The organism is Candidatus Rokuibacteriota bacterium (assembly GCA_016188005.1).
Lineage (GTDB): Bacteria > Methylomirabilota > Methylomirabilia > Rokubacteriales > CSP1-6 > UBA12499.
In genome coordinates this window covers 173,015-287,956 of the sequence record JACPIQ010000008.1, presented here as the reverse complement: position 1 = coordinate 287,956, position 114,942 = coordinate 173,015, and the positions used below count along the sequence as shown (strand labels likewise).

105 protein-coding genes, 3 tRNA genes and 1 pseudogene (2 of these 109 only partly in view) are annotated in these 114,942 nt (G+C 71.5%); 59 read left to right on the top strand and 50 right to left on the bottom strand.

What is annotated here, in order from left to right:
• From bamA to HYV93_02740, 54 genes are all read left to right on the top strand, one after another.
• Positions 1–1,238, top strand: partial view of an outer membrane protein assembly factor BamA gene (bamA, locus tag HYV93_03005; GenBank protein ID MBI2524929.1) — the 3' portion only. It extends 1,042 nt beyond the left edge of the window; the window shows 1,238 of its 2,280 coding nt (coding positions 1,043–2,280); its start codon lies off the left edge, out of view; it ends in the stop codon at positions 1,236–1,238.
• Between the two features lie 18 nt (positions 1,239–1,256).
• Positions 1,257–1,823, top strand: coding sequence for an OmpH family outer membrane protein (locus HYV93_03000; protein ID MBI2524928.1), 567 nt, complete (start codon positions 1,257–1,259; stop codon positions 1,821–1,823).
• Complete coding sequence (lpxD, locus tag HYV93_02995; protein ID MBI2524927.1) at positions 1,824–2,864, top strand: UDP-3-O-(3-hydroxymyristoyl)glucosamine N-acyltransferase; 1,041 nt, start codon at positions 1,824–1,826, stop codon at positions 2,862–2,864. It begins immediately after the preceding gene.
• Positions 2,861–3,685, top strand: a complete 825-nt coding sequence (gene lpxA / locus HYV93_02990; protein ID MBI2524926.1) for an acyl-ACP--UDP-N-acetylglucosamine O-acyltransferase — start codon at positions 2,861–2,863, stop codon at positions 3,683–3,685. Before lpxD ends, lpxA begins: the two co-directional genes overlap by 4 nt.
• Positions 3,682–4,713 (top strand): Gfo/Idh/MocA family oxidoreductase, encoded by a 1,032-nt coding sequence (locus HYV93_02985; GenBank protein ID MBI2524925.1) that lies wholly within the window; start codon positions 3,682–3,684, stop codon positions 4,711–4,713. Before lpxA ends, HYV93_02985 begins: the two co-directional genes overlap by 4 nt.
• Complete coding sequence (gene lpxI / locus HYV93_02980; GenBank protein ID MBI2524924.1) at positions 4,692–5,510, top strand: UDP-2,3-diacylglucosamine diphosphatase LpxI; 819 nt, start codon at positions 4,692–4,694, stop codon at positions 5,508–5,510. The genes HYV93_02985 and lpxI overlap by 22 nt, the downstream gene beginning before the upstream one ends.
• Positions 5,497–6,657, top strand: coding sequence for a lipid-A-disaccharide synthase (lpxB, locus tag HYV93_02975; protein MBI2524923.1), 1,161 nt, complete (start codon positions 5,497–5,499; stop codon positions 6,655–6,657). Before lpxI ends, lpxB begins: the two co-directional genes overlap by 14 nt.
• Positions 6,654–7,307, top strand: a complete 654-nt coding sequence (locus tag HYV93_02970) for a lysophospholipid acyltransferase family protein (protein ID MBI2524922.1) — start codon at positions 6,654–6,656, stop codon at positions 7,305–7,307. The genes lpxB and HYV93_02970 overlap by 4 nt, the downstream gene beginning before the upstream one ends.
• A complete protein-coding gene (locus HYV93_02965; protein MBI2524921.1) occupies positions 7,304–8,611 on the top strand; it encodes a 3-deoxy-D-manno-octulosonic acid transferase in 1,308 nt (435 codons plus the stop codon). The genes HYV93_02970 and HYV93_02965 overlap by 4 nt, the downstream gene beginning before the upstream one ends.
• Positions 8,604–9,728: a tetraacyldisaccharide 4'-kinase gene (gene lpxK, locus HYV93_02960; GenBank protein MBI2524920.1), complete on the top strand. Its 1,125-nt coding sequence runs from the start codon at positions 8,604–8,606 to the stop codon at positions 9,726–9,728. The genes HYV93_02965 and lpxK overlap by 8 nt, the downstream gene beginning before the upstream one ends.
• An 8-nt stretch (positions 9,729–9,736) precedes the next feature.
• Positions 9,737–10,735, top strand: a complete 999-nt coding sequence (waaF, locus tag HYV93_02955; protein MBI2524919.1) for a lipopolysaccharide heptosyltransferase II — start codon at positions 9,737–9,739, stop codon at positions 10,733–10,735.
• Positions 10,732–11,811, top strand: a complete 1,080-nt coding sequence (locus tag HYV93_02950) for a glycosyltransferase (GenBank protein ID MBI2524918.1) — start codon at positions 10,732–10,734, stop codon at positions 11,809–11,811. Before waaF ends, HYV93_02950 begins: the two co-directional genes overlap by 4 nt.
• Positions 11,808–12,938 carry a glycosyltransferase family 4 protein gene (locus tag HYV93_02945; protein MBI2524917.1) on the top strand — a complete coding sequence of 377 codons (1,131 nt, stop codon included), beginning with the start codon at positions 11,808–11,810 and terminating at the stop codon, positions 12,936–12,938. Before HYV93_02950 ends, HYV93_02945 begins: the two co-directional genes overlap by 4 nt.
• The gene (locus tag HYV93_02940; GenBank protein ID MBI2524916.1) at positions 12,935–14,071 is read left to right on the top strand and encodes a glycosyltransferase family 4 protein; all 1,137 of its coding nucleotides are present in this window, start codon (positions 12,935–12,937) and stop codon (positions 14,069–14,071) included. The genes HYV93_02945 and HYV93_02940 overlap by 4 nt, the downstream gene beginning before the upstream one ends.
• Positions 14,068–15,198, top strand: coding sequence for a glycosyltransferase (locus tag HYV93_02935; GenBank protein MBI2524915.1), 1,131 nt, complete (start codon positions 14,068–14,070; stop codon positions 15,196–15,198). Before HYV93_02940 ends, HYV93_02935 begins: the two co-directional genes overlap by 4 nt.
• A complete protein-coding gene (locus HYV93_02930; GenBank protein ID MBI2524914.1) occupies positions 15,195–16,310 on the top strand; it encodes a glycosyltransferase family 4 protein in 1,116 nt (371 codons plus the stop codon). Before HYV93_02935 ends, HYV93_02930 begins: the two co-directional genes overlap by 4 nt.
• Before the next feature lie 33 nt (positions 16,311–16,343).
• The gene (locus tag HYV93_02925; GenBank protein MBI2524913.1) at positions 16,344–16,925 is read left to right on the top strand and encodes an HAD family hydrolase; all 582 of its coding nucleotides are present in this window, start codon (positions 16,344–16,346) and stop codon (positions 16,923–16,925) included.
• The gene (locus tag HYV93_02920; protein MBI2524912.1) at positions 16,925–17,935 is read left to right on the top strand and encodes a sugar kinase; all 1,011 of its coding nucleotides are present in this window, start codon (positions 16,925–16,927) and stop codon (positions 17,933–17,935) included. The genes HYV93_02925 and HYV93_02920 overlap by 1 nt, the downstream gene beginning before the upstream one ends.
• Positions 17,919–18,398: an adenylyltransferase/cytidyltransferase family protein gene (locus HYV93_02915; protein MBI2524911.1), complete on the top strand. Its 480-nt coding sequence runs from the start codon at positions 17,919–17,921 to the stop codon at positions 18,396–18,398. The genes HYV93_02920 and HYV93_02915 overlap by 17 nt, the downstream gene beginning before the upstream one ends.
• A gap of 98 nt (positions 18,399–18,496) precedes the next feature.
• Positions 18,497–19,513, top strand: a complete 1,017-nt coding sequence (waaC, locus tag HYV93_02910; GenBank protein ID MBI2524910.1) for a lipopolysaccharide heptosyltransferase I — start codon at positions 18,497–18,499, stop codon at positions 19,511–19,513.
• Entirely contained in the window at positions 19,510–20,277 is a 768-nt protein-coding gene (locus HYV93_02905) for a glycosyltransferase family 2 protein (GenBank protein MBI2524909.1), read from the top strand. The genes waaC and HYV93_02905 overlap by 4 nt, the downstream gene beginning before the upstream one ends.
• A 10-nt stretch (positions 20,278–20,287) precedes the next feature.
• Entirely contained in the window at positions 20,288–21,280 is a 993-nt protein-coding gene (gene trpS / locus HYV93_02900) for a tryptophan--tRNA ligase (GenBank protein ID MBI2524908.1), read from the top strand.
• A complete protein-coding gene (locus HYV93_02895; protein ID MBI2524907.1) occupies positions 21,277–22,083 on the top strand; it encodes a segregation/condensation protein A in 807 nt (268 codons plus the stop codon). The genes trpS and HYV93_02895 overlap by 4 nt, the downstream gene beginning before the upstream one ends.
• Positions 22,076–22,810, top strand: coding sequence for an SMC-Scp complex subunit ScpB (scpB, locus tag HYV93_02890; GenBank protein ID MBI2524906.1), 735 nt, complete (start codon positions 22,076–22,078; stop codon positions 22,808–22,810). The genes HYV93_02895 and scpB overlap by 8 nt, the downstream gene beginning before the upstream one ends.
• On the top strand, positions 22,746–23,525 hold the full coding sequence (locus HYV93_02885; protein MBI2524905.1) for an rRNA pseudouridine synthase: 780 nt from the start codon (positions 22,746–22,748) through the stop codon (positions 23,523–23,525). The genes scpB and HYV93_02885 overlap by 65 nt, the downstream gene beginning before the upstream one ends.
• Entirely contained in the window at positions 23,522–24,583 is a 1,062-nt protein-coding gene (pheA, locus tag HYV93_02880) for a prephenate dehydratase (protein MBI2524904.1), read from the top strand. The genes HYV93_02885 and pheA overlap by 4 nt, the downstream gene beginning before the upstream one ends.
• 10 nt (positions 24,584–24,593) lie before the next feature.
• Complete coding sequence (locus HYV93_02875) at positions 24,594–25,709, top strand: histidinol-phosphate transaminase (protein ID MBI2524903.1); 1,116 nt, start codon at positions 24,594–24,596, stop codon at positions 25,707–25,709.
• Positions 25,706–26,554, top strand: coding sequence for a prephenate dehydrogenase/arogenate dehydrogenase family protein (locus HYV93_02870; GenBank protein ID MBI2524902.1), 849 nt, complete (start codon positions 25,706–25,708; stop codon positions 26,552–26,554). The genes HYV93_02875 and HYV93_02870 overlap by 4 nt, the downstream gene beginning before the upstream one ends.
• Positions 26,551–27,876 carry a 3-phosphoshikimate 1-carboxyvinyltransferase gene (gene aroA / locus HYV93_02865; GenBank protein MBI2524901.1) on the top strand — a complete coding sequence of 442 codons (1,326 nt, stop codon included), beginning with the start codon at positions 26,551–26,553 and terminating at the stop codon, positions 27,874–27,876. Before HYV93_02870 ends, aroA begins: the two co-directional genes overlap by 4 nt.
• Positions 27,873–28,559, top strand: a complete 687-nt coding sequence (locus HYV93_02860; GenBank protein MBI2524900.1) for a (d)CMP kinase — start codon at positions 27,873–27,875, stop codon at positions 28,557–28,559. Before aroA ends, HYV93_02860 begins: the two co-directional genes overlap by 4 nt.
• Positions 28,541–29,152, top strand: a complete 612-nt coding sequence (locus HYV93_02855) for a 1-acyl-sn-glycerol-3-phosphate acyltransferase (protein MBI2524899.1) — start codon at positions 28,541–28,543, stop codon at positions 29,150–29,152. Before HYV93_02860 ends, HYV93_02855 begins: the two co-directional genes overlap by 19 nt.
• 75 nt (positions 29,153–29,227) lie before the next feature.
• Complete coding sequence (locus HYV93_02850; protein MBI2524898.1) at positions 29,228–30,937, top strand: 30S ribosomal protein S1; 1,710 nt, start codon at positions 29,228–29,230, stop codon at positions 30,935–30,937.
• A 3-nt stretch (positions 30,938–30,940) separates the two neighbouring features.
• Complete coding sequence (gene sppA / locus HYV93_02845) at positions 30,941–31,831, top strand: signal peptide peptidase SppA (protein ID MBI2524897.1); 891 nt, start codon at positions 30,941–30,943, stop codon at positions 31,829–31,831.
• 155 nt (positions 31,832–31,986) lie between these two features.
• Positions 31,987–32,262, top strand: a complete 276-nt coding sequence (locus HYV93_02840; protein MBI2524896.1) for an integration host factor subunit beta — start codon at positions 31,987–31,989, stop codon at positions 32,260–32,262.
• Positions 32,263–32,268: 6 nt separating this feature from the next.
• Positions 32,269–32,754, top strand: a complete 486-nt coding sequence (locus tag HYV93_02835) for an HIT domain-containing protein (protein ID MBI2524895.1) — start codon at positions 32,269–32,271, stop codon at positions 32,752–32,754.
• A gap of 26 nt (positions 32,755–32,780) precedes the next feature.
• The gene (gene mutS, locus HYV93_02830) at positions 32,781–35,342 is read left to right on the top strand and encodes a DNA mismatch repair protein MutS (protein ID MBI2524894.1); all 2,562 of its coding nucleotides are present in this window, start codon (positions 32,781–32,783) and stop codon (positions 35,340–35,342) included.
• Between the two features lie 38 nt (positions 35,343–35,380).
• The gene (mutL, locus tag HYV93_02825; GenBank protein ID MBI2524893.1) at positions 35,381–37,078 is read left to right on the top strand and encodes a DNA mismatch repair endonuclease MutL; all 1,698 of its coding nucleotides are present in this window, start codon (positions 35,381–35,383) and stop codon (positions 37,076–37,078) included.
• Positions 37,079–37,164: 86 nt separating this feature from the next.
• Entirely contained in the window at positions 37,165–38,154 is a 990-nt protein-coding gene (gene miaA, locus HYV93_02820; protein ID MBI2524892.1) for a tRNA (adenosine(37)-N6)-dimethylallyltransferase MiaA, read from the top strand.
• The gene (gene hflX, locus HYV93_02815) at positions 38,151–39,404 is read left to right on the top strand and encodes a GTPase HflX (protein MBI2524891.1); all 1,254 of its coding nucleotides are present in this window, start codon (positions 38,151–38,153) and stop codon (positions 39,402–39,404) included. Before miaA ends, hflX begins: the two co-directional genes overlap by 4 nt.
• Positions 39,405–39,489: 85 nt before the next feature.
• On the top strand, positions 39,490–40,038 hold the full coding sequence (gene pgsA / locus HYV93_02810; protein MBI2524890.1) for a CDP-diacylglycerol--glycerol-3-phosphate 3-phosphatidyltransferase: 549 nt from the start codon (positions 39,490–39,492) through the stop codon (positions 40,036–40,038).
• A gap of 3 nt (positions 40,039–40,041) precedes the next feature.
• The gene (locus HYV93_02805; GenBank protein ID MBI2524889.1) at positions 40,042–41,379 is read left to right on the top strand and encodes a DUF512 domain-containing protein; all 1,338 of its coding nucleotides are present in this window, start codon (positions 40,042–40,044) and stop codon (positions 41,377–41,379) included.
• The gene (gene der, locus HYV93_02800) at positions 41,376–42,722 is read left to right on the top strand and encodes a ribosome biogenesis GTPase Der (GenBank protein ID MBI2524888.1); all 1,347 of its coding nucleotides are present in this window, start codon (positions 41,376–41,378) and stop codon (positions 42,720–42,722) included. The genes HYV93_02805 and der overlap by 4 nt, the downstream gene beginning before the upstream one ends.
• A gap of 137 nt (positions 42,723–42,859) precedes the next feature.
• Positions 42,860–43,774, top strand: a complete 915-nt coding sequence (locus HYV93_02795) for an SPOR domain-containing protein (GenBank protein MBI2524887.1) — start codon at positions 42,860–42,862, stop codon at positions 43,772–43,774.
• A gap of 26 nt (positions 43,775–43,800) precedes the next feature.
• Positions 43,801–44,118 (top strand): divalent-cation tolerance protein CutA, encoded by a 318-nt coding sequence (locus HYV93_02790; protein MBI2524886.1) that lies wholly within the window; start codon positions 43,801–43,803, stop codon positions 44,116–44,118.
• Positions 44,119–44,123: 5 nt separating this feature from the next.
• On the top strand, positions 44,124–44,396 hold the full coding sequence (locus HYV93_02785) for an integration host factor subunit alpha (GenBank protein MBI2524885.1): 273 nt from the start codon (positions 44,124–44,126) through the stop codon (positions 44,394–44,396).
• A gap of 12 nt (positions 44,397–44,408) precedes the next feature.
• Positions 44,409–44,771, top strand: a complete 363-nt coding sequence (locus tag HYV93_02780) for a MerR family transcriptional regulator (GenBank protein ID MBI2524884.1) — start codon at positions 44,409–44,411, stop codon at positions 44,769–44,771.
• A 47-nt stretch (positions 44,772–44,818) separates the two neighbouring features.
• Positions 44,819–44,895, top strand: a tRNA-Pro gene (locus tag HYV93_02775).
• Between the two features lie 68 nt (positions 44,896–44,963).
• The gene (surE, locus tag HYV93_02770; GenBank protein ID MBI2524883.1) at positions 44,964–45,737 is read left to right on the top strand and encodes a 5'/3'-nucleotidase SurE; all 774 of its coding nucleotides are present in this window, start codon (positions 44,964–44,966) and stop codon (positions 45,735–45,737) included.
• A gap of 56 nt (positions 45,738–45,793) precedes the next feature.
• Positions 45,794–46,408: a protein-L-isoaspartate(D-aspartate) O-methyltransferase gene (locus HYV93_02765; protein ID MBI2524882.1), complete on the top strand. Its 615-nt coding sequence runs from the start codon at positions 45,794–45,796 to the stop codon at positions 46,406–46,408.
• Between the two features lie 31 nt (positions 46,409–46,439).
• Positions 46,440–46,516 (top strand) — tRNA-Pro (locus tag HYV93_02760).
• 72 nt (positions 46,517–46,588) lie between these two features.
• A complete protein-coding gene (locus tag HYV93_02755; GenBank protein ID MBI2524881.1) occupies positions 46,589–46,894 on the top strand; it encodes an acylphosphatase in 306 nt (101 codons plus the stop codon).
• Positions 46,891–47,784 (top strand): peptidoglycan DD-metalloendopeptidase family protein, encoded by an 894-nt coding sequence (locus HYV93_02750; GenBank protein MBI2524880.1) that lies wholly within the window; start codon positions 46,891–46,893, stop codon positions 47,782–47,784. Before HYV93_02755 ends, HYV93_02750 begins: the two co-directional genes overlap by 4 nt.
• A complete protein-coding gene (locus HYV93_02745) occupies positions 47,777–48,442 on the top strand; it encodes a sigma-70 family RNA polymerase sigma factor (GenBank protein ID MBI2524879.1) in 666 nt (221 codons plus the stop codon). The genes HYV93_02750 and HYV93_02745 overlap by 8 nt, the downstream gene beginning before the upstream one ends.
• Before the next feature lie 57 nt (positions 48,443–48,499).
• Positions 48,500–48,576, top strand: a tRNA-Arg gene (locus HYV93_02740).
• A gap of 9 nt (positions 48,577–48,585) precedes the next feature.
• On the opposite strand, the gene HYV93_02735 is transcribed toward HYV93_02740, so the two are convergent.
• The 4 genes from HYV93_02735 to HYV93_02720 all read right to left on the bottom strand — a co-directional run bounded on the left by HYV93_02735 (position 48,586) and on the right by HYV93_02720 (position 53,544).
• Positions 48,586–49,368 carry a cyclase family protein gene (locus HYV93_02735; GenBank protein MBI2524878.1) on the bottom strand — a complete coding sequence of 261 codons (783 nt, stop codon included), beginning with the start codon at positions 49,366–49,368 and terminating at the stop codon, positions 48,586–48,588.
• A gap of 25 nt (positions 49,369–49,393) precedes the next feature.
• Entirely contained in the window at positions 49,394–49,981 is a 588-nt protein-coding gene (locus tag HYV93_02730) for an AMP-binding protein (protein MBI2524877.1), read from the bottom strand.
• Between the two features lie 55 nt (positions 49,982–50,036).
• Entirely contained in the window at positions 50,037–52,820 is a 2,784-nt protein-coding gene (locus HYV93_02725; protein ID MBI2524876.1) for a bifunctional acetate--CoA ligase family protein/GNAT family N-acetyltransferase, read from the bottom strand.
• Positions 52,821–52,983: 163 nt separating this feature from the next.
• Positions 52,984–53,544, bottom strand: a complete 561-nt coding sequence (locus tag HYV93_02720) for a histidine phosphatase family protein (protein ID MBI2524875.1) — start codon at positions 53,542–53,544, stop codon at positions 52,984–52,986.
• Positions 53,545–53,920: 376 nt separating this feature from the next.
• Between HYV93_02720 and HYV93_02715 the strand changes: the two genes are divergently transcribed.
• Both HYV93_02715 and HYV93_02710 read left to right on the top strand, forming a co-directional pair.
• Positions 53,921–54,502 (top strand): hypothetical protein, encoded by a 582-nt coding sequence (locus HYV93_02715; GenBank protein ID MBI2524874.1) that lies wholly within the window; start codon positions 53,921–53,923, stop codon positions 54,500–54,502.
• Between the two features lie 26 nt (positions 54,503–54,528).
• A complete protein-coding gene (locus HYV93_02710) occupies positions 54,529–55,527 on the top strand; it encodes a radical SAM protein (protein MBI2524873.1) in 999 nt (332 codons plus the stop codon).
• Here HYV93_02710 and HYV93_02705 read toward each other — a convergent pair.
• Both HYV93_02705 and HYV93_02700 read right to left on the bottom strand, forming a co-directional pair.
• Positions 55,514–56,986 (bottom strand): cobalamin B12-binding domain-containing protein, encoded by a 1,473-nt coding sequence (locus HYV93_02705; GenBank protein ID MBI2524872.1) that lies wholly within the window; start codon positions 56,984–56,986, stop codon positions 55,514–55,516. The genes HYV93_02710 and HYV93_02705 overlap by 14 nt on opposite strands.
• Positions 56,987–57,009: 23 nt before the next feature.
• The gene (locus tag HYV93_02700; protein ID MBI2524871.1) at positions 57,010–57,501 is read right to left on the bottom strand and encodes an NUDIX domain-containing protein; all 492 of its coding nucleotides are present in this window, start codon (positions 57,499–57,501) and stop codon (positions 57,010–57,012) included.
• Positions 57,502–57,614: 113 nt separating this feature from the next.
• Between HYV93_02700 and HYV93_02695 the strand changes: the two genes are divergently transcribed.
• Together HYV93_02695 and HYV93_02690 are read left to right on the top strand one after the other, a co-directional pair.
• Complete coding sequence (locus tag HYV93_02695) at positions 57,615–58,073, top strand: polymer-forming cytoskeletal protein (GenBank protein MBI2524870.1); 459 nt, start codon at positions 57,615–57,617, stop codon at positions 58,071–58,073.
• Positions 58,073–58,735, top strand: a complete 663-nt coding sequence (locus HYV93_02690) for a tetratricopeptide repeat protein (protein ID MBI2524869.1) — start codon at positions 58,073–58,075, stop codon at positions 58,733–58,735. The genes HYV93_02695 and HYV93_02690 overlap by 1 nt, the downstream gene beginning before the upstream one ends.
• A gap of 139 nt (positions 58,736–58,874) precedes the next feature.
• Here HYV93_02690 and HYV93_02685 read toward each other — a convergent pair whose 3' ends face one another.
• The 41 genes and pseudogenes from HYV93_02685 to HYV93_02485 form a co-directional block, all read right to left on the bottom strand.
• Entirely contained in the window at positions 58,875–60,152 is a 1,278-nt protein-coding gene (locus HYV93_02685) for a phenylacetate--CoA ligase (protein ID MBI2524868.1), read from the bottom strand.
• A gap of 17 nt (positions 60,153–60,169) precedes the next feature.
• Positions 60,170–61,330: an acyl-CoA dehydrogenase family protein gene (locus tag HYV93_02680; protein ID MBI2524867.1), complete on the bottom strand. Its 1,161-nt coding sequence runs from the start codon at positions 61,328–61,330 to the stop codon at positions 60,170–60,172.
• A gap of 4 nt (positions 61,331–61,334) precedes the next feature.
• A complete protein-coding gene (locus HYV93_02675; protein ID MBI2524866.1) occupies positions 61,335–62,078 on the bottom strand; it encodes an ABC transporter ATP-binding protein in 744 nt (247 codons plus the stop codon).
• The gene (locus HYV93_02670) at positions 62,062–62,841 is read right to left on the bottom strand and encodes an ABC transporter ATP-binding protein (protein MBI2524865.1); all 780 of its coding nucleotides are present in this window, start codon (positions 62,839–62,841) and stop codon (positions 62,062–62,064) included. Before HYV93_02670 ends, HYV93_02675 begins: the two co-directional genes overlap by 17 nt.
• On the bottom strand, positions 62,838–63,998 hold the full coding sequence (locus tag HYV93_02665; GenBank protein ID MBI2524864.1) for an ABC transporter substrate-binding protein: 1,161 nt from the start codon (positions 63,996–63,998) through the stop codon (positions 62,838–62,840). The genes HYV93_02670 and HYV93_02665 overlap by 4 nt, the downstream gene beginning before the upstream one ends.
• A gap of 26 nt (positions 63,999–64,024) precedes the next feature.
• Positions 64,025–64,942: a branched-chain amino acid ABC transporter permease gene (locus HYV93_02660; protein MBI2524863.1), complete on the bottom strand. Its 918-nt coding sequence runs from the start codon at positions 64,940–64,942 to the stop codon at positions 64,025–64,027.
• A complete protein-coding gene (locus tag HYV93_02655; GenBank protein ID MBI2524862.1) occupies positions 64,942–65,820 on the bottom strand; it encodes a branched-chain amino acid ABC transporter permease in 879 nt (292 codons plus the stop codon). Before HYV93_02655 ends, HYV93_02660 begins: the two co-directional genes overlap by 1 nt.
• Positions 65,817–67,613 carry a hydantoinase B/oxoprolinase family protein gene (locus tag HYV93_02650; protein MBI2524861.1) on the bottom strand — a complete coding sequence of 599 codons (1,797 nt, stop codon included), beginning with the start codon at positions 67,611–67,613 and terminating at the stop codon, positions 65,817–65,819. Before HYV93_02650 ends, HYV93_02655 begins: the two co-directional genes overlap by 4 nt.
• Positions 67,559–69,616 carry a hydantoinase/oxoprolinase family protein gene (locus HYV93_02645; protein MBI2524860.1) on the bottom strand — a complete coding sequence of 686 codons (2,058 nt, stop codon included), beginning with the start codon at positions 69,614–69,616 and terminating at the stop codon, positions 67,559–67,561. Before HYV93_02645 ends, HYV93_02650 begins: the two co-directional genes overlap by 55 nt.
• Position 69,617: 1 nt before the next feature.
• On the bottom strand, positions 69,618–69,977 hold the full coding sequence (locus HYV93_02640) for an LLM class flavin-dependent oxidoreductase (GenBank protein ID MBI2524859.1): 360 nt from the start codon (positions 69,975–69,977) through the stop codon (positions 69,618–69,620).
• On the bottom strand, positions 69,974–70,468 hold the full coding sequence (locus HYV93_02635; GenBank protein ID MBI2524858.1) for a hypothetical protein: 495 nt from the start codon (positions 70,466–70,468) through the stop codon (positions 69,974–69,976). Before HYV93_02635 ends, HYV93_02640 begins: the two co-directional genes overlap by 4 nt.
• 95 nt (positions 70,469–70,563) lie before the next feature.
• On the bottom strand, positions 70,564–72,888 hold the full coding sequence (locus tag HYV93_02630; protein MBI2524857.1) for a molybdopterin-dependent oxidoreductase: 2,325 nt from the start codon (positions 72,886–72,888) through the stop codon (positions 70,564–70,566).
• Positions 72,858–74,051 carry a CoA transferase gene (locus HYV93_02625; GenBank protein ID MBI2524856.1) on the bottom strand — a complete coding sequence of 398 codons (1,194 nt, stop codon included), beginning with the start codon at positions 74,049–74,051 and terminating at the stop codon, positions 72,858–72,860. The genes HYV93_02630 and HYV93_02625 overlap by 31 nt, the downstream gene beginning before the upstream one ends.
• 2 nt (positions 74,052–74,053) lie before the next feature.
• Positions 74,054–75,667: a methylmalonyl-CoA mutase gene (locus HYV93_02620; protein ID MBI2524855.1), complete on the bottom strand. Its 1,614-nt coding sequence runs from the start codon at positions 75,665–75,667 to the stop codon at positions 74,054–74,056.
• A 13-nt stretch (positions 75,668–75,680) separates the two neighbouring features.
• Positions 75,681–76,094 (bottom strand): cobalamin B12-binding domain-containing protein, encoded by a 414-nt coding sequence (locus tag HYV93_02615; protein ID MBI2524854.1) that lies wholly within the window; start codon positions 76,092–76,094, stop codon positions 75,681–75,683.
• A complete protein-coding gene (locus HYV93_02610) occupies positions 76,091–76,531 on the bottom strand; it encodes an OB-fold domain-containing protein (protein MBI2524853.1) in 441 nt (146 codons plus the stop codon). Before HYV93_02610 ends, HYV93_02615 begins: the two co-directional genes overlap by 4 nt.
• The gene (locus tag HYV93_02605; GenBank protein MBI2524852.1) at positions 76,531–77,700 is read right to left on the bottom strand and encodes a thiolase domain-containing protein; all 1,170 of its coding nucleotides are present in this window, start codon (positions 77,698–77,700) and stop codon (positions 76,531–76,533) included. Before HYV93_02605 ends, HYV93_02610 begins: the two co-directional genes overlap by 1 nt.
• 232 nt (positions 77,701–77,932) lie before the next feature.
• Complete coding sequence (gene fabG, locus HYV93_02600; GenBank protein ID MBI2524851.1) at positions 77,933–78,667, bottom strand: 3-oxoacyl-ACP reductase FabG; 735 nt, start codon at positions 78,665–78,667, stop codon at positions 77,933–77,935.
• Complete coding sequence (locus HYV93_02595; protein MBI2524850.1) at positions 78,664–79,125, bottom strand: MaoC family dehydratase N-terminal domain-containing protein; 462 nt, start codon at positions 79,123–79,125, stop codon at positions 78,664–78,666. Before HYV93_02595 ends, fabG begins: the two co-directional genes overlap by 4 nt.
• Before the next feature lie 12 nt (positions 79,126–79,137).
• The gene (locus tag HYV93_02590) at positions 79,138–80,769 is read right to left on the bottom strand and encodes an ABC transporter substrate-binding protein (GenBank protein MBI2524849.1); all 1,632 of its coding nucleotides are present in this window, start codon (positions 80,767–80,769) and stop codon (positions 79,138–79,140) included.
• Positions 80,762–82,480: a hydantoinase B/oxoprolinase family protein gene (locus HYV93_02585; protein ID MBI2524848.1), complete on the bottom strand. Its 1,719-nt coding sequence runs from the start codon at positions 82,478–82,480 to the stop codon at positions 80,762–80,764. The genes HYV93_02590 and HYV93_02585 overlap by 8 nt, the downstream gene beginning before the upstream one ends.
• Positions 82,477–84,549, bottom strand: coding sequence for a hydantoinase/oxoprolinase family protein (locus tag HYV93_02580; protein MBI2524847.1), 2,073 nt, complete (start codon positions 84,547–84,549; stop codon positions 82,477–82,479). Before HYV93_02580 ends, HYV93_02585 begins: the two co-directional genes overlap by 4 nt.
• Before the next feature lie 92 nt (positions 84,550–84,641).
• Positions 84,642–85,379, bottom strand: a complete 738-nt coding sequence (locus HYV93_02575) for a GntR family transcriptional regulator (GenBank protein ID MBI2524846.1) — start codon at positions 85,377–85,379, stop codon at positions 84,642–84,644.
• 100 nt (positions 85,380–85,479) lie between these two features.
• Positions 85,480–85,902, bottom strand: coding sequence for a hotdog fold thioesterase (locus HYV93_02570; GenBank protein MBI2524845.1), 423 nt, complete (start codon positions 85,900–85,902; stop codon positions 85,480–85,482).
• 4 nt (positions 85,903–85,906) lie between these two features.
• On the bottom strand, positions 85,907–86,647 hold the full coding sequence (locus tag HYV93_02565) for an ABC transporter ATP-binding protein (protein MBI2524844.1): 741 nt from the start codon (positions 86,645–86,647) through the stop codon (positions 85,907–85,909).
• Positions 86,640–87,545 (bottom strand): ABC transporter ATP-binding protein, encoded by a 906-nt coding sequence (locus tag HYV93_02560; protein MBI2524843.1) that lies wholly within the window; start codon positions 87,543–87,545, stop codon positions 86,640–86,642. The genes HYV93_02565 and HYV93_02560 overlap by 8 nt, the downstream gene beginning before the upstream one ends.
• An 837-nt stretch (positions 87,546–88,382) precedes the next feature.
• The gene (locus HYV93_02555; protein MBI2524842.1) at positions 88,383–89,198 is read right to left on the bottom strand and encodes a branched-chain amino acid ABC transporter permease; all 816 of its coding nucleotides are present in this window, start codon (positions 89,196–89,198) and stop codon (positions 88,383–88,385) included.
• A 205-nt stretch (positions 89,199–89,403) separates the two neighbouring features.
• Positions 89,404–90,705, bottom strand: coding sequence for an ABC transporter substrate-binding protein (locus HYV93_02550; GenBank protein ID MBI2524841.1), 1,302 nt, complete (start codon positions 90,703–90,705; stop codon positions 89,404–89,406).
• Between the two features lie 279 nt (positions 90,706–90,984).
• A complete protein-coding gene (locus HYV93_02545; GenBank protein MBI2524840.1) occupies positions 90,985–91,809 on the bottom strand; it encodes a phenylacetate-CoA oxygenase subunit PaaI in 825 nt (274 codons plus the stop codon).
• 28 nt (positions 91,810–91,837) lie between these two features.
• On the bottom strand, positions 91,838–92,098 hold the full coding sequence (locus HYV93_02540) for a hypothetical protein (protein ID MBI2524839.1): 261 nt from the start codon (positions 92,096–92,098) through the stop codon (positions 91,838–91,840).
• Between the two features lie 119 nt (positions 92,099–92,217).
• The gene (locus HYV93_02535; GenBank protein ID MBI2524838.1) at positions 92,218–93,351 is read right to left on the bottom strand and encodes a glycosyltransferase; all 1,134 of its coding nucleotides are present in this window, start codon (positions 93,349–93,351) and stop codon (positions 92,218–92,220) included.
• 3 nt (positions 93,352–93,354) lie between these two features.
• Positions 93,355–93,882: a bifunctional nuclease family protein gene (locus HYV93_02530; protein MBI2524837.1), complete on the bottom strand. Its 528-nt coding sequence runs from the start codon at positions 93,880–93,882 to the stop codon at positions 93,355–93,357.
• Between the two features lie 14 nt (positions 93,883–93,896).
• A complete protein-coding gene (gene miaB, locus HYV93_02525; protein MBI2524836.1) occupies positions 93,897–95,249 on the bottom strand; it encodes a tRNA (N6-isopentenyl adenosine(37)-C2)-methylthiotransferase MiaB in 1,353 nt (450 codons plus the stop codon).
• 55 nt (positions 95,250–95,304) lie between these two features.
• Positions 95,305–96,258: an acetyl-CoA carboxylase carboxyltransferase subunit alpha gene (locus tag HYV93_02520; protein ID MBI2524835.1), complete on the bottom strand. Its 954-nt coding sequence runs from the start codon at positions 96,256–96,258 to the stop codon at positions 95,305–95,307.
• The gene (gene dnaE / locus HYV93_02515; protein ID MBI2524834.1) at positions 96,242–99,781 is read right to left on the bottom strand and encodes a DNA polymerase III subunit alpha; all 3,540 of its coding nucleotides are present in this window, start codon (positions 99,779–99,781) and stop codon (positions 96,242–96,244) included. The genes HYV93_02520 and dnaE overlap by 17 nt, the downstream gene beginning before the upstream one ends.
• A 100-nt stretch (positions 99,782–99,881) precedes the next feature.
• Positions 99,882–101,423 carry a glutamine-hydrolyzing GMP synthase gene (guaA, locus tag HYV93_02510; protein MBI2524833.1) on the bottom strand — a complete coding sequence of 514 codons (1,542 nt, stop codon included), beginning with the start codon at positions 101,421–101,423 and terminating at the stop codon, positions 99,882–99,884.
• 260 nt (positions 101,424–101,683) lie between these two features.
• The gene (locus HYV93_02505; GenBank protein ID MBI2524832.1) at positions 101,684–102,844 is read right to left on the bottom strand and encodes a GuaB3 family IMP dehydrogenase-related protein; all 1,161 of its coding nucleotides are present in this window, start codon (positions 102,842–102,844) and stop codon (positions 101,684–101,686) included.
• A gap of 131 nt (positions 102,845–102,975) precedes the next feature.
• Positions 102,976–103,743: a type III pantothenate kinase gene (locus HYV93_02500; protein ID MBI2524831.1), complete on the bottom strand. Its 768-nt coding sequence runs from the start codon at positions 103,741–103,743 to the stop codon at positions 102,976–102,978.
• Positions 103,727–104,497, bottom strand: coding sequence for a biotin--[acetyl-CoA-carboxylase] ligase (locus HYV93_02495; protein MBI2524830.1), 771 nt, complete (start codon positions 104,495–104,497; stop codon positions 103,727–103,729). The genes HYV93_02500 and HYV93_02495 overlap by 17 nt, the downstream gene beginning before the upstream one ends.
• Positions 104,494–107,112: pseudogene (locus HYV93_02490) on the bottom strand (valine--tRNA ligase). The gene HYV93_02495 and the pseudogene HYV93_02490 overlap by 4 nt, the downstream one beginning before the upstream one ends.
• Positions 107,113–107,121: 9 nt before the next feature.
• Positions 107,122–108,180 (bottom strand): hypothetical protein, encoded by a 1,059-nt coding sequence (locus tag HYV93_02485; GenBank protein ID MBI2524829.1) that lies wholly within the window; start codon positions 108,178–108,180, stop codon positions 107,122–107,124.
• 24 nt (positions 108,181–108,204) lie between these two features.
• Here HYV93_02485 and lptG point away from each other — a divergent pair, with 24 nt between their 5' ends.
• Entirely contained in the window at positions 108,205–110,514 is a 2,310-nt protein-coding gene (lptG, locus tag HYV93_02480) for an LPS export ABC transporter permease LptG (protein ID MBI2524828.1), read from the top strand.
• Positions 110,515–110,523: 9 nt separating this feature from the next.
• Here the strand turns inward: lptG and HYV93_02475 are convergent, their stop codons facing one another.
• From HYV93_02475 to HYV93_02465, 3 genes are all read right to left on the bottom strand, one after another.
• Complete coding sequence (locus HYV93_02475; protein ID MBI2524827.1) at positions 110,524–113,226, bottom strand: UPF0182 family protein; 2,703 nt, start codon at positions 113,224–113,226, stop codon at positions 110,524–110,526.
• Between the two features lie 62 nt (positions 113,227–113,288).
• Positions 113,289–114,548, bottom strand: a complete 1,260-nt coding sequence (locus HYV93_02470; protein MBI2524826.1) for an adenosylhomocysteinase — start codon at positions 114,546–114,548, stop codon at positions 113,289–113,291.
• 76 nt (positions 114,549–114,624) lie between these two features.
• Positions 114,625–114,942, bottom strand: the 3' portion of a protein-coding gene (locus HYV93_02465; protein MBI2524825.1) for a methionine adenosyltransferase. The gene runs 834 nt beyond the window's last position; the window shows 318 of its 1,152 coding nt (coding positions 835–1,152); its start codon lies beyond the right edge, outside the window; its stop codon occupies positions 114,625–114,627.

Sequence of the window (114,942 nt, the reverse complement as noted above, 5' to 3'; positions counted from 1 at the left end):
CCTTCGAGATCGCCGAGGGGCCCGAGGTGTTCGTGGAGCGGATCAACATCTCGGGCAACGTCCGCAGCGAGGAGAAGATCCTTCGGCGCGAGATCCCGATGCAGGAGGGGGATCTCTTCACGACGAAGGCCCTGGAGCGGGCCCGGCAAAAGCTGAACAACCTCGGGTACTTCGACCAGGTCAAGACGACCACGGCGCCGGGCGCGACAAAGGACAAGATCGTCGTCAACATCGAGGTCACGGAGAAGCCCACGGGGCTCTTCTCCATCGGTGGCGGCTACAGCTCCCAGGACAGCTTCATCGGCACCGTGGATCTGTCGCAGCGCAACTTCCTCGGACGTGGCTGGGAGGTGTTCCTGCGATTGCGCGCCGGCGCCAGCACCCAGCAGGGCACGATCGGCTTCACCGAGCCGTGGCTCTTCGACAGGCCGCTGGCCGCCGGCTTCGACCTGTTCAACAACCGCCGCGTCTACCCCGAGTACACGATCAACTCGCTCGGGGGCGACATCCGGCTCGGCCATCCGCTGGGCGACTACTCGCGGTGGGGCTTCGTCTACCGCGTCACCGAGGATGAGATCTCCGACATCGCGGGCAATGCCAGCACGAACCTGCTCAGCGAGGAAGGCAAGCGCCTCACCTCGCTCGTCGGCGGGAGCCTTTCCCGGGACACGCGCGACAGCGTGTTCGAGCCCACGCGAGGCGGCGCCTCGAGCATCGGGCTGGACTTCGCAGGAGTCGGCTTCGGCGACAGCAAGTTCGTGCGGGCCGCCGCCAGCACCGCCTACTTCCGTTCGCTGTGGCTCGATCACGTCCTGAGCGGGCGGCTCCAGGGGGGCTACGCCTTCGGGTGGTCAGACGAGCCGGTGCCCCTCTTCGAGCGGTTCTACCTGGGCGGCCCCAATTCCATCCGAAGCCGGAAGAGCCGCGCGATCTCCCCGGAGGACAGCAGTGGGACCAGGATCGGCGGCAACAGCCAGCTCCTCGGGAACGTGGAGTACCTCGTCCCGCTCCCCTTCAACGTCCGGGCCGCCCTCTTCTACGACGTCGGCAACGTCTGGGGTCCCGACATCGCCGCGGGGGACAAGTTCGACGCGCTGGACCTGCGCCATGCGGCGGGCCTCGGCCTCCGGTGGGCATCGCCCTTCGGACCCCTCAGGGTGGACTATGGCGTCAATCTCGATCGGCGAACCGGGGAGAAGTTCGGCCAGTTCCACTTCTCGGTGGGCTCACCGTTCTGAGCAGGGAGGAGTGAGCAGATGCGCACGGTCTTGAAGGGTTTCCTGCCGCTCTGGGTGCTGACGGGGGGCTGGCTTGCTGGCGCGTGGTGGGGCGCGACTCCCGGGCTCGCGCAGTCCGCGCCGGCCGCGCGCGTGGCCTTCGTGGACGTGCAGCGCGTGCTCGCCCGGTCGTCAGCCGGCGTGGCCGCGCGGGAGCAGCTGGAGCGGGAGAAGGCGGCGATGCAGAAGCAGGTGGACGCCCACCGCGGAGAGCTCGAGAAGCTCCGCGACGGGCTGGAGAAGAAGGGGCAGCTCCTCTCCGGGGAGGTCCGCAAGGAGAAGCAGGACACGCTCGAGCGCAAGGTCCGGGACGTGCGCCGGCTCGTGGACGATCTCCAGAAGGAGCTACAGAAGAAGGATCAGGACCTCTCGGCGAGGGTGCTCAGGGAGATCACGGCGGCAGTGCACCGGTTCGGCAAAGAGAAGGGGTACGCCATGATCGTCGACGCGCGGGGCGCGGCGGTGATCTACGGCGCCCCCGAGGCGGACCTCACCGAGGAGATCATCCGCGTCTTCGACGAAGAGTCGAGGAAGGTCAGGAAGTAGATGGCTCAGGGCGGCCCCTTCACGCTCGGTCAGCTCGCCGAGGCGCTCGGCGCCACCCTGGAGGGCAATCCGGCGCTTGCAGTTCGGGGCGTGGCCCCGCTGGAGAGCGCCGGCCCCGATGAGGTGTCGTTCCTCGTGGGTCCACGCTACCAGCGGCTGGCCGCGGCGAGCCGGGCGGCCGCGGTGGTGGCCCCCGCAGAGGCGGCGGGTCTTCCCGGGGCGGTGCTCCGAGTGGCCTCCGCCCAGGCTGCGCTGATCACCCTCCTGCGCCTCTTCCACCCCGAGCCCCCGCATGTCCCGGGCATCCATCGGCTGGCGCTGGTGGCAGAGGGGGCGCAGGTCGATCCGAGCGCGGCCGTGGGCCCCTTCGCGGTGGTCGAGACCGGGGCCCGGGTGGGCCGCCGGACCCGGATCGGGGCACTCGCCTTCCTGGGAGCCGGCGCGCGCGTGGGCGACGACGTGGTCCTCTACCCGCGAGTGGTGATCCGTGACGGGGTCCAGGTGGGCGACCGCGTGATCATCCACCCCGGCGCCGTGATCGGGGCCGATGGATTCGGCTATGCCTTCGACGGTACCGGCCACCAGAAGATTCCTCAGGTGGGCGGCGTGCGCATCGAGGACGACGTGGAGATCGGCGCCAACTCCACCGTCGACCGCGGGACCCTGGGCGACACGGTGATCGGGCGCGGGAGCAAGGTTGACAATCTGGTCCAGGTCGGCCACAACTGCGATGTCGGGGAAGACGTGATCCTGGTAGCCCAGGTGGGGATCTCGGGCTCCTGCCGCATCGGCCGCCGCGCCGTTCTCGCGGGCCAGGTCGGGATCGCCGACCACGTCACGGTCGGAGACGGCGCAATCCTGACCGGCCAGTCCGGCGTGCCGAGCGACATCCCTGCGGGCGAGGTGTGGAGCGGGACGCCAAGTCGTCCCAGCGCCGAGACCAGGCGCATCTGGGCCGCCGAGCGCATGCTGCCCGACCTCGTGCGCCGGCTCCGCGGTGTTGAGAAGCGGCTGGCGGAGCTGGAGCGGGGGCACGCGTGATCCACCCGGCGGCTCACGTGGACCCCCGGGCCTGCCTGGGGTCCGGCGTGCGCGTGGGGCCTGGAACGGTGATCGGGCCAGAGGTCGAGGTAGGGGACGACACGGAGATCGGCGCGCATGCGGTGCTGGAGGGCCGCGTGCGCATCGGCGCCCGCTGCCGCGTCGGCCACGGCGCCATCCTGGGGGCTGCGCCCCAGGACCTCAAGTACCGGCCGGGCCTCCCGGTGGGAGTCTCGGTGGGCGACGGCACGGTGATCCGGGAGTACGTCACGATCCACCACGCGACCCGGGAGGGGCACGACACGCGCATCGGGTCGCACTGTCTCCTCATGGCGAGCTGTCACGTGGCCCACGACTGTGTCATCGGTGACCACGTCATCATCATCAACGCCGCGGGGCTCACGGGCCACGTCACGGTGGAGGACCGGGCCACCGTCGGGGGGCTCTCCGGGGTCCACCCCTTCACCCGGCTGGGGACGTTCGCCTATGTCGGTGGCTGCTCCAAGGTGACGCAGGATGTGCCGCCTTTCATCGTGGCCGACGGCGTTCCCGCCGTCGCGCGCACCGTCAACGTGGTGGGCATGCGCCGCGGCGGGCTGGACGCCGGCGCACGCCGCCAGGCGCAGGAGGCCTTCCGGATCCTGTACCGCTCGGGGCTCGCGACGGCTGCGGCGGCGGCCCGTCTCAAGGCGGAGATGGGTGACCGGCCGGTGGTGGCCAGGATGCTGGAGTTCATCGAGGGCTCCCGGCGCGGCATCGTGGCGGGTCCGGCCCGGAGCGCGGCGGCGGGCGGCGGCGGGGACGAGGAGGCAACGGCGTGAGGCCGGTCGTCGAGCCGAAGATCCGCGCGGGCGTGGTGGGCGCCGGGCACATGGGGCAGTACCACATCCTGGCCTTCATGGAGCTGTGGGAGGCCGAGCTGGCGGGAATTGTGGACGTCGACAGGGAGCGCGCCCGGCAGCTGGCCGCCAGCTACGGCACGCGCGCCTTCCAGGACCACCGCGAGCTGCGGGGCCTCGTGGACGTGGCGACCGTGGCCGTTCCCACACATCGCCACTTCGAGGTCACCCGCGATCTCCTAGAGGCGGGGATCCACGTCCTCGTCGAGAAGCCCATGACCACCACGCTCGAGGAGGCCAAGGAGCTCTTCCGGGTCGCGCGGCACCACGGGAGCGTGCTCCACGTTGGGCACGTGGAGCGCTTCAACGGCGCCGTGCAGGAGCTCCGCAAGATCGTCGAGCGGCCGATCCTGATCGAGTCACGGCGTCTGGGCCCCTTCGCCCCGCGCGTGCAGAACGACTCGGTGGTCATGGACCTCATGATCCACGACATCGACATCGTCCTGGGGCTGGTGGACGGCGAGCCCCGCAAGGTGACGGCGGTGGGCTCGTCGGTGGTCTCCGGGCTGGCGGATGTGGCCAACGTGCAAGTGGTCTTCGACTCGGGCACCATGGCCACCATCACGGCCAGCCGCGCCACGGAGGAGAAGATCCGGACCCTCGCCATCACGCAGCCTGACGCCTACATCACGCTCGACTACCTGGACCAGGACATCCAGATCCACCGGCGGGCGGCGCAGGAGTACAGCGTGAACCGCGAGGCGATCCGCTATCGGCAGGCGTCGTTCGTCGAGCATCTCTTCGTCCACAAGGACAACCCCTTGAAGCTGGAGCTGCGCCACCTCATCTCGACGGCCCGAGCCGCCCAGGCCACGGGGCGCGCGGAGCTGGCCGAGGCGGAGGACCTGCGCTCCCTGGCCGTGGCGCTGGAGGTCGAGCGGATGATCCGCGAGGGTCGGGGAGAAACCGCCTGGCCGGAGGATCTTCCGTGGAGCGCTGCCTCGGCGTGATGGCCGGGGCCGGGGTGCTCCCCGGCTGCGCGGCCGCCGAAGCCCGCCGGCAGGGATGGCGCATCGTGGCCTTCGCCTTCGATGATGCCCCCGGTCTCGCCGAGTTCGCCGACCGGGTTGTGTCCTGCCGCCTCACGGATATCCGGTCGGTCCTCGCCGAGGTCGCGGCGCAGCGGATCGAGGCCGCGCTGTTCGTGGGGAAGTTCTGGAAGCAGTCCGCTCTCTCGCAAGTCCGTGGGGCTGATGATGCGGGCCGGCGCCTGGCAGACCGCGGGCTCTCCGACGCGGCCCTGGCCGAGATGGTCGTCGCCACGCTGGGGGCCATGGGGGTGCAGGTCCTCGATCAACGCCTCTTCCTGGGGCCGCTGCTGTTCACGGCCGACGTGCTCGCCGGCCGCATCCCCTCCGGGGAGCAGTGGGAGGAGGTCCGCGCCGGGTGGCGGCTCGCCCGGAGCCTCGCTGCGCAGGGGATCGGCCAAACCCTGGTCCGCTCCCGCGGGGTGACCGTGGCCGTGGAGGCTGCCGAAGGCACCGACGAGACCATCAGACGGGGAACCGCGCTGGCAGGACCCGGCGCCGTCGTGGTCAAGGCGGTGGCCCCGGACCACGATTACCGCTTCGACATCCCGACCATCGGACCTGCGACGCTGGAGGTCATGGCGGCGGGCGGCGCCGCCGTGCTGGCCGTGGCGCGGGGGAAGGTGCTCCTCGTTGAGCGGGAGACGGCGATCCGGCTCGCGGAGAGGGCGAGCATCGCCCTCGTCGGCATCGATGAGGGGCAGGATGACCTGGCCTGACACCGGGGCGATCATGCTGTCGGCGGGAGAAGCCTCGGGGGACTTGCACGGCGGCACGCTCTGCCTGGCGCTGCGCGAACTGGCGCCGGGACTACGCCTCTTCGGGATGGGCGGGGCCCGGATGGCTGCGGCCGGCGTGCAACTGATCGCCGATCCCACGCGGCGTGCCGTCGTGGGGGCCACCGAGGCGGTGAGCCGGCTGCCCGAGCTCTACGGCGCCTACCGCGCCCTCGTGCGCCGGCTCAGACGCGAGCGCCCGCGCGCGCTGGTCCTCATCGATTTCCCCGAGTTCAACCTGCGGCTCGCGCGCCAGGCCCGCCGGGCGGGGGTTCCGGTCGTCTACTTCATCCCGCCGCAGCTCTGGGCGTGGCGCCGCGGGCGGCTGCGGCTCATGGCCAGGCTTTCGAGTCGCGTCCTCGCGGTCTTCCCATTCGAGCGGGCGCTCTACGAGGGGGCCGGCATTGCCGTCGAGTTCGTCGGCCACCCGCTGCTCGACGTGCTCCCGCTGGGACTGGGGCGCGAGGAGGCGCGCAGGCGGCTCGGGCTGGGCGGGCAGGTGCCAGTGGTGGGGATCCTTCCCGGGAGCCGGCGAGAGGAGATCGCCCGGCTCCTCCCGCCGATGCTCGGGGCCGCGCGCCACCTGGCGGCTGCCGACAGCTCGCGCCGCTTCCTCCTGGGACTGGCGCCCGCCGTGGACCGACAGCTCCTGGACCGAGCGCTCGGAGCCCGGGCGCCAGGGTCGCCGCCGATCGAGGTGGTCGAGGGACGTACCCACGAGATCATGGCAGCCGCCGATGCGCTGCTGGTGGCTTCGGGGACAGCCACGCTCGAAGCGGCGCTCCTCGGGGGGCCCATGGTGGTCTGCTACCGGGTGTCGCGCCTCACCGCAGCCCTCTCCCGCCTCCTGATCCGCGTCCAGTGGATCAGCCTCCCGAACATCGTCTCCGGACGCAGTGTGGTCCCCGAGATCCTGCAGCAGGCCGTCTCCGGCGAGCGGCTCGCGGCCGAGGCCCAACGGCTGCTGGCGGATCCTGAGGCCGCCGCGGCCCAGCGCCTGGCCTTTGCCGAGCTCAGGGACAGGCTCGGCGAGCCCGGCGTTGGCCGGCGGGCGGCGCTGGCCGTGCTGCGAGCGGCGGGCGGATCATGAGGGGGCCGGCCCGGCTGATGCTGGCGCTGGGTCCGGCGCTCGGCGCGGCGGCCGTGCGGCTCCTCGCGCAAACGCTGACGATCCGGCGCGAGGAGAGCTCCATGGAGCCCCTGTGGAACCGGCGCGATCCGCTGGTCTTCGCCGTCTGGCATTCGCGGGTGCTCCTGCTGCCGCACCTCTATCACGGGCGGCGACTGCGGGTGCTCGTGAGCCGCTCCCGGGACGGGGAGATCCTGGCGCGCTTCCTGGCGCGCTTCGGGCTCAGCGCTGCGAGGGGCTCGTCGAGCCGCGGTGGCGCCGGGGCGCTCCGGGAACTCGTGCGCGCACTGCAAGAAGGGTGGAGCGTAGTGATCGTGCCTGATGGCCCCAAGGGGCCCCCCGAGATCGTCAAGCCCGGGATCGTGACGCTGGCGGCGCTGAGCGGCGCCGCCGTCGTTCCGCTGGCGGTGGCGACCTCGTCGGAGTGGCGCCTGGCCTCGTGGGACGAGTTCCGGATTCCCCGTCCCTTCTCCCGGTGCGTGGTGCGCTTCGGGGAACCCATCCGCGTCCCGCGCCGGGGCGGACGGGAGGCGCAGGAGGCCGCGCGCAAGGAGATCGAGGCCGCCCTTCGCGCGGTGAGCTGGCGCGCCGACGAGGAGGCTGCCGCGTGATCCACGCCCTCTACTCGGTGGCGTTGTCGGCGGCGCTCCTGGGTTACGCGCCCGTGCTCTTGGCCCGACGCCTCGCGGGCCGCGGCCACCCGGCCCATCTCGGTGAGCGCCTGGGGAGTATCGGGCGGGGGCTTCCGCCTGAGCCCCGCTGCTGGATCCATGCGGTGTCCGTGGGCGAGTCGGTCACCGCGATTCCGCTGGTGGAGGGCATCCGGCGGCGCTGGCCCGAGCTGGCGGTGGTGCTCACCACCGTGACGCCCACCGGCGCACGGATCGTGGAGGGTCGGCTCGCGACGCTGGCGACGCACCGCTACTTCCCGCTGGACCTGCCCGGGCCCGTGGGCCGCGCGCTCCGGGGCGTCCGTCCGTGCTTCTTCATCGGCATGGAGACCGAGCTCTGGCCCAACTTCTTCCGCGCGCTGGGGCGTCGCGGGGTGCCGGGCATGATCGCCAACGGGCGGATCTCGGATCGCTCCTTCCGCCGCTACCGGAGAGTGCGCGTCGTCATGCGCAGGGTCCTCGCGCAGATCTCGATCTTCGCCATGCAGTCCCAGGAGGACGCACGGCGGATCATCGCGCTGGGGGCGCCACCTGAACGCGTCGTGGTCACCGGGAGCCTCAAGGCCGACCAGGAGCCCGAGGACCCCGGCGCGCGGGATCTGTGGGAGCGACTCCTGGGTCTTGCCCCCGGGGAGCGCGTCTGGATCGCCGGCAGCACGCATCCTGGCGAGGAGGAGACCGTTGCCGAGGCGTTCCAGCGGCTCTCGGCGGCCTTCCCGGAGCTGACCCTGCTGCTGGCGCCCCGCCACCCAGAGCGCGTGCCCGAAGTGGAGCGTCTCCTGGCGTCCCGCGGGCTCGTGACGGTTCGCCGGAGCCAGCTGCCGCGGAAGCGGGGACGCCGGGCAGTGATCGTGCTCGACACCGTCGGAGAGCTGGCGCAGCTCTACCGCGTGGCGGAGTTGGTCTTCGTCGGTGGAAGCCTGGTGCCGAGGGGCGGGCACAACATGCTCGAGCCGGCACTCCGGATGAAGCCGGTGCTCTTCGGACCTCACACGGGCAACTTCCGCGAGAGCGCCGAGCTCCTCACGACGGCGGGCGGCGCCCTGGTGGTGCGTGACGGGGCCGAGCTGGAGCGCGCGGCGCAGAGCCTCCTCGACGATCCTGGGCTTGCCAAGAGCATGGGGGAGGCGGCCTTCCAGGCGGTGGTGGGCCGGCAGGGCGCGGTGCAGGCGACCCTCGATCTGATCGCCCGGTACCTGTACCCGAAGCCTTCCGCCCAGGTGCCGGCGGCGCGTCATGAGTGAGGCGCGGGCCAGGCGCAGCGACCCGGAGAGCTGGCTCCTGCGCGCCTGGGAGGAGGGCACGCATCCCGTCCTGGCTGCGGGGCTGGGCGGGCTCGCCGTGGGCTACCGCTGCGCGCTCGCTGCTCGCGAGCGCCTCTACGATCTGGGCGTTCTCCGCACCGGACGCTTGCCATGCCCCGTGATCTCCATCGGTAACCTGACAGTGGGCGGGAGCGGGAAGACCCCCCTGGTGGAGCTGGCGGCCCTGACTCTCGCAGAGCTGGGGGCCCGGCCCGCTGTCGTGAGCCGCGGCTACCGCCGCGACACCCGCGGGGTGCAGGTGGTGGCCGACCGCGCGGGGATCCGGCTCGGCCCGCGGGCGGCGGGGGACGAGCCGGTGCTCCTTGCCGAGCGGCTTCCGGGCATGCCCGTGGTGGTGGGCGAGAACCGCTACGAGGCGGGGCGGCTCGCGCTGGAGGCGCTGGGCGCCTCGGTCATCGTCCTGGATGACGCCTTCCAGAACCGGACCATCGCGAAGGACGTGGAGGTGGTGGCGGTGAGCGCCAGGGCTCCGTGGGGGAATGGCCGGCTCTTCCCCGCGGGACCGCTGCGCGAGCCGCTGGGGGCGCTGAGGCGGGCGCACCTGGTCGTCGTCACCAACGGAGGTCGGCGCATGACGGCATCCGGCATCCCGCGAATGCTGGAACGCCACGGCTGCACGGCGCCGGTCGTCGGGGGCGGCTACGAGGTCGTGGGCGTGCGCGACACCGGCGGGGGCGAGCGGCTCCCGCCGCATGTGGTGCAGGGGCGCCGGCTGCTCGGCTTCGCGGGGCTGGCCTCGCCCCGCAGCTTCCGAGAGACTCTCGCCTGCCTCGGCGTAGCACTGGCCGGCTTCGTCGAGTTCCAGGATCACCACTGGTACGCGGCGGAGGATCTCTCCGCGCTGGTGCGGCAGGCCGATGTCGCCGGCGCCGAGGGCCTCATCACGACCGAGAAGGACTGGGTCCGCCTCAGAGGGCTGCCCCCGCCGCCGCGGCCTGTGTGGGTCTTGAGCGTCAGAATGGTGCTGGACCCGGGTCACGCGGCATGGCACGAGGTGCTGGGGCGAGCGCTAGGCGGCTCTGTCGCGGCGAGCTAGATCGCGTCATGGGCCCGGTCATCGTGGTGCGCGCTCCGAACTGGCTTGGCGATACCGTCATGGCGCTGCCCGCCCTCTCCGCCCTGCGGGTCGGGGAGCCCCGGGCGCGCATCGCCATCGTGGGCCGCTGGGCTCGGCTCCTCGCCGGCCAGGGCGTCGCGGACCTGCTGCTCGACTACCCCGGCCACTGGGTGGACCGCCGTCGCTTCGCGCGGGCCCTTGGTGATGAGCCCGCGGATCTGGCGCTCCTGCTGCCCAACTCCTTCGAGTCAGCGCTCGCGGCGCGGCGCTGGCGCGCGCGCCGCAGGGTCGGTTTCGCCGGCGATGGGCGTGGCCCGTTGCTCACCGACGCGCTCCCGCTGCCGGCGCCGCGCCTCCACCAGGTGGACGAGTATCGGTTGCTGGTGCGGGCGGCCGGCGTGGACACTCCCGGCGAGTGGCCGACGTGGCGCCTGGCCCCGCGGGCCCCGGCCGAGGCCGAAGTGGACAGCCTGCTCGCCGAGGCGGGGCTCCGGGGCCGGGCGCGGCTCGTGGGATTGCATCCCGGCGCTGCTGGCGGAGGGGCGAAGCGATGGGCGGGGTCCTCGTATGCTGCCCTGGCCGATGCGCTGGCTGACGGCGGCTTCGCGCCCCTCTTGCTCGGCGCCCCGGCCGACCTTGCCGCCGGGCAGGAGATCGCCTCCTCGGCGCGCTCCCGCCCGCCGTCGCTGGCAGGGCGCGACCGGGCGGAGCTCCTGCCCCATCTCCTCTCGCGGCTCTGCTGCCTGGTCAGCGGCGACACAGGCGTGGCGCACCTCGGGGCGGCCCTGGGTGTGCCCACGGTGACGCTCTTCGGCCCCACCGACCCGCGGCGCACCGCGCCGCGCTCGCCGCAGGCCCGGATCGTCAGCCCGGGCGCGCCCTGCGCTCCGTGCTTTCGCTCCGAGTGCCCCATCGACCACCCCTGCATGCGGGCGATCACGGTGGCCGATGTGGAGCAGCGCGTGCGCGAGGCGATCGCTTCGTGAACACCGTGCTGCACACGGAGGCCTCGCGCGGCCTTGGCGGGCAGGAGCTCCGGACCCTCGACGAGGCCGAGGCCACAGTGGGGCGGGGGTGGCGGGTGCTCCTCGCCTGCCAGCCGGAGAGCCACCTCCACCAGCACGCGCGGATGCGGGGCCTGCAGGCCGTCGCGGTGGGGATGCGCGGGGCATGGGATCTCCCGGCCGTCCTCAGGCTCGCGGCGCTGATCCGCCGGGAGGATGTCGGCATCGTCCACACCCACAGCTCCATCGACGGGTGGGTCGCCGGGATGGCGGCGCGCCTGGCCCGGGTGCCCGTGGTGCGGACCCGGCACGTGTCCATCCCCATCCGCCGCGGGCTGAATCCCGTGTACCAGTGGCTGGCCGATCGCGTGATCACCAGCGGGGAGGCGGTCCGGGCCGTGGTGATCGCGGCGGGCGTGGCGCCCGACAGGGTGATCGCCATTCCGGCCGGGGTGAGGCTCGAGGACTTCGAGGGGCTCCAGGGGGGCGAAGAGGCGGCGAGGTCGCTCGGGCTCTCTCGTCCGGTCATCGGCTCGGTCGCCATGTTCAGGGGCTCGAAGGGCCACCACGTCCTGCTCGAGGCCTTCTGTCTTGTCCGCGGGAAGCATCCGACGGCGCGCCTCCTCCTGGTAGGCGATGGAGGGCGCCGCGCCTGGGTGGAATCACTGGCGAAGGCGCGCGGCCTGGGTGACTCGGTCCTCTTCACCGGGTTCCGCCGCGATGTGCCCCCGCTGCTCGCGGCCATGGACTGCTTCGTGCTGGCCTCGACGCGCACCGAGGGCGTGCCCCAGTCCCTTCTCCAGGCCTTCGCGGCGGGGACCCCCGTCGTGGGCAGCGCCGTTGGGGGGGTCCCCGAGCTGATCCGGGACGGCGTCACCGGGCTCCTGGCTCCCCCCGGGGATGCTCCGGCGCTGGCCCGCGCAGTCGAGGCCGTGCTGGCCGACCCCGGGGCCGCTGCGGCGCGCGCGCGCGCCGGGCGGGCCCTGGTGGGAGAGCGTTTCTCGCGGGATACCTCCATCTCGCGGCTGCTTGGCCTGTACGAAGAAGTGCTGGCATGAGCGCATCCCGGCGGGTGACGGTGCTCCAGCTCTGCGCCAACCGCTGGTGGACGGGGAGCGCCGACCCGGTGATCCGCCTGGTGAAGGGGCTCGAGGGTCGTGGCCATCGGGCGCTCCTGGCGCTCATCCCGGGCGACCGCTTCGAGGCCAAGGCCCGCGAGGCGGGGATCGAGCCTCTGATCGGGCTGTCCCTCGAGGCGAGGTTCCGTCCGGCGGCGATGGTCGGCGACGTGTTGCGCCTCCGGCGACTGGTGCGGCGGGAGCAGGTCGACGTGGTTCACGTCCACCACTCCCACGATCACTGGCTCGGGCTGCTGAGTCGCGGGAGGGCGGTGCTGGTGAGGACATTCCACAACCAGCGGGCGGTGGGACGGCCGTGGCCCTCGACGTGGCTGTACCGGCAGAGCGATGCCCTGATCGCCGTGAGCCGTCAGATCGAGGAGCACTGCCGGCACCTCGCCCTGGACCCCGCGCGCGTCTTCCGCGTGGGGGGGGTGGTGGACCTGGCGCGCTTCGCCGCGGGCGCGGACGGCAAGGCGGTGCGCGCGGAGCTCGGCCTCGGCACGGCTCCCGTGATCGGATCCGTGGCCCGGCTGGCCCACGACCGCGGACACGAGCTCCTGATCCTGGGCTTCCAGCGGCTGCTCGCGGACTACCCCGAGGCGCGGCTGCTGCTCGTGGGGAAGGGGGAGGCACGGCCGAGGCTCGAGGCGCTGGTTCGCGAGCGCGGCCTCGGCTCCCGGGTCCTGTTCGCCGGCTACCGTGACGCCGATCTTCCGGCCGTCCTCCGGGCCCTCGACGTGTTCGCGCTGATGGCGGCGGGCTCGGACGAGTCCTGCCGGGCTGCGCTCGAGGCGATGGCGGCAGGCTGCCCCGTGATCGCCAGGCGGCTCGGCGCCCTGCCGGAGGCGATCGTGCACGGGAGCACCGGTTTGCTGGTGGACGACGAGCGTCCCGAGTCGGTGGCGGCGGCGCTGCGCGCGGTCGTGGCGGAGCCTGCGCGCGCCCGCGCCATGGGAGAGGCGGGGCGGCGCCGCGCCGAGGAGTCGTTCAGCCCCGCGCGGCACGCCGCCGATGTGGAAGCAATCTATCTCGGGCTCCTCTCGCGGCGGGCGCCGTCGCCGTGAGAGTGCTGCAGCTCCTGTCCTGTCGGGGCTGGTCCTCGGACGCCTACTGGGCCGCGCGCATCACCGCCGAGCTCCTGCGGGCGGGGCATGAGGTGACACTAGTCTGCCGTCGCGGCACGGAGGCCCGGGTCATCGAGCGCGCGCGCCGGCTCGGGGCGAGCCGCATCGAGACGCTGCCCTTCGCCGGAGGCGTGAGCCCGGTCGACGATCTGAGGGACCTGCGGGGCGTGCTGGACGGGTTGCGCCGCGCCGATGTCGTCCACGTTCATCGCGGCAAGGAGCACTGGGTGGCGGCCCTCGCGAACCGCATCTCGCCCACTCCTCGCCCCCTGGTCAGGACCCGGCACATCGTCCAACCGATCCGCCCGCATGCCCTCAACCGCTGGCTCTACCGGGAGGCCACCGACCTCGTCGTGACGGTGACCGGCGCCATCCGCAGCCAGTACCTTGCCGCGGGGCTGGCGGCCCCGGAGCGCGTGGTGGCGCTGCCGGGCGGGGTGGACCACGAGCGCTTCCGCCCCGACGTGGACGGGCGCCCGTGGCGTCGCTCGCTGGGACTGGCGGAGGACAGGCCGCTGATCGGGCTCCTGGGTGGCTTTCGCGTCATGAAGGGGCATGAGGTGGCGGTGGCCGCGGCGGCGCGGCTCGCTGCCGAGGGGCGAGGGTTCCAGCTGGCCTTCGTGGGTCAAGGGGCGATGGAGCCCGCGGTCCGCGCGGCGGTGGAGCGGGCGGGGCTCGGCGACCGCGTGTCCTTCCGCGGCGACGAGCCGAGCCCCGAGACCGCCATGGCGGCCTTCGACGTGGCGCTCTACGTACCGCTCGAGTCGGACGGCATGTCCCGCGTCCTCTTCGAGTACCTGGCCGCGGGCAGGCCCGTCGTCGCCACCCGCGTCGGCGTCGTCCCCGAGGTCCTCTCGGACGGGACCACGGGGCTGCTGGTGCCAGCGGGGGAGCCCCTGCCCCTGGCGTGTGCCGTCGGGCGGCTCGTCGACGACGCCCGGCTCCGGGCCAGGCTCGGCGGGGCCGGCCGGGCCCTGTGCCAGTCGCGCTTCTCAGGCGCCGGCATCGCGCGTGAGCTGTCGGCCCTGTATGCCGGGCTCTGCGGGCGCGGGAGGGATGGGACCCCGCGGTGAAGCTCTCCGTTCTCTGCTTCGACGTGTCGAGCAATGCGGCCGGCCGCGCTCACCTGCTCGCTCGCCTCCTCTCCCCGCGCCACGACGTCCACGTGGTGGGCCTTCGTGGCCACTCGGGGATCTGGCCGCCGATCGCCGACGACGGCATCCGGTACGCGACCCTGCCGGCGAGCCGGCTCCCACGGTTCGCCGGCTCCATCCCCGCGCTGCTGCGGCTGGCCGACGGCGATGTCCTGTACGCCTCGAAGCCCCGGCTCCCCAGCGCGGGGATCGGCTATCTCAAGCGCCTGACGACGCGCAGGCCGCTGCTCCTGGACATCGACGACTGGGAGCTGGGCTTCTTCCTCCGCGGTGGCGCCTGGGGAACCGTCGGGCGCGCCTTCAATCTTGCCAACCCCACGGGACTCGGGTGGACCTGGTTCATGGAGCGCCTGCATTCCGTGGCCGACGGGATCACGGTTGCCTCCCGCTTCCTCCAGGAGCGCTTCGGGGGCCTCCTGCTCCCACACGTGAGGGACACGGAGGCCTGGCGGCCTGGCGGCGCGGACCCTGGTCCGGCGCGCGAGCGACTGGGAGTGGGAGACCAGCGGCTGGTGATGTTCCTCGGCACGCCGCGGGAGTACAAGGGCGTCGAGGATCTCTGCGAGGCCGGGGCCCGGCTCGGGCGGAAGGACATCGTGCTGGCGCTGGTCGGCACGGAGCCGTCCAGCGATATGGGCCAGCGGCTGCGTGCGAGATACCCGGAGGTGCGGCTCGCCGGCCTCGTCCCGTTCCGGGAAGTGCCCGCCTACCTGGCTGCCGCCGACGTCGTGGCTGTACCCCAGCGCGAGAGCAGCGACACCCGCGGGCAGGTGCCGGCCAAGATCTTCGACGCCATGGCACTCGGGCGTGCCGTGGTCTCCACGCGCGTCTCGATGATCCCGGAGATCCTCGAGGGCTGCGGCCTCCTCGTCGCCCCGGGAGACGTGGACGGGCTCGGGGCGGCCATCGCCTATCTCGCGGACCACCCGGACGAAGCGGGGGCCCTCGGCGCCCGGGCCCGTGCTCGCTGCGTCGAGCGCTACAGCTTCGAGGCGGCGCGCCGCCTGCTGTTTCCTCTGGTGGAGCGGGTGGCCGGCTCCCGATGAGACTGGCCCTCATCTGCCGCCCCTTCGTCTTTTACGGCGGGGTGGAGACGGCAACCGCGGGCCTCCTGGGCGAGCTCGTCCGCCAGGGGCATCAGGTGGACCTCATCACGACCCGGGGGCAGCCCCCTGTGCCAGGCGTCACCGTACGGGAGCTCGCCGTGCCGTCGCAACCCTCTCTCGCCAGGCTCCTGGTCTTCGGCATCGCCGCTCGCTGGGCGGCGCGGGGCGGCCGCTACGATGTCGTCCAGGGTCACGAGCGCTGTCCGGGTCAGGACATCTACCGCGCCGGAGAGGGGACGCACCAGGGCTACCTGGCGGCCATGGGCCGGCGCCGGGCCAAGGTGAATCCGTATCATAGGACGGTCATGCTAATGGAAAAACAGATCTTTTCCCTCCGCTGGGCCCGGGAGATCGTGGCCATCTCTCATGCGGGCAAGTCGGAGATCGAGCGGCTCTACGCCACACCCCCCGCGAAAGTGACCGTGGTCTACAACGGCGTGGACCTCGACCGCTTCCACCCCGGGAACCGGGAGCGGCTGGGGCCTCCGACTCGCGCTGAGCTGGCCCTCAGTTCCGGGGCGTGGACCGTCCTCTTCGTCGGCTCGGGGTTCGAGCGGAAAGGCCTCGGGCCGCTCCTCGAAGGACTGGGCCTGATGGAGGACACGAAAGCCCGGCTCGTGGTGGCGGGCAAAGGGTCCACCGAGCGATACAGGAGCCTCTCTGCCCGGCTGGGGATCTTGGACCGGGTCGTCTGGGTCGGGCCGCGGGCCGACGTGGAGCGGCTGTACGCGCTGGCCGATGTGGTGGCGCTGCCGGCGCGCTATGAGCCTTTTGGCAATGTCCACCTGGAGGCCCTTGCTTCCGGAGTGCCCGTGCTCTCCAGCGCCGCTGCGGGGGGGGCCGAGCTGATCCGTGACGGCGACAACGGTGTGGTGGCGGCCGAAGTCACCGGGCGCGTCATCGGGAGGCTGCTCGACCGGCTCCGCGAGTCGAATCCCGAGAGACTGCGCGAGCGGGCAAGGGCGACGGCATGTGGTTTCACCCATGCCGCGCAGGTCGAGGCGTTCACGCGGCTTTATCGTCGCCTGTCCAGAAACATGGCTTTTCATTGATGATTTGCCCGGCGGGCTTTACACTGCCTGTCAATGCCGCGACGCTCCGCTGTCTTCATGGACCGTGATGGATGCCTCACCGAGGAGATGGGGTACGTCAACCACGTGAGCCGCATCCGGCTCCTCCCCCGGACCGCCCAGGCCGTCAGGCGCCTCAACCACGCCGGGGTGCCGGCCGTGATGGTCACCAACCAGTCGGGCATCGCCAGGGGGTACTTCTCCGAGGAGATTCTCCACGCCGCGAACGCCGAGATGCTCAGCCAGCTGGCGGCGCTCGGCGGCCATCTGGATGGGCTCTACATCTGTACCCACCACCCCGAGGAGGGAGAGCCCCCCTACCGTGCCGACTGCGACTGCCGGAAGCCCCGCCCGGGACTCTTGCTGAGGGCGGCCTCCGACCTTGACCTCGATCTGGCAGCCTCGGTCGTCATCGGCGACAAGATCTCGGATGTTGGAGTGGCGCACGCGGTGGGTGCGGCCGGAGTGCTGGTGCTGACCGGCTACGGGCGCGGCGAGTGGGAGCACCGGCGCCAGCACTGGCGGCTCAAGCCCGACCACATTGCCGAGGACTTGTTCGACGCCGTGGAGTGGGCCTTGGCCCGGCGAGGCCGCTGATGTACCCCGTCAGGCAGCTCGAGGCGGTCATCGCCGCGTTCGCGGGCCGGCGGGTCGTGATCGTGGGCGACCTCATCGCCGACGAGTACCTGTACGGGAAGCCCGCGCGCATCTCCCGCGAGGCGCCGGTCCTCATCCTGAAGTTCAGCGCGAGGGAGGTGCGGCTGGGCGGAGCGGCCAATGCCACCCACAACGTCCACGTCCTCGGAGCCAGCGCCTGGCCGGTGGGGGTGCTCGGTGACGATGGAGCGGGGGACGAGGTGGCAGGACTCTTCCGCGGGGCGGGCATCTCGACGGCCGGCATCCTGCGCGTGGAAGGGCGACTCACTCCGGTGAAGACGCGGGTCATGGCGGGCGGCTACGAGTCGACGCGCCAGCAGGTGGTGCGGCTCGATCGCGAGCCCGCTGGGGGGCTCGCGCCACACGTGGAGGAGGCTCTCGTCTCGCGTCTACGCGAGATCGGCTCCACGGCGGATGCCTTCGTGGTCTCCGACTACGGGTACGGGGCACTGTCGCCCGGGGTCTTCGAGGCCGTGCTCGAGCTGGCGCGCCCCCGCAACGCCGTCGTCGCCGTCGACAGCCGCTACGATCTGCTGCGCTTCAAGGGCATGACCGCGGCGACCCCCAACGAGCCCGAGGTGGAGGCGCTGGTGGGGGGCGAGCTCGGCGACGAGCGCGCCATCGAGAAAGCAGGGCGCGCCGTGCTCGATCGGCTCGAGGCGGCACTGCTCCTCGTGACGCGGGGCAGCCGCGGGATGGCCCTCTTCGAGCGGGAGGGCCCGGTGACTTTCATGCCCATCCACGGCAGCGACCAGATCGCCGACGTGACGGGAGCCGGCGACACCGTGATCAGCACGTTCGCGGTGGCGCTGGCCTCGGGTGCCAGCGCCGGCGAGGCCGCCTGGCTGGCCAACGTCGCCGGGGGCGTGGTGGTCATGAAGCGCGGCACCGCCACGGTGTCGCCGGGAGAGCTCGTCCAGGCCCTGAGCGGCGATGGCACCGCGCTGTAGCCTCGAGGAGGCACTCCGCCTGGCCGCGACCTGGCGGGCCGAGGGCAAGCGCATCGTGCTCGCCAACGGCTGCTTCGATCTCTTGCACGTGGGGCACGTGCGCTATCTGCAGGCGGCCCGCGCGCTCGGGGATGTGCTCCTGGTGGCACTCAACTCGGACGCCTCCGTGCGCCGGCTCAAGGGACAGGGCCGCCCGGTGGTCGCCGAAGGGGAGCGAGCCGAGATCGTGGCCGCCCTCAGGCCGGTGGACGCCGTGGTTGTCTTCGACGAGGATACGGTCGACAGCCTCGTGAGCCGTCTCCGCCCCGACGTGCAGGCCAAGGGAACGGACTATACGGAGGACTCGGTGCCCGAGCGTCAGAGCGTCCTCGGGGCGGGGGGGCGCGTGGCCATCGCAGGGGATCCTAAGGAGCACTCGAGCCGCGACCTCATCGCGGCCATCCTCCAGAGATTCGCGCGGTGACATCGACGGACATGGCGCGAGGGACGAACCGCAGACGGCCCTCGCGGCGGAGGCGGGCGTGGCGATAGCCCGGGTGCCCGCCCCTGGGTGGTGACAACATGAAGGTCGCCCTCGTCAAGCTCTCGGCCCTCGGGGATGTCATCCACACGCTGCCCGTGGCCCGGGCACTCCGTCGCGCCTGGCCCGGGGCGCAGCTGACGTGGATCGTCGAGGCGCGGGAGTACGCCATCCTGCGCGACCACCCGGATCTGGACCGCGTGATCCCGGTGAACACCAGGCTCTGGCGACGGCTCGTCTGGCGCCCCGGGGGCGCGCGCGAGGTGTGGGGGAAGCTCGGGCGCCTGAGGCGCCGCGTGCGCGGCGCGCGCTTCGACGTCGCGCTGGATCTCCAGGGGCTGCTCAAGAGCGGGATCCTCACGGCCTACACGGGCGCCCCGGTCAGGATCGGCTTCAGCGCCTCCCGGTGCCGGGAGGGGCTGAGCGCGCTCTTCACGAACCGCCGCGTGACGCCACCGCCCGAGGCCGTGCACGTGGTGGAGCAATACCTGTCGCTGCTCGGGCCACTGGGCATCCGCGGGATCGTGCCGGAGTTCCACCTGCCCGTGCGGCCGGTCGCCGAACAGCTCATGGACGACTTCCTCGCCGAGCACGGGCTCAAGCCCCGGGAGCGCCTGGTGGCCCTGAACCCGGGGGCGGGCCGGCCGGAAAAGCGCTGGCCGGTGAGCCATTTCCGGACGCTGGCCGAGCGCCTCGGCGGCGAGGCCGGCGCCCGCGTCCTGCTGCTCTGGGGGCCCGACGAGGTGCACATGGCGCGGCAGATCGCCACCGGGCTGTCGAGCCGCGCCGTGCTGGCGCCGCCCACGGACCTCGACGAGCTCAGCGCGCTGCTGCGCCGCTCTTCGCTCATGATCGCGGGCGACACCGGACCACTTCACCTGGCTGCCGCCGTGGGCACCCCCTGCCTGGGCCTCTTCGGTCCGACGCGCGCGGAGCGCAACGGCCCCTACGGGGCCCGCTGCCGCGGCCTGCAGAGTCCCGACGGGACCATGGAGCGGCTCTCGCCCGCGGAGGCGCTGGCCGCCGCGCAGGCGCTTCTCGACGCGGGCAATCCGTGAGCCGCGCGCGGCTGTCCGTGGCGGTCATCGCCTGGAACGAGGAGGAGCGGTTGCGGGCCTGTCTGGAGAGCGTCGCCTGGGCCGACGAGATCCTGGTCGTGGACGCCGAGTCCACCGACAAGACGGTCTTCCTTGCCCGCGAGTTCACCGACCGCATCTGGGTACGACCGTGGCCCGGCTTCGCGGCGCAGAAGAACTTCGCCCTGGATCAGGCCGGGGGCGACTGGGTCCTCTCGCTGGACGCCGATGAGCGCGTGACGCCGGCGCTGCGGGAGCGGATCCGCCGGCTGCTCGCCGAGGGAGGGGTGGCCGCAGGCTACCGCATCCCGCGGCAGAACATCTTCTGGGGGGTGTGGGTGCGCCACGGGGGACTCTACCCCGACTACCAGCTGCGCCTCTTCCGCCGGGGGGCCGGACGGTTCGTCGAGGACGCTGTGCACGAGTCGGTGCGGGTGAGCGGGCCAGTGGAGCGGCTCGGAGAGCCGCTGCTCCACCACTCCTACCGGACCCTGCACGACTTCGTCCAGCGCTCGGACCGCTACTCCACGCTGGCGGCCCGGGACTGGCTCGCGCGGGGCCGGCCCACGGGGCCGCTCGACCTCATCTTCCGCCCCCTCTGGCGCTTCCTCTCGATGTACATTATGCGCCTGGGGTTCCTGGACGGCTGGCGGGGCTTCGTGCTCGCCGTCCTGTACGCCGACTACGTCTTTCTGAGGATGGCGAAGGCCTGGGAAGCCCGCCTCTCCCGGAGCGACACGGACTGAGGGCCGTTCAATGCCGTCATCGAGGCCGCGGGTACTGTCGGGCATGCGTCCCACCGGCAAGGTTCACCTGGGGAATTACCTGGGCGCCCTGGCCAACTGGGTGCGCCTGCAGGAGGACCACGACTGTTTCTTCTTCGTCGCCAACTGGCACGCGCTCACGACGGACGCGGCCAACAGCGTCGAGGCGCCGGCGAGCACGCTCGAGATGGGAGCGGACTGGCTCGGCGCTGGGCTCGACCCCGGACGCTCCACGCTGTTCATCCAGTCGCTGGTCCCCGAGCACGCGGAGCTGCACCTGCTCTTCTCCATGGTGACGCCGGTGGGCTGGCTCGAGCGCGTGCCGACGTACAAGGAGATGGTGGAGCAGCTGGGGCTCGAGTCGCCCTCCTACGGGCTGCTGGGCTACCCGCTGCTGCAGGCGGCCGACATCCTCATGTACAAGCCGCAGTGGGTCCCGGTGGGGATCGATCAGGTGCCGCACGTGGAGCTGACCCGTGAGGTCGCCCGGCGCTTCAACAGCACGTGGGGGCCGGTGTTCCCGGAGCCTTCGGCAAAGCTGACGCAGATCCCCAAGGTGCCGGGCACCGACGGCCGGAAGATGTCGAAGTCCTACGACAACGCCATCTACCTCTCCGACTCGCCCGAGGAGATCACCGCCAAGGTTCGCCCGATGATCACGGATCCGGCGCGCCGGCGGCGCACCGACCCCGGCACGCCCGATCTCTGCCCGGTCTTCGACCTGCACCGCATCTTCACGCCGGAGGCGGACCGCGAGGCCTGCGCCGTCGGCTGTCGCACGGCAGGCATCGGCTGCCTCGACTGCAAGGGCGTGCTCCTCAAGCACATGCTGCCCCCGCTCGGCGAGATCCGCGAGCGGCGGCGGAGCTTCGCCGAGCATCCGGGGGAGGTGCTCGAGGTGCTGCACGAGGGCTCGCGCCGCGCCCGCGCCGTGGCCCGGCAAACCATGGAGGAGGTGAGGGGTGTCGTGGGGCTCGAGCCGTGACCGGTTCGCCCGCCGAGGCCGGCACCGGCCTCACGGTCCGGGTGGAGTCCTTCGAGGGACCACTGGACCTGCTCCTGCACCTCTGCAGGACGCAGGAGGTAGACCTGGCGCGGCTGCCAATCCGGACCATCACGGACCAGTACCTGGACCACCTGGAGTCGGTGCGCTTCCAGGAGCTGGAGGTGGCGGGCTCCTTCATGGTCATGGCCGCCACGCTGATCTACCTCAAGTCCAAGCTCCTGGTGCCCGACGCCGGGGGAGCAGAGGAGGGTGCGCTGGACGAGGAGGGTGAGCTCCTGCGGCGCGAGCTGGCCCTGCGGCTGCAGGAGTACGCGCGCGTCAAGGTGCTGGGCGCCTGGCTCGGGCAGCGCGAGGCGGAGCAAGCGCTGCTCTTCGGCCGCACCGTGGGCGAGCTGCCGCCGCCGGAGGCGGTCCCACTCGAGGATCTGTCCGTCCACCTCCTGCAGCGCGCCATGACGCGGCTCATCCAGGAGCAGAAGCGTCAGACGCCCCGCGAGGTCGAGGCGAGCCCGCTGTCCATCCTCGAGCGGATGGCGGAGATCGTGTCCCTGCTGCACCACACCTGGTCGCTGCTCTTCTCGTCGGTGGCCGGGGCCGAGCGCGTCCGCGCGGAGTGGATCGTCACCCTCCTGGCCCTGCTGGAACTGGTCCGCCTGGGCCAGGCCCGCGCGCGCCAGGGCGATCTCTTCGGCGACATCGTGATCGAGCGGCGCCTCCCCGAGGCCGCTGCGGCCGCTGGCGCCGCGGACCCCCGGCGCGAGGGAGACCGAGAGAATGAGTGAGCCCCTCGACATCCTGGAGGCGCTCCTCTTCGCCTCCGACATCCCGGTGGAGGCCGCGACGATCCAGGAGGTGCTCGGCCTCCCAGGGCCAGCCGAGGCCCTGGACCTCGTGCAGGCGTTGCGGCAGCGTCTGGAAGGGCGGGGGCGGGCCCTGCAGGTCATGGAGGCTGGGGGAGGCTTCAGGCTCGTCACCCGCCCGGAGATGGCGCCATGGCTGGTGAAGCTGGCCCGGAGCCGGACGCGCTCACGGCTGTCGCGTCCAGCCCTCGAGACGCTCGCCATCATCGCTTATCGCCAGCCCGTGTCCCGCCCCGAGGTCGACGCCATCCGCGGCGTCAACTCCGAGGGCGTGCTCGACAGCCTGCTCGAGCGGCGGATGATCCGCATCGGCGGCCGCAAGGACTCGCCGGGCCGACCTTTCCTCTACGAGACGACCCGCGACTTCCTCGTGGCGTTCGGGCTGCGCGACCTGACGGACCTGCCGAAGGTCGAGGGCGAGCTCCTCGTGCCCGGAGCCGAGGGGACGGAGCCCGCGGGCGAGCCGCTGCTCGCAGCCGGCGCGGGTCCCGAGGCCGAGCCCGGTGCTGTGCCCGGCGGAAGCGGCGAGGGCAGCGCGGCGCCGGCTGTCGCCGGGCGAGAAGGGCAGAGGGGGGAGCCGGCCGCTGGCGCAGATCCGCCTCAGCAAGATCCTGGCGCAGTCGGGGCTGACGTCGCGCCGCGGGGGTGAGGCGCTCCTGGCCCAGGGGCGCGTGACGGTCAACGGCCGGGTGCGCCTGGAGCCGGGTGCGCAGGCCGATCCGGGCGTGGACGTGATCGCCGTGGACGGCCGCGCGCTGCCCGCCGTCGAGCCCAAGACGTACCTGCTGCTGCACAAGCCGCGCGGGTACCTCAGCAGCGCCGGCGACCCTGGCGGCCGGCCCGTCGTGCTCGACCTGGTGCGTGGCCGGGGGCCGCGGCTCTTCCCGGTGGGTCGCCTCGACTACGATGCCGAGGGCCTGCTCCTGCTCACCAACGACGGAGCCCTCGCCCACCGGCTCCTTCACCCGCGGTACGAGATTCCCCGGGTCTACGAGGCGGAGGTGGAGGGACGGGTGAGGCCGGCGGATCTCGGCAGGTGGCGCCGGGGCGTCACCCTGTCCGACGGGCCCGCCGTCCCTGCCGCGGTGACCATCCTCGGGGCCGGCCCCCGGGGGACGCGCCTCCGGCTGACCTTCGGGGAGGGGCGCAACCGCGAGGTCAAGCGATACTGCCAGGCGCTGGGGCATCCGGTGCACCGCCTCGTCCGCGTCGCATTCGGCCCCCTGCGGCTCGGGCGGCTGCGGGTGGGGGAAAGCCGCCCGCTGACGGCCGCGGAACTGGGGGCGCTGAGAGGCTTGCGCGGCCCGGACTCATCCCCTACAATGCAGGGGTTGCCGACCGAGGCGAGTCAGGAGCTTTTATGAACCTGGGCGATTTGCGCTCCAGGATCAACACCCTCGACGAAGAGATCCTCCACCTCCTCAACCAGCGCGCAGACGCCGCCCTCGAGATCGGCGAGCTCAAGAGGCAGCAAGCCCTCCCGTACTTCGTCCCCGAGCGCGAGGCGCAGGTCCTGGAGCGCCTCGCGGCGCTCAACGGTGGCCCGCTCCCGGCTGAGGCACTCAGGGCCATCTGGCGGGAGATCCTCTCGGCCTCTCTGGCCCTGGAGAACCCGCTGCCGGTAGCCTACTTTGGCCCGCCCGGCACCCACACCCACCAGGCGGCCGCGCAACGCTTCGGATCCTCCGCGGCCTTCGTGGCGGTCCGCAGCATCGGCGAGGTGTTCGACGAGGTCGAGCGGGGCCGCGCCGAGCTCGGCGTGGTGCCGGTGGAGAACTCCACCGAGGGGCCCGTCAACATCACGCTCGATCGGCTGCTCGACTGCGAGGCGCTGATCACCGGCGAGATCACGCTGGAGATCACCCATCACCTCCTCTCCCGGGCGGGCACCCTGGACGAGGTCAAGACGGTCTGCTCGCACCCGCAGGCCCTCGCCCAGTGCCGGCAATGGCTCGCCGCCAACCTCGGGAAGGCCCGGACCGAGGAGACCTCCTCGACATCCGCCGCGGCCGTGCGCGCCAAGGACGAACCCACGGTGGCTGCCATCGCCTCGGAGATGGCCGCGCGCCTGCACGATGTCCCCGTGCTGCGGCGGCGCATCGAGGACAACCCGTACAACTCCACCCGCTTCCTGGTGCTGGGACGACGGCCCGTGCCGCCAACCGGACGGGACAAGACCTCCATTCTCTTCTCCATGCGCAACGAGCCCGGCGTCCTCTACAGCATCCTGCGCCCCTTCGCCGAGCGCAGGCTCAACCTGACCAAGATCGAGTCGCGGCCGACCAAGCGACGCCCCTGGGAGTACGTGAACTTCGTGGACTTCGAGGGGCACCGGGACACCGAGGTGGTGAGGGCAGCGCTCGCGGCCGTCACGGAGCGCTGCCAGTTCCTCAAGGTTCTTGGATCCTACCCGGCCGCATAAGGAGCTCTCCATGCCCGCCTCCTGGGAATCGCTGGCCAACGACCACATCCTCGGCATCGCCCCGTATGAGCCGGGGAAGCCCATCGAGGAGCTGGAGCGCGAGTTGGCCATCAAGGACGCCATCAAGCTCGCCTCCAACGAGAACCCCCTGCCGCCATCGGAACGCGTCCAGAAGGCCGTCGCGGCCGCGCTGGGCCAGCTGAACCGCTATCCCGACGGCGGGGGATTCTACCTCCGGGAGGCGCTGGCCCGGCGGCACGGGGTCAAGCCCGACGACATCGTGCTCGGCAACGGCTCCAACGAGCTCATCGAGCTGCTCGTCCGGGCATTCGTGCGGCCTGGCGAGGAGGTCGTGATCCCGCACCCCTCGTTCGTCGTCTACCCGATGATCGTCCAGGCCGTGGGCGGCATCCGCGTCGTGGTGACCCTCAAGGAGCACCGGCTCGACCTGGAGGCCATGGGCCGCGCGATCACGCCCATGACGAAGATGGTCTTCATCGCGAACCCCAACAACCCCACCGCCACCATCGTCACGGCCGCGGAGGTGGAGGAGTTCATGGCCCGCGTTCCGGACCGGGTCATCGTGGTGTTCGACGAGGCCTACATCGAGTTCGCCCAGGGGCCCGACTTCCCCGATACTCTCGCCTACCTCCGCGAGGGACGGAAGGTCGTGATCCTTCGCACCTTCTCCAAGGCGGCGAGCCTGGCCGGACTCCGGGTGGGGTATGCCGTGGCCGCGCCCGACTGCGTGGCGCTCCTCAACCGGATCCGCGCCCCGTTCAACGTGAACTCGCTGGCCCAGGTCGCGGCGCTGGCGGCGCTCGAGGACGACGCACACATCCTCGAGTGCCTGCGCATGAACGAGGCGGGGCGCGCCTTCCTCTATGACGAGTTCGCCTCGCTGGGCCTCAGGTACACGCCCTCGCGCGCCAACTTCATCCTGGTGGATGTGGGCCGGAACGCGATGGACGTCTACGGCCGGCTGCTCCGCGAGGGCGTCATCGTCCGCCCCATGACGAGCTTCGGAATGGAGAACGCGCTGCGCGTCACCGTGGGCACGCCGGAGGAGAACCGGCGGCTCATGAAGGCGCTGCGAAAGGTGCTCCCGGAGGTCGCGGGCGCGTGATCCGCCGGCTCTCCGTCGTCGGCCTCGGGCTCCTCGGGGGCTCCGTCGCGAAGGCGGCGCGCGAGGCTTCCCTCGCGCGCGAGATCGTGGCAATTGGGCGGCGCCGCGAGAGCCTGGAGCCGGCGCTCCGGGACGGGGTGGTGGACCGGATCACGACGGACGTGACCGCGGGGGTCCAGGGCTCCGACTTCTGCCTCCTGGCCACGCCGGTGGCGACCCTCGAATCCCTCTTGCCGGCCGTGTGGCAGGCAGCGCCCCGTGACGCCGTGATCACGGACGTGGGAAGCACCAAGGGGCGCATCGTCCAGACGGCCGAGCGGCTGGCCGGTTCCCGCCCGCTGCGCTTCGTCGGCGGCCATCCCATGGCCGGCTCGGAGCTGTCCGGCTACGCCATCGCTCGCGCCGACCTGTTTCGCGGTGCGCTGGTCATCCTGACACCGGCGGGAACGAGCGACGGCGACGCGATGGCCAGGGTGCGCGGTTTCTGGGAGGCGCTCGGTGGACGCGTCATCACGCTGGATGCGGCCACCCACGACCGGGCGGTGGCGGCCGTGAGCCACCTGCCGCACCTCGTGGCCGGCGCGCTGGTGGACGCGGCGCTTCGCATGGATCCGGCCTTCCTGGACGTGGCGGCGCGCGGCTTCAAGGACACGACCAGGATCGCGGCCTCGAGCCCCGCCGTGTGGCGGGAGATCTTCCTGGAGAACCGCGCAGCGCTGACAGAGGCGGTTGCGGCGTTCAGGAAGTCGCTCGACCACCTCGAGGGGTTGATCGCCGCCGGCGAGGGCGCCGCCGTGGAGCGGGAGCTCGACCGCATCCGGCAGGCACGGGAGCGGCTCGCGTGAGGATCCACGTCAGGCCGGTCACACGGCTGCGCGGGGGGGTGGCGGTCCCCGGCGACAAGTCCATCTCCCACCGGGCGGCCCTCTTCGGCGCGCTGGCGACGGGCAGGACGGAGATCACGGGTTTTCTCGAGGGCGAGGACTGCCTCGCCACGCTCAGGGCCGTGCGCGCCCTCGGGGCGACGGTGACGCGGAAAGGGCCGGGGCACTATCTGGTTGACGCCGAGGGCCCAGAGGCCCTGACCGAGCCCGAGGACGTCATCGACTGCGGCAACTCGGGCACGACTGCGCGGCTGCTCATGGGCGTCCTCGCCGGTCAGCCCTTCTGGACCGTGCTCACGGGGGATGCCTCTCTCCGCGGGCGGCCGATGGAGCGCGTGGCCGTCCCGCTCAGGCAGATGGGGGCCACCGTGGTGGGCCGGCAGGGGGGCAGCCGCCTGCCGCTGGCCGTCAGTGGCGCCCGGCCGCTCCGCGGGCTCCGCTTCGCCTCGCCGGTGGCCTCGGCCCAGGTCAAGACCGCGCTCCTCCTGGCGGGGCTCTGGGCCGACGGGCCGGTGACGGTGGAGGAGCCCGCGCCGTCTCGCGACCACACCGAACGTATGCTGAGCGCCTTCGGAGCCCGCCTGTCGGCCGAGGAGGGGGCGGTCACGCTGCGCCCCGGGGGTGCCCTCACCGGGCAGCCGGTCGCCGTGCCCGGCGACATCTCCGCCGCGGCCTTCTTTCTCGTGGCGGGAACGCTCGTCCCCGACGCGGTGCTGAGCGTGAAGGGCGTGGGGGTGAATCCGACGCGGACGGGGCTGCTGGACGTGCTCGCCCAGATGGGGGCGCATATCTCCAGGCAGGAGAGCGGGGCAGGGGCCGGCACCATCAGCGCCGAGCCGGCGGCAGACCTCGGCGTGACCTCGGCGCGGCTAAGCGGCACGAGCGTCGGGGGCTCTCTCGTCCCGCGGCTCATCGACGAGATCCCGGCCCTGGCTGTGGCCGCCTGCCTCGCGGAGGGTGTCACGGAGATCCGCGACGCGGCCGAGCTTCGCGTGAAGGAGTCCGATCGCATCGGCGCCATCGCCTCCGAGCTCGGGCGGATGGGTGCCGCGATCACCGAGCACCATGACGGGCTGCGGATCCAGGGGGGCAGGCCGCTGCGCGGCGCCGCCGTCTCGAGCGGTGGAGATCACCGGATGGCCATGGCGCTGGTGATAGCAGGAATGCTTGCAGAAGGGGAGACGGTGGTGGAGGATACGGGCTGCATCGCCACCTCCTTCCCGGGGTTCGTCGACGCCGTGAACGCCTTGGCGGGCGGTACCTGTGCGCGGGCGTCGGCGTGAAGGGCCGCCGCCGGAAGGCACCCGTCGTGACGATCGACGGGCCGGCGGGGGCGGGCAAGTCCAGCGCGGCTCGCGAGCTGGCGAGGCGGCTGGGGTTCAGACTGCTGGACACGGGCGCCATGTACCGGGGGCTGGCATGGGCAGTCCAGCAGGCGGGGATCGCTCCCGAGGACGGCGCCTCACTCCGGGGTCTTCTGGACCGGACCACGGTGGAGCTGGCGGGGGACAGGGTGCTGGTGAACGGGCGGGACGTCACCGCAGAGATCAGGACGCCGGCCATCGGGGAGCTGACCTCCGTCCTGACGGCCCTGGCCCCGGTGCGCGACAAGCTCACGCCGCTGCAGCGCGCCCTGGCCGCCGCGGGCGGCGTGGTGCTGGAAGGGCGGGACACGGGCAGCGTCGTCTGCCCCGACGCCGACGTGAAGTTCTACCTCGACGCCGACATCGAGACGCGAGCGCGGCGGCGCCAGGAAGAGCTGACGGCGGGCGGCGTCGTCATGGACCTGGCCTCGGTGCGGGAAGAGGTGCTGAGGCGCGACCGGCAGGACATGGCACGGGCGCTGGCCCCCCTGGTCAGGCCGCCAGGAGCCGTGCTGGTGGACTCCACGGCGCTGGCGCCAGAGGCGGTGCTGAGGAGGCTCCTGGAGGAGGTCGAGCGGGTGCGGTGCTGTACAACCTCCTGAAGCCGATCGCCGTGGCGCTGATGCGCCTGCTCTTCAGGCTGGAGATCAGGGGCGCGGACCGGGTGCCGATGGCTGGACCCGTGCTCATCGTGGCCAATCACGTGAGCCTCCTCGACCCGCCGGTGGTGGGCGGGGCCTGCCGCAGGCAGCTCTGCTTCATGGCCAAGGCCGAGCTGTTCGACATCCCGCTCCTGGGCCGGCTGCTGCGGGCGGTCAACGCCCGGCCGGTACGCCGCGAAGGGGGCGACGCCAGGGCGCTCAAGGCGGCGCTGCGAGTCCTGGAAGAGGGCAAGGCGCTGCTGGTCTTCCCCGAGGGCACGCGCGGGGAAGAGGGGAGGCTGAGCGAGGGCAAGCCCGGGGTCGGCATGCTTGCGGTCGTGAGCGGCGCGCCGGTGGTACCGGCCTACGTGTCGGGCTCGGGGCGCGCGCTGCCCCGCGGGCGGCTGATCCCGCGGCCCGTCAAGGTCCGGGTGACCTTCGGGTCGCCGCTCTCCGTCAAGGCGGAGGCGGCAGGAGGGCGGAAGGAGCGGTACCGGGAGGCGACCGAGGAGATGATGCGCGCCATCGCGCAGCTCGGCGAGGCCACCGGGTAGAGTGCGGGTTCGACGCAAGGCGCGGGGGAGATCCCCGCGCCGGCGATATCCACCAAAGGGGGAAGTCAGCACAGTATGGAGACGGACGACCGGAAGGCGCAGGGCCCCACGGCCAGTCAGAAGGAGGTGGGAGAGACCCGGGAAGAGACCATGGAGGAGTGGTTCGCCAGGGGGGTGAGCGACATCGAGGAGGGCGAGGTGGTCCGCGGGCGGGTCGTGGAGGTGCGCGACAGTGAGGTGCTCGTGGACATCGGCTACAAGAGCGAGGGGACCATCCCGATCGAGGAATTCCGCCACGCCGGCGCGCCCAAGGTGGGGGACGAGATCGAGGTCTACCTGGAGGCCAAGGAGGACAACGAGGGGCTGATCGTCCTGTCCAAGGACAAGGCGGACAAGATCAAGGTCTGGGATGCCATCTCGCGCTCCTACGAGAGCGGTACCCCCGTCGAGGGGCGCGTGGTCGAGGTGGTCAAGGGGGGGCTGGCCGTCGACGTCGGTGTCCGGGCCTTCCTGCCAGGCTCCCAGGTGGATCTCCGGCCCGTGAAGAACCTGAACTCCCTGGTGGGGCAGACCATCCGCGCCAAGGTCATCAAGCTGAATCGTCGGCGCGGCAACGTGGTGCTCTCGCGCCGGACCGTGCTGGAGGAGGAGCGGGAGGAGAAGAAGAAGCACACGCTCGCAGTCCTGAGCGAGGGCATGGTGCTGACCGGGGCGGTGAAGAACATCACCGACTACGGCGCCTTCATCGATCTCGGCGGCATCGACGGGCTGCTCCACGTCACCGACATGTCGTGGGGGCGGATCGGGCACCCCTCGGAGATCTTCCAGGTCGGCGACCAGGTCGAGGTGGTGGTCCTGCACTTCGACCGGGAGACGGGGCGGGTGTCCCTGGGCTACAAGCAGAAGTCCTCGGATCCCTGGGCCACGGTGGACCAGCGCTACCCGGTGGGCGGCAAGGTCCAGGGCCGCGTCGTGAGCCTCACCAACTACGGCGCCTTCATCGAGCTGGAGCCCGGCGTCGAGGGGCTCGTGCACGTCTCCGAGATGTCCTGGACGCGGCGGGTGCGCCACCCCTCGAAGCTGGTCAACGTGGGGGACACCGTCGAGGTGCAGGTCCTCGATGTCAACAAGGCGACGAAGCGAATCTCGCTCGGGATGAAGCAGGTGGAGAGCGACCCCTGGACCACCATCGACGAGCGCTACACGCCCGGGCAGCGCCTGCAGGGCCGGGTGCGCAACCTCACCGATTTCGGCGCCTTCGTGGAGCTGGAGCCCGGGGTGGACGGCCTCCTGCACATCTCCGACATGTCCTGGACGCGGAATATCGGCCACCCCTCCGAGCTGCTCAAGAAGGGCCAGGCGATCGACACGCAGATCCTCAACGTCGACCGGGAGAACAAGCGCATCTCCCTCGGACTCAAGCAGATCCAGCCCGATCCCTGGGAGAGCGTTGCCCAGCGCTACCCCATGGGTTCGCGGGTGACCGGCAAGGTCGTGCGGCTCACCGATTTCGGCGCCTTCGTGGAGCTGGAACCCGGGGTGGACGGCCTCCTGCACATCTCCCAGATGTCCAGCCGGCCCATCGGCTCGCCTTCGGAGATCGTCAACGTGGGGGACGAGCTGACGCTCCTCGTGATCCGCGTGGATCCCAACGAGCGTCGGATCGGGCTGTCGCTGAAGGAGCTGGCGGCCGCCGTGATGGAGGAGCCGCAGCAGCAAGAGTCGCGGGGTCGGGGGAAGGGACGCAAGCGCCGGACGGACGACGACTTCGACGACGAGGACTAGCGCATGACCTCTCGCGTCCGCAGCCTGCTGCTCGGGCTCGGGCTGACGGCTCTCATCCTCGCCGTGTTCCTGGTGACGGTCTGGGCCCTGATGGCGGTGCTGGAGGACGGCGCGCTGCCTGGCGGCCCTCGAGTGGCGATCGTGGAGGTGGAAGGGATCATCGTGGACGGCGACGCCACGGTGCGGGAACTGCGCGAGCACATGGACAATCCGGCGGTGCGCGCGGTCGTCCTCCGGGTGAACAGCCCGGGCGGCGTGGTGGGGCCGACGCAGGAGATCTTCTCGGCGGTGCAGCAGGTGCGGAAGGCTGGAAAGCCCGTGGTGGCCTCGCTGGCCGCGGTGGCGGCGTCGGGCGGCTACTACATCGCCACCGCGGCGGACCGCATCTACGCCAACCCGGGGACCCTCACGGGCTCCATCGGCGTGATCATGCAGATGGCCAATCTCGAGGGGCTGCTCAAGAAGGTGGGCGTCGAGTATGTCGTGGTGAAGGCCGGGGCCTACAAGGACGTGGGGAGCATTGCGCGGAGCATGTCGCCGGAGGAGCGACGCATCCTCCAGGCGCTGCTGGATGACGTGTACGGGCAGTTCGTGGGGGCGGTGGCCGAGGGGCGCGGCCTGGACCGCCGGACCGTCCTGGGCTTCGCCGACGGCAGGATCTACTCCGGGCAGCAGGCCAGGGAGCTCAAGATGGTGGACGAGCTCGGTGGGCTCCACGAGGCGATCGCGGGGGCCGCGCGACTGGCGGGGCTGCCCGCCCGCCCCAAGCTCCTGCTCCCTCGGCGGCGCTTCTCCCTGGTGGACCTCCTGCGCAACCAGCTCGGGCTGGGAGCCCCAGGCGGGCTGCTGCCGGCCCTGCCGGCGCTCCGCACCCCGCTCTACCTGATGGGCTAGGGGCGCCGGGCGACCAGATGTGTCCGCTAACCCCGCACCCTGCTTGACAATCTTTCGTCCCCCATGCTAGCGTCACCGGGAAGGGGAAGCCAGGCCCTCCGCCCTGAAGTGGGGCCCGGCGCAGCGAGAACGGGCCTTTGGGAGGGAGCGCGGTCATGACGAAAGCGGATCTGATCGAGGAAGTGTCCCGAGTGTCGACCCTCACGAAGAAGGAGACGGAGTTGATCGTCAACACCGTCTTCGACAACATCACCGAGGCCCTCGCCAAGGGCGACAAGGTGGAGTTGCGCGGGTTCGGCAGCTTCCGGATCCGCCACCGGAACTCCCGCAAGGGACGCAACCCGAAGACGGGGGACAGCGTGAGCGTCCCGGAGAAGCGCGTCCCGTTCTTCAAGGTCGGCAAGCGGCTTCGCGAGCTCGTAAACACCTGAGATCGAGTGGATCGTCTGTGGGCGCCGTGGCGGATGAGTTACGTTTCGGCGGGTGGGGGGCCCGGTGCGGTCTGCGTCTTCTGCGCTGCGCTGTGCTCCCGCGATGACCGGCAGTCCCTGATCCTCCACCGCGGCGAGCGGGCCTTTCTCATCCTCAACGCCTACCCCTACGCCTCCGGGCACCTCATGGCCACGCTCAACCGCCACGTGGCCGGAGTCCAGGAGGCCGAGCCCGACGAGCTGGCCGAAAGCATGCGGCTGGTCCAGGCAGCCGTGCGGGCGCTCCAGGCCGTCTACCGGCCCGACGGTTTCAACGTGGGCGTGAACCAGGGCAGCGTGGCCGGGGCCGGCGTCGCCGGACACCTGCACGTCCACGTGGTGCCGCGCTGGCACGGTGACACGAGCTTCATGACCGCGATCGGGGACACGAGGGTCCTCCCGGAGTCGCTGCACGACACCTACGATCGCCTGTCGGCGGCGCTGCGTCCGTGACGGAGGCGACCGGCCCCCTGACGCCGATGATGCGGCAGTACCGGGAGCTCAAGCGCCGCTACCCGGAGCATCTCCTCCTGTTCCGCCTCGGGGACTTCTACGAGATGTTCTTCGAGGACGCCCAGCTCGGAGCGCGGCTCCTGCAGATCACCCTCACCTCCCGGCAGGACGCCCCCATGGCCGGCATCCCGCACCACGCGGTGGACGGCTACATCGGCCGGCTGATCCGCGGAGGGCAGCGCGTCGCCGTGTGCGAGCAGATGGAGGCGCCGGTCAAAGGCAAGAAGCTCGTGCGCCGGGAGGTGGTGCGCGTCATCACGCCGGGCACGGTCACGGACACGCAATACCTCGACGGCGCGGCCAACAACTTTCTCCTCGCCGTCCACCGGGGGCCAGCGAGCCTCGGTGTGGCGCTGGCGGATGTCTCCACGGGCGACTTCTGGGTGGGGGACGAGCAGGGGGCGGGAGAGCCCCTCCTCGAGGCGGCGCTCCTCAGACGGCCCGCCGAGGTGCTGCTGGCCCATAGCGCGGATCCTGCCCTGGTCGGGCGGCTCACCGGGCTGGGCATCGCCCTCACCCGGGCGGAGCCCTCCTGGTTCTCCCGGCGCGCGGCAGAGGAGCACCTCACCGCCCACTTCAGGGCGACGAGCCTCGATGCCTTGGGCCTGGGATCGCTGGGTGCGGGGCTGCAGGCTGCGGGAGCGGCGCTTGCCTATCTGCGCGACACCCAGGGGGACCGCCTCTCCCACATCACGCGGATCCAGCGCTTCGCGACCGGCGACGCCATGATCCTCGACCGGACGGCCGTCGCGACGCTCGAGCTGTTCGAGACGGCGCAGGACCGGGCCGTCAAGGGCTCGCTCTTCGCCACGCTGGACGCCACCCGGACGCCCATGGGGGCGCGCTGCCTGCGCCACTGGCTCCTGCGTCCGCTCCTGGATCTGGAGCGCATCCGGGAGCGCCAGGACGCCGTGGGCGCGCTGGCCGAGAGCCCCGCTGCCCGCGCCGCGCTGCGGACACGCCTGGCCGCCATCGGTGACATCGAACGCCTCTCGAGCCGCGCTGCGCTGGGCGTCGCGCATGCCCGCGACCTCATCGCGCTGCGGAACTTCGTCCGCGAGTTGCCGGCGCTCCGGGAGGCGCTGTCCGCGCTGTCCTCCGCGCTCCTCCTTCGCCTCGGCGAGGAGATCGCCCCGCTCCCCGGCCTCGTCAAGCTCCTGGAGGAGGCGCTGGAAGACGACCCGCCGCCGGGCCTCCGCGAGGGCGGGCTGATCCGCGAGGCCTGGAGCGCCGAGCTCCGGGAGCTGCGCCGGACGCAACGGGAGGCGAAGGAGTGGATCGCGTCCCTGGAGCGGCTGGAGCGCGAGCGCACCGGGATCCCCACGCTGCGCGTCCGCTTCAACCGCGTCTTCGGGTACGCGATCGAGGTGAGCAACGCGCAGGCGGCCAAGGTGCCGCCAGAGTACGTGCGGCGGCAGACGCTGGTGGGGGCGGAGCGCTTCGTCACCGCCGAGCTCAAGGAGCACGAGAGCCTCGCGCTGGGCGCGGAGGAGCGCATGGCTCGCCTCGAGCTCGAGCTGTTCGAGGAGGTGCGCTCGGCGGTGGCCGCCGAGGCCCCGGCCCTGCTGGGCACGGCCCGCGCGGTGGGTGCCGTGGATGCGCTCGGGGCGCTGGCAGAGGTCGCGCATCAGCGGGGGTACGTGCGCCCCGTCGTGGACGACAGCCTCTGCCTCGAGATCACGGAGGGGCGCCATCCCGTGCTGGACGCCGCCGGCGCGCAGCCCTTCACCCCGAACGACGCCTGTCTCGATCCGGCCTCGTCCCAGATCGTGATCCTGACCGGCCCGAACATGAGCGGCAAGAGCGTGTACATGCGGCAGACGGCGCTGTTGACCATCCTCGCCCAGGTGGGCGCCTTTCTGCCGGTGCGGTCGGCGCGGATGGGGCTGGTGGACCGCGTGCTGACGCGGGTGGGGGCCCAGGACAACCTCGTCAGGGGCCAGAGCACCTTCCTCGTGGAGATGATCGAGACCGCCACCATCCTGCACAACGCCACACCCCGCAGCCTCATCCTGCTCGACGAGGTCGGGCGGGGCACCTCCACCTTCGACGGGCTCGCCATCGCCTGGGCGGTGACGGAGGAGCTGCACGAGCGCGGGCACGGCGCCAAGGTGCTCTTCGCCACCCACTTCCACGAATTGACGGCGCTGGCGGAGCGTCTGCCCCGCGTGCGGAACTTCCACGTGGCGGTCAAGGAGTGGAACGACGCGATCATCTTCCTCCATACGGTGCGTCCCGGCGGCACCGACCGCTCCTACGGGATCCAGGTGGCGCGTCTGGCGGGGCTTCCCCCGGCGGTGATCGAGCGCGCCAAGGCCATCCTGGCCGAGCTGGAGAGCGAGCGCGAGGGCCTCACGGCCGCCACCTCCCCGGGACAGGAGGCGCCCGTGCAGCTGGCTCTGTTCCCGCCCGCGGGGGAACCGATCGTCCGCGACCTGGCCGCCCTGGACGTGGCCTCGCTCACGCCCCTTGCGGCCCTCAACCTTCTCGCCGACTGGCAGCACCGCCTGAAACCGCGCCAGCAATGAGCCGTCAGTCCAGGATCAGGCGGCTGCCGGACCAGCTGGTGAACAAGATCGCCGCCGGAGAGGTCGTCGAGCGGCCGGCCTCCGTCGTGAAGGAGCTCGTCGAGAACTCCATCGACGCCGGCAGCGCCCGCATCGCGCTCGAGCTGCGGGACGCCGGGCGCCAGCTCGTCCGCGTGAGCGACGACGGGACGGGAATGACGGCGGAGGAGCTGGGCTGCGCCCTGCTGCGCCACGCCACCTCCAAGATCGCCGACGAGGCGGACCTGGAGGCTATCCGCACGCTCGGCTTCCGGGGGGAGGCGCTGCCGGCCATCTGCGCGGTGAGCCGGTTCTCGTTGCTGTCGTGCCCGGGCGGAGCCGGGACGGGAACGCTCCTCCGCGGCGAGGGCGGGGTGGCGGGGGATCCCATGAGCGTCCCCGCCCCCTCGGGCACCACCGTGGAGATCGCGGATCTGTTCTTCAACACCCCGGCCCGGCTCAAGTTCCTCAAGGGCGCTCGCGCCGAGCTCGCGGCGGTCCTGCGGCTCCTCCAGGCCCTGGCGCTCGCCCATCCCGAGATCCACTTCCGCGCCACCCACGACGGCAAGCCCGTGCTGAGCGCGCCACGGGCTGCCACGCTGCGCGAGCGCGTGGGCGCGCTGCACGGCTTCGACCTGGCGGGACGGATGCTCGAGGTGGAACGCGCCAGCCACGGCGCCCGGCTCTCCGGGCTCGTGGCGCCGCCCCAGGCGGCGGGCGGGAGCCGCGAGGCCATCACCTTCCTCGTCAATGGCCGTCCGATCCGGGACGCGTTGCTGACGCAGACGCTGCTCGAGGCCTACCGGCCGATGCTGGCGCGAGAGCAGTTCCCGGCCGCCGTGATCTCGCTGACGCTTCCCCCGCAGGAGATCGACGTGAATGTCCACCCGACGAAGGCCTGGGTGCGCTTCCGCGCCCCCCGGGTGATCCAGGACATGCTCTTCCTCGCCGTCCAGGAAGCGCTGCGCTCGGCCCAGGTCGTGCAGCCGCAGCCGGGGCTCGGGGGCCCCGCCGCGGGGAGGCCGGACGCCGGAGTGCAGGGCCCGGCCGGCGACGGTGCGGGGTCGTTGCCAACCGGGCCGGCGACGACGACGGCTCAAGCGGCGCTCTTCATGGAGGAGGCGCCCACCCCGGCTCGCGATCGCTTCGGCACCGTCGTGGGCCAGCTGCAGGAGACCTTCCTCGTCTCGGCGACCGACGAGGAGGTCTTCTTCATCGACCAGCATGTGGCGCATGAGCGGGTGCTCTTCGAGCGGCTCCAGGCGGATCTCGTGGGCGATACGCTTCCCGCCCAGGAGCTCCTCTTCCCTCAGGTGCTCGAGCTGCCCCCGGCGGAGGCCGCGCAGCTCGCCGAGTGGGCGCCCACGCTCGGGCGTCTGGGCTTCGCCCTCGAGGGCTTCGGCGGCGCCAGCGTGCTGCTCCGCTCGGTGCCGGTGCTTCTCGGGGGACGCGAGCCCGGGCCGCTGATCCAGCGCATGCTCGAGGAGGTGGCGGCACCGGGGCGGGAAGGGGAAGCCCCGCTGCTCGACCGGGCGCTGGCCTTCGTGGCCTGCCGGGCGGCCATCAAGGCGCCGGCCCCGCTCGAGCGCGAGGAGATGCGGCGGCTGATCGCCGATCTCGGCGCGGCGCGCGAGCCCTACTTCTGTCCCCATGGCCGGCCAATCGTCTCGCGCCTCTCCCTCCGTGAGATCCGCCGCGAGCTCCGGCGGACGTGGTAGGGCGAGCTGAGCCGGGTCTCACGGCGAGGCGAGGGGAGATGGAAGTCGGGCGAGCTGAGCCGGGTCTCACGGCGAGGCGAGGGGAGATGGAAGTCGGGCGAGCTGAGCCGCTGCTCGTCATCGTGGGCCCCACCGCGGTCGGCAAGACCGACGTCGCGGTCCGGCTGGCCTGCTCGGTACCGATGGAGGTGGTGAGCGCCGACTCGCGTCAGGTCTATCGCGGCATGGACATCGGCACCGGCAAGCCGTCCGAGGCGGCGCGGCGGGCCGTCCCCCATCACCTCATCGACATCGCCGAACCCCATGAGCGCTATCACGCCGCGCGCTTCCGGCAGGACGCGCTGCGCGCGATCGCCGACATCCGCGGGCGCGGCCGGCTGCCAGCGGTCGTGGGGGGCACCGGGCTCTATGTCCGGGCGCTGCTCAAGGGGCTCGACCCTGGCCCGCCGGCGGATCCTGCCCTCCGGCGAGAGCTCGAGGTCCTCGCGCGGGAGCGCGGCCCGGCCGCGCTCCATGCAAAGCTCCGCGAGCGGGACCCCGCCGCCGCCGAGCGCCTGCACCCCAACGACCGCGTGAGGCTCATCCGGGCCCTGGAGGTCGCGCTGGCTGCCGGACCGGGGGACGCGCCAGCCGCCTCCCAGGGGCGCGGGCGGGGCGCCGCGCCCTCCGGCCCGAGCTGGGGCCGAAGCACGCCGGCTTTCCGCCTCCTCATGGTGGGCCTGCATCGGCCACGTCCAGCGCTCCATGGGCGCATCGTCGAGCGGGTGCGCGCTATGGTCGCCCGTGGGATGATCGACGAGGTGAGGCGGCTGCTCGCCGCCGGCTGTACGGACGGGCTCCCGGCCATGAACGGCATCGGCTACCGTCAGTTCTGCGCAGTGATCGGCGGGCGCATGCCCGAGGCGGAGGCGGTGCGGCTCATGATCCGGGATACCGGCCGCTACGCGAAGCGGCAGCTGACCTGGTTCGCGCGGGACGTCGAGATCCGCTGGCTGGACGTGGACGCGGTGGGTGGCCTCGCCGCCGCTGCGGAGCGCATCCGTGACCTCCTGGCGACGGAGAGGTTGCTCGAGTGACCGCTCGCGAGAAGGCTGTTCTGGGCGCGGTGCGACTTCCCACCCAGCGGCGCTTCGAGGTGGAGGAGTCGCTGGACGAGCTGGAACGGCTGGCGGAGTCCGCCGGAGCGGAGGTCGTCGGCCGGGTCACTCAGGAGCGGAAGGCGCCCACGCCGGGGCTCTACTTCGGGAAGGGGAAGGTGGAGGAGCTCAGGGCCTGGTCCCAGCAGCATGGCGCCGACCTCATGATCTCCGACGACCCGCTCTCGCCCATCCAGGAGCGCAACCTCGGCGGCTCGCTGGGTCTCAAGGTCATCGACCGCACCGCCCTCATCCTCGACATCTTCGCGCAGCGCGCCCGCAGCATGGAGGGCAAGCTGCAGGTGGAGCTGGCGCAGCTCTCGTACCTGCTGCCGCGGCTCGTCGGGCAGTGGAAGCACCTGGAGCGGCTGGGCGGCGGCATCGGGACCCGGGGCCCCGGGGAGACCCAGCTGGAGTCCGACCGGCGGGTCATCCGCCACCGTATCCAGAAGCTCCGGGAGGAGCTCCGGCGCGTGCGCTCCCACCGGCGCCTCGTGCGGGAGCGGCGGAAGGCCACGGGCTTCCCGGTGGTGGCCCTCGTCGGCTACACCAATGCCGGCAAGACGACGCTGCTGAACCGGCTGACGGGAGCTGATCGCACCGCGGCCGACCGGCTCTTCGTCACCCTGGACCCGACCGCCCGCCTCGTGGACGGCGGGGAGCGCGTGCCCTTCATCCTCACCGACACGGTGGGCTTCATCCGCAAGCTCCCGCATCAGCTCGTGGAGGCCTTCAAGGCCACGCTCGAGGAGCTGGAGCAGGCCGACCTCCTGCTCCACGTCGTGGACGCCAGCCACGCCGGCCTCGAGGAGCAGGTGGCCGCGGTGGAGGGCCTGCTCCTCGAGCTGGGCCTCGGCGAGCGCCCCACGATCGTGGCGCTGAACAAGATCGACCGCAACGAGGGAGGGGCCGCCCCGCGCATGCTGGTGGAGCGCTTCGACGGGGTGCCGATCTCTGCGCGCAGCGGCCAGGGGCTGGACCGGCTGCTGGATCGCATCGAGGAAATGCTGCGCGGGCATGTCGAGCGCGCGGTACTCCGCATCCCCTACCGGGATGGGCCAGCGCTGGCACTCTGCTATGACCGGGGACGCGTGCTCGACCGCTCGGACGAGGCCGACGGCATCCGCCTCGAGGTCGAGCTGCCGCCGCAGCTCCTCGGTGCGCTCCGCCGGTACCGGGAGGCCGGCTAGGGGCGCGCGCGCCCCGGCGCCCGTTTCTCGCCGCGCGGCCCAGGGCCGATGCTACAATCGACCGGCAGTCACGCTCTGCGATCCCATGGGACTGGCGAACTGGCTCACGATCCTGCGCATCCTGCTGATCCCCGTCTTCGTGACCCTCCTGGTCTACCGGCGGGCCACGGCGGCCTTCGTGGTGTTTTGCCTCGCGAGCCTGACGGACCTGCTCGATGGCTACATCGCGCGGACCCACGGGCAGAAGACCCGGCTGGGCGCCTTCCTCGATCCCCTCGCTGACAAGCTCCTGCTCACCTCGGCTTTCGTGACCCTGACCTATCTCCGCGTCATTCCCTTCTGGATCACCGCCGTGGTCGTGAGCCGGGACCTCATCCTCACCGTGGGCGTGCTGGTGATCCACATCTCCGGCGGCACGGTGCACCCGGCGCCGACCTGGCTCGGCAAAGCCTCCACCGCCCTGCAGATGGCGACGGTGCTGGCGGCCATGCTCTCCTTCTACTTCCGCGTGCCCATGGTCCCGCGTGCCTTCGCCGGAGCGGCGGCCGTCCTCACCGTGGCCTCGGGACTGCAGTACCTCATCCAGGGGCTCAAGCAGCTGAACCCGCCGGCGGGCGCGGCCGGCCGGAACTGAGGCGTGGGGCAGCCAGCGCCTGAGCCCGTCGGCGGCGTGGTCGTGGCGTCGGTGGGCGCGGGGACGCCCGCGGCGCGGGCCGGACTGCGCGCCGGCGACCGCATCCTGGCCATCAACGGCCATGCGCTGCGCGACGCCATCGACTTCCACTTCCACGGCGGCGAGCGGCGGCTCGCGCTCACGCTCGAGCGCCGGGGGCAGGCGGCGACCGTGCTGCTGGAGCGGCACGGGCCGGATCTCGGCCTCGAGCTCGAGACCCCTCGGCCTGGAGACATCTCGACGTGCGGGAACCGGTGCGTGTTCTGCTTCATCCACCAGCTCCCGCGGGGCATGCGGAAGAGTCTGTACATCAAGGACGACGACTTCCGTCTCTCCTTCCTGCACGGTAACTACATCACGCTCACGGACCTGGAGGAGGCCGAGCTGGCCCGGATCGAGGCGCAGCGGCTCTCCCCGCTGTACGTCTCGGTCCACGCCACCGACCCGGAGCTGCGCCACCGGATGCTCGGGGAGCCGCGGGTCAGGCGCGATCTCATGCCCCTCATGGCGCGTCTGGCGCGCAGCGGGATCCGGATGCACGCCCAGATCGTCCTCTGTCCGGGCTGGAACGACGGAGAGGCCCTGGCGCGCTCCGTGCGCGAGCTCTCGGCGCTCCACCCCGGCGTGACCACCGCGGCCGTGGTGCCCGTCGGGCTCACGAGACACCGCGAGCGACTGCCCCGGCTCCGCACGCTCGATGCTTCGGAGGCCCGCGCCCTCGTCGCCTCCATCCACGGCTGGCAGCGCGAGTGTCTCGCGCGGCTGGGCAGCCGCTTCGTGCACGCGGCCGATGAGCTCTACCTCCAGGGGGGAGTGCCGCTGCCCGCAGCGGCGGCCTACGAGGGCTTCCCCATCGCCGAGGACGGCATCGGGCTGGTCCGCCGCTTCGAGGATGGCTTCGGCCGCGCCCTGGGCACTCTGCCGCCGGCTCTCGCCCGCGCCCGCCGGGTCACGGTGGTCACCGGAGAGATGTTCGCGCCGCGCATGCGCGCGCTGCTCGCGCGCGTCGCGGTGCAGGGGCTGCGGGCGAGCATCGTCGCGATCAGGAACGAGTGGTTCGCCGGGAGTATCGGGGTGGCCGGCCTCCTCACGGGCAGCGACATCCAGGCCGGGGTCGCGGCCTCCCCGGTGGGCGAGGAGGTGCTGGTGCCCGCCGTGGCGCTCAGGGACGGTGCCGGCGTGTTCCTCGACGACCTGACGCCGGCCGAGCTGGCCACCTCCCTCCGCGTGCCCGTCACCGCGGTCGAGTCCTCTCCGGGGGCGCTCCTGCAGGCCCTGCTCGGCCCTTCCCCATCTGGATGATCCGCCCGGTCGTGGCCATCGTGGGGCGGCCCAACGTGGGCAAGTCCACGCTCTTCAACCGCCTCGTCGGGCGCCGCCAGGCCCTGGTCAGGGACGTGCCGGGAGTGACGCGTGACCGGCTCTACGGGACCGTCGCCTTCGAGCGCTGGCAGGCGACCGTCGTCGACACGGGCGGCTTCGAGCCCGGCGCCACCTCGGACCTCCTGGCAGCCGTGCGCGAGCAGATCATGGTCGCCATCGACGAGGCGGACGTGATCGTGTTCGTGGTCGACGCGCGTGAGGGGCTCACGCCTCTCGACACGGAGATCGCCGCCACGCTGCGGCGGAGCCAGCGGCCCGTGGTCGTCACGGCCAACAAGATCGACGGCGCCGGGCAGGAGGCGCAGCTCGGGGAGTGCTACCGCCTCGGGTTCACGCGCGTCCTGCCCGTGTCCGCCGAGCACGGCCGCGGCGTGGCCGAGCTCCTGGAGGCGGTCCGCGAGCTCGTGCCCGCCGTCGTGACGGCCCCCGTGGGCGCGGGCGCGCGCGTGGCCATCGTGGGGCGGCCCAACGTGGGCAAGTCCTCGCTCGTCAACGCCGTCCTGGGCCACCGCCGCGTCCTCGTGCACGCGGCGCCGGGGACGACCCGCGATGCGGTGGACACGCCGCTCACCTTCCGGGGTCGCCCCTACGTCCTGATCGATACGGCCGGCATCCGCCGGAAGGGGCGCGTCTCCGAGCCCCTCGAGAAGCTCTCCGTGATGATGGCCCTCAAGAGCCTCGAGCGCTGCCAGGTGGCGGTGCTCCTGCTCGACGCCTCCGAAGGGGTCACGGCGCAGGATGCCCACATCGCGGGCTATGCCCATGAGGCGGGCCGAGCCCTCGTGGTAGCCGTCAACAAGTGGGACCTGGTGCCGCCGGGCTCGGCCCAGAAGGCCGACGTGGTGGGGCAGATCTACGATCGGCTTCCATTCCTCGATTACGCGCCAGTCTGCTTCGTGTCGGCGCTCGAGAGCCGGGGGCTCGGGGAGCTGTTCGACCAGGTGGACCGGGTCGCCTCCGAGGCGCAGCGGCGCGTCCAGCCGGGGGAGGTCCTGTCGATCTTCCGCACCGCCGTCGAGCGCCGACCCATGTCCTCGAGAGGCGTGGCGCTGCGCATCCAGTCCGCCCAGCAGGTCGGGGTCTCCCCGCCCACTTTCGCGCTCCGGGTGAACATTCCGGACAAGATCCACTTCTCCTACGAGCGCTATCTCATCAACTCCCTGCGCCACGCGCAGGGCTTTGCGGGCTCGCCTGTGCGCCTCCTCTTCCGAAAGGGAGGTGGCCAACGCAAGGGGCGTGCGTCGGGGCCGGCCCGCCGTTAGTCCGGTCCGGCCCCGAGAGCAGCCGACGCCGGGCCGTCACGCAGCCCCCTCTCTCTCAGCCGACAGGGCCTAACTAGGCAGAACGCCGGGGAAAATGGGTTTGCCCAAGCCTGGCGGTGTGCTAAGATTCCGCCAGCGTGAGCCCAGACCGAGACGAGTATCTCGACGACGACGATCGAGGGCGGTTCTCCCCCCGGAGCATCCTTGCGTCGGGGTGGTTCCGTGCGCTGCTCGTGCTCGCGGCGCTGGCGGTGATTGTCGTGATCGCGGTGCCGTACCTGCTGCGGTGGCTCGGCGGAGCATCCGTCGAGCCTCGGCCTCAAGCGCGGATCACGGTGCCTTCGGCTCCGCTCCCGTCCGGGCCTCCCCCGCCGGCGCCGGCTGTGCCGCCCGCATCGCCCCCGGCGGCGGCGCCAGGGGCCGCGAGCAAGACGGAACTGATCCAGCCTGTTCCTCCGTCCGAGCGGCCAGCCCAGCAGCAGGGCAGGACAGTGACCCGCCGCGCGGGGGCACCCACGCCCGCACCTCCCGAAGGGGCGCCCCGCTCCCGGTCCCGGGCGGCGGTTGGCCCCGGCGAGACGTCAGGCCCACCCGCCACGGCCGCGGGAAGCTACTGGGTCCAGGTCGGGGCCTTCCAGGATGTGCGCAACGCCGAGCGTCTGGCCGGCAGCCTGAGGACCCGGAAGCTTCGGGTCGAGGTGGCGCAGGTCTCTCGGGCAGAGTCCGCCCCCACCCGCCACGAGGTCGTCGTCAGCGGGGCGAGCGTGGAGGCGGTGAGCGGGGCCCTGGGTGGAAACGGTATGGCTCGACAGTCCAGCGCCGTGGTCGTCGCGGGGCCGCCCCTCGACTTGCGCGAGGCAGTGGCCCTCTCCCGGAGGCTGGCCGCCGGCGGGTTCAGCGTGAAGATCAGACGCACGGGCCACGGGGCGCCCGCCACCTACCATATCGTCCGGGTCGGGGGCTACGCGAGCCGGGCCGCGGCCGAGGCGGGACGCAGGGAGGTGGAGGGCCACGGTCTCGCCGGCTTCGTCACGCAGGGCGCGCCCCGGTGACCGAGGGGGGAGAGCCGGCCCGGACGGTGGTGGTCCTCGTCACCGCCCCCTCCGTGGATGACGCGCTCTCGCTGGGACGGACGCTCGTGGACGAGCGGCTCGCAGCCTGTGTCAACGTGGTCCCCGGCGTGACGTCGATCTACGTGTGGGAGGGAGCGCGGCAGGAGACGCCGGAGGCGCTGCTGGTCGTGAAGACGGAGGCGTGCCGGTACACGGAGCTCGAGCATCGCGTGCTGGCGCTGCACACGTACTCCGTGCCCGAGGTGCTGGGCCTGGCGGTCGACGTGGGGTCGGCCGCCTACGCGCGCTGGGTGAGGGACGCGGTGGCAGTCGAGGGGAGGTGAGGGCACTGACCAAGAATGACCTGATCAACGCGGTGGCAGCCCACGGGCTGTCGAAGCGGCAGTCGGCCTCGGTCGTCGAGTCGCTCTTCGACATCATCTTCAACTGCTTCGAGCGCGGCGAGGACGTCAAGATCGTCGGGTTCGGCCACTTCCGGATCCGTCGCAAGGCGTCCCGCCGCGGGCGGAATCCCCAGACCGGCGATAGCATCGAGATCACGGCCCGGAAGGTGTTGACGTTCAAGCCCAGCAAGGGGCTGAAGTTGCGGCTCAACCAATAGCGTGGGGCCCACGTGACCCAGGTGATCCCGGACAAGCTGTACTACCGGATCGGCGAGGTCGAGACGATCACGGACATCCCCGCCTACGTGCTGCGCTACTGGGAGTCCGAGTTCAAGCTGCTCCGCCCGAAGAAGAACCCGGCGGGGCAGCGCCTCTATCGCAAGCGTGATGTGGAGCTGGTGCTGCGCATCAAGGGGCTCCTCTACGAGGAGCGCCTGACGCTGGAGGGCGCCAAGAAGCGCCTGCTGGCCGAGTCGCGGGGCACCGTGCAGATGGATCTCGGGCTCAAGGAGAACGCGCTGGCCGAGACGCTGCGGGGGCTGCGCGCGCGCCTGCGCGCCCTCCGGGAGCGGCTGGCGCACGAAGCGAAGTGAGCCGCACCTTGAGTTTCACGCCGTCTCTCCGTACAATGCACCCGGGTCGGGGCGTGGCGCAGCCCGGTAGCGCACTTGACTGGGGGTCAAGGGGTCGCTGGTTCAAATCCAGTCGCCCCGACCAATTCTCTCGTCTGGCGACGGCAGATTCCCGGATCTGCTCGTTTTTGTTTTTGACGATCGGAGGAGTGGATGCCGGGCGTGATCCTGGTCACCAACGATGACGGGATCCACGCCCCGGGGCTCCTGGCCCTGGCGCTGGCGCTCGGGGATCTCGGTGAGGTGTACGTGGTGGCCCCGGATCGCGAGCAGAGCGCGGTGGGGCACGCGCTCACGCTCCACCGGCCCCTTCGCGTCGAACAGCTCGGGGAGCGGCGCTTCGCCGTGAACGGGACCCCCTCGGACTGCGTGAACCTCGGGATCCTCGGCCTCCTGCCGGAGACCCCGGTCCTGGTGGCCTCGGGCATCAACCACGGCGCCAACCTCGGCGATGACGTGACGTACTCGGGCACGGTCTCGGCGGCGATGGAGGGGACGCTGCTCGGCGTCGCGTCCCTGGCTGTCTCGCAGGTGGACCCGGACGGCGAAGGGTTCGCTGGGGCGGCAGCGGTGGCGCGGGCCGTGGCCGCGCGGCTCCTCGTGGAAGGGCTGCCACCGCAGACGCTGCTCAACGTGAACGTGCCCCCGGGCACGCCCGGGGGCGTGCGGATCACGCGGCTGGGGCACAGGGTCTACAGCGCCAAGGCCGTCCAGGAGATGGACCCGCGCGGGCGGCCCTATTACTGGATCGGCGCCGGGTCGCCGACGTGGGAGGAGGACGAGGAAGGATCCGACATCGCAGCGGTGCACTCCGGGTGGGCGTCGGTCACGCCGCTGCATCTCGACCTGACCCACCACGGCGCGCTTCGCGGGCTGTCCGGCTGGGAGGGCGGCCTGAATGCCGAACTGAAGAAGCGGGAGCCGTGATCGGGCGAAACGACGGGGTCGCTTCTCGCGAGCGCTTCGCGCGGGAGCGTGAGAAGATGGTCGACCAGCAGCTCGTGGCGCGCGGGATAGCTGACCCGCGGGTGCTCACGGCCATGCGCCGGGTCCCGCGGCACCTGTTCGTGGAGGAGGCGCTGCGGGAGCGGGCGTACGGCGATCACCCGCTGCCCATCGGCGAGGGGCAGACGATCTCGCAACCTTTCATCGTGGGAAGGATGACCGAGCTCCTGAAGCTCACCGGGGTGGAGAAGGTGCTCGAGATCGGCACCGGGTCCGGGTACCAGGCGGCCGTGCTGGCGGAATGCGCCGGCCGCGTCTGCACCGTCGAGCGGCTCCCGCGGCTGGCCGCGCGGGCCCGGCAGACGCTCGAGGCCTTGGCCTACACCAATGTGTGGGTCCGCACGGCCAACGGGACCTTCGGATGGCCGGACGAGGCGCCGTTCGACCGGATCCTCGTGGCCGCGGGCGGGCCGTCGGTCCCGCCGCCACTCTTCGAGCAGCTGGCCGAGGGAGGGCGGATGGTGATGCCAGTGGGCGAGGCGGATGCCCAGCGGCTGCAGGTGATCGAGAAGGCGCGGGGGGGGATGCGCGTCACCGACGACTCGGGATGCGTGTTCGTCAAACTCATCGGGAAGTACGCATGGCAGACCTGAGGAACCGGGGTCGAGCGGTGCCATGCGAGGTCGGGGCGTAGCGCAGCTTGGTAGCGCGCCTGCTTCGGGAGCAGGAGGTCGCTGGTTCAAATCCAGTCGCCCCGACCATTTTCCCTCCCCCCGTCCGCCGGCGGGCGTTGCCGTGACCGGCCGCGGGCTGCGGCGGCAGACCCCCTGTCCATGAGTGCCGCCGACATCCGCAGCGCCGCCGAGATCGTCGTCGACGGGCGCGTCCAGGGTGTCGGCTACCGCAACTTCGTGGAGCGCAAGGCGGGCCAGCTCGGTCTCGCCGGCTACGTCATGAACCTGAAGGACGGCCGGGTCCGCGTGCGCGTGGAGGGCTGGCGCCGCGTGATCGACGAGCTGGCGCGGGAGCTCGAGAAGGGGCCGCCGCTGGCCCGCGTGGAGAAGGTGGCGGTCACGTGGCGGCCAGCCACTGGACGCTTCACCTCCTTCGGGATCCGCTACGCGGAGTTCGATCCGTGACGCGCTGCCGGACCCACGCGCGGCGGGCGATCGGGATCGGGCTGCTGGTGCCCGGTCTGCTCCTCGTCCAGGGCAGCTCGGGGCACGCCGAGGCTGCCCCCCTCAAGAGCTCCCAGAAGCGCGCGCTTCCCAGGGCGCAGAAGGGCCCCGAGCCGCGGCTGGCCGCTTGCGCCCACGTGGTGCAGGCTGGTGATTCCGTGAACCGCATCGCCGCGCGCTACCGGGTGACCCGCCAGGCGCTCATCGTCCGCAACCGCCTGGCCCGCCCGGGATCGCTCCGGATCGGCCAGCGGCTCGACATCCCCGGCTGTCAGCGCGCGCCGGCAGCAACCCCGACGGTGTCGGAACCCCGGGCGCCTCTTCCCCGCTCCGATGGGACGCTGCTGGTGTCGGCGGGGCCCCGACGTGTCCCGACACGCTTCTTCCTGGCGGTGCCCGAGTTCAACGGCCGGAGCATCGACTTCACCTGGCCCGTGCTCGGCCCGGTGCTCTCCGGCTTCGGGCAGCGCCGGAGCGGCTGGCACGCGGGCATCGACATCAGGGCGGAGGTGGGGACTCCCGTCCTCGCCGCGGCGCCGGGCATCGTGTACTTCAGCGGCTGGCAGCGGTCGTACGGCCGGATCGTGCGGATCGAGCACGACAACGATTTCACGAGTGTCTACGCCCACAACCTTCAGAATTTCGTCGAGGCGGGGGACCGCGTGGACGCCGGCACCGTCATCGGAACGGTGGGGCGGAGCGGGCGGGCCACCGCCTACCACCTCCACTTCGAGATCCGGCACGAGGGTCTGGTCTACAACCCCCTCTACCTGCTGCCGGCCCGGGATGTGGTTCTGGCCGGCGCGGACGAGGTGCCCGAGGCGCCCGAAGACGACGACGAGGATGAGTGAGGAGGACCTCGAGGAGCCCATCGAGGGCGCCGACGAGCCGCTGGAGACGGTCCTGACAGAAGACCTCTCGGTCTTCGGCGACGGCAAGGAGCCGCCCGAGGCCGCGGAGCGGAACCGCGCGCTCCTGGGACTCTACCTCGAAGAGATCCGCGGCTTCGGGCCCCTCACCGCCAGCGAGGACCGAGAGCTCGCGCGCCGCGCCCGGGCCGCGGACGCCGAGGCGGAGCGTCGGCTCGTGGAGGCCAATCTCCGTCTCGCCGTGAGCCTGGCCCGCCGCTACGTGAACCGTGGCCTGTCCCTCCCCGACCTCGTCGAGGAAGGCAACGTGGGTCTGCTCCACGCCGCCGGGCAGTACCGCCCGGACCGCGGAACGCGCTTCGCTACCTACGCAACCTGGTGGATTCGCCAGGCGATCGTTCGCGCCCTGGCCCATCAGGCCCGCGTGCGCCGGCTGCCGGTCCAGGTGAATCTCCTGCTGTCGCAGTACTCCAGGGCGCGCGCGGGGCTGGCGGAGGAGCTGGGGCGGGTGCCCACGATGGCGGAGGTCGCCACGCGACTGGGGCGTCCCGTCGAGCAGGTCGAGGAGCTCGAGACCCTGCGCCGGCAGCGGCCGGCCTCCCCCGCCGCCCGGCGCGCGGGGCTCTCTGACCTCGCCTGAGCGCCTGCGCGCGCGGGGAGTGCTAGAATCGAGAGCGCGTGCCGGCCGCGGAAGCATGCCCCCGTAGCTCAGGTGGATAGAGCAGCAGTTTCCTAAACTGCGTGCCGGGTGTTCGAGTCACCCCGGGGGCACCACCGCCGCCTTCAGTCGAACAGGGCGACGGCCCGGACGAACCCGGCCGATGCCCCCTTGATCTTCCACGGGAAGCAGCTCACGACGAAGCCGGTGGCCGGTAGCTGCTCCAGGTTCAGCAGCTTCTCCATGTGGCAGTACGGCTGCTCGATGCCGGCCCAGTGGCCCTGCCACACCTTGCTGGCGTCCCTGTCCTTGGCGTACTGCGCACGCCCGAACGAGAACGGCGCGTCCCAGCCCCAGGCGTCGATGCCGGTGACCCGCACGCCGTGCTCGCGTGTCAGGTAGAGCGTGGCGTCCCTGCCCATCCCGATGCCGTGGTCCAGGTACTCGGCCGTGCCGTAGTAGGCACTGGCGCTCGTGTTGACGAGCACGATGTCCAGCGGCTGCAGCCTGTGTCCGATCCGCGCGAGCTCCGCCTCGACGTCCGCCGGCTGGACGATGTAGCCGTCGGGCCGCTCGCGGAAGTCGAGCTTCACGCCGGGCCGGAAGAACCAGTCGAGCGGCAGCTGCTCGATGGTCTGCATGGGCGCGCCGTTGCGGTCGCGCGAATGGTAGTGCCACGGCGCGTCCATGTGCGTGCCGTTATGCGTGGTGAGGGTGATGACCTCCCAGGCCCAGCCCTCCCCGCTGGGCAGGTCGGCCGGCCGCATGCCATCGAAGAACCCCGCCATCGCCCCGGCATTGTCCCCCTGGGAGACGTACTGGATTCGCGGGCGCATGAGGTCCGGGTCACACAGCGTCTCGTTGTCCAGCGGCATCGAGAGATCCACCATCTTCGACGGCAGCTTCATGTGAGCTCCTCCCTCCAGCGTGAAGTCAACGGGGCACGACGTAGCCGACCGACGCCCGGACCCAGGTGGTCGGGGTGACGCCGGCCTGCCGCAGCGCTTGCTTGCGGATCTTGCCGGTCGCCGTCTTCTCCAGGGCGGGCACGAACTCCAGGAAGCGCGGCACGGCGGAGCGGGGCATGCGGCGGACGCACCAGTCGAGGACGTCGACCGGGTCCGGCGACGCGCCGGCCGGGACGATGCACGCCTTGACCTCCTCCTCGCCGCCGGCGCCGGCGGTCCGGATGCCGATCACCGCGCTCTCCGCCACGGCCGGGTGGGCGTTGAGCACCTGCTCGACCTCATACGAGGAGATGTTCTCCCCCCGCCGGCGGATGCAATCCTTGATGCGGTCGACGAACCACAGTCGCCCGCCAGCGTCCAGCCGGCCCGCGTCGCCCGTGTGGAACCACAGGTTGCGCCACGCCTCCACGGTCTTCTCGGGCATGCGGTAGTAGCCGGCCGAGAAGCACGAGGCGAGGCGGGGCCGGACGGCGATCTCGCCCACCGCATCGGGCGGCAGGGGCTCGTCAGTGTCGGGATCGACCACCAGGACGTCGAACCACTCCGAGCGCACCCGGCCCGCGCAGCCGGGCAGGACGGGACCACGTGTGCCGCGGCGACCGTGCCCCTCACAGGTCGAGGGTCGCCTCGAAGACGGAGCGGTCCTCCGCGAGGGACGCGGCGCGGAAGCCGAGCCGCCTGGCCAGCTGGAGCATCTGGGTGTTCTCCGTGGAGATGTAGCCGACGATCCGGCGGAGCCTCTCGCCGCGCCCGACCTCCACGATGCGGCGCAGGAGCTCGGTGCCGAGCCCGCGGCGCTGGAACCGATCGCTCACGAGCAGGGCGAACTCCGCCTCCTCGGACCAGTGGAGCTTGGTCAGCCGCCCCACCCCCACGATGCGGCGCCCGTCCCCCGCCGCTCCCGCCTCTTCGGCCACCAGGACGATCTCGCGGTCATAGTCGACGATGCAGATCCGCGCGAGCCGCTCGTGGGCGATGCGGTGGTGGAGCGCGATCGGGTGCAGGTAGCGCATGTAGACGCTCCGGTCGGAGAGGGTGCCGTGGAAGGCGGCGATGAGTGGCTCGTCCTCCGGGCGGATCGGGCGGATGGTGAGCTGACTGCCATCCCGCGGCCGCCACTCCCACTGATACTGGCGCGGGTACGGGCGGATGGCTGGCTGCGGCAGCTCCGAGTCCGGGATCTCGGGGGCGTGGAGCACGACGCGGGCATCCAGGGCCAGCAGCCGCTCGCCCGAGGCGAGCAGAGGGTTGATGTCGAGCTCCTTGATGCGCGGCTGCTCGACGACGAGCTGGCTCACGCGCACGAGCAGCTGCTCGAGCCGGGCGAGATCCACCGGCGGCTGGCCACGCACGCCCTGGAGCGCACGGTAGATGCGCGTCTGCTCCATGAGCCGCCGGGCCAGCGTGCTGGTCAGCGGCGGGAGCCCGAGGGCGCGGTCGCGGAAGACCTCGACGAGGCGGCCGCCGGTGCCGAAGAGGAGGACCGGCCCGAACTGCGGATCGAGGCTGCTGCCCACGATCAGCTCGTAGCCCTCGAGGCTGACCATCGGCTGGACCGTCACGCCCTGGAAGTGTCCGGGGCCTGCGTGCCTGGCCACCGCCGCCTCGATGTCCCGCCACGCCGAGCCCACCGCCGCGGCGTCGGGGAGGTTGAGCCGGACGCCGTCCACGTCGCTCTTGTGGGTGATCGTCTCCGAGTGGAGCTTCAGGACCGCGGGGAAGCCGAGCTCCGCGGCGGCACGCTGGGCCGCGGCGGGATCGGTGGCGACGCGCGTCGGCACGGTGGGAATGCCGTACGCGGCGAGGAGCTGCTTGGACTCGGCCTCGGTGAGGAGCGTGCGGCCGGCGTGCCGCGCCGACTCCAGCAGCGCGCCGGCGGCCTCGGGCCGGTCGACCGCGGCGCCGGTGGCGGGCGCCGGGGTCTCGTACAGCAGGCGCAGGTTCTCGGCGTAGCGCCACATGGTGGTGAACATGCGCGCGGCGGTGTCCGGGTAGGGGAAGGTGGGGATGCTGGCGCGGTTGAGAATGCTCTCGCCGGCCGCCACCTCGGCGCCCCCCATCCAGCTCGCCAGCAGCGGCTTGCCCGTCAGGCGCGCATGCGGCTTCAGCTCCTCCGCCGTGCGCGTCGGGTCGGTCATCGCCTGGGGCGTGAGAATCACCAGCAGGCCGTCGCTGCCAGGGTCGGCGGCGACGATCTCGACGGCGCGGGCGTAGCGGGCCGGGTCGGCGTCTCCCAGCACATCCACCGGGTTGGCGTGGCTCCAGGCAGGCGGCAGGAGCCGGTCGAGAGCCTCCAGCGTCTCCGGGGAGAGCGCCGCGAGCTGGCCACCCCGGAGCAGGAGCACGTCGGTGGCGAGGACGGCGGGGCCGCCGGCATTGGTCACGATGGCCAGCCGTGGCCCTCGCGGCCGCGGCTGCTTGGCGAGCGACTCGGCGGCGTAGAACAGCTCGGCGATGCTCTCGACGCGCAGCACGCCGCAGCGCCGGAAGGCCGCCTCCAGCACGTCGTCGCGACCGGCGAGCGCACCCGTGTGCGAGGCCGCGGCGCGCGCGGCCCCCTCGGTGCGCCCGGGCTTGATGACGATGATCGGCTTGCTGAGCGCCACCTCGCGCGCGGCCGAGAGGAAGGCGCGGGCATCGCCGATGGACTCCATGTAGATCAGCACCGCCTGGGTGCGCGGGTCGTCACCGACGTGCAGAATCAGGTCGCCCCAGCTCACGTCGAGCATGGAGCCCACCGAGACGAAGAGGCTGAAGCCCACGTTCTCGCGCAGGCTCCAGTCCAGCACCGCGGTGCAGAGCGCCCCGCTCTGGCTCAGGAAGGCCACGTTCCCGGGGCGGGCCATGGCGCTGGCGAAGGTCGCGTTGAGGCCGGTGAGGGGATTCATCACGCCGAGACAATTGGGCCCGATGATGCGCAGCCGGCCGCGCCGCGCCTCGGCCAGGACCTGTCGCTCCAGCTCGGCGCCGGCGGCGCCGGTCTCCTTGAAGCCGGCCGAGATCACGATGGCCCCCTTCACGCCCGCGCGCACGCAGTCGGCGATCACCGCGGGCACGGTCGGGGCGGGGGTGACGACCACCGCGAGGTCTGCGGGCTCGGGGAGCGAGGCCAGATCGGGGTACGCCTTGACGCCGAGGAGACTCGCGTGCTTCGGGTTGACGGGGAAGACGGTGCCGCCGAAGGGGTGTGTGATCAGGTTCCAGAGCAGTGTCCGTCCGACGCTGCCCTCCTTCTCCGTGGCGCCCACCACGGCGACGCGCGCCGGGGCGAAGAGGGCGCGCAGCGCCTGTCGCTGATCGGGGAGGAGGTGACGCGCGGGATCGGTGGCGCTGCCGCGTGTCGCACCGGGCGAAGGCTTGTCCTTCGGAGACCGCAGCCGGGAGGGTGTCATGTCGGGCCTGGCGCCATCAAGTCGGTCACTATCTTCGCCGGTCCACATGCCAGGGGCAAGCCAAGCCTCCGTCTCGGAGCGCCCCGTCCCTCGTGCTGGCCGGCGGGCCGGGGTCTTCGGCTCGACGGCGGCCGCCCTTTCGCCCGCGGGGTCCCGGGCGGAGTCACAGCACGGGGGTGTCCGCCTGGATGCCGCGCTCGACGAGGCGAAGGCGGCCGGCCTCGATGTCGAGCACTGTCACCGAGCAGGTGTCCGGGGCGAAGAGCGTCACGTGGTCGTCGCCCACGGCCGCGCCCACGGCCGCATTGATCGCCACGTAATGGCTCACGACCACGGTGGGCTCCGGGAGCGCGGCGAGCGTCTTCACCAGCACGGTGCGCCAGTCGGCGAGGTCTCGGTCGACGAGGGGCCACCGGCTTGGCAGGATCGTCCGCAGCCACTGGGCGCGCTCCGCCAACGCGAGGCCCGGCGAGGGGATCTCGGAGAAGGCCGGCTCGATCCGGACCGGGCGTCCCCAGAGGCGCTCGAGGGGCGCGGCGGTCTCGCGTGCCCGGCGCATGGGGCTCGAGACGATGCGCAGCGGCCCGAGGGGGCCGAGCCGGTCCGCGAGCGCTCGGGCCTGGGCGAGGCCGACGGGGTCGAGCGGTGGGTCCTCGGACTCCGCAAAGGACGCCGCGGCCTTGCCGTGACGCACGAGGTAGAGCCGGACCGGGCCGCTGTTCACAGGGCCAGACCGCGGTGGGACTGTAAGCCGGACTCCTCCAGCGAGGGCATGGGGCGCCGCGATTCTACCCGCAGGCTGGCGCGCCATGCAAGGACGCCGCGACGAGGCGGCGGGGCTGCCGGCGGGCGGAGCGACAATCCTTGAGCCCAGGATGCCGTGTCTGCTAGACTCGCGCTCCGTGGCAAGACCGACGCGCCGGCCACCCGGGCACGTCGGGAAACCTTACGACCGCCACCCGAGCGGGCACGGGCGGGGCCGTACTTGCCTGATTTCACGCATCGGGGCTGCCCGGCACCGAACGTGCAAGAGATGCGCACCAGAGTGCCGTGATGGGTGACCGAGATCCACACGGCGCCGGGTGCCGGGGAGAGGGGCCATGGCTCGAGTCCTGTTCGTCGTGGCGCGGGGACAAGCCGAGCTGCTGAGCCATCTCCGCCACGAGTTCCCGGAGGGCGACGTGAGCGTGGTCGTCGACCGCCGTCAGGACGATCGCCGGCAGCGGGAGCGCCGGAGGCGCCCGGTGGCCGCGGGTGAGGAGCGGCGAGGCGCCGACCGGCGCCGCGCGCGCGCCAGTGCCCAGGAGCTCCGGGCCATCGGCTACTCCATCGTCCGCCTGGAGGACGAGGGCTTCTCCGTCGGGCCGCCCGATCGGCCGCTCGTGAACGCCACGGCGGTGCGGCAGGTGGAGGCGTATCTGCGCGATCATTTCCGCTACTACACGGCGGTGTCGTCGTGGGACCGGGTCCGTGAGGGGCAGGCCTTCGTGATCCTGACCGGCAGGGGGAAGGCCGCGCACAGGGTGATCTTCGCCAAGGAGTTCCTCGACTACTACGGCGCCACCATGGCCGATCGGATCGCGGCCATCCTTGACGAGTGGAAGCTGCCGCAGCGTCTGGAGCTGGCGGGCACCTACCCCCTGGTCGTCTCCTCCTACGGGGTCCGCTCCGGGGACGACTAGTCCGGGCCGTCAGCGAGGAGGGGAGCGTGGCCGCAGGGTTCGCGGTGGGAATCGGCCTCACCAACGAGTGCGACCTCCGCTGCCCTCACTGCTATCGGCCGGCGCTCGCGGCGGGCCGCCTTTCCCGTCAGGACGTCGCCCGGGTGTTTGACAGCATCCCCGCACGCTCGGTGAACCTTGGCGTCGGCGAGAACGGGTTGCACCCGGACTACCGGGCGATCCTCGACGATCTCCACGCCCGCCGGCTGCCCGTGAGCATCACCTCGAATGGCCTCAGCATCCAGTCCCTGCCCGACGCGACCGTGAAGCGCTTCCACGCCGTGGAGTGCTCGCTGGACTTCCCGACCGAGCGTGAGCACGACGGCTTCCGCGGTCGCGGCAACTGGCGGCTGGTGATGGACACGCTCGCGCGCGCGAGCGCGCTGGGCGTCCCGGTGACGGTGACCGCGGTGTTGATGCGCATCAACCACCGGCGGCTGCCCGAGATCGCCCGGGTCGCCGCCCCCTTCGGCGCCCCCCTGCGCGTCAACATCTACCAGCCGTCGAGGGGCGACCAGTTCAGCGTCGGCTACGGGGAGTTCTGGGACGCCATGCGGCGCCTCGCGGACGCCACGCGGCTCGTCGCCACGACGGAGCCCGTGCTGGCCGGCGTCCTCGGCATCGACGAGGGGGCGCCTCGGGGCTGCGGCCGCTCCACCGTGCGCGTGGCTCCGGACGGGCGCGTCCTGCCATGCACCTACTGGCCCGACAGCACCCTGCGCCTCGCGGACCTGGAGGCGCTGGGCGAGTCCATCACCGACACCGCGGAGTTCAGGGCCGCCCGGCAGGTCCCGCCGGCCTGCGCGGGGTGCCCGTGCCGCGGAGGCTGCGCGGGTCGCCGGGCGCTGGTGGGGGGCCTGGAGGCGGCCGATCCGTTCTGCCCCTTCGCGCGCGGTGAGCGCATCGCGCTCCGCTGGGAGCGGGAGCCCCGCGAGGAGCTGCCCAAGCTCGGAAGCGCCTGCACCACCGTGGTCAGCGCGCGGTAGGCGGCGCGGTGGGTGCGGCGCCGGCGGGCCGGTAGCGCTGCCGCAGCGTGGGAACCGGAGGCACGCGCAGCAGCAGTGGCAGGAAGCGCCAGTACGGCGGGGCCACGCCGAGCAGGCCGAGCGCCCGGTCCACCAGCCGTTCGTACGTCGACCGCCCTTCCTCGGCGGCATGCACCACGGCCGGACAGCGTCTGATGGCGCGGCTGATGCGGGAGAGGATCCAGTCCTCGTCCACGGCCGGCGAGAGATAGAAGGCCGGCTCCGCGAGGTCCAGGTCCGGCGCCAGATGCCCCTCGGCGACGGCGCGACGCTGCAGCTCGGTGCCGGGCAGGATGCGGATGCCCGTCATGAAGATGGACACGCAGCCCCTCCAGCTCAGGTGCCGCTCCACGAAGGACACCGTCTGCTCCACCGTCTCCCGCGTCTCCCCCGGCCCGCCGAGCATGAAGAACCAGGCGCTGGCGATGCCGCAGCTCCGCGCCAGCGTGGCCGTCCGGCGCACGTCCTCGACGGTGAAGCCCTTTCTCAGGGTCCGGAGCATGGGGTCGCTGGCCGCCTCGGGGGTGATCATCATCGAGTTGAAGCCCGCCTGCCGCATGAGGGTGAACAGGCTCTCCGAGACGCCCAGGGGGTTGACGCCCATGGCTGTCAGACGGACGTCGAGGCCGCGGCGGATGATCTCGCGGCAGAGCGCCGCCGCGGGCTCCGGCGGGACATTGAAGGTGGAGTCCACCAGCTCGAAGGTGCGCGGGCCCACGTGGGTCATGACGTGCTCGATCTCGTCCACCACCTCCTCGGGGGGACGCATCCGGCCGGCGTGGCCCTCGATGCCCGGGTAGGCGCAGTAGCAGCAGTGGAGCGGGCAGCCGCGCTTGGTCTGGATCGCCCATGTCCCGCCTCGCCGCTCGTACGCGGGCCAGTGGACCCAGCGCTCCATGCCGGAGGCGCCGAAGCGCGGCAGCCGCGCCGGGGGCATCCCGCGCACGGCGCCGCCGTCCCGGTAGCAGAGGCCGGGGATCCCGCCCCAGGGGCGGTGGCCCTCCAGCGCCGACAGGAGCGCCGGGAAGGTTTCCTCGCCCTCGCCCACCACCGCGAAGTCCGCGTCGAGGCGGTTGAGCGCCGTGGCGCCCAGGACGGACACCGCCGGACCGCCGAGGACGATGGGAACGGGGCCCTCGCGGCGTACCGCCGCCAGCAGTCCAGCCAGCTCGCCCAGGTGCCAGGCCGGGCGCTGGCGGACGATGTTGTCGATGTTGCGCACCGAGATGCCAACGACGTGAGGGGCGAAGGCCCGCACGGCCTGCGCCACGTCGGCGCCGGGGCGCTCGCGGGCCAGCAGGTCGAGCACGCGCACCTCGTGGCCGGCGCGCTCGGTGGCGCTGGCGACGTAGGCGAGCCCGATGGGCGGCGCCGGGAGGAGGTCCCGCGCCGGGTTGAAGTAGACGAGCAGGACGCGCATCGGCGCCGGTCAGGGCCGAGGCATCAGGGCAAGCGTGTCGCGCCGCGCCCATAAGCGCGGACCGCCCGGCGCATGGCGGGGAAGGCGATCTCGCGCAGCGGCAGCCGCCGCCGGGGGAACCAGCGCACCTCGGCGACGTCGCTCATGGCGCGGGGCTCGCCGGTCAACCGCACCCGGTAGACGGCGACGAGGACGGGCATCCCCCCGGCGCCGTACGTCTCGACGAAGAACCCGATGAAGCGCGGGCGGAGCGTCCCGACACCGAGTTCCTCGCGAAGCTCGCGGAGCAGGGCGCGCTCAGGCGTCTCTCCCGCCTCGAGGAAGCCGCCCGGCAGGTCCCAGGTCCCCTCGTAGGGCGGCGCCGCGCGCCGGGCCAGGAGCACGCGCCCTCCGCGCTCGGCGATGCCGAGCACCGCGGGCACCGGGTTGTTGTAGAACGTCCAGCCGCAACGCGGACAGCGGCGTCGCGCGTGCCCCTCCTCGCGGACGCTGGCGAGCCGCCGCCCGCAGGCCATGCAGAATCTCAAGCGCTGTGGCAATGGCCCGCTCCTTTCCTTGACTCTCCAGTGCGCTCCGCCTAGCATACGAGAGTGAGCCACTCATCCGACCCGGCGGCCGGAGCCCAGCCGTGGGCGTGATGCGCGCCGCGCTCGGCTACCTCGGCCTGAGCGGCGCGGACAGCGATCCCGAGGCCGAGGAGCCGGCGCCCCGGCGCAGCGACAGCGTCAGCGTCCCGGCGAGCGCGGGCATCGGCGGCCGCCTCTCCTTCCGGGGCGAGCTGGCCGGGGAAGGGGACTTCCAGATCCTCGGCAAGTTCGAGGGCGAGATCAAGGTGACCGGGCGCGTGCTCGTGGGCGAGGGCGCCCAGGTGGATGCCAACATCGACGCCGCGGCCATCGTGATCGGCGGGACCGTGCGCGGCAACCTTTCGGCGTCGACGCGCGTGGAGATCCTGCCCTCGGGCGTTCTCACCGGCACCCTCCGCACGGGAAGCTTCTCGGCCGCCGACGGCGCCTCCGTGAAGGGGGAGATCTGGGTGGAGCGCCCGGCCACGACTCGCCCCACCGCGCCCCGGGCCGGAGGCTGATGCCGGTGCCGGATCTTCTGGCGGCCTGGCGCAGGACCTCCCGTGTGGTGCGCTGGACCGTCGTGGCGCTCGCCGCGCTGAGCCTGCTGGGGGCCGCGGCCTTCGGCGGCTACAGCTGGTACAACGCGCAGGACGCGCGTGGCCGCCTGGCGCTCGTCGCTGCAGCGGAGCTCGCCCAGCAGGCCACGGCGGCCGGAGCGTCGGCCGAGGCCCGTGACCGAGCGCTCCGGGCTCTCGAGGCCGTCCTCACCGAGTACCCGCGATTCTCCGGAGCCGCCGAGGCGGCCTACCGGCTCGGCAATCTCCGCTTCGAGGCCGGCCAGCACGCCGCCGCGCGCGGCGCCTACGAGATCGCCATCGCCAAGGGCGCCACGGCCACCCTGAGGAGCCTGGCGGCTGTCGGCATCGGATACACCTGGGAGGCTCAGCGCGACCACGCCAGGGCCCAGGTCGCCTTTCAGGCGGCCCTCGGCGGGCTGACCCCGAAGGATTTCCTCTACGAGGAGGGGCTCTTGGGATTGGCCCGTGCCCAGGAGTTCGGCGGCAATCCGGCGGCGGCGCGCGAGACTTACTCGCGCCTGCTCAAGGAGCGCCCGGATAGCCGGCGCGCCGCCGACATCCGTAGCCGGCTCGCCAGCCCCGAGACCCCTCCAAAGCAGTAAGGCGCTGCTGTTTGCTCTCTCCCTGCGCCTCGGGAGTCCCGCGAGGGCGATCTGATGTCCGATAAGGTGCATTATGTTAAGTCCGGGCTCAGCGACACGTCGCCCGCTCGCCGGAGGAAGCCGCAGCCGTCGCGGGCACTCATGGTTGGGTGGCGCGACGGTCCACGACCCTCACGGCCTTCCCCTGGGGTCGCGGGATCCCTCCCTCCTTGAGGGTCGTCACTTCCGGCGTGAGGTTGAGCAGATCCTTGAACTCCCGCTGGAGCCCCCTCAGGCTCTCCGGATCGAAATCCGGCTTCACCTCGACGAGCAGGCGCATCCGGTCGGCGCCCTCGGGGCTGCGCTCGAGCAGCACCTGGTACTCGTGGCCGAGGCCTGCTCGCCCCACGACCAGCGACTCGATCTGGCACGGGTAGAAGTTCACCCCCTTGAAGATCACCATGTCATCGGTGCGCCCCCGCAGCCGGTCGAGCCGGAGATGGGTACGCCCGCAGGCGCAGGGATCCCGGCTCACCACGCGGGTGAGGTCGTGGGTCCGGTACCGGACGAGGGGCAGTCCCTCGCGTGTGAGCGTCGAGAGCACCAGCTCCCCCTCCTGCCCGTCCGGGCGCAGGCTGCCGGTCAGGGGATCGACGATCTCGCAGTAGTAGTGGTCCTCCCAGACGTGGATCCCGCCGTGGGCCCGGCAGTCGATGCCGAGCCCCGGCCCGCCGCTCTCGGTCATGCCGATGATGTCGAAGGTCTCGATGCCGAGCTCGCGCTCGATGAGGGCGCGCAGGTCATCGGACCACATCTCCGATCCCAGGATGGCCACCCGCAGCCTCAGCTCCCGCAGGTCGAAGCCTTCCTCCCGCGCGACCTCGAGCAGGCGCAGCGGGTAGGTAGCGATGCCCGCCAGCACCGTCGCGCCCAGGTCCTTCATGAGCTTGAGCTGCAGGGCACTGCGCCCGGCGCCCGCCGGCACCACCATGACGCCCAGCCGCTCGGCGCCGTAGTGGAAGCCGAAGCCTCCGGTGAACAGCCCGAAGGACGGCGTGATCTGGACGACGTCGGCAGAGGTGACGCCCGCCGCCACGTAGCAGCGGGCCATGACCTCGCCCCACTGGGCGATGTCGGCGCGGGTGTACGGGTTCACGATGGGATTGCCGGTGGTCCCGGAGGACATGTGCACCCGCTTGATGGTTCCTCGGGGCGCGCAGCAGAGCTGGAGAGGGTAGGCGTCGCGCAGCGCATCCTTGGTCAGGAACGGGAGCCGCGCCCAGTCGGCGGCGGACCGGAGCGCCTCGGCGTCCACGGAGCCGAGGCGCTTGCGGTAGGCCGCGTTCTCCTTGATGAGACCGAGCGTGCGGCGCATCCGCTCGAGCTGGAGGGCTTCGAGCTGCTCCCGCGGGCGCGTCTCTACCGAGGGCTGGAACATGGGCGCCGGCGACCCGTTCATGCGAAGGCTCCCCCGCGGTCCCAGTCCAGCTCCCGCCCGATGATGAGGCGCAGGATCTCGGAGGTGCCACCGCCCGGCAGCAGGAAGCGAGCGTCGCGGAAGTAGCGCTGCACCGGGTACTCCATGGCGAGCCCGTAGGAGGCCAGGATGCGCGCGGCGTCGTCGGTGACCCGCACGGCCATCTCGGAAGCGAAGAGCTTGGTCATGGCGGCCTCCCGGCCCACCGGCTGCTCGGCGTCCAGGCGCCCCGCCGCCTGGTAGGTCATGAGCGTCGCGGCGTGGATCGCCGTCAGCATGTCCGCGAGCTTGAAGCCGATGGCCTGATGCTCGACGATGGGCTTCCCGAAGGCCGTCCGCTGGCGCGCGTAGTCGAGCGCAGCCTGGTACGCCGCGCGGGCCAGCCCCACCGACAGCGCGGCGGTCATGATGCGCGCCTCGGCGAGCACCCCCCCGACCTTCTCCACCCCGCCCGTCTCGCCGCCCAGGAGGTGCCCGTCCGGCACCTCCACGTCCTCGAGGACGATCTCCCCCGTCTCGGAGGCTCGCACGGACATCTTGTCGATCTTCTTGCTGAGGGAGATCCCCCGCATGGTCGCCCGGTCCAGCAGAAAGAGGGCGATGTTCTTCACCCCGCGCTCCGCCGAGGTCTTGGCGGCCACCGTGAGGACGTCCGCGACGGGGGCGTTGGTGACCCAGATCTTGCGTCCCCTCAGCACCCAGCCGGCGCCGCGCCGCTCGGCCCGCGCCTTGATGTTCGCGACGTCGGAGCCGGCATCGGGCTCGGTGAGCGCGAAGGTGGCCACGAGCTCGCCCCGGAGCGCGGGGACGAGGTAGCGCTGCCGGATCTCGTCGCTGCCGTACCTGTAGATGAAGTACGTGCCCATCAGCGACTGCATGCCCCCCACGGCCGCGAGCGACAGCGAGCCCAGGGCCAGCTCCTCGGCGAAGAGGCAGTAGGTGACCATGTCGCAGCCGGCGCCGCCGTAGGCCTCGGGATAGCGCAGCCCCAGGTACCCGAGCTCCCCGAGACGACGGAAGAGCGCCCTGGGGAACTCCGCCCGGTCGTCCATGGCCGCCGCGGCAGGCGCGACCTCGGCGGCCACGAAGCGGGCCACCGACTTCCTGAACTCCTCCTGTTCCGGGGTGAAGCGGACCATGCGCTCACTCTCCCTTGTCCGCGCCGGCGCCCGGCGGGCTGAGGCCGAGATAGGCGGTGCGCACCCGCTGGTCCTCCAGCAGCTCCCGCGAGGGGCCCGCGACCACGAGCCGCCCGGTCTCGAGCACGTAGCCGCGGTCAGCCACGCCCAGCGCGCGGCGCGCGTTCTGCTCCACGAGCAGCACGGACACCCCCCGCTGGTTGATCTGCCGGATCACGCGGAAGATCTCCCGCGTGAGTATGGGGGCCAGCCCCAGTGACGGCTCGTCCAGCAGGAGGACGCGCGGCCGGGACACCAGGGCCCGCGCCATGGCCAGCATCTGCTGCTCGCCCCCCGACAGGGTCCCGGCCCGCTGCCGCTTCCGCTCGCGGAGGAGGGGGAACAGCTCGAAGCCCAGCTCGAGCCGGGCGGCCAGCTCCCGCCGCCCCACCGTGTGGCCGCCGACGAGGAGGTTATCAAGCACCGTGAACTCGGGAAAGAGGTCCCGCCCCTCGGGCACATGCCCGATGCCCGCCGCCACGATGGCATCCGCCGGCCAGCCCGTGACGTCGCGGCCGTCGTAGAGGATGCGCCCGCGCAAGGGCCGGACGAGGCCCGACACCGCCCGGAGCGTCGTGGACTTCCCCGCCCCGTTGGCCCCGAGGAGCGTGACGATCTCTCCCTCGCCGAGCTGGAGCGAGACCCCCTCGAGCGCCCGGCGCTTGCCGTAGTACACACTGACCTCCTCGAGCTCAAGCGTCGGCTTCATCTCTGCCCAGATAGGCCTCGATCACCGCGGGGTCCGCCGCGATCTCGCGCGGCTTGCCCTCCGCGATCTTCCGCCCGTAGTCCAGGACCGCGATCCGGTCCGAGATGGCCATGACCAGGTCCATGTCGTGCTCGACCACCATAACGGTGAGCTTGAGCCCCTCCCGCAGCGCGCAGATCAGCTCCATGAGCGTCCGCGTCTCCGTGGGGTTGAGGCCGCCCGCGGGCTCGTCCAGCAGGAGGAGGCGGGGTCCGGAGGCAAGCGCCCGGGCGATCTCCAGGCGCTTCTGGCTCCCGAGCGGGAGACTCCCCGCCTCCACCTCCGCGGCGTCCCGGAGCCCGAAGCGCTCGAGCAGCTCGAGCGCCCGCCGCCGGGCCGCCGCCTCCTCCCGGCGCACCCTGGGTAGCCCCAGCGCTGCGCTCCACAGCGAGCTCCGGAGCTGCCCGTGCTCGCCGATGAGCACGTTCTCCAGCGCCGTCAGCTGGCGAAAGACCTCGGTGTTCTGGAAGGTGCGCCCCACCCCGCGGCGGGCGATCTCGTGGGGAGCCAGACGCAGCAGGTCGGTCCCGGCATAGGCGACGCGGCCGGCCGTCGGGCGGTAGAGACCGGTCAGCACGTTGAACACCGTGGTCTTGCCAGCGCCGTTGGGCCCGATCAGCGCGAAGATCTCCCCCTCGTTGACCTCGAGGGTCACGCCGGACAGGGCGGCGAGGCCGCCGAAGGCGATGGAGAGATCCTCGACGCTGAGGAGGGCCACGGTCACTCCGACTTGAGCCAGTCCGTGAGGGGCTTGAAGCGCCCCTTCTCCATGCGCACCCAGAAGCCCTGCTTGAGCGGCTCGAGGTCGGCCCCGATGCTGATCGGCGGCAGGATGCCGGTCTCGAAGGCCTTGATCGACGTGAGCGCGGTCATGAGCGACTCGCGCGTCAGGCCCTTGCCGGCCCGCTTGGCCGCCTCGGTGAACACCATGGCCGCGACGTAGCCGTGGAGCGCGTAGCGGTTGGGCTCGGCCTTGGCCGCGAACTTCCGGAGCGCCTCCCGGTAGGCGCGGACACCGGGGAGCTCGGAGGTCAGCGGGTCAGGCCAGAGGGACAGCCCCTCGGTCCCCTCCGCGGCCTCGCCGGCGAGCCCCAGGAAGCGCTCGTCGGTGAGCGGCCCGGAGGAGACCATCAGCGTGTCGGTCCAGCCGATCTTCTGCCGTTCCTTGAGTGCCTGGGCCCCCGGCCCTGGGGTGAGCACGAGGAAGGTCACCTGGGGCCTGGCGGCCTGGAGCTTGGCGATCTGGGCGCTCACATCCGTGGCCCCCCGCTTGACGGGCTCCGCCGCCGCGAGCTTGAGCCCGTGGCGCGCCAGGTCCTTCTCGAACGGGCCCAGGAAGGCCCGGCCGTACTCGTCGTCCTGGTAGATCGCTGCGAAGGTCTTGAGCCTGCGCTGCCCCACCAGGTAGTCCACCATCATCCGCGCCTGGCGGTCGTAGAGCGTCATGCCATTGAGGACGTACTTCTTCCCGCGCGTCACGGTGGAGCCCTGGTACGGGAAGAGGAGGGGGACGCGGTTCTCCTCGAGGTAGCCCACGGTGGCCGCGACGGGGGCCGTCCCCTGCGAGGCCAGGATCGCGAACACCCTGTCCTGCTCCACCAGCTTCCTCGTGTTGGCGACGGCGTCCTGCGGCCGGTAGCCGTCGTCGTAGTAGACCGTGCGCACCTTCCGGCCGTGGATGCCGCCGGCATCATTGACGCCCTTGAAGTAGAGGTCGATGCCGAACTTCGTCAGCTGCTCGCCCGTGAATGCCAGCGGACCCGAGAACGAGTTGGAGCAGCCGACCACGATCTCCGTGTCGGTGACTCCCTGCTGGGCGAGGGCGGGCGCGCTTGCCCCGAGGGCCAGCGCCGCGGTGAGGAGCGAAAGGATGAGTCGCATGGACGTCCTCCTCTGTCGGGTGTGGGTCACCGGCGCCCCGGCGGCCTCAGCGCGTGTGCCATCCCGCCGGGCATGAAGAGCATGCAGGCGATGAGGATCGCGCCGAAGATGAGGGGCCGGAAGTTCTGGAAGGCGGCCAGCCAGTCGTGCAGTACCGTCACGACGGCCGCGCCCGCGATCGAGCCCGGTACCGAGCCGAGCCCGCCGAGGATGATCATGACGACGAAGTCCACGGAGAGGAAGACATCGAAGGCATCGGGCGAGAGGAAGCCGACCACGAAGGCGAAGAGCCCGCCGGCCACGCCCGTGTAGAAGGCCGAGACGCCGAAGGCGGCGGTCTTGTAGGCAGCCAGCGAGACGCCGCTGGCCTGGGCCGCCACCTCGCTCTCCCGGATGGCGAGGAAGGCGCGGCCCACCCGACTCCGCGTCAGGTTGACGGCCGCGGCCACGAGCGCTGCGGCCACAGCCGCCGTCAGGTAGTAGCGCGCGGTGTCCGTCGCCAGCGTGAAGCCCGCGAGACGGCCCGCCGGGACGCGCAGGCCGTCGGCCCCCAGGGTCAGCCCGTCCAGGCTCAGGATGACCTCGGACACCACGAAGCCGAACGCCAGCGTCGCCATGCTGAGATAGAGCCCGCCGAGCCTCAAGCACGGCACGCCGAAGCCGAGCCCGACCGCCGCCGTGACTGCTCCCGCCGCCGCGAGCGTGACGATCACCGGCACCGTGGGGGCGTGGATGGTGAGCAGCGCGGCGGCATAGGCCCCGATGGCGAGGAAGCCCGCGTGGCCGAAGGAGAGCTGATTCGTATAGCCGCTCAGGAGATTGAGGCCGATGGCCACCACCGCGTTGACCAGCACGAGACTGGCGAGGAAGATCAGGTACCGGGGCGCCACCCAGGGCCAGGCGAGCAGCCCTGCCGCCGCCGCGCCCAGCGCCCACCGCCGCATCAGACCTTCCTCTGCTCGACCCGACCGAAGAGCCCCGCCGGGCGGATCAGGAGGATGGCGATCAAGACCAGGAAGGGGACGGAGTAGCGGATTCCCGAGGGCAGGTACAGCGGCGCCAGGTTCTCGATCACGCCCAGCAGCATCCCCCCCGCCACGGCCCCCGGCATGGAGCCGAAGCCCCCGATCACCGCCGCCGTGAAGCCGTTGATCACGACGAGCCCCATCTTCGTGGAGAGGAAGGTCACCGGCGCGACGAGGACGCCTGCGATGGCACCCACCACCCCCGCGAGCACCCATGACAGCGAGTACATGCGCTCGACGCTGATCCCCATGAGCCGCGCCGCCCGCTGGTTCTGCGCCACCGCGCGCATGGCCCGCCCGATGCGCGTGTGGGTGAAGAGAACGTAGAGCCCCAGCATGAGAAGGAGCGAGCCGCCGATGATTCCCAGCGATACGGGCGCCAGCCTGATCGGACCCACCACCATGGGGCGGTTGCCGAAGAAGGAGGGGAAGGCGAAGTCCTCGTGCGTCCAGATCAGCCCCGCCGCAGCGCGCAGCATCAGCGACAGCCCCACCGTGATGATGAGCACGTCCCAGTGGGTGGCGGCGATGGAGCGGCGGATGATCGCGCGCTCGAAGACGAGCGCCACGCCGGCGCCGGCCGCGGCCGCCACCAGCAGCGTGACCGGCAGGGGGAGCTGCCAGGCGCGCTGGGCCGCCCAGGCCACGAAGGTCGAGACCATCAGCATCTCCCCCTGGGCGAAGTTGAGCGTCCGCGTGGCGTTGTAGATGATCACCAGTGCCAGCGCCATCAGGGCGTAGATGCTCCCCGTGGCCAGCCCGCTGACGACGACGTGAACCACGGCAGCCGCGCTCATGCGGCCCCCCCCGGCCGGGCCCTGAGCGCGGCCGTGCGCGCCTCGTCCGACGCCAGCGTGTCCGGGTCCACCCAGACGCCGTAGTCCCGCCGGGCTGCCTCCACCGAGATCAGGCCGTCCCGCACCTCGTCCGCCACGAGACTGGCCGGACGCTCCCGGGGATCGCCGTGGCCGCCGCCGCCGCCCGCGGCCTGCCGGAAGAGGCTGCCGCGCGGGATGGCGATCACATCCTTCGAGCGGGGTGCCAGGAGCTGTCCCGCCGGCGTCCGGAGCTCGATCCGATTGAGGCCGCCCGAGTGACCGCCGAAGAGCCCGAAGGCCCGCGCCTCCTCGTCCACGCCGTCGCCGAAGACGATCCCTGTCACCTCGTCGCCGTGGATCTCGAGTTCCGTCTCCACACCGCAGCCGCCGCGCCAGCGTCCCGCTCCCGCCGAGTCGGTCTGGTACTCGTGGCGCAGCAGCCGATGGGGGGTCTGGACCTCCAGCATCTCGTAGTCCTGCGCCAGGAGACCGCCCGCCGTGTTGATGAGCCCAATATGGTCGTAGCCGTCGCAGCCAGCCACGGCCCCCGACCCGCCCTTGAGCGCCAGGAACAGAATGTCCACGTAGCGGCGGCCGGCGCGCGGGTCCATTCCCGCCACGGTCATCCCGAGCATCCGGTTCCACCCGGCTGACACGCGCTCGGGCATGGCCGGCGCCAGGGCCCGGAAGATCGCATCGGAATGCGGCCCGGCCAGCGTGTTGCCGAAGGTCGTCGCCGCCGGGAAGTCCGCGTTCAGGATGCACCCGGCCGGGATGTGGACGCGGATCGGCCGGAGGATGCCCTCGTTGTGTGGGATGTCGGGATCCACGAGCATCAGAAGCGTCAGCAGGATTGCCGAGAAGGAGGAGGCATAGGGCGCGTTGACGAAGCCCGGTGTCTGGGGCGCGGTGCCCGCGTAGTCCAGGCTGATCTCGCCGCCCCGCGTCTGGATGGTCACGCGGATCGGGTGCCGGCTGCCGTCGTGATGCCCGTCGTAGAAGACCGTGCTCTCGCCCACCCAGGTCCCGTCGGGGATGTGCGACAGCTCCGTGCGCATGCGCCGCTCGGCCGCGTCGAAGAGGTAGCGGATGTGCTCCTCCACCCTGGCCGCCCCGTGGCGCCGGTACAGCTCCATCAACCCCCGCTCGCCCACCACGGTGCCGCCCATCTGGGCACGGATGTCCTGCTCCACGATGGGCAGTCGCACGTTCGAGAACACCAGCCGCCAGACATCGTCCCGCACCGCCCCCCTCTCGACGATCCTGAGCGGCGGGATCCTGAGCGCCTCCTGCCACACCTCCGTGGCCCTGGGGTTGTAGCCCCCCGCCTGAGCGCCGCCGATGTCGGCCTGGTGCCCCGTGGTCGCGGCCCAGGCCGCCACCCGCCCGTCGACGAAGACCGGCCGGAACACCGCCACGTCGTTGTTCTGGTTTCCCCCCGAGAAGACGTCGTTGTGGAGGAAGACATCGCCCGGGTGGACGTCGTCGCGGAAGGCGGCGATCACGGCGCGGCAGGCGGGCTGCAGCGCAAAGGCCAGGATCGGGATGTACTCCGACTGGGCGAGGATCTCCCCGCGCGGGCCGTAGAGGCCGGTGACGAAGTCCCGCGCCTCGCTGAGGATGGGCGAGCGCGTGGTGCGGAGCAGCGTCAGCCCCATCTCCTCCGTGATGGCCTTGAGCCTCCGCTCGAGGACGGAGGCGAAGACTGGATCGGCGCTCACGCGAGCCGGTCCAGGAGGAAGGAACCGTGGCGGTCGGTTTCGAGGCGCCATGCGGGAGGGACGACCACCGTGGTGGTGTCGAGCTCCACCACCGCGGGTCCCGACAGACGCGCGCCCGCCCCGAGGGCCTCGCCCTCGTAGACAACCGTCTCCGCAAAGGCTCGGGCCTCGCCCATCCACACAGGACGGCGGCCGCGCCGCGCCCCGTCCCCCGTCCCTGGCGGGACCTCGGGCAGCGCGGGCTTCTCCGTGACCCCGAGGGCCACCCCGCGGACATTCACCAGCTCGAGCGGCGTATCCGGGAGCGCGTAGCCATAGAGCCGGTCATGCGTCTCGTGGAAGCGCTTCGCGACTCCGCCGAGGTCACCCTCCTGCGCCTCGTCCGGGAGCCAGGGCACCGCCAGCTCGTGGTACTGGCCGAGATACCGGACGTCGCAGGCGAAGGAGAGCGTCACCTGCCCCTCGCCGATCCGCTCGGCGCCGGCCGCGTCGCGCCCTTGGCGTCCGAGGGAAGCCACGATGGCGCGCAGCCTGTTACCTTCGGCTCGCTCGAAGGGCGTCACGTAGGTCTGGACGAGATCGTGGCGGAGGTCGGAGAGCAGGAGCCCCCCAGCACAGAAGATGGGCGAGCCGCGCGGCACCAGGATGCGCGTGAGCCCCAGCTCGGCGGCGATCCCCGCGGCGTGGACCGGGCCCGCGCCGCCGCCGACCACCAGGAGGAATTCCCGCGGGTCGTGTCCCCGCTCCACTGTCACGTGGCGGATCCCGGCAGCCATGTTGGCGTCGATCACCTGCACCATGCCTGCGGCCGTCTCCTCCACGGACAGCCGGAGCGGGCCCGCCAGTGTCTCCACCGCGCGCCACGCCGCCGCCGCGTCCAGGCGCAGCCGGCCGCCCAGGAAGCGCTCCGCGCGGAGGCTGCCGAGCAGCAGGTCGGCGTCGGTGCACGTCGGCGGGATTCCCCCGCGGCCGTAGCAGGCGGGTCCCGGGACGGCTCCGGCGCTCCGGGGCCCCATGCGCAGGAGCCCTCCGTCGTCCAGCCAGCCGATGGAGCCCCCCCCGGCGCCGATGGTGTGGATGGCCAGCGCGGCGAGGCCGAAGGGATAGCGCGCGATGCGCCCCTCGGTGGTCATGGCTGCCGCGCCGTCCCGAACCAGGCACACGTCGAAGGACGTACCCCCCATGTCCACGGTGAGGAAGTCGCGAACGCCGTGGGGCGTCGCGTACGCGAGGGCGGCCGTGGGTGCCGCCGCGGGCCCGGAGAAGAGCGTGCTGGCCGCCGCCGCCCGTACCGCCGCCGGCTCCGCCACGCCCCCGTTGGATTGCATGATCAGGAGCACACCGCGGAACCCCACCTCGCCCAGCCGCGCGCCGAGCCGGTCGAGGTAGCGGCACAGCACCGGGCCCACGGCGGCGTTGAGCACCGTGGTGCTCACGCGTTCGGTGAAGCGGATCTGGGGCACGAGGGCCGAGGAGCGGGACACGTAGGCGCCCGGCAGCGCCGCCAGCGCCCGCGTCTCGGCGAGGATCTCGTGGGCGGGGTTGGCCCAGGCGTGCAGGAAGCAGATTGCCACCGCCTCGATGCCGGCCTCGCGGAGCCCCGCGAGCGCCGCCTCGAGACTCTCCGGCTCGAGGGGCGTCGTGACCTCGCCCGACACCTCCACCCGCTCCGTCACGGGCAGGCGGAGCCAGCGCGGCACCAGCGGCGTGGGGGGGGCGCACCGGTTGTCGTACTGGGCCTCGCGGATGCCCCGGCGCATGGCCAGGGCGTCGCGGAAGCCTCGCGTCGTGAGCAGCCCTACCCGTGCGACGGAGCCCGTGAGCACCGCGTTCGTCGTCACCGTGGTTCCGTGGACGATCACGTCCACGCGGCCGAGGAACTCCCTCAGCCCCATGCCCTTGGCCGCGGCGAGCTCGCCGAGACCCACGAGGAAGCCCTCCGATAGATCCTCGGGCGTGCTCGGCGTCTTGGCGACCACCGGGACCTCTCCGTGATGGTGCAGGAGGAAGTCAGTGAAGGTCCCCCCCACATCCACTCCGATCCGGTAGGCCATCTCAGAGGGCCCGGAGGTCTGGCAGGACCTTCTCTCCGAGGTCTTTCACCATGGAGAGCTTGTCGGCACTCAGGAGGAGGATGTTCAGGTGGCGGATGCCGCGGGCGACCACGTCGGTGAGACGCTCGATCCAGAGCCCTGCGGGGCCGGCCACCGTGCAGTTGGGACCGAAGCGAAGACGTCGTGAGCCCGTCGCCACGAGCGCGAGAGAAGCATACACGTCGCGGGCGTGCAGCGACGAGTCGCAGACCCACAGCTCGTCGAACCCGCTCTCCTCGGTGAACTGGACCAGCGCGCGGAAGCGGTCGGGCGGCTCCGTCGCCATGGTGGTGATGCCGACGCGGAGCGACCCCCGTGTCACGCCCGCGCCTCGAAGCGGCAGACCGGGCCGCCGGCCGCCTCGCAGCTGGCCTCGCTGACCTGCATCGGGCGACCCAGGAGCTGCTCGGCGAAGGACTCGACGACGCCGCGGATGAGGTGGCACACGGGCCGCTGACTCCGGCCATGGGCCTCGGCGAAGGGGGAGTGCTTCACCGTGATGACGAACCCCACCGGGCTCCAGGCCTCCACGCCGAACTCCCCCCAGCCCAGCTCCCGTCCCATCTTCACGAGCAGGTCCAGTCGCCCGCGGGCGTCCCCGGCCACAGCCGCGGCGGCGCGGGCGCCGCCCACCCGGCCCCCGGCGGCGAAGCACTCCGCCGCCCCGGAGCCGGCGGCCGTCTCCACGGCGCGCTGGACGGCCACCAGCGTCTCGGGACGGATCAGCAGGAAGCGCGATCCCCGATACAGGAGCCGGCCGTGGCCGTCGTCTCGGAGCTCCCCCAGCAGGCTCGGGGTCGGCTGCTCGGTCATGGGCTGCTGTTTTCCTCTTGCTTGAACGTCGAAGAGTCTGCGTTGCGGTTTGGCCTCTTCGCGCCTGCGGTTTGGCCTCTTCGCGCCTTTGGCGCTCATCGGGGCGCCCGTCCTGTGCTACGCGCCGCGACCAGGGCGGCGTGAACGCGCTGGGGGGTGATGGGAAGCTCGGTGAAGCGCACGCCGATGGCGTCCTTGACCGCGTTGGCGATGGCTGCCGACACCGGGATCACCCCGGACTCACCCAGGCCCTTGGCGCCGAAGGGGCCGCTCTGGTCCACTGTCTCGATCAGGCGCACGTCGATCTCCGGCATGTCGGTCGCCTGGAAGAGCGCATACTCCATGAACTGCGGGTTGAGTACCCGTCCCTCCTGGATCAGCAGCGCTTCGCTGAGCGCATAGCCCAGCCCCATGTGGATCCCGCCGTGAATCTGCCCCTCAGCGGCCATGGGGTTCAGCGCCCGGCCCACGTCGTGAGCGGAGACGATCCGGAGGACGCGCACCTCCCCGGTCTCCTCGCTCACCTCCACCAGCGCCGCCTGGGCGGCGAACCCGTAGGCCGCCGAGACATTGCCCCGGAGATCCTTCGACAGCATCTCGTTCGGCGGATCGTAGAACGCCTCGGCGACGAGCGCCTGGCCGCCGGGACGGAAGTGGCCGGCGCGCACCACGCGCTCGTACGGGACGCTCCGCTCCGGCCGGCCCCGGACGCGCACCTGTCCCCCGACGAGCTCGAGCTCCTCGGCCTTCTCGTCCATCACCTCCGCCGCCAGCGCCAGGAGCCTGCGCTTCAGCGAGCGCGCGGCCTGGAGCGCTGCATTGCCCGCGATGAAGGTCGTCCGGCTGGCGTGCACGCCCACGTCCCACGGCTTGACGGAGGTGTCGCTGTTGATCACCTCCACGCGCTCCAGCGGGATACCCAGCTCTTCGGCCACGATCATGGCGAGCACGGTCTCGGACCCCTGGCCGATCTCGCTGGCGCCCGTGAGCAGCAACACCTTGCCGAAGTCGTCGAGTCTGAGGATGGCCCCGCAGCCGTCCGAGCGGTACACGCGCGCGCCGCCGGCCACGTGGAACATGGCCGCATACCCGACACCGCGCTTCCAGCCGGGTCGCGTCGCCCCGGGTGCCGCCAGCGAGATCGCCCGCTCCACCGTGTCCAGGCACTCGGTCATGGCGCAGGAGGTGATCACGTTGCCCTGCGGGTTCACGTCCCCCGTCTTCGTCGCGTTGCGGCGCCGGATCTCCATCCGGTCCATCCCGAGCCGCTCGGCGAGGTCGTCCATCTGCGCCTCGATGGCGAAGGTTGCCTCGAGGTTGCCGTAGCCTCGCATCGACCCCGAGTAGGGGTTGTTGGTGTAGACGATGGTCGTGTCGAAGCGCACGGCCGGGCAGCGGTAGAGTCCTGCCGTCGTGGAGAGCATGACGTACGGCGTCGTCGAGCCCCAGGAGACGTACGCGCCGTTGTCGATGACGACGCGGGCCTCGCGCGCCAGCAGCCGGCCGGCGGCGTCCGCGGCCGTCCGGAGGTGGATGACGCAGGGCTCGCGGGTCGGGCTCGCGATGAACTCCTCCAGGCGTTCGAAGGCGATCTTGACGGGCCGCCGGACATGGCGGGCCAGGAGGGCGGCGATGATGTCGATGGGGTAGAGGTCGAGGCCGCGCCCGAAGTTGCCTCCGACCGGCGGCTGGATCACCCTCACCCGGTGCCCGCCGATCCCGAGCGCCTCTCCGAGATCGCGCTGGTAGAGGAAGGGCACCTGCGTGGTCGTCCACATGGTGAGCGAGCCATCTGCTCCCCAGGAGGCGATCGACACCATGGTCCCGAGACACGCCGTGGTCACGTAGGTGAGCCGATACGTCCCCTCGGCGACGGCCGCGGCGCGCGCGAAGCCGGCCTCGACGTCGCCGTGGGAGAACTGGTAGCGGAGGGTCACCAGGTTCGTGCCGAGTTCCTCGTGCACGAGCGGCGCGCCCGGGCGGAGGGCGGAGTCAAGATCGAACACCGCCGGTAGCTCCTCGTACTCGACCTCGATGAGCCCGAGGGCCTCCTGGGCGATCTCCGCCGTCTGGGCCGCCACGGCGGCGATCTCGTCCCTGATGCAGCGGACCTTCCGGTTGCCCGGCCCGCCCTTGAGCGCCAGGTGGTCCTTCGCGTAGCCGAAGGGGCGCTGCTCCACCCCGTCGGCCGTGATCACGCCGATGACGCCGGGCAGGCGCTCGGCGGCAGCGGTGTCGATGCGCACAATCCGCGCGTGCGGGAACGCGGTCCTCAGGATGGCCCCGTGGGCCAGGCGCGGCAGCGCGAGGTCGTGGAGATACTGCGTCCGGCCCGTCACCTTGTCGAGGCCATCCCGCTTGGGCGTCGCCTTGCCGATGATGTCGAAGCTCACGGGGCCACCCCCTCGCGCCTCAGGCACTCCACCCGCTCGTCCTGGTAGGCGAGGAGGCCCCTCAGCACCTCCTCGGTGTGCTCCCCCAGCCGCGGCGCCGGCCGCACCTCGAGCCCCAGCGCCCCGTCCACCTTGATCGGGGTGCCGAGCGCTGGCACGCGACCCAGGGCAGGGTGGCTCAGCTCCACCACCATCTGCCGATGCCTGACCTGAGGGTCGGACAGCACCTGGCCCACCGACTGGATCGGGGCCGCCGGCACCCCCTCCCGGCGCAGCGCCTCGAGCCAGTCGTGCACCGACCGCGTCGCGAAGATCTCCTCCAGCAGCGCGATCAGCGCGCTCCTGGCTGCGGCGCGCTGGAGGTTCGTCTCGAAGCGCGGGTCCCGCGCGATGTCCGGCCGCTCCATGGCGCGGCAGAAGCCGGACCAGAACTTCTCGGCGAAGATGGCGACGACCAGGTAGCCGTCGCGCGCGGGCAGCGCCTGGTAGGGCACGACCGAGGTGTGGCCCGAGCCCATCGGCCCGGGCACCTTCCCGTCGGTCCAGAAGTACTGCGCGAGATAGGTCAGCAGTGACACCTGGCAGTCCAGGAGCGAGAGGTCCACGATCCCTCCCTGCCCCGTCCGCTCCCGCCTGAACAGCGCCCCGGCCACGGCGAGCGCGCCGAACATCCCGCCCGCCAGGTCGCCCATGGGCAGGCCCATGCGCAAGGGAGCGCGCCCCTCCTCCCCCGTGATGCTCATGGCCCCGCCCATGGCCTGGAGCGCGAGATCGAAGGCCGGCCAGCCGCGATACGGTCCCTCCTGCCCGAAGGCGGAAATCGAGCAGCAGACCAGGCGTGGGTTGACGGCCCTGAGCCTCCCGGGGTCTGCGCCCAGCCTCGCCAGCACGCCCGGCCTGAAATTGTCCCACACCACGTCGGCGACGCGCGCGAGGTCGCGGAGGACGGCGCGGCCGGCTTCTTGGGTGAGATCCAGCGCCACGCTCTTCTTGTTCCGGTTGATGCTGAGGAAGTAGGCGCTCTCGCCGTTCGGGAGGAAGGGCGGCCCCATGCCCCGCATGGGGTCACCGCCGTCCGGCTCCTCGATCTTGATCACCTCCGCCCCAAGATCGGCCATCAGCATCGAGCCATACGGTCCGGCGAGCATGCGCGAGAGATCCAGCACCCGCACCCCGGAGAAGAGCGTCATCCTCAGAACCTCACCGGCTCCTTGTGCTCGCCGAAGACGTCCTTGAGCGCGCCCGCCATCTCGCCGAGCGTCGCGTAGGCGCGCACTGCCTCGAGGATGGGCTCCATGAGATTGCCCGGGCCCCGGGCCGCGTCCCTGAGCCGGTCCAGCGCGCTGGCCACGGCCCGGCCGTCGCGTTCCCGGCGGAGCCGCTCGAGCTTCGCCACCTGCGCCTCGGCCACCTTCGGGTCCGCCCGGTAGAGCTCGAGGTCCTGGCTCTGGCCGGCGCCATCCTGCGCCACGTGGCGGTTCACGCCCACCTTGGGGATCTCCCCCGAGAGGACCTTCTGCTCGAAGCGGTACGCCTCCCGCGCCACCTCGGCCTGGAGAGCGCCCGACTTGACGGCCTCGACGAAGCCGCCGAGCGTCTCGACATGCGCCAGCTCCTCGAGGATCTTCCCCTCCATTGCCTGGGTGAGGGCCTCCACGTAGTACGAGCCGCCCAGGGGGTCCACCGTGTCCGCCACGCCGCTCTCCTCCGCGCAGATCTGCATGGTCCGGAGCGCGATGAGCTGGGCCTTGGAAGACGGGATGGTGTACGCCTCGTCATAGGTGGGGAGCGCCATGGTCTGGGCGCCCGAGAGTGCCGCCGTCAACGCGAGATAGGCGCCGCGGACGATGTTGTTCTCCGGCTCCTGCACGGTGAAGGCCGAGCCTCCGCCCCCGATGAGCGAGCGGAACATCATGCTCTTGGGGTTCTTCGCGCCGAAGCGTTCCTTCATCATCCGCGCGTAGAGGCGGCGACCGGCCCGGAACTTGGCCACCTCCTCGAAGATCTTCCCCCAGCAGGTAAAGTTGAACGACAACCGCGGCGCGAAGTCGTCCACCGGAAGCCCACGCCGGAGGAGGAGCTCCGTGTAGGCGGCGGCCATGGCGAGCCCATAGGCCATCTCCTGTGCCGTCGTGCAGCCGGCCTCCCTGATGTGGTAGCCGCAGATGGAGATGGGGTTGACCCGGGGAGCCCGCCGGGCGCAGAACTCCGCCAGGTCGGCCACGAGCCTGAGCGAGGGCTCCACCGGGTACACCCACGTGCCGCGCGCGACGAACTCCTTGAGGATGTCGTTCTGCGGCGTCGTCACGATCCGGTCCCAGCGTATCCCCTGCTTCTCGGCCACCACCAGGTACATGGCCTGCACGATGGCGGCCATGGAATTGATGGTGAAGGAGACGCTCACCTGGTCGGCGGCGATGCCGTCGAAGGCTTCTTCCATGTCGGCGAGACTGTCCACGGCCATGCCCACGCGCCCCACCTCCCCGGCGGCCCGAGGGTCATCGGAATCGAGCCCCAGCTGGGTCGGCAGGTCGAAGGCCACATTGAGGGCGTCCTGCCCGTGGGACATGAGGTACTTGAAGCGGCCGTTGCTCTCCGCCGGCGTCCCGAAGCCGACGTACTGCCTCATGGTCCACACTCGCGCCCGGTACATCTCGGGGTGGATCCCGCGGGTGAAGGGGTACTCCCCCGGCACGCCGAGATCGCGCGCCGGATCGAAGCTCGCGAGATCCTCGGGCCCGTATACCGGCCTCACGGGGATCCCCGAGTGCAGCACGACGTCCCTGGTCTTCCTGTCCCTGGTCATAGCCCCGCCCTCCTCAGCAAGCGTCCGCGCGATCCGCGCTGCGGCCGAGCCTCTCGAAGACCTGGATGATCGCCGGCAGCGGTGTGCCCATGGGGAAGACGGCCCAGGCCCCCGCCTCGAGCAGCGACGGGATGTCGGCCTGGGGGATGGTGCCCCCCACCGCGACCTTGACGCGGTCGCCCCCGGCTGCCTTGAGCCCCCGGACCACCCGCTCGCAGAGCAGCGCATGCGCCCCTGACAGGATCGACAGCCCGACCACGTCCACGTCCTCCTGGACGGCCTCGGCCACGATGGCCTCGGGGGTGCGCTTGAGCCCCGTGTAGATCACCTCCATCCCCGCGTCGCGGAGCGCCTGCGCCACCACCTTGGCCCCGCGGTCGTGACCGTCGAGCCCTGGCTTGGCCACGAGGACCCTGAGCGGTCTCACGCCGGTCTCGCCCCGGGCGCGAAGGCCACCAGGTGGCGGGCGAGGCCCTTGGAGTCGTCTGCCACGCGGATCGGAGCGAAGCGCACCGTGTCGCCGACGCGGAGCGCGACCGGATCAGCGCCCACGACAGGGCCGAAGATCCTGAGTCCGCCCACCGTGACGATGGCGAAGACGACTGGAGCCCGGAAGCCCGCGGGCAGCCCTGTCTCCTGGATGCTGAAACCGTGCACCGTGCCCTCGTGCGGCAGGTCCACCCACTCGAAGTGGTCCGAGAGGCACTCGGGACAGAACCCCCGGGGCGGCCAGGCCAGGCGCCGGCAGGACCCGCAGCAGGTGGTCACCAGCCTGTCGGCTGCCAGGTACTCGTAGAACTCGTGCAGCTTGTTCTGGTCCGCTGACTCCAGCGGAAACGGGTCGACGGCGCGGAAGTAGGCCATCACGCCGCCTCCCGCCCGTAAATCATCACCACGTGCTCGCCCATCCCGCTGTTGTTGTGGGCAAGCCCGATGCGGGCATCAGGCACCTGGCGCGGACCGGCCTCCGCGCGGAGCTGGGCATAGACCTCGGCGGCCTGGGCCACGCCCGTGGCCCCCAGCGGGTGGCCGCAGCCCATGAGCCCCCCGCGGGGGTTCACCACCACCTCCCCGCCATAGTCCGAGCGTCCCTTCGCCACGAAGCCCCCACCCTCGCCCTTCTCGCAGAAGCCCAGTTCCTCGTAGGCGATGATCTCGGCGATGGCGAAGCAGTCATGCACCTCCGCCAGGTCCACGTCCGCAGGGCCGATGCCCGCCATCCGGTACGCCGACTCCGCCGCCCGTTTCATGGCGGGCCAATGGGCGTAGTCCTCGTGGAGCGAGGTGAGCGTGAAGCCGTCGAGGGCCTGGCCCGTGCCCCGGATCCACACCGGGCGGTCGGTGAGGTCTCGTGCCCGGTCCTCCGAGGCGAGGATCACCGCCGCGGCGCCGTCCGTGATGGGAGAGCACATGAAGAGTCTGAGCGGGGAGGCGATCATCCGCGAGCCCATCACCTGCTCGAGGGTCGCCCCCTTCTGGAAGTGCGCATTGGGGTTCCGGGTGGCATGCGCGTGGTTCTTCACGCCGACGAGGGCCAGCTGCTCCTCGGTGGTCCCGTACCGGGCCATGTGTTTCTGGGCGGCCAGGGCGAAACAGGGGGGCGCCGTCAGCCCGTAGCAGGCCTCCCAGTCGCGGTCCACCCCCGTGCCCATGTTGAGGATGGCCTCGTCGGCCGCCGGCTGGTTGAGCTTCTCGACGCCGAGGACCATCACCAGGTCGGCGAGCCCGGCGGCGATGAAGGCGTAGGCGTAGCGGATGCCGACGGTGCCCGAGGCGCACATGTGCTCGGTGCGGGCCGAGAGCGCGCTCGGGGTGATCCCGAGGGCTTCCGCCGCCATGGACGAGATGTGGCTCTGGAAGGCCGTGCGCTCCGGCATCACCGAGCCGACCACGAGGCCCTCGAGGTCGCGTGGCCTCACCGCTGGCGCCGAGTCGAAACAGGCCTTGCCGGCCTCCCAGACGAGATCGCGATAGGACGCCTTGCGGACGCCGAACCTGGTCACCCCCGCCCCCACCAGCGCCACCTTGCGCATAGGTCTCCTTACCTGGGGCGGGCACCCGGGCTGTCGCCCGCCCGCCCCCGCCGGAGCGACACGCCCCACGACTCACCGCGCCCGATCTCAGCCCCCGTCGACCCGACGCGCACCCGGGCTGTCGCCCGCCCGCGTTCTCGACCAGGGATGGGCACCCGGGCTTCGCCTCGCCCATCCCCGACGGATTCCCGCGCCAGCAGAGGCCATTCGCCCGATCGCAGCCGCCGTCATCCTAGATCCCGACGGTCATGCCGCCGTCCACGAAGAGCACCTGCCCCGTGATGAAGGCCGCCTCGTCGGAGGCGAGAAAGCAGTGCACGGCCGCGATCTCGGCAGGATCGGCGATGCGCCCGACGGGAATCCTGGCGACGATCTGCTCCCTGACCTTGTCGGGCACGCCCGCCAGCATCCGCGTCAGCGTGGCGCCGGGCGCGATGCAGTTCACCGTCACCCCGTACTTCGCGTACTCCAGCGCCAGCGTCTTCGTGAGCCCGATCACCCCGGCCTTCGAGGCGGCGTAGTTGGCCTGCCCGATATTGCCCAGCGACCCGATGGAGGAGGTGGTGATGACGCGGCCCCACCCGCGCTCCCGCATCCCCGGCAGGACCGCCTGCGCCGGGAGGAAGGTTCCCTTCAGGTTCACCCTCAGCACCTCGTCCCACTGCTCCTCCGCCATCTTGGCGGCCATGGCGTCCCGGTTGATGCCCGCATTGGCGATGAGCACGTCCACGGGCCCCCAGGCCTCCGTGATCTGCCCCACCATGGCGTCCACGTCGCTCTTTCGCGTCACGTCCGCCGCCAGCGCCAGAGCGCCGGCGCCGATCTCGCCCGCCACCCGCTCTGCCCCGGCCGCGTCGGTGTCATTGACGGCCACCCGGGCACCCTCCCGCGCGAAGCGCCGCGCCGTGGCCTCGCCGATGCCGCCCCCCGCCCCCGTGACCAGCACCACCCGGCCGTCGAATCTCATGCAGACCTCCTGCGCATCAGCACGGCCTGGTCCCAGGTGGCGACGGTTTCGCCGCGCTGGTTCTTCACCGCCACGTCCAGACGCACCGTGCCCCGGTCCGGCTTCGACGACTCCTTCACCTCTCGCACCGTCATCTCAGTGCGGATCGTGTCGCCGAACTTCACCGCGCCGCTGAAGCGGAGCCTGTCCATGCCCAGGAGCGCCAGCGTGGTCCCCTCGAAGAGGCCCGTCTGGTTCTGCTGGCCGGTGGAGATGCACACGGTGAGCATCCCGTGCGCGATGCGGGAGCCGAAGGGCGTCGTCTTCGCCGTCTCCTCGTCGGTGTGAAGCGGGTTGTGGTCGCCGGAGAGCCCGGCGAAGAGCGTGACGTCGGCGGCGTCGATGGTGCGGGCGCAGGTCTCGATCACCTCGCCGACCTCGAAGTCCTCGAAGTGCCGGCCTCGCGGCTGGTATGCCATGGAGGGCGCCTCCTATTCGGCCAGCCAGACCGTGTCAAGTTGATGATTGAGGTAATGACTGGGCGTGAGGGTCCACCCCCGCACCCTGGCCAGGTGCGGCACGATCCGGTGCCACTGCAGGGTCGTCGCGTAGTGGGCCTCCTCGTCGAGCAGCCGGCGCTCGAACTCGCGCAGGAAGCGCCGCCGGTCCTCCTGGCTCCGCGCCCGGCTCTGCCGGACGAAGAGCTCGTCCAGCACCGGGTCCTTGTAGCGCGCATAGTTGGCGTGGCTGATGCCGGAGGGCACCGCCGACGTGGGCCCGCTCTGGAACTTGTAGAGGTCGAGGTCGGGCTCGACGATGTAGCCGCACTTCGGATCGAAGGAGACCTGGTAATCGCCGCCGCGCAGCTTGTCGTAGTAGCGGCCGCGCTCTGGGACTTCCTGCTTCACGCTGAGGCCCACCTGACGCCACTGGTCGATGAGCCACACGGCGATGGCGTCGAATGGCTGCGGGACGCCGGTCGCCAGGAGGGTGAACCCGAAGCCCTCTGGCAGCCCCACCTCGCGCAGCAGGCGCCTTGCCTCGGCCCGGGAGGCCCCGATGTCCCGCCAGTAACCCGCCAGCTTCGCCAGCTCGTCCGGCGGCGTCGCCCACGGGGAGCCGGGCACGTGCAGGCCCGCCACCTCCTTCACGATGGCGATCTTGGACAGGGCCTTCGACCCCTCGTAGCGGTCGATCGCGAGCGACAGCGCCCGCCGGAAACGCCGATCATCGAAGGGGGGTTTCTCGTGGTTGAAGACCAGCATCGCATGGCAGTTCCACGCGCTCTCCTGCACCGTGAGGTTGGACCCCAGCGCCTGCACCAGGGTCTCGCGGTTCGCCGGCGTGAAGCCGCGGAACTGGATGTGGGCCCGCTCGGCACGGATGGCTGCCACCTGGGCGGCGGCCTGGGTGATGAAGAGCGCCCGATAGCCGTCGAGGTACGGCTTGCCCGTGTCCCAGTAGTCCGGGTTCCGCCTCCCCACCCAGTGGGAGCCCTTGACGTGCTCGACGAACTTGAACGGGCCCGTGCCCATGATGTTCCGCTGGTACCAGCGCGGGTCCCGCGCCAGGATCTCGGCCTTGTAGATCCAGTTCCACGGCGAGGCCAGCGACCCGAGGAAGGAGTTCGACGCCCACTTGAGCCGGAAGACCACCGTGTGCGGGTCCGGAGCCTCGACGCCTTCGACCGCCACGAACTCGCCCTTGCGGGCGGAGGTGACACCCTCGGGCGGAGAGATGATCTTGTCATAGGAGGCCTTCACGTCGGCCGAGGTCATCCCGGCGCCGTCGTGGAACCGCACGCCGCGCCGGAGCCTCACCGTGTAGGTGCGCCCGTCGCTCGACACCGTCCACGACTCGGCCAGGTCGCCCACGAGCCGCGTCCCCGTGCGATCGGACGGATCCGGGCGCAGCAGGGTGTTGTAGTGGGGGGCCGCGGGCTGGATGACGGCGAAGGTGTCCTCACGGTGGGCGTCGTAGGACGGCGGGTCGGCCGCCGGCATGATGAAGAGCAGCTCGCCACCGCGGCGCGGGCCGTCGTCCGCCGCCAGCGCCGCGGCTGCCGCCCCGAGGAGAAGCACCGCCGCCCCCGCCGCGAACCACCGAGGCCGACGCTCACTCATGTCGCAGGACCTCCGTCGCCTTCGTGTTCACCGTCATGGTCGCCGGATCGATCACGACGCCGTATGCGGTCCGCGCCTGATCGAGACTCACGAAACCATCCAGCACGTCCTCGAGCACGCGCGCCGGATCGCGCTCGAAGGGGTTGCCGTAGCCCCCTGACCCCGAGAGCTGGAACGAGATCACGTCGCCGTAGCCGAAGTCCTCCGAGGTCTTCCCGTGCACCACGCGGGCGTTTGCGCCCGGGTTGATCACGGTCCGGGCGAGGCTCCCGCTCTCCCCACCGAACAACCCCCACGGCGCGAAGCGCTGCCGCTCGGAGAGGTTCGTCAGCTTGCCGTCCTCGGCCAGGAACTTCATGTCGCGCCTGATGCCGCAGCCGCCGCGGAATCTGCCCGGACCCGCCGAGTCGGCAATGAGCTCGAAGCGCTCCACGACGATGGGATGGTTCTGCTCCTGCGCCTCCACCGGGATGTTGGAGGCGTTGAAGGCCGCGCACATCGCTTCCACCCCGTCCTTCGTCGCCCGGGCGCCGGTGCCCCCCAGGACCAGCTCGTAGGCGACGAAGCGCCGCTCTCGCGCCGGGTCGTAGCCGCCAAAGGTCGGGTTGGCCATGTGCGAGGAGGCCGCGGCGACCCGGTCGGGCACCGCCGGGGCCAGGGCCCCGATCACCGCCTCGAAGATCCGGTAGCAGATGACGGCCCGCGGCCCGCCGCCTGCAGGTGGGCGGGGATTCAGGAACGAGCCGAGTGGCGCCTCGACGGTGATGGGCCGGAGCGCGCCCTCGTTCATGGGGCCCAGCGGATCGGTGAGGCACTTGATGGCCGCGTAGGAGTAGGAGCGGGTGTAGTTGATGTAGGAGTTGAGCCCGGAGCCCGTCTGGGGGGCCGAGCCCGTGTAGTCCACCTGCACCTCCTCGCCACTGACCGTGACCGTCACGGCCACCCGGAGCGGCGGGGTGCCCGGTCCGCAGTCGTCCATGAAGTCCTCAAACTCGTAGACGCCATCTGGGATTGTTCGGATCGCAGATCGCATACTTGCCTCTGTTCGGCTCAGAATCTCCTCCATGGCGGAGGTGAGCGTCTCCGACCCGTAGCGCTCGGCCAGCTCCACGAGGCGCTGCTCGCCGACCCGGAGCGCGCTCCGCTGGGCGCGGAGGTCGCCCAGCACCTTCTCGGGGGTGCGCGTGTTCGCGGCGATGATCCCCACCACGGCTTCGCTCTCCCGGTACTCGCTCCAGAGCCTCGTGGGCGGGATCCGTAAACCCTCCTGGTAGTAGTCGAAGATCCCCACGACGCCCTGGCTGCCGGGCCGCTGGCCGCCCACGTCGGTGTGGTGGAGGATGTTGACGACGAAGCCGACGAGCCGCCCGTCCAGGAAGGCCGGCTGCGTGATGAAGAAGTCGGGGAAATGGCCGGAGCCGAGAAGGGGATCGTTGAGGAGGATGGCATCGCCGGGCCGGAGCGTCTCCACCGGGTGAGCGGCCAGGGCGTTCCTCACGGCGAAGGACATGGCGCCCATGTGCCCGGGGCTGTACGGACCCTGCGCGACCATCCGGCCCCGGGGATCGAAGACGGCGACCGAGAAGTCCTGCCCCTCGCGCGCCTGCTCGGAGTACGCCGTCCTGTGCACGGTGGTGCCGATCTCGACGGCGATGGACTGCAGCGCCCCCCAGATCACCGACAGCGTCAGCGCGTTCACCGGTGCCGTCACGAGCCCACCTCCACCTGGAGGCTGCCCCAGTCGTCGACCCGCGCGCCGCAGCCGGGCGGAAGCACCGTGGTGGACTCCCGCTCTTCCACGATGGCCGGACCTGTGATCTCGGCGCCGGCCGGAAGCCGGTAGCGGTCGTACACCGGCGTGTCCGCGTAGCCGCCCTTCTCCGGGAAATAGGCCGGCCGCCGCCCGTAGAGTGCCGCCTCCACCCCCCCGCCGCGGGGAGCGCGCGGCAAGGCCAGGCGCGGCCCTGCCCCGAGCGCGGTGAGCTTCCAGGTGACCGCCTCGACCGGCTCACCGGGCGCGGCGACGCCGTAGCGCGCTTCGTAGGCCCCATCGAAGGCCCGGCGCACCCGAGCGAGCTCGCGCTGCCCGAGCGGGCCCGGGGGCACCGGGACGTTGACCTCGTACCCCTGCCCCACGTAGCGGAGGTCGGCCGTCCGCTGGATTGCGACCTCCCCTTCCACCGCCGACTCGCGGACCACCGCGAGGGCCTGGGCCTCCATCTCGCGGTAGATGGTGCCGAGATGGCCGGGATCCACGGCATCGAGCCGCCGCACGTAGCTCCGGGCCACGTCGAACTTCACCTCGGCTGACAGCAGGCCCAGCGCCGCCGTCACGCCCGCTGCCGCGGGCAGGATCACGCGCGGGATCCTGAGCGCCTGGGCAAGCCGGCAGCCGTGCACGGGCCCGGAGCCGCCGAAGGCCACCAGCGTGAGGCCGCGGGGATCATGGCCCCGCTCGATGGACACCACGCGCGTGGCCAGCTCCATGTTGCTGTTCACCACCAGGTGGATACCCCAGGCAGCCTCCGTGAGCGTGAGCCCCAGCGGGCGCGCGACGCGTTCCTCGATGGCCTCCCGCGCCCGCGCCACGTCGAGCGTCATGCTCCCGCCCGCGAAGCGCTGGGGGTTGAGATAGCCGAGGACGAGATCGGCGTCGGTGACGGTGGGCGCCGTCCCCCCGCGCGCGTAGCAGGCGGGCCCGGGGGTGGACGAGGCGCTCTCCGGCCCCACGGCGATCACCCCGAGCCGCGCCGAGGCGATGGAACCTCCGCCCGCCCCGATCTCCACGAGGTCCAGCGCCTGGATGTTCATGGGGAGCCCGCTGCCAGCCGCCCCGCCCACCCGGTGCAGCTCGAAGAGCGAGGTGACCAGGGGGCGGCCGCCATGGATGAGGGCGAGCTTGGCCGTCGTCCCGCCCATGTCGAAAGCAATGAGATCCCGGTGCCCAGAGAGCTCGCCGTAGGCGGAGGCCATGAGCGTGCCGGCCGCCGGGCCCGACTCGATCATCCGCACCGGATAGCGCTCCATGGCCTCGGCGGTCGCGATGCCGCCCGAGGACTGCATGATGAACAGCCGCCCCCCGTACCCGCGCCGTCCCATCTCCCCCCGCAGGCTCTCCAGGTACTCCCGGATGGCGCCCATGATGTAGGCGTTGACGACGGTGGTGCTGGTGCGCTCGTACTCCCTGAAGGTCGGCGAGACCTCGTGAGAGAGGCTCACGGCGATCCCGGGAGCCTCCGCGGCGACGATCTCGGCGAGGCGCCGCTCGTGGGCGGGGTTCACGTAGGCGTGAAGCAGACACACCGCCACCGCTCTGACCCCTCGAGCGGCCAGGCACCGGATCACCCGGCGGGCCTCGTCCTCGTCGAGCCGCTCGAGCACCGAACCGTCCGCCCGCACGCGCTCGGGGACCTCGGCGATGAGCCGGCGCGGGATGAGGGGCCTGGGCTTCTCGATCTGCAGATCGTAGACCTGGTAGCGTTTCGAGCGCCCGATGATGAGCACGTCACGGAAGCCCCGCGTCGTGATCAGCGCCACGTCGCGCCCCTTTCGCTCGATGACCAGGTTGGATCCGATAGTGGTGCCGTGGACCGCCTGGCCGAGCGCCGTCCACGGGCACCCGGCGCGCGCCAGCAGGTCATCGAGCCCCGCCAGGCAGGCGTCAGAGGGATCGGGGTAGGTCGTCAGCCGCTTGGCGGTCACGATGTCCCCGGCGGGCGACTGGAGGACGAAGTCCGTGAAGGTGCCCCCGACGTCGAACCCGATGCGGTACTGGGACATGTATTATCTCGCTCGAACGGGGGGCATCACGGCTCGCGGTTGGGCCTCTTCGGGCCTTCGGCCCTCATCGGGGCGCCCGAATGAGGGGGGCGTCATCGCAGGGTGGTTTCCGAGCGGAAGAGCATCATGGCGTAGGGGTAGCGCCCGGCCCAGTGGAAAGTCACGGCGTGCTCCACGGGCTCTCCAGACGCCGTGAAGTAGGTGCGGCGGAAGCGGAGGATGGGCGACCCGGCCGCGACGGCCAGGAGCCGCGCGGTGCCCCGCGGGCAGCGCATCACCTCGATGGCCTGCTCGAGATACTTCACCGCCAGCCCCAGCTCCCGCTCCACCGTCCCGATCACCGAGGTCGCCGACAGGTCCGCCTCCAGGATCCGGCGGCCGATGGCCGCGGGCACGTACGCGGTCACGTGCTGGAAGGGCCCGTCGTCCCCGTAGCGGATCCCGGTGAAGCGCGCCACCAGGGCTCCAGGCGCCAGCCGGAGGGCCGCCGACGCGTCGGGGGCCGCCGCCGTGAGCATGCGCTCCAGCGGCTTGAACCACGTCTCCTCGCCCAGCGCCAGCATGTCCTCCACGGACCCGATGACGCGGAGCCGCCGCTCTGCGGGCACGGGCGAGGTGAAGGTGCCGCGGCCCACGTGCCGGGACAGGAGACCTTCGTGGCGGAGGATGTCCAGGGCCTGCCGGACAGTCATCCGGCTCACGCGGAACTGGCGGCAGAGGGCATGCTCCGAAGGCAGGCGTTCGGCCTGGCGCCAGCGGCCGGCGCGGATCCGGGCGCGCAGCGCGTCGGCGATCCTCAGGTAGCGCGGGACGGCGCGGGGCTCGGCCATGGGTACCGCGGGCGTCCCCCGGGCGCGCCGCGGTTGTCTAGACATATCAGCGCTCCCCGCAGCCTGTCAACACCCGCGTGGGGCGGGCCCGGGGTCTCCCCTACTTCGGCCCGCTCACCCGGTGGGAGAGGCAGCTCACGGAGGCCACGAGAGCCCCCTCCGCGGTGCGCACGCGGATGTCGTAGAATCCCGCGCGCCGGCCCTGCTTGCGCTCCCGGCCCTCGGCGATGAGCCGCGACCCCGGTGCCGCGGCGGCCAGAAAGCTGATCGTCATGGTGAGGGCCAGCGCTGTCTCGCCGTGGGCGTTGCAGGCCGCTCCGAAGGCCACATCGGCCAGCGAGAAGATCACGCCGCCGTGTGGGAAGCCCCGGTGGTTGAGCATGTGCGGCTTCACCGTGAGGGCGACGCGACAGTACCCCGGGGCGATCTCCTCGTACTCGACCCCGAGCGCGCGCGCCCAGGGCTCGCTCTCGAGCTGCGCCCTGAGGGCGGCGGGGACGGCCGACGGGTCGCGCCGTCTCACCGGCTCAGCCGCCGGGCGCCGCCGGGGCGGGGGTGCCGCCGGCGACGCCGAGGTAGGATTCGCGGACCAGCGCGTTCGTCATGAGCTCCCGGCCCGGCCCTTCCAGCGTGACGCGCCCCCGCTCGAGGACGTAGGCGCGGTGGGCGACGGCCAGGGCCAGATGGACGTTCTGCTCGACGAGGAGCGTGGTCCCGCCGCGCTCCCGGAGCCGCGCGATGACCTCGAAGATGCTGCCGACGATGAGCGGGGACAGCCCCGTGGACGGCTCGTCCAGCAGCAGGAGCGAGGGGCTGGCCATGAGTGCGCGCGCGATGGCCAGCATCTGCTGCTCGCCCCCACTGAGGGTCGAGGCGCTCTGCCGGCGGCGCTCCCTCAGGACGGGAAACAACTCGTACACCCACTCGAGGTTCTCCGTCGCGCGCTGGCGGCTCCGGCAGAGGCGGGCGCCGAGGAGGAGGTTCTCGGCGACCGACATGTGCGGGAAGAGCTCGCGTCCCTCGGGGACCAGCGCGAGTCCCTGTCGGGCGATCTCGTGTGGCGGCATCCCCCCGATCTCCCGCCCGCGGAACAGGATGCGGCCGGCGCTCGGCCGCAGGAGCCCGGCGAACGTCCGCATCAGTGTGGTCTTGCCGGCGCCGTTGGCCCCGATGACGGCGACCGTCTCGCCCTCGACGATGTCGAGAGACACCCCCCAGACCACCTGGATCTTCCCGTAGGCGACACGGAGACCGCTCACCTCAAGCACCGGTGGCTCCCTGACGTGCCGGCTCGCCGCCCAGGTACGCCCGGATCACCTCCGGGTCCCGCGCGATCTCTTCGGGGGTGCCCGCCGCGATGTTCCGGCCGAAGTCGAGCACGATGATCCGCTCGCACACGCGCATGATGATCCGCATGAGGTGTTCGACCATCAGGATCGTGATGCCGCGCTCCCGCAGTTTGCCGATCATGGTGATGGCGTCCTCCAGCTCGCGGGGCGTGAGCCCGGCGTGGATCTCATCGAGCAGGAGCAGGCGGGCGCCGGAGCCGAGCGCACGGGCCAGCTCGAGCCGCCGCAGCTCGACAATCGTCAGGCTCTGCGGCTCGACCCCCGCCTTGTCGCCGAGGCCCACGAACTCCAGGACCGCGCGTGCCTCGGCCTCCGCCGCCTTCATGGGTGTCCCGCGCCGGCCGAAGGCGACGCCGACCATGACGTGCTCCAGCACGCTGAGGGTGTGAAAGGGCTGTGGGATCTGGAACGTCCGCGCGATCCCGAGCCGCGCGATGCGCTCGGGAGGAAGCGGGGTGAGGTCCTGACCGTCGAACGTGAAGCGGCCCTGGTCGGCCCGGTGGATCCCCGTGATGGCGTTGATCAGCGTCGTCTTCCCCGCGCCGTTGGGTCCGATGAGGCCCACGACCTCGCCCTCCCCGACCGCGAAGTCCACGCCGGCCAAGGCTGCCAGGCCCCCGAAGCTCTTGGTGATTCCGTGGCCCTCGAGCAGGCTCACCGCGCGCCCGGCGCCGGCCGCGTGGGCCCGATGGGCAGCCACGCGGCGAAGCGGGTGACGAGGGCGTAGAGCCCCCGCGGAAAGAACGTCACGATGAGCCCCAGCGCGAGGCCGATGAGGATCAGGCTGTCGAATCCTCCCAGGCGCCGCAGCGCCCATTCCCAGAACACGCGGACGACCAGGGTTCCCAGGATCGGGCCCTCCGGGGTCCGGAGCCCGCCGGCCACCGTGTAGAGCAGCGGCCAGATGGAGTCCTCCACGCCGAAGATGCCGGGCGAGATGTGCCGGGTGAGGGTGTGGCTGTTGAGCGCGCCGGCCAGGCCGGCGAGGTAGCCGGACAGCACCATCGCCATCAGGCGGTACCAGCGCACGCTCACGCCGGAGGCGGTCGCCACAACCTCGTTGTCGTGGATCGCCGAGAAGGCCAGTCCGCTCCGCGAGTACGTCATGGCGGCGGCCAGCAGGTAGGTGGCGACCATTAGGAACAGGCCCGCCAGGTAGTTCAGCACGGCGACATGCTCCACGGAAAGCCCCGCGGGCCACAGCCGCTCGGCGTCGATGCCGTCCCAGCGGTTGGTGAGCCATCCGAATTGCTCGACGACCAGCACCTGGACGATGGCCGTGAAGCCGAAGGTGACCATGCCGAAGTACCACTCCCGCAGCCTGAGGCAGAGGCGTGCGATGCCGAGCCCGGCGGCGGCGGGCACGATCGGCCCGACGAACATGGCCACGGCGGGAGGCAGGCCGAGCTGCGCGGCCGCCAGGGCCGAGGCATACGCGCCGAGGCCGAGGAAGGTGGCGTGCCCCAGCGAGAACTGCCCGGACTGTGCCGCGAGATTCCAGGACTGCGCGTAGATCGCGAAGATGAACACGAAGGTGAGGATCTGGAGCACGAACAGCTCCCGCACCACCGCCAGCGGAAGACCCGCCGTGAGGAGCATCCCCAGGGCGATGCCCACGGTGCGCCACCGGCGCCTGCCGGCGCCCGCGCGCACCCTACCCACCCTCCTTGAAGATGCCCTCGGGTCTCAGCATCAGGACCACGATGAGCAGGACGAAGGCGGTGGCGTCGCGCCACGAGCCACCCAGGAAGAACGTCGCGAAGCCCTCGACGACCCCGTAGAGCAACCCGCCGACCACGGCGCCCTTCACGCTTCCCAGTCCGCCGAGGATGATGACCGCGAAGGCCTTGATGGCGGGAAGCGTGCCTGCGTAGGGGCTGAAGGGGTTGATCACACCGTAGAGCGAGCCGGCCAGGGCGGCGAGCCCGGCCCCGATCCCGAAGCTCAGCATGTCGATCCGCCGGACGTCGACCCCCATCAGCATCGAGGCCACGCGATTCTGGCTGGCGCCCCGCATCTCTCGGCCCGGCGCCGTGTGGAAGAGGAAGGCCCAGAGGCCGAGCATGATGGCCCAGGCCACCGCCAGGAGGATCACGAAGTCGTAGCGGAGATTGAGGAGCCCCAGGTCGAAGAACTCCATCGCGTACGGCGTCCGGATCTGGGCGTACTCGCGGAAGTGCGGGATGAACACCCGCGCCAGGGCGTTCTGGAGGATCAGGATCAGGGCGATGCTCAGGAAGATCTCGTTGATCTTGGCCGTGCCCCGGATGGGACGGAATCCCCACCGCTCGATCACGACCCCAAGCAGGCCCACCAGAAGTGTCGAGCCCAGCATCCCGAGATATGGGTTCACGCCCAGCCGTGTCGCGAGGAGCGTGAGGAAGGCGCCCCACATCATCAGCTCGCCGTGGGCGAAGTTGACGACCTTCATCACGCCGAAGATCAGCGTGAGCCCTGTGGCGAGGAGCATGTAGATGCTGCCGACGAGCACCCCCCAGGTCAGGACCTGGAGCAGGCTGCCGGGATCGAGCGTCACGCCGGGCCCTTCCCCGTGATCGCCGTCCGCCGCGCGGGGACGCGCGGCCGGGCTCGCACGTCCGGAGCCCCGCGCGCGACAGTGCCCCCCATGCCCGGGGTGAAGGCTCCGGCCGCGCGGCGGCGGCGGGGCGCCACGCTCAGGATGGGTTCTTGTACTTCGCCTCGGCGCTCTCGCCGGGCCAGACGACGACCGGCCGCAGCTCCTTGACCTTGTCGTCCCAGACGAGCTGCTGGCCGATGAGGTAGAAGTCGACCTCGCGGTACTTGGGGTCGAACCGGATCTTGCCCCTCACGGGCAGGACGACCTGGCCCATCTCCAGCTTGCCCAGGGTTTCGATGAGCTTCGTCCGTTCGAGACTTCCCGCTTGCTCGACCGCCTTGGCCGCGATGTGGACCACGTCGTAGGCGGAGACTCCGAGCAGCCCCGGCAGCACGCCGTACCGCTTCTGGTAGAGCTGGCGGAAAGCGGGCCACCTGGCGAAGGCCGCGGCCTTGGGAGTCGCGTAGGTGCTGTAGAGGCTGAGGATGGTGCTGAGCTGCCCGATGCGTCCCAGGTCCTTGTAGTAGAGAGGGTCGTCGGCGCAGGCGCAGACGGGTCCGAGGTGCACCCGCTTCGGGTCCATCCCGACGTCGAGGACCGCCTGCTGCAGGATGGCAATCGTCTCGCCCCGGAAGCCCATCGGAACCAGCGCGTCGGGCGCCAGGGCCTTGATCTTGGTGAGCTGCGAGCGGTAGTCCGTCTCGCCGACCTTGAACCGCTCCGTCGCGACGGTCTCGACCGGGTAGGCCTTCTCCTTCACCCGGTCGGTGTAGCCACGGAAATACTCGGCGCCGAAGGGCGAGTCCTGGTAGAGCCAGGCGACCCGCAGTGCCCGGCCGGGGGCCAGGACCGGCTTGACCTCCTGGATCAGGAAGTCCACGGTGCCGGCACCGTACATGAGCCCGGTAGCCTGGTAGTGGAAGACCATGGACTTGGTCGGGTCCGGCCCCATGTCCATCGTGCGCGTGAACAGCGGTGTCGAGGGCGTGGGGACGTAGGGCACGCCGTGCTCCCGGATCAACGGGAGGGCGGCCATGCCGAAGGCACTTCCGAGTCCGCCGAACACCAGGCTCACCTTATCCTCGACGATCAGCCTGGTCACGCCGGATACCGCGCCCTCCCGGGATGTCTGGTCGTCGCCGATCCTGAGCTCGAGCTTGAGGCGCGCGTTGCTGGCCTTGACGGCAACGCCGCCGGCAGCGTTGATCTCATCGACGGCGAGTGACGCCGCCCGCCGCTGGTCCTCGCCGGTGGCCGCGGCCGGCCCCGTCATCGACGTCAGGAGTCCGAGCCGCACGGGCTGGGCCTGGCCGGGGGCCGGGGTGGAGGCGAGGACGGCCGCGAGCAGGGTCACGACCATGCGGACTGCCGTGCCGGTCATCGTTCGAAGCAATGGCATGCGCTTTCTCCCCTGGCTGCGCCGGATCGGGCGCGCCTCTCCCTGGAACAGATTCGGGCCCACGGGGCCATGCGATTGACCTAGTGCCCTCCCTGCCGAGCCTCGCCGACCATAGCGCGCCTGGCCGGAACGTGCAAGCCGCCGGACCTGATCCGGTCCGGCCTCCCGGTGCGGCTGCCGCGAAGCGGCACTCCCTTCTCTCAGTCTCTCCCGCAAACCGGCCGCGATCCGCTCGGCGAGCGCCTCCGGACCCGCGCCACCCGCGCGCTGTCCGGATCGCTAGCCGGGAATCTGCGCATCCTCGGGCAGCCGGTCCCACGCGGGTGTCCAGTCGGGCACCCTGAGTCCAGCGGCCTCCGCCAGCGCCGCCACCTCCCGGGCGAAGGCCTTCCGCACCTCGTCGTTGTCGCGGCGCTTCAGGCCATGTTTCCGGTAGAGCGCATTCCGGGCCGAGCCGGGGCGCCCGAAGATGTTCATCGTCCGGACGTACCACTTCTCGAGCGCGGCCTGCGCCTCCCCGCGGGTGGCGGGATCGGTGCCGAGGCGCGCCACCCACAGCTCCCCGTGGCGGATGTGCATCTTCTCTTCCTTGAAGATGCCCTCGACGGCACGCGCCCACGGCCCGTAGGAGCACTGCCGCACGTCCTCGAGTTGATGGCCCGCCCCGCGGTCCATGCAGAAGTTGAAGAACACGAAGTCGGACCAGCGGTCGATGGGGTAGTAGAAGATGTTCACCCGCGCGTCGTCGGCCACTCGTCGGGTGCCGATGTCCGCCGCCGCGTCGTCGAGCCGGAGCGCGAAGTCGTGCCTGGCGACGTGGCCCGCCACATCCACACCCAGGTCCTCGAGGAGCCCGTACATCACATGGGCGTGCCGGACCTCGTCCTTGACGATCTGCGCGACCACGTGCTTCTCCTCGATCGTCGGCGCCTTCATGATCCACGGCACGTACCCGAAGGCGCCGGCCAGCTCCGAGTCCGCCTGCATGGTCATGAGATGGATCAACTGGCGCCGGTACTCCTCCGTCATCTCCTCGGGGGACTCGATGCGCTCCCCCGCCCGGATCCTCGCCAACAGCCGCTCCTCCCGCTCCGCCTCGCTCATGCGCATCTCCCCTTTTCTCCTGGCGACCTCAGCGCAGGGTGACCCGCTCGACGAGCCATGACTGGCGCTCGAGAAAGCGTGCGAGGCTCTCCAGAAGACGCGGATCCGACGACGGCTCGAGGCGGATCCGGTCGGGCAGGACGTACTGCACCTCGGGATAGGTCACCAGGACCCGCACAAGGGTGCGCACCCGTCCGTCCCCCGCCAGGAGCCCGCTGCGCCCCGAGCCGGTGCCGGCTGCCTGCCACTCCGGCCGGAGCTCCAGTTGCAGCTCGCGGCTACTCACCATGTCGCCTGAACGTGACAGACTCTGCGTTGCGGTTCGGCCTCTTCGCCCTTCGGGCTCTCACCATGTCGCCTGAACGTGACAGACTCTGCGTTGCGGTTCGGCCTCTTCGCCCTTCGGGCTCATCGGGGCGGCGACGCGAGCGGGGAGGGGGCCAAGAGGCGCGAGTACTCGGCCGCCATGGCCGCCACCTGTGCCGAGGCGGAGAAGGAGCGCTCGGCCACGGCCCGCCCGGCCGCTCCCATCGCGCGGCGTCGCTCGGGGTCGAGCAAGAGCGCGATGGCGGCGTCCGCGAGATCGCCGGCATCGGACTTCGTGAGGATGCCCGTCTCACCGTCGACGACGACCTCCTCGACGCCAGAGGCGCGCACCGCCACGGCCGGCAGCCCGCAGGCGTGGGCCTCGGCGAGGACGAGCCCCTGGGTCTCCGTCTCGGAGGCGAAGAGGAAGAGGTCCGCGGCCTGGTAGTAGGGCGGCAGCGCTGCCCGCGCGACGCCCCCCCGGAAGTGGATCCGGTCGCGCGCCGAGCTCGCCTCGGCCGCCCGGCGAAGCGCCTCGGCATGGCTGCCCTGCCCCACCAGCCAGAGCCGCGCGTCCGACATCGCCCCGGCGATGGACCCGAACGCCGCGATGACGCGCTCCACGCTCTTCTCCCGGTCGAGCCGCCCCACGTAGAGGCAGAGGGGCGCCCCGGAGGGCAGCCCGAGGTGCCGCCGGGCCGCGGCCGGGTCGCCCGGCACGAACTGCTCCACGGGGACGCCGGTGGGCACGACGGCCACGCGCGTGCCGACGCCGCGCGCCACCACCACGTCCGCCGAGTCAGCGAAGCGGCAGGAGAGCCGGACCGCGAGGGCCCGGACGAACCGCTGCGGGAGCGGCACGTAGTGGGCGTACTTCTCGTAGCGCGTGTGGTACGTGAAGACCAGCGGGAGGCGCTGCCGCCGGGCGAATCGCCTCGCCGTGACACCCAGGAGAAAAGGGTGCTGGGCGTGGATGACGTCCAGGCCGAGCCCGCGCGCCGCCCGCCCCAGCCGCGGCGAGAACGGCAACGGGAGGGCGAAGCCGGGATAGGTGGGCGCAGGGATCGACGGGTAGCGGAAGACGCGCGGCGGGTCCTCCGCCGGCGCGGCCGGCGCCGGCGCGAACACCCAGGTGCGGTGCCCGAGGCGCTCGAGCCCCTCGCGGAGCGTCTCCACGGCGGTGGTGACGCCGCCCCGGAAGGGCAGGTAGTTGTTGGTGAACAGGGCGACCCGCATCCACTACTCGGCGGGGCCGCCCGGCTCCTTGCCGCGGTCCAAGAAGTCCCCCGGCTTGATCGAGTCGAGCCACTCCTTCACTCGCTCCTGGTCGTCGCCCTTGGCGGGAGCCGCCTCCCCCTCACGGACGACCTCGACGGTCTGCGCCCTGAGAACAACCTCTTCCTCGACGAAGATGGGCGCGGCCACCCGGAGCGCCAGCGCGATGGCGTCCGACGGGCGCGAGTCGACGGTGATCTCGGTGCCGCCGAGCTGAAGGTGAATGGCGGCGAAGAAGGTGTTCTCCCGCAGGTCGTTGACCACCACCTTCACGACCCGCGCGTGCAGCGCCTCCAGGATGCTCTTGATGAGGTCGTGGGTCATCGGCCGCGGGGTCGGGATCTTCTCCAGCTCCAGCGCGATGGCGTTGGCCTCCGCGAGCCCCACCCAGATGGGCAACGAGCGCTTCTCCTCCTGGTCGCGGAGAATCAGGATGGGCAGGTTCGAGAGTGGATCCAAGGCCAGTCCCTTCACCTTCATCTCGAGCCACATGGCGCGCTTCCCTCCTACGCCCGCGGGGCCGCGGCGCCCTGGAGCGCGGCCTCGCGGCCGGCCAGCGATCCGCGCAGGCTGTGAGGCAGGGCCTGGGTGATGAGGACGGGAACCACCTTGCCGGAGAGGTCCTGGCCCTCGGGATCGAAGTTCACGACGCGGTTGCAGCGGGTCCGGCCGGTGGCCTCCGCCGGATGTTTCCGGGACGGGCCCTCCGCCAGGACGGGCAGCACGCGGCCCACCAGGGCCCCGCTCTTCCCGGCTGCCACGCGACCCGCCACCTCGAGGAGGCGCGTGTTGCGGCTGGCCTTGATCTCGTCCGGCACCTGGTCCGGCATCGCGGCCGCGGGGGTGCCGGGGCGGCGCGAATAGCGGAACGCGAAGACGTTGTCGTACCGCACCTGGCCGACGGCGGCCACGGTGGCCTCGAAGTCCTCCTCGGTCTCTCCGGGGAAGCCGACGATCAGGTCGGTGGAGAGCGCGATCCCCGGCACCGTCTCCCTGATCTCGGCGATCAGCTCGAGGTAGCGCGCCCACGTGTAGCCGCGGTTCATGCGGGCGAGGATGCGGTCCGACCCGGACTGCAACGGCAGGTGCAGGTACTCCACCACCTTCGGGACGTCGCGGATGGCGCGGATCAGCCGGCTGGTGAGGTTGTAGGGGTTCGAGGTGGTGAACCGGAGCCGCTCGAGGCCATCGATCTCGTTCGCCCGCTCGAGGAGCGCCGCGAGGTCCGTGGGGGGCGTGAGGTCGCGGCCGTAGGCGTTCACCGTCTGCCCGAGAAGCGTCACCTCGCGGCAGCCCTGCGCTGCCAGGTGGGCGATCTCCGCGAGCACGGAGCCGGGCGCGTGGCTGCGCTCCCTCCCCCGCGTGGTCGGCACGACGCAGAAGGTGCAGTGTTTCTCGCAGCCCTCCATGACTGTCACGAAGGCCTTGAGCTGGCCGCGCCGCTCCGGCCGCGGGGTGATCGCCACGAGCGGCCCCTCCCCCGTGTCGACCAGCGGGCGCCGCTCGGCCCGGGCACGCGCCACGAGTTCCCCGACCCGGGCGATGGCCGGCGAGCCGAACACCAGATCCACGAACGGGGCGCGCTCCTGGATCCGCCCCTGCTGGAGCTGCGCCATGCAACCCATCACCCCGATGACCAGATCCGGATTGGCGCGCTTGAGCCTGCGCAACGCCCCGAGCTGCGAGAAGACCTTCTCCTCGGCGCGCTCCCGGATGGAGCAGGTGTTCAGGAGGATCACGTCGGCCGCCTCGGGGGACTCAGCACGCTCGTAGCTCGCCTCCGCGAGCAGCCCAGCCACCCGCTCGGAGTCGTACTCGTTCATCTGGCAACCGTAGGTGATGACGTGCAGTTTGGGCATACATTCCTGGGGCTTACGTTAACACCCGCCCTCGGAGCTGTCAAACCGCGGGGGGTCAGGCAGGTTCCGTAAAGACGCCGATGCGCCGGAAGCGGTCGTATCGCTCCCTCACCAGCTCGTCCCCGGATCTGGCCCTGAGCTGCCGGAGCGCTGCGGACAGCGCCAGGCGCAGCTGGGCGGCCGCCTCCTCCCAGTGGCGATGGGCGCCGCCCACGGGTTCAGGGACGATCCCGTCGATGACGCCGAGACGCAGGAGCTCCGGCGCCGTGGTCCGCATGAGCCGGGCCGCCTCGGGCGCCTTCGCGGCATCGCCCCAGAGGATGGCGGCGCAGCCCTCGGGCGAGATGACCGAGTAGATCGCGTACTCGAGCATCAGGACCCGATTGGCCACTCCGATCGCCAGCGCCCCGCCGCTGCCCCCCTCCCCCGTCACCACGGAGATGACGGGCGTCCGCAAGCCCGCCATCTCTCGCAGGTTCCGCGCGATCGCCTCAGCCTGGCCGCGCTCCTCGGCTCCGAGCCCCGGATAGGCCCCGGGGGTGTCGATGAGCGTGATCACCGGCCTGCCGAACTTCTCGGCCAGCTTCATGAGGCGCAGGGCCTTGCGGTAGCCCTCGGGGTGCGGCATCCCGAAATTGCGGGCGATGTTCTCCCGCGTGTCGCGGCCCTTCTGGTGCCCGAGGACGACCACCGGCTCTCCCTCGAAGCCCGCGAGCCCGCCGACGATCGCCGCGTCGTCGCCGAACACGCGGTCGCCGTGCAGCTCGACGAAGTCCGCGAGAAGGAGGCGGAAGAAGTCGAGCGCGTGGGGGCGCTTCGGGTGCCGGGCGAGCTGCGCGCGCTGCCAGGCCGTGAGGCTCCCGTAGACCTTCTGCCGCAGCCGCCTGAGCCGGTCTTCCGCCTTCGCGATCTCGCTCCGGGACGCCGGCTGGTCCGGCGAGGCGCGGAGCTCCGCGATGCGGGCCTCGAGCTCCAGGATCGGCTTCTCGAACTCAAGCTCGTCCGGCATACTCGACCGTGATGCTGCCCGGCCCGAGGAGCCTCTCGAGCTTCTCCGTCAACTCCGGGCCGGGCGCGATGGGACATCCCGGGGCCTTCACCACGACCTCGTGCTCCGGCAGGAGCACGTGCAGGAAGAGCGGTGTCTCGCCCGGGTGCTCCCGGCAGACCTGTCGCACCGCGGTGAGGAGCGGCTCCACGGGCGATGCCTCGGGGCGCAACCGGACCCTGCAGGCGTGCGCGTGCCGCTCCCCGCCGTGCTCCAGCCCGGCCCCGACGGACGCCGCTCCCACGCCGGCGAGGCGCCCGCGCGGACCCGCGCCAGCGGCGCGGAGCGCAGCGTCCAGCGGAGCGATCTCCTCCACGAGGACGACCCGCCCCTTCTCGGTCTCGTCGATGCGTCCCTTGACGATCACCGGGCCGGAGGCGCGAAGCGCTGCGGCGCAGGTCTTGAGCGCTTCCGGGAACACGGTGAGCGACACGCCGCCGTCCGCCACGTCGAGCGTCGCGAAGGCCATGCGGTTGCCGCTCTTCGTCGCGCGCTCCCTGAGGGCGCTGATCTGGCCCAGGAGCGCGACGCGCGTCGCCGCGGGGCGCGAGGCCACCTCCGCCGCCCCCGCCGTGCCCAGCTCCCGGGCCGTCTCGCGGTACCGCTCCAGCGGGTGCCCGGAGAGGTAGAAGCCCAGCACTTCCTTCTCGTAGGCGAGGCGCTGCTCCGTGGCCCACTCGGGCACCGTCGCCTGGCGCTCCGCCGCGGCCGGCAGGGCCGGCCCGGCGTCCCCCGGGACGTCGAAGAGGGAGCCCTGGCCCTCGTCGCGGTCTCGCTGGCGCCGCTGCCCGGCCTCCATCGCCTCGTCCAGCGAGGCGAGCAGCCCGGCCCGGGTGGCGCCCAGCGTGTCGAAGGCCCCGGCCTTGATGAGGCTCTCGATGACGCGCCGGTTGATGAGCCGGAGGTCCGCGCGGCCGCAAAAATCCCCCAGCGAGGTGAAGGGCCCGTGCTCGCTGCGGTTGCGGACGATGGACTCGATGGCCGAGGCCCCGACGTTCTTGACGGCAGCCAGCCCGAAGCGGATGGCCTGGCCCGACACCGTGAAGCGCGCCTCCGAGGCAGTGACGTCGGGCGGCGCCACCGCGAGCTCCATGGTCCGGCACTCGTCCATGTGCTGGACGATCTTCTCCGTCCTGTCCATCTCGGAGGTGAGGAGCGCGGCCATGAACTGCACGGGATAGTTCGCCTTGAGATAGGCGGTCTGGTACGCCACGAGCGCGTAGCAGGCGGCGTGGCTGCGGTTGAAGCCGTAGCCCGCGAACTTCTCGATGAGTTCCCAGATCCGCTCCGCCTTCCGCGCGTCCATCTGCTTGGCCCGGCAGCCGGCGATGAATTGCTCCCGCTGCCGGGCCATGAGCTCGCGGTCCTTCTTCCCCATGGCCTTCCGGAGGGTGTCGGCTTGCCCCATCGTGAACCCCGCCAGCGCCGCAGCCAGCCGCATCACCTGCTCCTGGTAGACCATGATCCCGTACGTCGCCTTGAGGTGTTCCTCCATGGCCGGGTGCTCGTAGGTGATGGGCGAGCGCCCGTGCTTCCGGTTGACGAAGTCCGGGATCAGGTCCATGGGACCCGGCCGGTACAGCGCCACCATGGCGATGAGGTCCTCGATGTGGCCGGGACGCAGCTTCTGCAGCGCGTCCCGCATTCCCGGCGACTCCAGCTGGAATACCCCCAGCGTGCGCGCCTCGCTGAGGAGCTGATAGGTCCGGGCGTCGTCCAGCGGAAACGCGGCCGGGTCCAGCGAGACGCCGAGCGACTCCTTTACGAGCCGGACGGCGTCGCTGATCACCGTCAGGGTCTTGAGACCCAGGAAGTCCATCTTGAGGAGGCCGAGCTTCTCGATGGGCCCCATGGCGAAGCCCGTGATGAGCTCCGGGCGCTTCGGGTCCTTGTAGAGCGGCACGCGCTCCATGAGCGGCTCGTCCGAGATCACCACCGCCGAGGCGTGCACCGAGGCGTGCCGCGTGCACCCCTCCAGCGCCTTGGCCACGCTCCACAGCTCGCCCACCCGCGGGTCGCGCTTGACCAGCTGGGCGAGCTCGGGCGCCTTCTCCAGGGAGTCGTCGAGGGTGATGTTGAGCGGGAAGCCCGGCACGAGCTTCGCCAGGCGGTCGGCCTCGCCGTACGAGAAGCCCAGCACCCGCCCCACGTCCCGGATCACCGCCTTGGCGCCCATCGTGCCGAAGGTGATGATGTGCGCCACGCGGTCGGCCCCGTAGCGCTCCACGACGTACCGGATCACCTCGTCGCGCCGGTCGTCCGCGAAGTCGATGTCCATGTCCGGCATCGAGATCCGCTCCGGGTTCAGGAAGCGCTCGAAGAGGAGATCGTAGCGGATCGGGTCCACGTTGGTGATCCCGAGACAGTAGGCCACCAGCGATCCGGCCGAGGACCCGCGCCCGGGTCCCACGGCGATCCCCTGGCGGCGCGCGTAGCTGATGAAGTCCCATACCACCAGGAAGTAGCCCGAGAAGCCCATGCGCGAGATGACGCCAAGCTCGTAGCGCAGCCGCTCGGCCACCGCGTCGGGAGCCGGGGAGCCGTAGCGCGTCGCCATCCCCGCGCGGGCGAGGTACTCCAGGTAGGAGTCGAGGCTGTGCCCCTCCGGCACCCCGTAGTTGGGCAGGTGGAACTTGCCGAAGCCGAGCTCCAGGTCACAGCGCTCGGCCACCGCCAGGGTATTGGCGCAGGCCTCCGGCAGGTCGCGGAAGACCTGGCGCATCTCCTGCGCCGACTTGAGGTAGAACTGCTCGCTCGAGAAGCGCCACCGGTTCGGATCGGCCAGGGTGGCGCCGGTCTGGATGCAGAGGAGCGCCTCGTGGGCGCGGGCGTGGGCCGCCTCGAGGTAGTGGGAGTCGTTGGTCCCGCACACGGGGGCCCCGAGCGCCCGGGCGATGCGGAGCGTGCCCTCGGTCACGCGGGCCTGTTCTTCGAGACCGTGGGACTGCAGCTCCATGAAGTAGTGTTCCCGCCCGAAGACATCCTGATACCACCCCGCCACCTGTCGGGCCTTGGCCTCGTCGCCGCCGGACAGGAGCCGGCTCACCTCGGAGTTCAGGCACCCTGACAGCACCAGCAGCCCGTCGGCGTGCTGGGAGAGCAGCTCGCGGTCGACGCGCGGCTTGTAGTAGAAACCCTCGAGGTAGGCCTTCGAGACCAGCTTGATCAGGTTCCGGTAGCCGGTCTCGTTGCGGACCAGCACCGTGCAGTGGCTCGCACCCTCGTAGCCGCCGTCCTGGCTCGATTTCTCGAACCGGCTGCCGGGCGCCACGTAGAGCTCCGAGCCCAGGATGGGCTTGATCCCGGTCTTCCGGCAGGCCGTGTAGAAGTCGATGGCCCCGAAGAGGTTCCCGTGGTCGGTCAACGCGAGGGCCGGGAAGCCCAGGGCGCCGGCCTTCTCGACCAGCTTCTCGAGCTGCGCCGCCCCGTCGAGGAGGCTGTACTCCGAGTGGACGTGGAGGTGAACGAAGTCTGCGGCGCCCATCACCGTCACGCGCCGCGCGCCTCGGCTCGCACGCCTCGCCCCGCTCGGGGGACCTCCTTGTCCGCTCGCCTCGCCGCGAGGCGCGCCTCGGCTCGCACTACTATTCCCACTCGATGGTGCTGGGGGGCTTGGAGGAGATGTCGAACACCACGCGATTGATCCCCTTCACCTCATTGATGATCCGGCTCGAGATCTTCCCGAGGAGATCGTAGGGCAGGTGGGCCCAGTCGGCCGTCATGGCGTCCTGGCTCATCACCGCCCGGAGCGCGATCACCTGCGCATACGTGCGGAAGTCACCCATCACGCCCACGGTGCGGACAGGCAGGAGCACCGCGAAAGCCTGCCACAGCTCGCGCTCGAGGCCGGCGCCCCGCACCTCCTCCTGCACCACGGCGTCGGCCTCGCGCAAGAGATGCAGCCGCTCCTCGGTCACCTCGCCAAGGACGCGAATCGCCAGCCCGGGCCCAGGAAAGGGCTGCCGCCAGATGATCTGCGCCGGGAGGCCGAGGAGAGTCCCCACCTGCCTCACCTCGTCCTTGAACAGCTCGCGGAGCGGCTCCACGAGCTTGAACTGCATCCGGGAGGGGAGGCCGCCGACGTTATGATGGGTCTTGATGGTCGCCGACGGTCCCTTGAAAGACACCGACTCGATCACGTCGGGGTAAAGCGTGCCCTGGGCCAGCCACGGGATGCGCCCGAGCCTTCGGGCCTCCTCCTCGAAGACGGCGATGAACTCGGCCCCGATGCGCTTGCGCTTGGTTTCCGGGTCCGTCACGCCCCTGAGTTGTTCGAGAAATCGAGTGCTTGCGTCCACGTGGATGAGCTTGATCTTGAAGGAGTCGCGGAAGGTCTCGACGACGCTCTCGGCCTCCCCCTTCCTCAGCAGTCCGTTGTCGACGAAGAGGCATGTCAGCTGCTCCCCGATGGCCCTGTGCACCAGCACCGCCACCACGGAGGAGTCAACGCCACCCGACAGCGCGCACAGCACCTGGTCCTGCCCAACCGCCCGGCGGACGGCCTCGACGGCCAAGTCCACGAAGGAGGTCATGGACCACTCCCGAGCCACGCCGCAGGCGCGGAGGAAATTCCCCAGCACGGTCTTGCCCTGCGGGGTGTGGGCCACCTCCGGATGGAACTGCACGGCAAAGAGCCGCCGCTTCTCATCGGACATGGCGGCCACCGGGCAGTTCGCCGTGGAGGCCAGCCGCGTGAAGCCCTTCGGGGGCCGCATGACCGTGTCCCCGTGGCTCATCCACACCGTGACACGGTTGTCGCGCTCCGGGACGATGCCGTCCAGAAGCCCTCCGGTGCCCTCGAGCGCCAGCTCGGCGCCGCCGTATTCCCGGCGCTGGGCCGGAACCACGTGTCCGCCCAGGAGATAGGCCATCGCCTGCATGCCGTAGCAGATCCCCAGGATCGGGATGCCCGCCTCGAAGAGCTTCCGGTCAGGCAGCGGCGCTCCCTCGTCGTACACGCTGGAGGGGCCGCCGGACAGCACGATCCCCTTGTAGCCCCCGGCCAGTACCTCCTCGACGGGGTGGGTGCACGCGATGATCTCGGAGTACACCGACATCTCGCGGATCCGGCGGGCGATCAACTGGGTGTACTGGGCGCCGAAATCCAGGATGGCGATCTTGTCCATTTATCTTGCCTGAATGTGAATGACTTCGGGTTGCGGTCGGGCCTCTTCGCCCCTCCGGGGCTCTAACCATGTCGCTTGAATGTGGATGACTTCGGGTTGCGGTTGGGCCTCTTCGCCCCTCCGGGGCTCTAACCATGTCGCTTGAATGTGGATGACTTCGGGTTGCGGTTGGGCCTCTTCGCCCCTCCGGGGCTCATCGGGGTGGCGGGGCGGCCCGAGGCCTGCGGACGGGAGCCGTGGCGGCAGGGCGCGCCTGCGCGTCAGCGAGGAGAACCCAGCTTCTGGGCGCGCTGGAAGACCTTGCCCTCGGTCTTGATCGAGGGCGCGATGATCAGCTCGGTCTGCTGGAGCTCGCGGACACTGGCCGCACCCACGGAGCCCATGCAGGTCCTGATGGCGCCCACGAGGTTGAGCGTGCCGTCCTCCGTGAAGGCGGGCCCGTAGAGGATCTGCTCGAGCGGGCCGGCGACGCCAACGCGGATGCGCGTGCCGCGCGGCAGATTCGAGTGCGGGGTCGCCATGCCCCAGTGATAGCCGCGGCCCGGGGCCTCTTGGGCGCGCGCAAACGCGGAGCCGATCATCACGGCGTCCGCGCCCGCGGCCAGCGCCTTGCAGATGTCTCCCCCCGTGGTCATGCCACCGTCGGTGATGATGGGCACGTACCGGCCCGTCCGCTTGTAGTAGAAGTCCCGCGCCGCGGCCGAGTCCGCGGTGGCGGTGACCTGGGGCACGCCCAGGCCCAGCACCTCGCGGCTGGTGCAGGCCGCTCCCGGTCCCACGCCGATCAGGAGCGCGTCAACGCCGCAGTCCATGAGCTCGAGACAGGCCTCGTAGGTCACCGTGTTGCCGACGATGAGAGGGATCGAGAGGTTCTTCTTGAGCTTGCGCAGGTCCACAGGGCTGTACTCCGTCGCGATGTGCCGGGCCGTCGTCACCGTGGACTGCACGACGAAGAAATCGGCGCCCGCGTCCTCGGCGATCTTGGCGAAACGCTCGGCGCGCTGGGGGATGGAGGAGACCACGACCGGCCCCCCGCCCTTCTTGATCTCGGTGATGCGCCGGTGGATCAGCTCTTCCTTGATCGGCTCGCCGTAGATACCCTGGATGATCCGCGTCGCCTCCTCCAGGCTGGCGGAGGTGATGTGGTCGAGCACGTCCTCGGGGTTCTCGTAGCGGGAGAAGATGCCTTCCAGGTTCAGCACCGCGAGCCCGCCCAGCCGGCCCATCTCGATGGCCAGCGCCGGACTCACGACCCCGTCCATGGCGGCGGCGATGATGGGGATCTGGAAGTGACGCCCGCAGAGCTCCCAGGAGATGTCCACCTCGCTGGGATTGATCGTCACCGCCCCGGGCACCAGGGCGATATCATCGAACCCATACGCCGCCCGCGCCTTCCGGCCGCGACCGACCCACATCCCCATGCCGTGTTCCCCCCTCGGGCGGGCGAGGCCGGGGGAGCGCCCCGGCGCCGGCGCCACACCCGATATTTAGAGAGTCTTCTGGCGACTCATACCGTATTTAGCGGTCAGTATACGGAGCAGTCCCGGACCTGTCAACCCCGGGCGCGCTCCCAGATCATGCGTAGCCCCTCCAGGCGCAGGTTCGGGTTCACCGTCTGGATGTTCGCAGCCACCTCCCGCATCTGGGCGGCGAGGCCGCCCGTCCCCACCACCTTCACATCGCCCGACAGCTCACGCCGCATCCGCTGAATGAGGCCGTCCACGAGCCCCGCGTAACCCAGCACGACCCCCGACTGGATATTCGTCCCCGTGTTGCGGCCGATGGCCGTGGGCGGGGCCACGAGCTCGACCCGGAAGAGGCGCGCGGCGCGCGAGATCAGGGCCTCGGCCGCTGTCGCGAGCCCGGGGGCGATGGCGCCTCCGACGAACTCGCCGCGCTCGTTCACGCAGTCGAAGTTGGTTGCCGTGCCGAAGTCCACCACGATCACCGGGGCCCCGTACAGCGCCAGAGCGGCCACGGCGTTGCAGACACGGTCCGCGCCCACCTCCCGCGGATTGTCCACGCTGAACGCGAGCGGGACGTTGACGCCCGGCTGCACCGTGAACGGCCTCACGCCGAAGTACCCCTCGCACATCCGCTCCAGGGTCTGCTGCACCGGCGGGACGACGTTGGAGATGGCCACGGCGCTGACCTGGTCCGAGGCGATCCCGCGGGAGGAGAGCAGCCCCTGGATGAACACGCCGTACTCGTCCGGGGTCTGCTCCCGCCGGCTCGTGAGCCGCCACGAGGCCACGAGCCGGCTCCCGTCGGCCACGCCGACCCCGGTGTTGGTGTTGCCGACCTCAAGGAGGAGGAGCATCGGCGATCTCCCCGGACGATACCCGAGCCAGCGTTCCGTCATCCAGCCTCAGGCGGAGCGCGCCGTCCCCGTCCAGCTCCTCGGCCATGCCGGACCGGCCGTCGGGCATCACGACCCGCGTGCCGAGGGTAGCGCTGGCCGCACGCCAGGCCCCGCGCACCGGCTCGAAGCCGGCCGTCAGGTACTCCTCATAGCGGCGCGCGAGCGCCTCCAGGAGCCGCGCGAGCAGCAGGGCGCGCTCCTGCCGGGCCCCGGTCAGGAGGCGCAACGAGGTCGCACGCTCGGCGAGCTCCGGCGGGAACGCCGTCTGGTTCACGTTGATCCCGATGCCCAGGAGCACGTGCTGGAGGCCACCATCGGGCCCGGACGAGGCCTCGGCCAGGATCCCGCCGAGCTTCCGGCCATCGGCCGTGACGTCGTTGGGCCAGCGAATCCGCGCCTCCACGCCGGCGGCGGCGCGCACGGCGTCCACCACCGCGACGGCCGCCACCAGGGTGAGCTGGGGCGCCAGGCCGGGCGCGATCGGCGGTCGGAGCAGCGCCGAGACGAGGAGGCTCTCTCCCGGAGTGTCCCACCACGCCCGGCTCCGCCGGCCGCGCCCGGCTGTCTGGTGCTGCGCGGTCACCGCCGTCCCCTCGCGCGCGCCGGCGACCGTCAGGCGGAGGAGCTCGGCCTGCGTCGAGTCCACCGTGTCCAGTTCGCGCAACACCCAGTGGAGCGCCTGAGGCTCCCGGGCGGTCGTGGCGGGCCTCACTGGAGCGCCCGGAGCCCGGCCGTGAGCGTCTCGAGCATCGAGCGGGCCGCCGCGAGCCGCTCCCGCTCCCGCTCCACGACCTCGGCCGGTGCCCGCTCCACGAAGTCCGCTCGCGACAGCTTCCCCTCCAGAAACGCGATCTCCCGCCCTGCCTTGTCGATCTCCTTGGCGACCCGCTGCCGCTCGGCCGCCAGGTCCACCACGCCCTCGAGCTCCACGTAGACCTCGCAGCCGTCGGCCACGGCCAGCGCCGCGTGAGGCGGGCGCGCGGCGTCGGGCTCCACGCTGATCGCCGCGCGGGCCAGCGTTCCCATCAGGGGCGCGGCCTCGCGGAGGCTCTCCACGTCGCTCCCGGACCCTGGCCGGACGGTGGCCCGCAGCTGCCGTCCGGGGGGCACGCGGCTCTCGCTGCGGACGTTGCGGATCCCGCTCACGATGGCGATGACGGAGGCCATGCGCGCCTCGGCGCGGACATCGCGGGCGCGCCGGCGCGCCTTCGGGAACGGTGCGACCATCACCGAGGGGCCATCGTGGGGCAGCCGCTGCCAGAGCTCCTCGGAAATGAACGGCATGAACGGGTGCAGCAGCCGCAGTGTGGTCTCCAGGGCCTCGAGCAGCGTCCGCTGCGTGACCGCGCGGGCGGCCGGGTCGGCCGTCTGGTAGAGCCGCTGCTTGGCGATCTCCAGGTACCAGTCGCAGAGCTCGTGCCAGAGGAACTGGTAGACGGCCGAGGCGGCCTCGTTGAAACGGTACGTGTCGAGGGACCGCCGCACCGTCTTGATGGTCTCCGCCAGGCGGCTGAGGATCCAGCGGTCGGCCACCGACGGCGTCCCCTGCTTCGCCAGCCTGGGGTCGTAGCCGTCGAGCGTCGCCAGTGCCAGCCGTGCGGCGTTCCACACCTTGTTGGCGAAGTTCCGGTACCCCTCGACCCGCTCCTCCGAGAGCCGGATGTCGCGCCCTTGCGCGGCAAGCGCCGCGAGGGTGAACCGGAAGGCGTCGGTGCCGAAGCGGTCCATCACCGTGAGTGGGTCGATGACATTGCCCTTGGACTTGGACATCTTCTGGCCCTCGGCGTCGCGGACGAGGGCGTGGATGTAGACGTCCCGGAAGGGCACTTCCCCCATGAACTTGAGCCCGAGCATGGCCATCCGGGCCACCCAGAAGAAGAGGATATCGAAACCCGTCACGAGGCAGGAGGTCGGGTAGAACACGGCCAGATCGGCCGTGGCCGCGGGCCAGCCGAGCGTCGAGAAGGGCCAGAGGCCGGAGGAGAACCAGGTGTCGAGCACGTCCTGGTCCTGGCGGAGGGCCCCCCCGCACCCCGGACACGCGGTGAGGTCCGTGCGCGAGACGTGGACGCTCCCCTCGGCGTCGCAGTACCAGGCCGGAATGCGATGTCCCCACCAGAGCTGACGCGAGATCGCCCAGTCGCGGATGTTCTCCATCCAGTGGAAGTACGTCTTGGTCCACGTGCGGGGCACGATCCGGATGCGGCCGCTGCGTACCGCCTTGATGGCCACCTCCGCCAGCGGCTTGGCCCGCACGTACCATTGCTTGGAGATCAGCGGCTCCACCACGGTCTTGCAGCGGTAGCAGACGCCCGCGGCGTGGCGGTAGGGCTCGATACGCTCGATGAGGCCCAGCGCCTGCATGTCCGCGACGATCCGCCTCCGGCACTCGAAGCGGTCGAGGCCGGCGTACCGGCCCGCGAGCGCCGTCATCCTCCCGTCGAAGCCAATCACGGTCCGGATGGGGAGGTCGTGGCGGCGGCCGATCTCGAAGTCCACCGGGTCGTGGCCGGGCGTGACCTTGATCACGCCGGTCCCGAACTTGGGATCCACGGCGGCGTCGGCCACCACCCGCATGCGGATCGTCCCCTCGACCGAGGGGATCTCCAGCGTCTGCCCGACGTACCGGGCGTAGCGCCTGTCCCTCGGGTGGACGGCCAGCGCGGTGTCGCCCAGCTTCGTCTCCGGACGCACCGTGCCCAGGACGAGCGGCCCGTAGCGGATGTAGACGAACTCCGCGTCCCGCTCCTCGCGCTCGACCTCCAGGTCGGAGAGCACCGTCTGGCAGCGCGGGCACCAGTTGACGATGTAGTCCCCCTGGTACACGAGGCCCTCTTCCCAGAGGCGGACGAAGACCTCGCGGACCGCGGTCGACAGCCCGGCATCCATCGTGAAGCGCTCGCGGCGCCAGTCGCAGGAGGCCCCCAGTCGCTTCAGCTGGGTGATGATGGTGCCGCCCGACTCCTCCTTCCACCTCCAGACCCGCGCGATGAATGCCTCGCGCCCGAGATCCTCCTTGCTCTTCCCCTCGGCCGCGAGCTGCCTCTCCACGACATACTGGGTGGCGATGCCCGCATGGTCGGTGCCCGGGAGCCACAGTGCGTTGTAGCCGTCCATCCGCTTGTAACGGACGAGGATGTCCTGGAGCGTGTTGTTCAGGGCGTGGCCCATGTGCAGCGAGCCGGTCACGTTGGGGGGCGGGATGACGATGGAGTACGGATCCTTCGGCGAGCCGGGGTCGGCGTGGAAGTATCCCCGCTCTTCCCACTCGCGGTACCAGCGCGGCTACACGCGGCTAGGGTCGTACCGGTCCGGAATGTCCGTCATGACGGGGCGTCATTGTAGCACGGGGGCCGCCGCGGTCAGGCGCCAGCTCCGCCCGTGGCGACGCCACCACAGCGACCAGGGCGTCCGCCGGGACGGCCCCTCCTCGGTCGCCGCGACGACCACCGCCTCCGGCGACTCGGGCGGCCGCATCTCGCAGGCCGGCTCGGCCACGAGCCCTTGCGGGATCCTGGCGCGGAGCGGCGGCTCCGGCACCAGCTGCGCCAGCGCGCGGCGGTCGTGCCGCTCGAGGGCGTCGAAGAAGCGGGCCACCGCCCCTTGCAGCTCCCGGTGCCAGCCATTGACGACACGGCGGCGCGCCAGGGCCACCCCCCGTGCCATCGCGCCCGCGCGGTACAGATCCTCGTGCTCCGTCTGCCCCTCGCAGCCGGGCTTCCAGCCGGCGTAGCGCGCCGCGTACCGCAGCCGCACCTCGCCACGCGCGATGCGGGCCTCCGATGCCACGAGCCCCGCGCCGACGGCCTCCTCCGTGCTCCACACGCGGGAGAGGGCGCTCCCGTCGCGCCGCCAGATCTCGACCCGGAGCCGCCTGCCGCCGCCCTCCCCGCGCCCGAGCCAGCTCAGCGCGAGCTGCGGGGCGCCGTCGGCCGCCGGCGGCCACTCGTGTAGCTGCGGGGTGCCTTCGTGGGTGACGCTGCCGAGGAGCGCAGCGGCTCCTGCTCCAGAGGAAAAGACGCGAACCGACCCCGTGCCCCCGACTCCCTCCAGCGCGTAGAGGCCGACCGTGGTCTCGCCTCGCGCCACGCCGGCCGGCCCGCCGCGCGGCAGGCGCAACACGGCAAAGCGCGCCCCGCCCCACGCCCCCGTGAGCGTGTCGAGCCGCTCCTGGATGAACGCCTCGGAGGCGAACAGGCCGCCGCTCCTCAGGTTCTCCAGGATCTCCTCGTCCACGAGCGCCGCCAGCTCCGCCGCGAGCGCCTCCGGGGCCGCCTCCCGGGCCTGGCGGACAAGTTCCTGGAGCCGGTCGAGTCGATCCCGCGCCGGGACCGGCGCCGCCGCCAGGACCACCCCGGCCAGCGCGGCGATGGCACACACCCTCCAGGCCCTCACGGCGCTATCGTACAATATGGGGGCATGTTGGCCACCCTCGACCGCTACGTCTTCAAGGAGCTCTTCGCGCCGTTCGTCACGGGGGTGGCCGTCTTCACGTTCTTCCTCGTCATCGACCGCATCTACCACCTCACGGACCTCGTCATCACCAAGGGGGTCCCGTTCCACCTGGTCCTGTCGCTCCTGGTCTCCATGCTGCCGTCCTTCCTCGTGCTCACCCTCCCCATGGCGCTCCTCGTGGCGGCCCTGATCGCGGGCGGGCGTCTCGCCGCCGACCTCGAGGTCACGGCGCTCCGGGCCTGCGGCGTGAGCCCGCTCCGTCTCTTCCGGCCCTTTCTCGTCGCCGCGCTCCTCGTCACCCTGGCCTCGGCCTCGCTCACGCTCGTCGTGAACCCGTGGTCCAACGGCGCCTTCCAGCGCCAGCTGTTCAGGATCCTCCAGTCCCGCGCCACCACGGGCATCAAGGAGCGGACCTTCAGCGCCTCCTTCGGCCAGTTCACCATCTACGTGCAGGAGATCACCCCCTCCCAGCGGGCGCTCAAGGGACTCCTGGTCGCCGACGAGCGCAATGCGGCACTCTCGCGGATCATCGTCGCGAGGGAGGGGCGGATCCTCACCGACGAGGCGCGCGGGCGCATCACCCTGCGTTTCCTGGACGGGCAGATCAGCGAGAGCGACGTGGCGGATGCGCGCCGCGCCCGGTACACCGCCTTCGCCCTTTACGACATGACCCTGCCGCTGGAATCCCCGCTGGCCGCGGTCGCCCAGTCCGAGAAGCCCGAGCGTGACCTCCCTCTCCGGGCGCTCCTGCAGCGCGCGCACGAGCTCGAACGCCTCGGCCAGATCGCCGCGCCGTATTTCGTGGAGTTCCACAAGCGCCTCGCGCTGCCTGCGGCCGCGCTCGTCTTCGTGATGGTCGGCTACCCGCTGGCCGTCCGCTCGCACCGCGGCGGGCGCGGCGCGGCGCTGGCCGCGAGCCTCGCGATCGTCATGTCCTACTACGTCGTCTTCACTTCCCTCGAGGGCACCGCGCTCCGGGGCCGGCTCCCGGCGTGGTCCGCCGTCTGGCTGCCCAACCTCCTTTTCTTCCTCGGGGGCGCGAGTCTCCTCCGTGCCACGACGCTGGCGACGCCGGCGGTCTGGATGCGCCTCCTGTGGAGGCTCCGCGACCTGCTGGCCCCTCTCCGGCGGCCAGCCCCGGGCCCCGGCGCGCCCCGGGGGCCGGCGCCTGCCCGCAAGTCCCGCGGCTCCACCTTCCTCCTCGACCGGTATCTCCTCCGCGAGTACCTGAAGTTCCTGGGGATCGGCCTTGCGATCGGCGCGGTCCTGTTCGTCGTGGTGGATCTCCTGCAGACGCTGGATCGCTTCCTGCGCGTCAAGCCCCCGCTCGCGTACATCCTGCAGCACTTCGCCTTCCGTCTGCCGGGAGCGCTCTACGACGGGCTGCCCATCGTGGTCCTCATGGCCACCGTCTTCCTCTTCCTCTCCCTCACCCGCCAGCGGGAGCTCGACGCCCTCAAGGCCGCCGGCGTGAGCCTCTACCGGGTGAGCCTGCCGGTCCTGCTGCTGACCGCCGGCGTCAGCCTCGGCGCGGTGACCTTCCAGGAGACGCTCCTGCCGGGCCTCAATGCCAGGGCCGAGGAGGTGGACCGGGTCAAGATCCGCGGGGGCCTGCCGCGCCACCTGCAGAAGCGTAACCAGATCTGGTACCGCTCCTCGGACACCCGCTTCTTCCGCATGGAGCTGCTGGACCCCGTGGAGCAGTCGGCGGAGGGATTGCTCGTCCTGGAGATCGACCCGAGCTTCCGCCTGACGACCCGGCTCGACGCCAGGAAGGCCCGGTGGCGCGGCAGCGCGTGGGAGCTGTCGGACGGCGTCCTGCGGGAGATCACCGGGCAGAACCGCGTCGAGTCCCAGGCCTTCACGCGCACGACGGCGCAGATGCCCGAGACCATGGACGACTTCACCAGCGTGCAGAAGCCCCCCGACGCCATGAGCTTCCGTGAGCTCAGGAGCTACGTGACGAAGCTCCAGGAGAGCGGGCACCACGTGGGCAAGTACGTCGTGGGGCTGTACTCGAAGCTGTCCTTCCCGGTGATCCACGTGATCATGGCGCTGGTGGCCATCCCCTTCGCGCTGGTGGCCCCGCGCAGCGGCGGCCGCGCGGCCGGCGTCGGCGTCGCCCTGGTCATCTCGGTGGGGTACTGGGTCGTCCACTCCATGGCGCTGGCCTTCGCCAAGGCGGATCTCCTGCCCCCCATCCTGGCCGCCTGGACGGCCAACATCGTCTTCGCCGGGCTCGGGGCGGCACTCTTCCTCCGCGCCCGCACGTAGGCGCGACGGCTAGCGGCCCTCGCGTAGCTGGCGCAGCGTCTCCTCCAGCCGCTTCTGCTCCTGGCCGTAGGCGGTCCAGTCGCCGCGGCGGAGCGCCTCCTGCCCCTTCTGCCACACCTCCCAGGCCCGCTGCACCAGGGGGCGGAGGCCGGTGTCCGGCGGGGGCGGGCCGGCCGTGGCCTCGCGCGGCCGCGCCGCCACCTCGTCGCCGCGGACGCGGGCGCCGAAGATGCGCCCCAGCGACTGCTCCAGCGTCGGCTCCATCGCGATCTGGTTGCCGTAGGCCACGATGACACGGCGGAGCTCGGGCAGCGCTCCCTGCTCCGTCGCCGAGAGGTAGAGTGGCTGGACGTAGACCAGCGAGTGGTCGATGGGAATGGCCAGGAGCGAGCCGCGGAGGACGCGCGAGCCCTGCTGGTTCCAGAGCGAGAGCTGCTGGGAGATCACCGGGTCCTGGTCGATCCGGGCGTCGATCTGGCGCGGGCCGTAGACGAGCTTCTGTTTCGGAAACATGTAGACCAGGAGGCTTCCGTAGTTCGGCGCGTCCGAGCGCGCCGCCATGACGGCGATCATGTTGTCGCGGCGGCTCGGGTTGAACGCGTTGAGGAGCACGAACTCCTCCCGGGGCTCTCCCGGCAGCCGCATGACGGTGTAGTAGGGCTCCATCTCGGACGCCGTGCGCGCATCCTGCTGGCGGCGGGGGATCGTCCACAGGTCTTCCTTGTTGTAGAAGACCTGCGGGTCCTCCATGTGGTACGTCGCGTACATCTGCGCCTGGATCGTGAAGAGATCCTCGGGGTAGCGCACGTGAGCCTGGAGGTCCTTCGGCATCTGGTCCAGGGGCCGGAAGAGCCCGGGGAAGGCCTTCGCCCAGGTGCGGATCACGGGGTCCTCGGGGTCGGCGATGTAGTAGGTCAGCGTCCCGTGGAAGGCGTCCACGGTGGCCTTCACCGAGTTCCTGATGTAGTTGCCGACCCCCCGCACCGGCTGGGCGTAGGGGTAGCGGTCGCTGGTCGTGTAGCCGTCGATCATCCAGACCAGGCGCCCGTCCTCCGTCACGACCAGATACGGGTCCCGGTCGAACCGGAGAAACGGCGCCGCCTGGCGGACCCGGCCGCCGATCTCCCGGTAGATCATCCCGCGGCTCTCGCTGGTCAGGTCGTCCGAGAGGAGCACCTTGATCTCGCCGAAGCGGGCCGCGAAGGCGAGCTTCTTCAGCAGCGAGTCCACGGCGATCCCGCCGCGCCCGGCGTACACCCCGTAGACGTTCTGATCGCCGGACGGGTAGTCGAGCTCCTGCGACTTCGTCCGCACGAACACGTACTCGTTGCCCGACTCGCCGTAGTACATCTCCGGCCGCGTGATCTTCAGAAAGCCGCTCGCCGCCGGCGGGATGTCCTTCACGAAGAACTCCGGCAGCCCCTCGGGGCTGATGCGGTTCACGGGGCCCACCACGAGCCCGTAGCCGTGGGTGTAGGTCAGGTGCTCGTTGATCCAGCTCTGCCCCTGGCCCGGCAGGTGCTTGTAGGACAGCTCGCGCGGCGAGAGCATCACCTGGCGGTACTCACCGCCGATCATGTAGCGGTCGTTGTCCACGTCGAGGAACTTGTAGTAGGTGCGGATCTCCTGGAGCTGCCCGTACGTCGTCAGCAGCGGCCGGTGGTCCCAGAGGCGGATATTCTTGACCGTGAGGTTGTTGCGCTCCAGCGCGGCGGGGTTCAGGCTCTCGTCCGCGCGGAACTCCTTCTCCTCGACCCGGTCGATGCCGTAGGCCTGGCGCGTCATCCGGATGCTGTGTTGGATGTACGGGCCCTCGGCGACCAGCTCGTTGGGCGCCACCCGGAAGCGCTGGAGGAGCGCGGGGTACACCCCCAGCCCGCCGATCCACACCACGGCCAGGACCACGAGCCCCGCCACGAGGAAGAGCCAGCCGGGCCGCCGCATCTGCACCACGCAGGCCCCCGCGCAGAGGACGGCCAGCACCGCCAGCGCCTGGAGGACCGGAAGGGAGGCGTTCACGTCGCCGTAGGAGGCCCCGAAGACGAAGCCCCGCGCGGAGTACAGGAGATCGTACCGGTCCAGCCAGAAGCCCGCCCCCCGAAGCACGAGCAGCAGCGCGCCGAGGCCCAGGAGATGCGTCCGCGCTCCGGCGGCCAGCCGCGGCCCCCCCGCCGTGAGCACCACGCTGCGCTGGAGCACGTACACGGCGGCCGTGAGCACCAGCGTCCCGATGCAGAGCGCCATGGCCCAGCCGTACAGCAGCCGCCAGAACGGGAGCTGGAAGACGTAGAAGCCGATGTCGCGGTTGAAGAGCGGATCCGTCCGCCCGAACGGGGTCGCGTTGAGGTATTGCAGGAGGGTGTCCCACTCGCCGCTGCCCCGGGCCCCGGCGGCGAGCGCGATGACCGCGATGACCGGCAGCAGCAGCCGCCGCACCAGGGGCTCCAGCACCGCGCGGCCGGGCAGGCCCAGCTGGTCCTCGAGCTCCCAGAGCACGTCGGGGGGGGCGGTCCGCGCCGCCACCCAGAGGTTCGCGAAGAGGAAGGCGAAGACCGCTGCGCCCAGGCCCAGCACGAGCCAGCCCCGCAGCGCCAGCATGGTGGTGAAGACCTGCGGGAAGCCGACCTCGTGGAACCAGAGCCAGTCGGTGTAGAGGGGGACCGCCTGGCCCACGACCCCCAGCACCAGGAAGGCAACGAGAATCCACACCATCGCTCGAGGATGCTGCCCCCTGGCCATTCCGCCCTCCCGCGCCCGGCCCCCGCGAGCCGGGCCTATGTGCCGTGGGTCCAGGACGACAGGTACGCCTCCTGCTCGGGCGTCAGCACGTCGATCTGCACGCCCATGGAGGCCAGCTTGAGGCGCGCGATCTCCCGATCGATGTCGGTGGGGACGCGGTAGACCTTCCGCTCCAGGCTCCCGGCGTGTCGAGCCATGTGCTCGGCGGAGAGCGCCTGGTTGGCGAAGCTCATGTCCATCACGATCGCCGGGTGCCCCTCGGCGGCCGCCAGGTTGATCAGCCGTCCCTCGCCCAGCACGTAGATGCGCTTGCCGCCGGGCAGCGTGAACTCCTCCACGAAGGGGCGGATGGGGCGCCGCGCCGTCGCCAGGCCCCCCAGGCTCTCCAGGTCGATCTCCACGTTGAAGTGGCCGGAGTTCGCCAGGATGGCCCCGTCCTTCATGGCGAGGACGTGGTCCTTGCGGATCACCGTGGTGTTGCCCGTCACCGTCACGAAGATGTCGCCTGCCTCCGCCGCGCGCGCCATGGGCATGACCTGATAGCCATCCATGACCGCCTCGAGCGCGCGCATGGGCTCTACCTCGGCGACCACCACGTGGGCGCCCATGCCGTGGGCGCGCGCCGCCACCCCGTGCCCGCACATCCCGTAGCCGGCCACGACGAGCGTCTTGCCGGCCAGCAGGACGTTGGTCGCCCGCAGGATCCCGTCGATGGTGGACTGCCCGGTCCCGTAGCGGTTGTCGAAGAGGTGCTTCGTGTCGGCGTCGTTGACCGCGATCACCGGGAAGGCCAGCACGCCGTCCTTCTCCATGGCGCGCAGGCGGATCACGCCCGTCGTGGTCTCCTCGGTGCCTCCGAGGACGTCGGGCAGGAGATCCCGCCGCTTCCCGTGGAGCGTCGAGATCAGGTCGGCACCGTCGTCCATGGTGATCTGCGGCCGGATTCCGAGCACGGCCTGGATGTGCCCGTAGTAGGTGGTGTTGTCCTCGCCCTTCCGGGCGAAGGTGGCGATGTCGTACTCCTGGACCAGCGCGGCCGCGGTGTCGTCCTGCGTCGACAGCGGGTTCGAGGCGCAGAGGGCGATCTGCGCGCCCCCGGCCTTGAGGGTGGCCATGAGCACGGCCGTCTCCGTCGTCACGTGGAGGCAGGCACCGAGCCTCAGCCCCTTGAGCGGCTGCTCCCGCGTGAACCGCTCCCGCACCTGCCGCAGCACCGGCATGAATTGCTCCGCCCACTCGATCCTGAGCTTACCGGTCGCGGCGAGCGAGAGATCCTTGACGTCGTGGTCCGTCATGCACTGTCCTTTCGTGCGGGAGCCCCGCGGCCGATCCGCTCGGCCCGGGGCCCCCAGAGTCTATGCGCCGTCCGGCTCAGAGGCCGGCGTCGTCGCGGAGGTCTTTCACGCGGTCCGTACGTTCCCAGGTGAACTCCGGCTCGCTGCGGCCGAAGTGTCCGTAGGCGGCCGTCTTCTTGTAGATGGGCCGGCGCAGGGTGAGGTACTTGATGATCCCCGCCGGCGTGAAGTCGAAGTGCCGCCGGATCATCTGCTCGAGCTTCGCGTTGGGCACCTTCCCCGTCCCGAAGGTCTCGACCATGACGGACACCGGCTCGGCCACGCCGATGGCGTAAGCCACCTGGACCTGTACCCGCTGTGCCAGCCCCGCCGCCACGATGTTCTTCGCGACGTG

Excerpts from the sequence above, each read along its gene's own strand:
- HYV93_03000 (MBI2524928.1), top strand. The coding sequence starts at position 1,257 with ATGCGCACGGTCTTGAAGGGTTTCCTGCCGCTCTGGGTGCTGACGGGG.
- lpxD (MBI2524927.1), top strand. The coding sequence starts at position 1,824 with ATGGCTCAGGGCGGCCCCTTCACGCTCGGTCAGCTCGCCGAGGCGCTC.
- lpxB (MBI2524923.1), top strand. The coding sequence starts at position 5,497 with ATGACCTGGCCTGACACCGGGGCGATCATGCTGTCGGCGGGAGAAGCC.
- HYV93_02970 (MBI2524922.1), top strand. The coding sequence starts at position 6,654 with ATGAGGGGGCCGGCCCGGCTGATGCTGGCGCTGGGTCCGGCGCTCGGC.
- lpxK (MBI2524920.1), top strand. The coding sequence starts at position 8,604 with ATGAGTGAGGCGCGGGCCAGGCGCAGCGACCCGGAGAGCTGGCTCCTG.
- waaF (MBI2524919.1), top strand. The coding sequence starts at position 9,737 with ATGGGCCCGGTCATCGTGGTGCGCGCTCCGAACTGGCTTGGCGATACC.
- HYV93_02945 (MBI2524917.1), top strand. The coding sequence starts at position 11,808 with ATGAGCGCATCCCGGCGGGTGACGGTGCTCCAGCTCTGCGCCAACCGC.
- HYV93_02930 (MBI2524914.1), top strand. The coding sequence starts at position 15,195 with ATGAGACTGGCCCTCATCTGCCGCCCCTTCGTCTTTTACGGCGGGGTG.
- HYV93_02925 (MBI2524913.1), top strand. The coding sequence starts at position 16,344 with ATGCCGCGACGCTCCGCTGTCTTCATGGACCGTGATGGATGCCTCACC.
- HYV93_02920 (MBI2524912.1), top strand. The coding sequence starts at position 16,925 with ATGTACCCCGTCAGGCAGCTCGAGGCGGTCATCGCCGCGTTCGCGGGC.
- HYV93_02915 (MBI2524911.1), top strand. The coding sequence starts at position 17,919 with ATGGCACCGCGCTGTAGCCTCGAGGAGGCACTCCGCCTGGCCGCGACC.
- waaC (MBI2524910.1), top strand. The coding sequence starts at position 18,497 with ATGAAGGTCGCCCTCGTCAAGCTCTCGGCCCTCGGGGATGTCATCCAC.
- trpS (MBI2524908.1), top strand. The coding sequence starts at position 20,288 with ATGCCGTCATCGAGGCCGCGGGTACTGTCGGGCATGCGTCCCACCGGC.
- scpB (MBI2524906.1), top strand. The coding sequence starts at position 22,076 with ATGAGTGAGCCCCTCGACATCCTGGAGGCGCTCCTCTTCGCCTCCGAC.
- pheA (MBI2524904.1), top strand. The coding sequence starts at position 23,522 with ATGAACCTGGGCGATTTGCGCTCCAGGATCAACACCCTCGACGAAGAG.
- HYV93_02875 (MBI2524903.1), top strand. The coding sequence starts at position 24,594 with ATGCCCGCCTCCTGGGAATCGCTGGCCAACGACCACATCCTCGGCATC.
- HYV93_02850 (MBI2524898.1), top strand. The coding sequence starts at position 29,228 with ATGGAGACGGACGACCGGAAGGCGCAGGGCCCCACGGCCAGTCAGAAG.
- sppA (MBI2524897.1), top strand. The coding sequence starts at position 30,941 with ATGACCTCTCGCGTCCGCAGCCTGCTGCTCGGGCTCGGGCTGACGGCT.
- HYV93_02840 (MBI2524896.1), top strand. The coding sequence starts at position 31,987 with ATGACGAAAGCGGATCTGATCGAGGAAGTGTCCCGAGTGTCGACCCTC.
- mutS (MBI2524894.1), top strand. The coding sequence starts at position 32,781 with ATGATGCGGCAGTACCGGGAGCTCAAGCGCCGCTACCCGGAGCATCTC.
- miaA (MBI2524892.1), top strand. The coding sequence starts at position 37,165 with ATGGAAGTCGGGCGAGCTGAGCCGCTGCTCGTCATCGTGGGCCCCACC.
- pgsA (MBI2524890.1), top strand. The coding sequence starts at position 39,490 with ATGGGACTGGCGAACTGGCTCACGATCCTGCGCATCCTGCTGATCCCC.
- der (MBI2524888.1), top strand. The coding sequence starts at position 41,376 with ATGATCCGCCCGGTCGTGGCCATCGTGGGGCGGCCCAACGTGGGCAAG.
- surE (MBI2524883.1), top strand. The coding sequence starts at position 44,964 with ATGCCGGGCGTGATCCTGGTCACCAACGATGACGGGATCCACGCCCCG.
- HYV93_02765 (MBI2524882.1), top strand. The coding sequence starts at position 45,794 with ATGGTCGACCAGCAGCTCGTGGCGCGCGGGATAGCTGACCCGCGGGTG.
- HYV93_02755 (MBI2524881.1), top strand. The coding sequence starts at position 46,589 with ATGAGTGCCGCCGACATCCGCAGCGCCGCCGAGATCGTCGTCGACGGG.
- HYV93_02745 (MBI2524879.1), top strand. The coding sequence starts at position 47,777 with ATGAGTGAGGAGGACCTCGAGGAGCCCATCGAGGGCGCCGACGAGCCG.
- HYV93_02735 (MBI2524878.1), bottom strand. The coding sequence starts at position 49,368 with ATGAAGCTGCCGTCGAAGATGGTGGATCTCTCGATGCCGCTGGACAAC.
- HYV93_02725 (MBI2524876.1), bottom strand. The coding sequence starts at position 52,820 with ATGACACCCTCCCGGCTGCGGTCTCCGAAGGACAAGCCTTCGCCCGGT.
- HYV93_02715 (MBI2524874.1), top strand. The coding sequence starts at position 53,921 with ATGGCTCGAGTCCTGTTCGTCGTGGCGCGGGGACAAGCCGAGCTGCTG.
- HYV93_02705 (MBI2524872.1), bottom strand. The coding sequence starts at position 56,986 with ATGCGCGTCCTGCTCGTCTACTTCAACCCGGCGCGGGACCTCCTCCCG.
- HYV93_02700 (MBI2524871.1), bottom strand. The coding sequence starts at position 57,501 with ATGGCCTGCGGGCGGCGGCTCGCCAGCGTCCGCGAGGAGGGGCACGCG.
- HYV93_02690 (MBI2524869.1), top strand. The coding sequence starts at position 58,073 with ATGCCGGTGCCGGATCTTCTGGCGGCCTGGCGCAGGACCTCCCGTGTG.
- HYV93_02685 (MBI2524868.1), bottom strand. The coding sequence starts at position 60,152 with ATGTTCCAGCCCTCGGTAGAGACGCGCCCGCGGGAGCAGCTCGAAGCC.
- HYV93_02680 (MBI2524867.1), bottom strand. The coding sequence starts at position 61,330 with ATGGTCCGCTTCACCCCGGAACAGGAGGAGTTCAGGAAGTCGGTGGCC.
- HYV93_02675 (MBI2524866.1), bottom strand. The coding sequence starts at position 62,078 with ATGAAGCCGACGCTTGAGCTCGAGGAGGTCAGTGTGTACTACGGCAAG.
- HYV93_02665 (MBI2524864.1), bottom strand. The coding sequence starts at position 63,998 with ATGCGACTCATCCTTTCGCTCCTCACCGCGGCGCTGGCCCTCGGGGCA.
- HYV93_02660 (MBI2524863.1), bottom strand. The coding sequence starts at position 64,942 with ATGCGGCGGTGGGCGCTGGGCGCGGCGGCGGCAGGGCTGCTCGCCTGG.
- HYV93_02655 (MBI2524862.1), bottom strand. The coding sequence starts at position 65,820 with ATGAGCGCGGCTGCCGTGGTTCACGTCGTCGTCAGCGGGCTGGCCACG.
- HYV93_02650 (MBI2524861.1), bottom strand. The coding sequence starts at position 67,613 with ATGGCGCCTCGAAACCGACCGCCACGGTTCCTTCCTCCTGGACCGGCT.
- HYV93_02645 (MBI2524860.1), bottom strand. The coding sequence starts at position 69,616 with ATGGCCTACCGGATCGGAGTGGATGTGGGGGGGACCTTCACTGACTTC.
- HYV93_02635 (MBI2524858.1), bottom strand. The coding sequence starts at position 70,468 with ATGACCGAGCAGCCGACCCCGAGCCTGCTGGGGGAGCTCCGAGACGAC.
- HYV93_02625 (MBI2524856.1), bottom strand. The coding sequence starts at position 74,051 with ATGACGCTCTTCTCCGGGGTGCGGGTGCTGGATCTCTCGCGCATGCTC.
- HYV93_02620 (MBI2524855.1), bottom strand. The coding sequence starts at position 75,667 with ATGACCAGGGACAGGAAGACCAGGGACGTCGTGCTGCACTCGGGGATC.
- HYV93_02610 (MBI2524853.1), bottom strand. The coding sequence starts at position 76,531 with ATGGCCTACTTCCGCGCCGTCGACCCGTTTCCGCTGGAGTCAGCGGAC.
- HYV93_02605 (MBI2524852.1), bottom strand. The coding sequence starts at position 77,700 with ATGCGCAAGGTGGCGCTGGTGGGGGCGGGGGTGACCAGGTTCGGCGTC.
- fabG (MBI2524851.1), bottom strand. The coding sequence starts at position 78,667 with ATGAGATTCGACGGCCGGGTGGTGCTGGTCACGGGGGCGGGGGGCGGC.
- HYV93_02595 (MBI2524850.1), bottom strand. The coding sequence starts at position 79,125 with ATGGCATACCAGCCGCGAGGCCGGCACTTCGAGGACTTCGAGGTCGGC.
- HYV93_02590 (MBI2524849.1), bottom strand. The coding sequence starts at position 80,769 with ATGAGTGAGCGTCGGCCTCGGTGGTTCGCGGCGGGGGCGGCGGTGCTT.
- HYV93_02580 (MBI2524847.1), bottom strand. The coding sequence starts at position 84,549 with ATGTCCCAGTACCGCATCGGGTTCGACGTCGGGGGCACCTTCACGGAC.
- HYV93_02575 (MBI2524846.1), bottom strand. The coding sequence starts at position 85,379 with ATGGCCGAGCCCCGCGCCGTCCCGCGCTACCTGAGGATCGCCGACGCG.
- HYV93_02560 (MBI2524843.1), bottom strand. The coding sequence starts at position 87,545 with ATGGGCGCTGCGGCGCCTGGGAGGATTCGACAGCCTGATCCTCATCGG.
- HYV93_02555 (MBI2524842.1), bottom strand. The coding sequence starts at position 89,198 with ATGCTCCTCGCCACAGGGCTCACGCTGATCTTCGGCGTGATGAAGGTC.
- HYV93_02550 (MBI2524841.1), bottom strand. The coding sequence starts at position 90,705 with ATGCCATTGCTTCGAACGATGACCGGCACGGCAGTCCGCATGGTCGTG.
- HYV93_02545 (MBI2524840.1), bottom strand. The coding sequence starts at position 91,809 with ATGAGCGAGGCGGAGCGGGAGGAGCGGCTGTTGGCGAGGATCCGGGCG.
- HYV93_02540 (MBI2524839.1), bottom strand. The coding sequence starts at position 92,098 with ATGGTGAGTAGCCGCGAGCTGCAACTGGAGCTCCGGCCGGAGTGGCAG.
- HYV93_02535 (MBI2524838.1), bottom strand. The coding sequence starts at position 93,351 with ATGCGGGTCGCCCTGTTCACCAACAACTACCTGCCCTTCCGGGGCGGC.
- HYV93_02530 (MBI2524837.1), bottom strand. The coding sequence starts at position 93,882 with ATGTGGCTCGAGATGAAGGTGAAGGGACTGGCCTTGGATCCACTCTCG.
- miaB (MBI2524836.1), bottom strand. The coding sequence starts at position 95,249 with ATGCCCAAACTGCACGTCATCACCTACGGTTGCCAGATGAACGAGTAC.
- HYV93_02520 (MBI2524835.1), bottom strand. The coding sequence starts at position 96,258 with ATGCCGGACGAGCTTGAGTTCGAGAAGCCGATCCTGGAGCTCGAGGCC.
- dnaE (MBI2524834.1), bottom strand. The coding sequence starts at position 99,781 with ATGGGCGCCGCAGACTTCGTTCACCTCCACGTCCACTCGGAGTACAGC.
- guaA (MBI2524833.1), bottom strand. The coding sequence starts at position 101,423 with ATGGACAAGATCGCCATCCTGGATTTCGGCGCCCAGTACACCCAGTTG.
- HYV93_02505 (MBI2524832.1), bottom strand. The coding sequence starts at position 102,844 with ATGGGGATGTGGGTCGGTCGCGGCCGGAAGGCGCGGGCGGCGTATGGG.
- HYV93_02500 (MBI2524831.1), bottom strand. The coding sequence starts at position 103,743 with ATGCTCCTCCTCCTTGAGGTCGGCAACACCAACACCGGGGTCGGCGTG.
- lptG (MBI2524828.1), top strand. The coding sequence starts at position 108,205 with ATGTTGGCCACCCTCGACCGCTACGTCTTCAAGGAGCTCTTCGCGCCG.
- HYV93_02475 (MBI2524827.1), bottom strand. The coding sequence starts at position 113,226 with ATGGTGTGGATTCTCGTTGCCTTCCTGGTGCTGGGGGTCGTGGGCCAG.
- HYV93_02470 (MBI2524826.1), bottom strand. The coding sequence starts at position 114,548 with ATGACGGACCACGACGTCAAGGATCTCTCGCTCGCCGCGACCGGTAAG.